The following is a 101,724-nucleotide window of genomic DNA, read 5'->3' as shown; positions in this document are numbered from 1 at the left end:
AAAATCGGTGGAGCTGCATGACAAAGTCATCGGGCATTATCTGAACATAAAACACTATCAATAAGTTGGAGTCATTACCCCGATCTACTCTTTATAGGTATCGCTCTTTATTCTCTCCGTCTTATGCTGATCAGATATAGATGTACCGTGAAGGCATCTGTATAATCCCCCGATTACGAGCAATGTACAGTATAAGAAAATGGCAAAAATTGGTTTTATATCACTAGGTTGTCCGAAAAACCTCGTCGATTCTGAGCGCATCCTGACCGAACTTCGTACCGAAGGCTATGATGTTGTGCCAAGCTACGACGACGCGGATATGGTTATCGTTAATACCTGCGGCTTTATCGACAGTGCGGTTCAGGAGTCCCTGGAAGCAATTGGCGAAGCGCTGAATGAGAACGGTAAGGTGATTGTCACCGGCTGTCTGGGCGCGAAAGTCGATCAGATCCGTGAAGTCCACCCGAAGGTACTGGAAATCACCGGGCCGCATAGCTATGAACAGGTTCTGGAGCACGTTCACCACTATGTGCCAAAACCAAAACACAACCCGTTCCAGAGCCTGGTTCCTGAGCAGGGCGTTAAGCTGACTCCTCGCCATTACGCCTATCTGAAGATTTCCGAGGGCTGTAACCACCGCTGCACGTTCTGCATTATTCCATCCATGCGCGGCGATCTGGTGAGCCGTCCGATTGGCGACGTCCTCAGCGAAGCCAAGCGTCTGGTCGATGCGGGCGTGAAAGAGATTCTGGTAATCTCCCAGGATACCTCTGCTTACGGTGTAGATGTGAAGCATCGTACCGGTTTCCATAACGGCGAGCCGGTCAAAACCAGCATGGTTGATCTGTGCGAACAGTTATCAAAACTGGGGATCTGGACGCGCCTCCATTACGTCTACCCTTACCCGCACGTTGATGATGTGATCCCGCTGATGGCGGAAGGCAAAATCCTGCCGTATCTGGACATCCCGTTACAGCATGCCAGCCCGCGTATTCTTAAACTGATGAAACGCCCGGGCTCCGTGGACAGACAGCTGGCGCGCATCAAGCAGTGGCGTGAAATCTGCCCTGAACTGACGCTGCGCTCCACCTTCATTGTTGGTTTCCCGGGTGAAACGGAAGAAGACTTCCAGATGTTGCTCGACTTCCTGAAGGAAGCGCGTCTGGATCGCGTGGGCTGCTTTAAATACAGCCCGGTAGAAGGCGCTGGCGCTAATGACCTGCCGGATCAAATCCCGGAAGAGGTGAAAGAAGAACGCTGGAACCGCTTTATGCAATTGCAGCAGCAGATCTCTGCTGAACGTTTGCAGGAGAAAGTGGGCCGCGAGATTCTGGTTATCGTTGATGAAGTTGACGAAGAAGGCGCAATTGGTCGTAGCATGGCTGATGCTCCAGAAATCGACGGCGCGGTATACCTGAATGGTGAAACCAAGGTGAAACCTGGCGATATCATCCGCGTGAAGGTCGAAAACGCAGATGAATACGATCTGTGGGGCACCCGCGTTTAATTAGCGTAACCCAACGTAGGCCGGATAAGGCATTTATGCCGCATCCGGCAATGCCTGATGGCGACGCTGAAGCGTCTTATCAGGCCTACGGTTTACCCTTTAATTTTCGGGTCCAGCGCGTCGCGCAGACCATCTCCCAGTAAGTTAAACGCCAGCACCGTCAGGAATATCGCTACCGCCGGGAAAATCGCCACGTGCGGCGCGATCACCATATCAGCGCGCGCTTCATTAAGCATTGCCCCCCACTCCGGCGTCGGCGGCTGTGCGCCTAATCCCAGGAATGACAAGCTCGCGGCAGAGATAATCGACGTACCAATTCGCATGGTAAAGAAGACCACGATCGATGAGACCGTTCCAGGCAGAATATGGTTGAAGATGATGGTCGCATCGCTGGCACCAATACTGCGCGCAGACTCAATAAACGTCTGTTGCTTCAGCACCAGCGTATTCCCGCGCACCAGGCGCGCGAAGGCTGGAATGGAGAAAATGGCCACGGCAATGATCACATTAGCAATTCCGCTGCCCAGCACGGCGACCACGGCTATCGCCAGCAATATCCCCGGAAAGGCGAACAGCACATCGCAGATTCGCATGATCAGTCGATCCCACCAGCCTTCGTAGTATCCCGCCAGCAGCCCCAGTACCGTACCAATCGCCGCGCCAATAAACACGGCAAAGACCCCTGCCGCCAGCGAGATTTGCGCGCCAACCAGCACGCGGCTAAAAATATCCCGTCCCAGTGAGTCAACGCCAAACCAATGCAGCATCGACGGCCCATCATTCAAACGGTCATAATCGAAGTAATTCTCGGCATCAAATGGCGTCAGCCAGCGGGCAAAAATCGCCACCATGATCAGGAGCAATACAAACAGCCCAGCGACCATCGCCATGTGCTGTCGACGGAACCGACGCCAGAACTCATGCCACGGTGTGCGTATCTGCTCTGGCTTAACAAGGGGCATCGCATTTAAAATCGCCTGTCGGCGCCAGTTAAAAAATCGCATCCTTACTTGTACCTGATAGCCGGATTAATGGCAGCGTAGAGCACATCCACCACTAAGTTAATAAGAATAAATTCCAGAGAAAACAACAGTACCTCGGCCTGAATCACCGGGTAGTCGCGCATTTCGACGGAGTCCACCAACAGTCGCCCAAGCCCTGGCCAGTTGAACACCTTCTCAACCACGATTGATCCACCAAGCAAAAAGCCAAACTGTAGTCCCATCATGGTGACCACCGGGATCATCGCATTACGCAGACCATGTTTTAACACCACCCAGGTTTCACTCACCCCTTTAGCGCGCGCGGTACGCATATAATCTTCGCTGAGCACATCAACAAACGAGGCGCGAGTAAATCGGGCTAACACCGCAGCCACCGCCGCGCCCAGCGTAATAGACGGGAGGATATAGTGCATCCAGGTGTCAGCGCCAACGGTGGGTAACCAACCGAGCTCAACGGAGAATATCTGCATCAGCAGCATGCCAAGCGCAAACGCCGGGAACGAGATCCCGGTGACCGCCAGCGTCATGCTTAATCTGTCCGGCCAACGATTTCGCCATACGGCAGCAATGATCCCCGCCGTCATACCAAACAATACCGCCCACGCCATACTGGCAATAGTCAGCCATAGTGATGGCATAAAACGACTGGCTATCTCTTCAGAAACCGGGCGACGAGAAACCATCGAGGTGCCAAAATCGCCTTGCAACACGTTGGTCATGTAATGCCAGAACTGAACATGCAGCGGCTGGTCCAGACCCAGCTGCTTGCGCACCAGTTCAATCACCTCGGCGTCAGCTTCCGGTCCGGCAATCAGCCGGGCCGGATCGCCGGGTAGCAGATGAACAAATAAAAATACCAGCACCGCAACAATCAACAGAGTTGGAATCAACCCCAGCAGGCGCTTGAAAACATAGTTAAGCATCACGCTCCCTTCGCCGGCCCCTGGGCTGCGGGGCCGAATGAATAGCTTATTTTAAATCCGCATCATCAAAGCTAAATCCGGTATCCGGCATGATCCAGAATCCGGTCAACCTGGTGCTGTGCGCCGAAATCAGTTTTTCCACTACCAGCGGGATCCACGGCGACTCTTTCCAGATAATATCCTGCGCGTCTTTGTACAGCTTCGCTTTCTGCGCCGGATCGTTAGTTTGCAACGCTGCCGATAAATCACTGTCCACCTGCTTATTGCTGTAGAACGCCGTGTTAAACAGAGTTGGCGGCCAGTTTTGTGATGCAAACAGCGGTGACAGCGCCCAGTCAGCTTCACCCGTAGACGCCGACCAGCCGGTGTAGAACATCCGTACCCCGCTCTCTTTCTGCGCTTTCCCTTCCACTTCCGCGGCGCGCTGACCAGCATCCATCGCTGTAACCTGAGCCTTAATGCCCACCTGCGCCAGCTGCTGCTGGGTAAATTGCAGCACTTTCTGCGCGGTACTGTGGTTATGCGAAGACCATAGCGTAGTGGTAAAACCGTTCGGATAACCTGCTTCTTTCAGCAGTTCGCGCGCTTTCGCCGGGTCGTAGGGCCACGGCGTATAGCTTTGCGCATAGGCTATCGACGGGGGGAGAACGCCGGTTGCCGGCGTCGCGTAACCAGCAAAAGCCACTTTCACCAGCGCCTGGCGGTTGATGGCATAGTTCAGCGCTTCACGCACTTTTGGGTTGTCGAACGGTTTTTGCGTGACGTTCATGCTGATATAACGCTGCATAATAGACGGACTGGCCACCAGTTCCAGGTTTTTGTTCTTCGCCAGTAACGCCGCCTGCTCGTAAGGGATTGGGAAGGCAAACTGCGCTTCCCCAGTTTGCAGCATGGCCGCACGCGTGTTGTTGTCGGTCACCGGATGCCAGGTAATCGTATCCAGCTTTGGCAGCCCTTGCTGCCAGTAGCCCGCGAACTTCTTAACCTTCACAAAATCCGTCTGATTCCAGGTATCAAGCTGGTACGGCCCGGTCCCCACAGGATGGAAACCGATCTCCTTACCGTATTTCTCCAGCGCGGCGGGAGAAATCATCACCGTTGCCGGGTGCGCCAGAATATTGATAAAGGCAGAGAACGGCTGTTTCAGCGTAATCTTCACCGTCGACGGATCGACGACTTCGGTTTTATCGATATTCTTATACAGGTTGTAACGTTTCAGATGGTTTTCCGGGTTACTGGCCCGATCGAGGTTAGCTTTAACCGCATCGGCGTTGAAGTCGGTGCCATCCTGAAACTTCACCCCCTGACGCAGCTTAAGGGTATAGGTCAGCCCATCATCAGAAACCGTATAATTCTCCGCGAGCACATTTTTCAGTTTCATCTCTTTATCAAGGCCAAACAACCCCTGATAAAACGACTTCGCTACCGCCTGCGACAACGTGTCATTCGCGTCATAGGGGTCGAGCGTCGTGAAATTGGATCCCACCGCCACCACCACATCTTTGGCGGCCCAGCCAGGCGATGCGGCCAGTGCAGAGACCACTCCCACAGCAACCAGCCATTTTCGAGCAACAATTTTTGTCATGTTATTCTCCTTAAACCCTGCCTGCCTGTTATAAACGCGAAAGCGCATTTTCTGGTTGCCCACGCGCAACATAATGCCCCGGACCAACTAACTGGAGCGAAACGGGGGAAATCTCTTCGCCACGTTTGCGAATATTGCTGGGGATATCGTCCGACAACAGCACGCGCTGGGGACGGTGATGGGATGGATCGGCGACCGGAACTGCCGCCATCAGCTTGCGAGTGTACGGATGTTGCGGATTTTCAAACACCGCCCGCCGGGTGCCTATCTCAACGATCTGCCCCAGATACATCACCGCCACACGGTGACTGATCCGTTCCACTACCGCCATATCGTGGGAAATAAACAGATATGCGATACCCAATTCTCGCTGCAGGTCGAGCATCAGGTTGATGATTTGCCCACGAATTGAAACATCCAGCGCCGAGACAGATTCATCGGCAATAATCACTTTGGGATTGAGCGCCAATGCCCGTGCAATACAGATACGCTGACGCTGACCGCCGGAAAACTCATGCGGATAGCGCCAGGCATGCTCAGGTAGCAAGCCTACACGTTCCAACAACCATGCAACCCGTTTTGACCCCGCATCGCCCTGCAATAACCCATGTACTCGTAGCGGCTCCAGAATGGAATATCCCACAGTCTGGCGCGGATCGAGCGAGGCATACGGATCCTGGAAGATAAACTGAATATCCCGACGCAGCGGCTGCAACTTGCTGGCAGCAAGGGTATCAATACGCTGTCCGTTGAAAATGATTTCCCCACGCTGAGACTCAACCAGGCGCAGCAACGCCCGCCCGGTGGTGGATTTCCCGCAGCCTGACTCCCCCACCAGCGAGAGCGTTTCTCCCGGCCACAGGTCAAAACTGACGTTTTCCACTGCATGCACCTCGCGAGTCACGCGATTTAGAATGCCGCTGCGCAGAGGAAAACGCGTCACCAAATTTCGTACCCGCAGAATAGGCTCGCCTTCAACCACGGTGTCCTGCTCGGTCTGCGGTTCTACATTACTGGGATCGTGCAATGAAATAAGCGGGAAACGGCGTGGAAGCTCATGTCCGTTCATCGCCCCAAGCTGCGGCACGGCTGCCAACAGCGCTTTGGTATAGGGATGCTGGGGATTGTGAAAAATCTGTTCAACGCTGCCGGTTTCTACCGCCTCGCCCTGATACATCACCAGCACGCGGTCGGCAATATCCGCCACGACGCCCATATCGTGGGTAATGAAGATCACTCCCATCGACATATCCTGCTGCAACACTTTTATTAGTTGCAGGATCTGCGCCTGAATGGTGACATCCAGCGCGGTCGTCGGCTCATCGGCAATTAAAACCGCAGGGCGACACGACAGTGCCATGGCGATCATCACCCGCTGGCGCATACCGCCGGAAAGCTGGTGTGGATATCGCGATAAAATCGCCTTCGCCTCGGGGATACGCACCTGATCGAGCATTCGCTTCGCTTCTACCATCGCCTCTTCATGGCTGGCGCCTTGGTGCAAGCGTATAGACTCGGCAATCTGTTCGCCCACGGTAAACACCGGATTGAGCGATGTCATAGGCTCCTGGAAGATCATCGCGATATCCGCACCGCGCACGTGACGCATTTGTGATGCGCTCTGTTCACCCAGCTCAATAACCTGTCGGTTACGGCGTCGTAGCAGCATTTCATCGCAGCTCACCTCGCCGCCGGCCTGTTCAATCAGACGCATCAGCGACAAGGCTGTTACCGATTTTCCTGAACCGGATTCGCCCACGATCGCCAGCGTTTCGCCACGCTTCAGGCGAAATGACAGATTGCGCACCGCACTGACGCGCTGCTGCTCCTGTTCAAAGGCAATATTCAGATTGTTGACTGCCAGCACGTCGCTGGCATCAAGCTCATCACTGTGTGGCAACGCTATCTCCTTTTTCCCGATAAATACCGGTGGTTGGCGTATCGCCTGCGTATCCCCAGGCGCGGTACATGCCTTCGCTATTAAACGGCAAGGCGACATTGCCCTCATGATCGATAGCAATTAAACCGCCGCTGCCACCGAGCGCCGGTAATTTTTCCATTACTACGCGTTCACACGCCTCCGATAAACTCAGGCCGCCGTAATCCATCAACGCCGCAATGTCATAGGCCGCCAGCGCACGAATAAAGACTTCCCCGGTTCCGGTGCAGGAGACTGCCACACTTGCGTTATTGGCATAACAGCCTGCGCCGACCAACGGACTGTCACCCACCCGCCCCGGTAATTTGTTGGTCATTCCACCGGTCGATGTTGCGGCCGCCAGATTGCCAAACATATCTAACGCGACCGCCCCCACGGTACCCATTTTGTTGTTTTCATCCAGCGGGCTCGCGCTATGGTCCAGCACCGTTTCACCCGCTGTTCGCGCCGCTAGCAGTTGAGCATAGCGTTCTGGCGTAGAGAAAATATCCGCTGATACGCGTTCCATACCCTGCGCAATGGCAAAGTTCTCAGCCCCTTCACCTATCATCATGACGTGTGGGCTGTGTTCCATTACCAGGCGCGCCGCGAGAATCGGATTGCGTAAATGGCTGACTCCGGCGACGGCTCCCGCATTAAGCGTGTTACCATCCATCACGCAGGCATCAAGTTCATGGGTTTCATCACGGGTATATACCGCGCCAATTCCGGCATTAAACAACGGACACTCTTCCAGTAAGCGCACGGCTTCGGTCACCACATCCAGTGCGCTACGACCGTCCTCTAGCATCCGCTGGCCGGTTTCAACGATATCCGACAGCGCCTGAATATAACGCAACTCTTGCTCCTGACTCAGCTGCGAACGGGTGATAGCCCCTGCGCCGCCGTGAATTGCAATGACTGCTTTACCCATTTTTTTCGTCCATTAGGTGGCAGGTACCGGGGTTATAAATATCAGAATTTCTGTGACTTATTGATTCGATTTTTGAATATAGAAAGATGCAGACGTAATGTAAAGGTAAAGGCCCGTACCTCACGCCCCATCCCATCAGGTTATTTAAATGAGTTAAACAGAAAGTGTATCTTCCAACATCGTTGAATATATTATTCAAGCCGATCGGCAATCTGTTTTTTTGCATAAAACACAAAGCGTTCAACAGACGGCATAGACGCAGTCCAGTTCTTTTTGGTTAACCCCAGGTATTCCGCACGTGCGGCTTGCAGCGTATCCGCATACTCATCGGGTAATTGCGGTATAAGCCAGGAGGCGGCTTCATCTTTAGCGACAATATTGCCCGTAACTACGCTGTACCAAATACGCGCCAGAGTAAGGATGATATTTCGCTCGTCACCCTCTAAATCGCCCGGTTTCTGCCACATATCAAGGATATGCCGAAATGTTTGCACGACATCGCTAAAAGGGATGACGTTGAATAACGTCTCAGCGGGTTCACCGAACAACGCTACGCTGGCGCGCCGGGCCTGGGTCAGCAGGATGGAAAGATCAGGATCCACCTGCGCCGGTTCATACACGCCAGCGCAGATATCATCACGCAACCATTCGCCAAATTGCATTTCTCTTGACGGTGGGAATCGCCACGGCACAAGTTGTGAATAGACCACGATGGTCACTTCCAGCGCCCGATAGTTATCAACGCTGCCAGGCGGTGCTGATATTTCCAGAAAACCCTGCATCAGATCTTTTCTTTGACGAGTATTCAGTGGCTGCCTAATGGTAACCAGTAAATCGATATCGCTTTGGGGCTTTAAGCCACCTTCAACAGCAGAGCCATACAAATGAACAGCAACCAGGTCGCCCTCGATAATCCGCGCAATCAGTGCACTGGCGGCATTCACCTGTTGTCGAATTGAATTCGGGATAGTCGCAGCCATTTAGCCTCCTGGAAAAAAGCAGAAATAATGAGTCTATACTGCATTTTTCCTGTAGCGCTATTCTCTGGCAGAAAACCTGTCTCAGATCGGATCCTAAGCCTGAGGTAGCATACTGTCCGCGTCCATTTTCTGACATAATGAGCAGATTCGATTTTGCCCCGCAGGAGTCTTCTCATGGAATTTACCGCCGGACTGATGCCGCTTGAAACGGCTCTCTCTCAGATGCTTTCGCGTATTACCCCACTCACCGCCGTCGAAACGCTGCCGCTGGTTCAATGCTTTGGCCGCATTCTGGCCACCGACGTCATCTCCCCGATTGATGTGCCGGGATTCGATAACTCGGCAATGGATGGCTATGCGGTGCGATTAGCCGATTTACAATCAGACCAGCCTCTTGCGGTGGCTGGCAAAGCCTTTGCTGGTCAACCATTCCACGGCGAGTGGCCTGCGGGAACCTGCATCCGCATTATGACCGGTGCCCCGGTGCCTGCCGGTTGTGAAGCGGTGGTGATGCAGGAGCAAACGGAACAAACTGACGACTGTGTGCGTTTTACCGCCGAGGTCCGCAGCGGACAAAATATTCGTCTGCGCGGTGAAGATATCGCAAACGGCGCGGTGGTATTCCCCACCGGAACTCGTCTGACAACCGCCGAGCTTCCGGTTCTGGCCTCACTCGGCATTGCCGAAGTACCGGTCGTTCGCAAAGTTCGCGTGGCGTTGTTCTCCACCGGTGATGAGCTGCAACTGCCGGGTCAGCCGCTGGGCGACGGGCAGATTTATGACACAAACCGTCTGACCGTTCACCTGATGCTGCAGCAGTTGGGCTGCGAAGTGATCAACTTAGGAATTATTCGCGACGATCCCAACGCGCTGCGGGCCGCGTTTATCGAAGCCGACAGCCAGGCCGACGTCGTCATCAGCTCTGGTGGCGTTTCGGTAGGCGAAGCGGATTACACCAAAACCATTCTGGAAGAGCTGGGAGAAATTGCCTTCTGGAAGTTGGCCATTAAACCCGGCAAACCGTTCGCGTTTGGTAAACTGAGCAACAGCTGGTTTTGCGGCCTGCCGGGTAACCCGGTGTCTGCGGCCCTCACCTTTTATCAACTGGTGCAACCGCTGCTGGCGAAACTCAGCGGCAACACCGCCTGTGGGTTGCCTCCGCGCCAGCGCGTGCGCACCGCATCACGTCTGAAGAAAACGCCAGGGCGTCTGGATTTTCAGCGCGGTGTATTGCAGCGTACTGCGGAAGGCGAGCTGGAAGTCACCACCACCGGACACCAGGGCTCGCATATTTTTAGCTCCTTTAGCCAGGGCAACTGCTTTATCGTGCTGGAGCGCGATCGCGGTAACGTTGAGGCCGGAGAATGGGTTGAGGTCGAGCCGTTTAACGCACTGTTTGGAGGCCTGTAATGGCAGAACTCAGCGACCAGGAGATGATGCGCTATAACCGGCAAATCATTCTGCGCGGCTTCGATTTCGAAGGTCAGGAAGCGCTCAAAGATGCGCGGGTACTGGTCGTTGGTCTGGGGGGACTGGGATGCGCAGCAACCCAGTACCTTGCGGGCGCTGGCGTCGGGCATTTAACCCTGCTCGACTTTGACACGGTCTCCGTATCGAACCTCCAACGCCAGACGCTGCACAGCGATGCAACCGTAGGGCAACCCAAAGTGCTCTCCGCCCGCGACGCACTGGCGCGGATTAACCCTTACATCGCCATTACGCCAGTGAATGCGCTGCTGGAAGAAAACCAGATTCACGCGCTGATCGCCGAGCACGATTTGGTGCTGGACTGTACGGATAACGTCAGCATCCGCAATCAGCTGAATGCCGGATGCTTCGCCGCCAGGGTTCCGTTGGTTTCTGGGGCGGCAATTCGCATGGAAGGACAAATTACCGTCTTTACGTATCAGGAAGGAGAGCCATGCTACCGTTGCCTGAGTCGTCTGTTCGGTGAAAACGCCCTGACCTGCGTCGAGGCAGGAGTGATGGCCCCGCTGATCGGCGTGATTGGCTCGTTACAGGCGATGGAGGCCATTAAGTTGCTGGCAAACTATGGTAAACCGGCGTCTGGAAAAATCGTCATGTACGACGCCATGACCTGCCAGTTTCGCGAAATGAAGCTAATGCGCAACCCGGGGTGTGAGGTTTGCGGGCAGTAAAAAAGTCGGGTGGCGGCTTCGCCTTACCCGACCTACAACGGCTCCAACGTAGGCCGGGTAAACGTTAGCGCCATCCGGCAACAGCATCAGATCGACGTGCGTCCAAATGCACTCTGCCAGTCGTGCTCAAACTTCGCGACGGCAGCATCAACAGCCGGAGAGCTAATCATCTGCTGAGCAACGTCCAGCGGTAGCGTGATGGACTCGCAGCCCGCCAGCAGACAATCCAGCGCCTGACGCGGTGTTTTAAAACTGGCTGCCAGTACTTTGGCGTGCGGGGCATGCATTTTCAGTAACGTCTGCAGGTCGGTCACCGTCTGGATGCCATCCCCTCCTTGCGCATCCACGCGGTTAACATATGGCGCAACGTATTCCGCACCCGCCAGAGCAGCCAATAACCCTTGAGCTGCACCGTATACCGCAGTACCCAACGTCGGGATCCCTTCTTCTTTCAGCAATTTTATAGCCGCCAGACCTTCTGCTGTCACCGGCACTTTGACCACGATATTAGAAATGATTGCCCGCAGCTTACGCGCATCGCTGACCATCCCTTCGGCGGTGGTCGCCATCACCTGAGCAAACAGACGCCCTTGCCCTCCCGTCGCCTCCTGCAGTTGCGGCAGTAGTACTTCCAGCGTCTGGTTCCCTGCCGCCACAATGCTCGGGTTAGTGGTCACCCCTGCCAGCGGGAAAATGCGCGCCAGAGCTTTTACCGCATCAACATCAGACGTATCTAAATAGAGTTCCATAAGCTTTCCTCAAACGAATAATTAGCATGAATAAAAGGTAGCACGGCGAAACCTCACGGTTAGTTGACGCATGTCAATATAACTTTCATTCGAAAGTAATTTAATCTTTATACGAAAGAAAAGAGGTCGCTTATGATTTTCAATATCCAGCGCTACTCCACGCATGATGGCCCCGGGATCCGTACTGTGGTGTTCCTAAAGGGATGCTCCCTGGGCTGTCGGTGGTGCCAGAATCCGGAAAGCCGCGCCCGCACGCAGGACCTGCTTTATGACGCGCGTTTGTGCCTTGACGGTTGCGATCTCTGTGCTCAGGCTGCACCCGCGGTGATTGAACGGGCGCTGGGCGGATTACTTATTCATCGCGAAAAACTGACCGATGACGTCCTCGCAGCGCTGACCGACTGCTGTCCGACTCAGGCGTTAACCGTCTGTGGAGAGGTAAAAAGCGTGGACGACATCATGGCGACCGTATTGCGTGATAAACCGTTTTACGATCGCAGCGGAGGGGGCCTCACCCTGTCCGGCGGCGAACCGTTTATGCAGCCAGAGCTGGCGGCAGCGTTACTCAAGGCCAGCCACGACGCCGGCATTCATACCGCAGTGGAAACCTGTCTGCATGTCCCGTGGAAGTATATTGAACCATCATTACCTGACGTCGATCTATTTCTGGCCGATCTAAAACACGTGGCGGATGCGCCGTTTAAACAATGGACCGATGGGCGTGCCTCTCGCGTACTGGAAAATCTAAAAAAATTGGCTGCCGCCGGTAAAAAAATGATTATCCGCGTACCGCTGATTCAGGGATTCAACGCAGACGAAGCTGCTATTCAGGCCATTACCGATTTTGCCGCCGATGAGCTTCACGTCGGTGAGATCCATTTCTTGCCCTACCACACCCTGGGCATCAACAAATACCACTTACTCAGTCAACCCTACAACGCACCGGATAAACCGCTTGATGCGCCAGCACTGCTCGAATTTGCCCAGCAGTACGCCAGCCTTAAAGGTTTAACCGCGACCCTACGAGGATAATCGCCATGACCACTCTGAAACTGGACACACTCAGCGACCGTATCAAAGCGCATAAAACGGCCCTGATCCACATCGTGAAACCACCGGTTTGTACCGAGCGCGCCCAGCACTATACCGAGATGTATCAGCAACACCTGGATAAGCCTATCCCGGTACGTCGCGCACTGGCACTAGCCCATCATCTGGCGGAACGCACCATCTGGATCAAACATGACGAACTGATCATTGGTAACCAGGCAAGCGAAGTGCGTGCCGCGCCTATTTTCCCGGAATACACCGTCTCCTGGATTGAAAAAGAGATCGACGACCTCGCCGACAGACCGGGTGCAGGATTTGCGGTAAGCGAAGAGAACAAACGTGTATTGCATGAGGTGTGCCCATGGTGGCGTGGTCAAACCGTGCAGGATCGCTGCTACGGGATGTTCACTGATGAGCAGAAAGGGCTGCTGGAAACCGGCATTATCAAAGCCGAAGGTAACATGACCTCCGGCGACGCGCACCTGGCGGTAAACTTCCCGCTGCTGCTGGAAAAAGGTCTCGACGGCCTGCGTCACAAAGTCGATGAACGTCGCTCCCGCATCAATCTGACATGTCTGGAAGACCTCCATGGCGATCAGTTCCTGAAAGCGATAGATATCGTGCTGGAGGCCGTCAGCCTGCACATTGAGCGCTTTGCCGCGCTGGCACGTAAAATGGCATCCACAGAAACTCGCGCCAGTCGTCGAGATGAACTGCTGACCATGGCGGAAAACTGTGATGTTATCGCCCATGAGCCGCCAAAAACATTCTGGCAGGCGCTGCAGCTGTGCTATTTCATCCAGTTGATCCTGCAAATTGAATCTAACGGTCACTCGGTGTCGTTTGGTCGTATGGATCAATACCTCTACCCATTCTATCGTCGCGACGTCGAACTGAACCAGAGCCTTGATCGTGAGCACGCTATTGAACTGTTGCACAGCTGCTGGTTGAAACTGCTGGAAGTGAACAAAATCCGTTCCGGCTCCCATTCGAAAGCCTCGGCGGGCAGTCCGCTGTATCAGAACGTGACCATTGGTGGTCAAAACCTGGTCAACGGTCAGCCGATGGATGCCGTCAACCCGCTCTCCTACGCCATTCTGGAGTCCTGCGGCCGCCTGCGTTCTACGCAGCCAAACCTGAGCGTGCGTTATCACGCGGGGATGAGTAATGACTTCCTCGATGCCTGCGTGCAGGTGATCCGCTGCGGCTTCGGGATGCCCGCCTTTAACAACGATGAAATCGTCATACCGGAATTCATTAAGCTGGGCATTGAACCGCAGGACGCCTATGACTATGCAGCTATTGGATGTATCGAAACCGCTGTTGGCGGGAAATGGGGCTATCGTTGCACCGGCATGAGCTTTATTAACTTTGCCCGCGTGATGCTGGCGGCACTGGAAGGTGGGCGCGATGCCACCAGTGGCAAAGTCTTTCTGCCACAGGAAAAAGCGCTCTCAGCCGGTAACTTCAACAATTTCGACGAAGTGATGGACGCCTGGGATACACAGATCCGCTACTACACGCGTAAATCCATCGAAATTGAGTATGTCGTCGATACCATGCTGGAAGAGAACGTGCACGATATTCTGTGCTCCGCGCTGGTAGACGACTGCATTGAGCGGGCGAAAAGCATTAAGCAAGGCGGCGCGAAGTATGACTGGGTATCGGGTTTGCAGGTGGGTATTGCCAACCTCGGTAACAGCCTGGCTGCAGTGAAGAAACTGGTCTTTGAACAGGGCGCTATCGGTCAACAACAGCTGGCCGCCGCGCTGGCCGATGATTTTGACGGTCTGACCCATGAGCAGTTACGCCAACGACTAATCAACGGCGCGCCGAAATACGGTAACGATGACGATAGCGTTGATACGCTGCTGGCCCGCGCTTATCAGACCTATATCGATGAACTGAAACAGTATCATAATCCGCGTTACGGACGTGGCCCGGTTGGCGGCAATTACTACGCCGGGACCTCGTCTATTTCTGCAAACGTGCCTTTTGGCGCAGCAACGATGGCAACGCCGGATGGCCGTAAAGCACACACTCCACTGGCAGAAGGCGCCAGTCCGGCTTCCGGTACGGACCATCTCGGCCCAACGGCGGTAATTGGTTCGGTGGGTAAACTGCCGACCGGTTCGATTCTTGGCGGCGTGCTGTTAAATCAGAAGCTCAACCCGGCCACGCTGGAAAATGAATCCGATAAGCAAAAGCTGATGATCCTGCTGCGCACCTTCTTCGAAGAGCACAAAGGCTGGCATATTCAGTACAACATTGTCTCCCGTGAAACGCTGCTGGAAGCCAAAAAACACCCGGATCAATATCGTGACCTGGTGGTCCGTGTAGCAGGTTATTCCGCCTTCTTCACTGCGCTTTCTCCGGATGCGCAAGACGACATCATCGCGCGTACTGAACATATGCTGTAAACAATATTGTCGGCCGGATGAGATTCCGCACCACCATCCGGCACGCTACCCTCCCCATTGCCGGATGCGCTGACGCTTATCCGGCCTACAACGATTCTCCCCGTAGCCGGGTAAGGCGAAGCTACCACCCGGCTTTTTACTTTCATTCGAAATTAAATTTGTGCTACAGGTCACATTGTTATTAGAATGTTTCTGGTTGCAGTAATCGCCAGGAGCCTATCTTTATGACCATCAAAGTTATCGTCACCGATATGGACGGAACTTTTCTCGACGACGCCAAGAAATACGATCGTGCACGTTTTATGGCGCAGTATCAGGAACTGAAAAAACGAAATATTGAATTTGTCGTGGCCAGCGGCAACCAGTATTACCAGCTGATCTCCTTTTTCCCGGAGCTCAAAGAGGAAATTTCCTTTGTCGCCGAGAACGGGGCGTTAGTTTTTGAACATGGCAAACAGCTATTTCACGGCGAGCTAACCCGCCACGAGTCCCGTATTGTCATTGGTGAACTGCTAAAAGATAAGCAGCTCAACTTTGTGGCTTGTGGGCTGCAAAGCGCTTACGTTAGCGAAAATGCGCCGGAGTCCTTTGTCGCATTGATGTCAAAACACTACCATCGCCTGAAACCTGTAAAAGATTATCAGGATATCGACGATGTGCTGTTCAAGTTCTCGCTAAATTTACCGGACCAACAAATCCCATTGGTTATCGATCACCTGCATGCTGCGCTGGACGGCATCATGAAGCCCGTCACCAGCGGCTTCGGGTTTATCGATCTGATCATTCCGGGCTTACATAAAGCCAACGGGATCAGCCGCCTGCTTAAACGCTGGAACCTGTCACCGCAAAACGTAGTCGCCATTGGCGATAGCGGCAACGACGCGGAAATGCTGAAAATAGCGCACTACTCTTTCGCCATGGCCAACGCGGCAGAGAGTATTAAAGCGATTGCTCGCTATCAGACCGACGACAACAACCATCAGGGCGCGCTGAACGTAATTCAGGCAGTGCTGGATAACACCGCCCCTTTTAACGTCTAATCCTGCCAACCGGGGTATCCCTCATCCCGGTTTTCACTCTTTTTCCATTTTGCTCACTCCATCAAGTTTTAAACTTGCGTTAACTAAATTTTAACTTATATTATCATCTGTAAGTTACTTTTGTTTCGAATGAAAGCTAATGCGAGGTGGATATGGCTTTTACTTTTACCAGCGACACGCTGCCCGCCGATCACAAAGCGGCAATCCGGCAGATGAAACGGCAACTGCGGGCACAGCTTGGGGATGTTCAGTTGATCTTCAATCAGTTGAGCGACGCTATCGCCGCCCGCGTGGCAGAAATCAACGCCCTCAAAGCACAGGGAGCCCCGGTGTGGCCAGTGATATCTTATGCAGATATCAAAGCTGGCCACGTAAATGCAGAGCAGCGTGAAGAAATTAAGCGTCGCGGATGCGCGGTTATTAAAGGTCATTTCCCTCGCGAACAGGCTCTCGGCTGGGACAGCTCAATGCTGGACTATCTGGACCGCAACCACTTTGACGACGTCTATAAAGGACCAGGCGATAATTTCTTCGGTACCCTGAGCGCATCACGACCTGAAATCTACCCCATCTACTGGTCCCAGGCGCAGATGCAGGCCCGCCAGAGTGAAGAAATGACCAATGCACAGTCGTTTCTCAATCGTTTGTGGACCTTTACAAGCGAAGGTAAACAATGGTTTAACCCGGATGTCAGCGTTATTTACCCTGACCGCATTCGCCGTCGACCGCCGGGAACCACGTCCAAAGGGCTGGGCGCGCATACGGATTCCGGCGCGCTGGAACGCTGGCTTCTTCCGGCATATCAGCAGGTCTTTGCTCATGTATTCAATGGCAAGCTGGAAGATTACGATCCGTGGCAGGCGGCGCATCGCACCGAGGTAGAAGAGTACACGGTGGATAACACCACCAAATGTTCGGTATTCCGTACCTTCCAGGGCTGGACTGCACTGTCCGATATGCTGCCAGGTCAGGGATTGTTGCATGTGGTCCCGATCCCTGAAGCGATGGCGTATGTACTGTTACGCCCATTGCTTGACGATGTGCCAGAAGATGAACTTTGCGGCGTCGCGCCCGGCCGGGTGCTGCCGATTTCCACGCAATGGCATCCGCTGCTGATTGAAGCGCTAACCAGCATTCCACAACTGGACGCCGGGGACTCCGTCTGGTGGCATTGTGATGTGATTCACTCCGTCGCACCGGTGGAAAATCAGCAGGGTTGGGGTAACGTGATGTACATTCCTGCCGCACCGATGTGCGAAAAGAATCTGGCCTACGCCCACAAAGTGAAGGTCGCGCTGGAAAAGGGTGCGTCGCCGGGTGATTTTCCACGGGAGGATTATGAAACTAACTGGGAAGGACGCTTCACGCTGGAGGATTTGAATATCCACGGTAAACGCGCGCTGGGGATTGTTTAATTTTATATACCCTTATCCCTAAGTATCCCGTGTTACAGGTGCAACCATCACACCTGTAACACGAGAACGACGGGATAATTATTCGACGCCTTTGCTACGCAGGTAATCTTCGTAGTTACCGGTGAAGTCAATTACACGTTCTGGCGTAATTTCAATCACGCGGGTTGCCAGCGAGCTGACGAACTCACGGTCGTGAGAAACGAAGATCAGCGTGCCCTGGTACATTTCCAGCGCCATGTTCAGCGACTCGATAGATTCCATATCCAGGTGGTTGGTCGGTTCATCCATAACCAGGATATTCGGTTTCTGCATCATCAGTTTACCGAACAGCATGCGTCCTTTTTCACCACCGGAGAGCACTTTCGCAGGTTTCTTGATATCGTCCTGGCTGAACAGCAGACGGCCAAGGAAGCTACGTACTACCTGCTCATCATCGCCTTCTTGTTTCCACTGGCTCATCCATTCGAAAACAGTCAGATCGTTTTCGAACTCGTATTCATGATCCTGTGCGTAGTAACCGACCTGGGCGTTCTCAGACCACTTAACGGTACCGTTGTCCGGCTGCAAGTCGCCAACCAACGTTTTCAGCATAGTGGATTTACCCACGCCGTTGGCACCAATGATGGCAACCTTCTCCCCTACTTCCAGCAGCAGGTTGAAGTTTTTAAACAGCGGGCCTTCATCAAAACCTTTCGCCAGCGCTTCCACTTCCAGCGCGTTACGGAACAGTTTCTTATCCTGTTCGAAGCGGATAAACGGGTTCTGACGGCTGGACGCTTTCACTTCGTCGAGCTTAATCTTATCAATCTGACGCGCACGAGAAGTCGCCTGTCGAGATTTAGACGCGTTGGCGCTAAAGCGGCTGACGAAGGATTGCAGATCGGCAATCTGTGCTTTCTTCTTGGCGTTATCGGCCAGCAGACGTTCACGCGCCTGGGTTGCCGCCGTCATGTATTCGTCGTAGTTACCCGGATAAACACGCAGTTCGCCGTAGTCCAGATCCGCCATGTGCGTACAGACCATGTTCAGGAAGTGACGGTCGTGCGAAATGATAATCATGGTGCTGTCACGCTCGTTCAGCGTCTGCTCCAGCCAGCGGATAGTGTCGATATCCAGGTTGTTCGTTGGTTCGTCGAGCAGCAGAATGTCCGGGTTAGAGAACAGCGCCTGCGCCAGAAGCACACGCAGCTTCCAGCCGGGCGCGACTTCGCTCATCGGGCCGTAATGCTGTTCTACCGGAATGCCTACGCCCAGCAGCAGTTCACCCGCACGCGCTTCCGCAGAGTAGCCGTCCATTTCGCCATACTGAACTTCGAGGTCAGCCACTTTATAACCGTCTTCTTCGCTCATCTCGGCCAGGCCGTAGATACGATCGCGCTCCTGCTTCACTTCCCACAGTTCAGCATGACCCATAATAACGGTGTCAAGCACGGTGAACTCTTCAAAGGCGAACTGATCCTGACGCAGCTTACCGATGCGCTCGTTCGGATCGAGTGAAACGTTACCCAGCGTCGGTTCGAGGTCGCCGCCGAGAATTTTCATAAAGGTGGATTTACCGCTACCGTTCGCGCCAATCAGGCCGTAACGATTGCCGCCGCCAAACTTGACGGAAATATTTTCAAACAGCGGCTTACTGCCGAACTGCATAGTGACGTTGCTGGAAACTAACACAGGCGTATCCTGAAAGAGAAAGAAATATGTGACAAACCGCTTATTATGCCATAAGTCTGCAATAAGATCGCGCCGTTCATGCTGCGCAGATAAAGTGAAAGCAAAAGGAAAAAAATGTGATTTAGTACACATCCGAATTCCTTGTTGCTCAGAATGCACATATAATGCGTGCCCAACACTACATAAATCTCAACCCACTAGCCTGCTTGGCTTCAGAATCTCGCAAAAATGAATATGAAATTGACAACGCTTTTCGCGGCGGCGCTCGCGGTAGTTGGTTTTTGTAACACTGCTTCAGCCGTCACGTACCCGCTGCCTACCGATGGTAGTCGTTTAATTGGCCAAAACCAGGTTATCACCATTCCTGAAGGCAACACCCAGCCGCTGGAATACTATGCGGCAGAGTACCAGATGGGTCTGTCTAACATGCTGGAAGCCAACCCGGGCGTGGATACCTTCCTGCCGAAAGGCGGCACCGTGCTGAACATTCCTCAGCAGTTGATCCTGCCGGATACTGTGCATGAAGGTATTGTTATCAACAGCGCTGAAATGCGTCTGTACTACTACCCGAAAGGCACCAACACCGTAATTGTTCTGCCGATCGGTATCGGCCAGCTGGGCAAAGACACGCCAATCAACTGGACCACCAAAGTAGAACGTAAAAAAGCGGGCCCAACCTGGACGCCAACGGCGAAAATGCATGCGGAATACCGCGCTGCAGGCGAGCCGCTGCCAGCCGTTGTTCCGGCGGGTCCGGATAACCCGATGGGTCTGTACGCGCTGTATATCGGTCGCCTGTATGCCATCCATGGCACCAATGCTAACTTCGGCGTCGGCTTACGCGTCAGCCACGGTTGCGTGCGTCTGCGTAACGACGACATCAAATTCCTGTTTGAAAATGTGCCAGTCGGCACCCGCGTACAGTTTATCGATGAGCCGGTAAAAGCCACTACCGAACCAGACGGCAGCCGTTACATCGAAGTACATAACCCACTGTCTACGACTGAAGCACAGTTCGAAGGCGGAGAAATCGTACCGATTACCCTGACCAAGAGCATTACCAGCATCACCGGCCAGTCTGACGTCGATCAGGCCGTCGTTGAGCAGGCGGTACAGAACCGTTCAGGTATGCCGGTTCGTCTGAACTAATCTGCTATATATGCCCGATGGCGCTACGCTTATCGGGCCTACCAACGCAGTAGGCCGGATTAGGCGCCAGCCGCCATCCGGCACACCACATCAATTACATCAACAGCAGCAAACCATACCCCACCAGCGCCGCCCATATCAGCATCGGTACCGAATACCAATGAAAACGCCACCAGATCCGTCGGTCGTTTGCCATCCGTAACGCAATGAGATTCGCCAGCGATCCCGGCAACAGCCCAAAGCCGCCCACATTAACCGCCCAGGCCAGCAGCAGCGTCGGCGGGACATAGTTCAGCAGCAAAATCGTACTGGGCACATTACTGATAAACTGCGACAAGCCAATAGCCGTTAACCAAAGTCCCGGTGCTGAGAGCGTGCCAATCTGGTGGGTAATCCCCTGCAAGGCCGGGAGCTGCGTCAGCAAATGCACATCAATGAACATCGCCATAAACACTAACAGCAACGTCCAGTCCACGCTGAGGATCACGCGACGCGCCAGCACCATGAACCCTGCCGCCACAATCGCCAGACCCCACAGCTCTTGCTTTAACTCCAGCGCCGCAAGGAAGACGATATACAGCGCCAGACAGCTCCATACCAGGCGTGGTTGCCAGTCAGGTGCGCGCGTACCGGTATGATAGTGCAACGCTTTAGGCGGGAAACTGAACCAGCACAGCACCACCAGCGTCAGCATCATGGCCCCTGCAAGCGGCGCCATTTGCCAGGTAAACGCGGTAAACGATAAGCCTGAGCGTCCCCACATCAGAATGTTTTGTGGATTGCCTATTGGCGTGAGCAACGAGCCGGCATTTACCGCCAGCGCCTCAAAGATAATCAGGCGATTCACCGGAATGGCACATAATTTTTTCAGCGTGATGGTTAGCGGAACAACAATAAACAATGCAACGTCGTTGGTCAGAAACGTCGACAACAACGCCGCCGCCAGCACCATAAATATCGCCAGCTGGCGCTCTGTTTTGAAGCGGCGGGTCATCTTGCGCCCTAACACATCGAAATAACCGCTTAGCTCTACGCCTTTGGTCAGTAACATCAAGCCGCTAAGCGTGATAATCGTGTGCCAGTCAATCGCCCCTGGCCAGGACCGGGGCGTAAATGGCGTGAACAGACTCAGTACAACCCCAACGATGATTAACAGCTGGAAAAAACGATCGCGCTGTAAGACACGTAATAAAGGAAAACTCATTCAGAGCCAGTTCCTTGCTGTTGCGTAAACCGGCTAAAAGCCTCCAGCGTTTCCTTACTGACGTGATGCTCCATCCCCTCCGCGTCGCGACGGGCAATTTCCGGGCTGATGCCTAACATCAACAGGAAATTTTCCACAATCTGATGACGTTCCCGGCTCTCCTGGGCTAGTCGTTCACCTTCTGCAGTTAAAAACACCCCACGCCACGGAATCATTTCAATCAATCCGACTGAAGCAAGGCGCTTAAGCATTTTAGCAACCGTCGGCTGAGAAACCCCAAGTCGCGCTGCCATATCCACCTGGCGCGCTTCACCCACCTCAATAATGAGATCGGAAATCAGCTCTACGTAGTCATCAATCAGTTCGCGGCGATGCGCCTCCCGGACCTGACGAAATCCTTCAACGTGTTCTTCGACATTCACCAATTGCGTCACTTTTTTTGTTGTTGGCATACCTGCGCGACGACTCATTCTGCTTCCTCGTTACTGTGACGCGTTAACGGCATCTGATTAGAGAGCGCTCATTGTAAACCAGAGTTGCGTGGGCACAAAAAATTAACGTTTTAGCAATAGCTATATAATATAGCCTGTGCTATATCTGTATATAATAAAGACATCCCTCAAGGACTGATGGGATCGTGAAGTCAGGAGGTTTACATGAATGAATTTAAGAGGTGTATACGCGTGTTTAGCCACTCTCCCTTTAAAGTACGGTTGATGCTGATCTCTATGCTGTGTGACATGATTAACAGCAAACCAGAGCAGGATAAACCTTCAGAAAAATAATGCGGCGTCGCGGTACGCCGCTTCATTTTCCTACCGTCATCCGGGTACGGTGGTGGTTTTCGTCTCAATAACCCTTCTTTTTGTCAGTTTTGCCACGTCCCTCGCAAAACAATTTCTTTGTAGTAGTTGACCTTCTCTTGCGCACACTCTATCTTTTCGCAGCCCTGCGTATATTGCGGCTCGCGGATGCGGACCCTATCCCTCTTCTCGCTCTCTCAGGCAGGCAATGACCCTTAGCGCCAGGGTAAGCACATGGCGTTTTTGTAACAGTGGCATATGAATTTAACCCTCAAAGATTCAATCATTGCTCGTAGCCGGGCAATTAGTCCGTGGACTGGCCTCTATTTCTTACAGTCTCTGCTGATCAACCTTGCACTGGGCTATCCACTTAGCCTGCTCTATAGCGTTGCTTTCACCTGTATATTGATGCTGCTGTGGCGTAGCGCGCCGCGCGCGCAGAAAGCACTGATTGGCATTTGCTCACTCGTTGCGGCAATGTATTTTCCGTTCGGCCAGGCTTACGGCTCACCGAACTTCAATACCTTACTGGCGCTGCACTCAACCAATATGGAAGAGTCAACCGAGATCCTGACCATCTTCCCCTGGTACAGTTATCTGGTTGGAGTGTTTATTTTTGCCCTTGGCGTTATCGCCGTACGCCGTAAAAAAGATGTGCAGCAGCGCAGCTGGAATAAGTTCGACAGCATTTGTTTGCTGTTCAGCGTTGTCGCATTCTTTGTTACCCCGGTACAAAACCTGGCCTGGGGCGGCGTGTTCAAGCTGAAAGATACTGGCTATCCGGTTTTCCGTTTCGCCAAGGACGTTATCGTCAATAACAACGAAGTGCTCGACGAACAAGAGCGTATGGCGAAACTGTCGAGCGTAAAAGACAGCTGGACGGTAACCGCCGTTAAACCGAAGTATCACACCTACGTCGTGGTGATCGGTGAAAGCGCCCGCCGCGATGCGTTAGGCGCGTTTGGCGGTCACTGGGATAACACCCCGTTTGCCAGCTCCGTTAACGGCTATATCTTCGCGGATTACATTGCTGCCAGCGGTTCAACGCAAAAATCGCTCGGCTTAACGCTTAATCGGGTAGTGGATAATAAACCCCAGTTCCAGGATAACTTTGTCACCCTGGCTAACCGTGCGGGCTTCCAGACATGGTGGTTTTCCAATCAGGGACAGATTGGTGAATACGATACGGCCATCGCCAGCATTGCGAAGCGCGCTGATGAGGTTCAGTTCCTCAAAAGCGGCGACTTCGAAGCGGATAAAAACACCCGTGACGAAGCGCTGTTGAAGATGACTGCCCAGGTGCTGGCAACCGAGCGCACTCAGCCACAGCTCATCGTGCTGCATTTAATGGGCTCGCATCCGCAGGCCTGTGACCGAACACAGGGTAAATACGAGACTTTCGTCCAGTCAAAAGAGACATCTTGTTATCTGTACACCATGACGCAGACGGATGACCTGCTGCGCCAGCTTTACGAGCAGTTACGTAACAGCGGTAATAGCTTCTCGATGGTCTATTTCTCCGATCATGGCCTCGCGTTTAAAGAGCGGGGAAAAGAGGTGCAGTACCTGGCGCATGACGATCAGTTCCAGCAGAATTTCCAGGTGCCTTTCATGGTGCTTTCGAGCGATGATAAAGCGCATCGGGTGATTAAAGCCCGTCGCTCCGCCAATGATTTCCTCAGTTTTTTCTCGCAGTGGACAGGGATCAGCGCAAAGGAAATCACCAACAGCTACCGCTTTATCTCAGAGAAAAAAGCCGGGCCGGTGTACATCACCAACTTCAAACTGCAGAAGGTGGACTACAACCATCTGGGTACCGATATTTTCTCAACCAAATAATACGCTTGTAGGCCGGATAAGACGCACTGTGTCTTATCCGGCCTACAACGAACTTCCTTCCAGGATTACAGACAAAAAAAATCCGCCCCAAGAGGCGGATTTTTCATATCACCGAAGTGATTAGAAGCGGTAACCCACGCCAGCAATCCAGGTGCCAACGTCAACGCTACGAATACGGCTCTGCTCGTAGGAGAAGTCCAGAGCAACGTTTTCGATCGGGTTGAACTGCAGGCCCGCACCATAAGAGAAACCGTAGTCGCTGGTGCTGTGGTTGTAAGTCGAAGATTCTACGTTCTGGAATTTACCGTAACCAACACCCACAACGCCGTAGATGCTTGCCCAGTCGTTCAGACGGTAAGCCGGACCAGCAGTGATGCCGTAGTATTGGGTTTTGTTGTAGTCGCCAGAAGCATCGGTACGATCTTTTTCAGTGTAAGTGAAGGAACCGATAACACCCAGCGGGTTGTTGTCCTGCTCGTAGCGATACTTCAGGTTGAAACCGTTCATTTTGTTCGCTGCGCCCTGAGCATCGCTCTGAGCGTAACCACCGGTAACGGTAGAAGTAGCAGCTACAGCAGTACCTGCGGAGAAAGCCAGAACAGCGGCCAGTGCTGAAAGACATGCAATTTTTTTCATAACCACCTCAAATGTGCTTCAAGTAAATCTTAAGTTTTAAATATACCAAAAATTGATGGGAAACTCTTTGCGATTCGCGATGTCTAACGGGGTCTTTCATGTAACAGAACATTTCAAAAACCCGCTATCTCTTTCAATTAACATCACTTTTTCAATTGAAAATACCATTATTGCGCGCACAATATGGCACATTCATCCAGAACATTCCTAATCACACAGATTATTAATCCATCGTTTTCATGCCATTGTACGGAACTGAGCAATTTTTTTTTCAACGAATACTCAACCAGTTGAGCGTAATTCCATTACACTCGCTGTTTTACTTTTCTATACATAAAATCATCTGCGTCGTAACAATGCTGAAGCGTGGCACAGATGGAGATGTGTAATCATCATTTGACAGGAGAAAGGATGCCGGGGTTGTCACGTAAAGCGCCAGTCTGGTTGCCTATTTTGGTTTTGCTTATTGCTATGTCCTCCATTCAAAGCGGAGCATCACTGGCAAAATCGTTGTTCCCACTCGTCGGTGCGCCAGGCGTTACCGCGCTGCGCCTTGCGCTGGGTACGCTCATTCTTATCACTTTCTTTAAGCCCTGGCGTTTACGATTCGCCAAAGAACAACGCCTGCCGCTACTGTTTTATGGCCTGTCTCTGGGCGGGATGAACTACCTTTTCTACCTGTCAATCCAAACCGTCCCACTGGGAATCGCCGTGGCGCTGGAATTTACCGGCCCGCTCGCGGTAGCGCTGTTTTCATCCCGACGCCCGGTGGATTTCATTTGGGTTGCGTTGGCAGTGCTCGGGCTTTGGTTCCTGCTGCCTCTGGGTCAGGACGTTTCTCACGTAGATTTAACGGGTGCTGCACTGGCGCTGGGGGCTGGTGCCTGCTGGGCCATCTATATTCTTACCGGGCAGCGAGCCGGCGCGGAACACGGTCCTGCGACCGTCGCGGTAGGGTCATTCATTGCAGCACTGGTATTTGTACCAATCGGCGCACTCCAGGCCGGAGATGCCCTGTGGCACTGGTCCATTTTGCCGTTAGGTCTGGCCATTGCAGTCCTCTCTACTGCGCTTCCCTATTCGCTGGAGATGATTGCGTTAACGCGCCTACCTACGCGTACTTTCGGTACATTGATGAGCATGGAACCCGCGCTGGCCGCGATTTCCGGAATGATCTTCCTCGGTGAAACGCTGACGCTTATCCAGACGTTCGCTCTGGGCGCCATTATTGTCGCATCAATGGGCTCTACGCTCACTATTCGTAAAGAGCCACAAATAAAACAAGTCGACGTGAATTAACCACGTAATATTCTGCATGGTTTGCATAATCATGCAGAATATCCAATTGTAAATCTGCGTGATAATAATTCTAATAAATATAATTTTCTCATCCGCATATTTCATTTAATCTTAAAATTAACATAAAAATAACACCACACAAGTAACAAAACACTCATTACATTGATTTTATTTGATATTTTATATTTACCCTCGTCTTCGCTATTAAAGTGATAGGCAACACCGGAAACAAAAATCCAAATTTAGCGCTATACTTAATTCCGTTGAAGAGTTGGGACATAAATATCAAGAGGATATGAAAATATGAGTACCGCGAAACTGGTAAAAACAAAAGCATCCGCCCTCCTTTATACCCGCAACGATGTGTCTGATAGCGAAAAGAAAGCGACCGTAGAACTGCTGAATCAGCAAGTAATCCAATTCATTGACCTGTCATTGATCACCAAACAGGCTCACTGGAACATGCGCGGTGCAAACTTCATTGCAGTACATGAAATGCTGGATGGCTTCCGTACAGCTTTGACCGATCACCTCGACACCATGGCTGAACGCGCCGTACAGTTGGGCGGTGTGGCACTGGGCACAACTCAGGTTATTAATAGCAAAACGCCTCTGAAAAGTTACCCGCTGGATATCCATAGCGTACAGGACCACTTAAAAGAGCTGGCCGAACGTTATGCCGTAGTTGCAAACAGCGTACGTAAAGCTATCAGCGAAGCAAAAGACGAAGATACCGCGGATATCTTTACCGCAGCTTCTCGCGACCTCGATAAATTCCTGTGGTTTATCGAAGCCAACATTGAGTAACAGCAGACATAAGAATTACCTATATAACCCTCGCTCCGGCGGGGGTTTTGCACATCTATGGTGCATAACATTGATCATTCGTCACTCCAAAGTAAATTATTTGTAATAATCACCTCACACAATCGTTAACGAAAGATTGTTTTATCAACAATTTTTACGCTAAATAGTCATACCGTTTGCACCGTGACTGGTTCGCACCAAATGAGTGCCCCAAAACAGTGCAGATTACTCACTTTGCCCTACTTATTGTGCAACAAAACGAGACACCCTCTTGTTAAAACAATGAGTTGCAAAATTGGCACGATTTTTTCATTAAGCCATATGTTCTCGCAGGGGATCGCCCCGTGGATATAAAAGGAAATCCTATGAAGTCTGTATTAAAAGTTTCACTGGCTGCACTTACCCTGGCTTTTGCGGTGTCCTCCCATGCCGCAGACAAGAAACTGGTTGTCGCAACCGACACCGCGTTTGTACCGTTTGAATTCAAACAGGGTGACAAATACGTTGGTTTTGATGTGGATCTGTGGGCTGCCGTGGCCAAAGAACTGAAACTGGATTATGAACTGAAACCAATGGATTTCAGCGGCATCATCCCGGCTCTGCAAACCAAAAATATCGACCTGGCACTGGCAGGTATCACCATCACCGATGAGCGTAAAAAAGCGATCGACTTCTCCGACGGCTACTACAAAAGCGGTCTGTTAGTGATGGTGAAAGCGAATAACAACGACGTCAAAAGCGTAAAAGATCTGGATGGTAAAGTCGTTGCGGTTAAGAGTGGCACCGGTTCCGTTGATTACGCGAAAGCGAATATCAAAACCAAAGACCTGCGTCAGTTCCCGAATATAGATAACGCATATATGGAACTGGGCACCAACCGCGCAGACGCTGTACTGCACGACACACCAAACATTCTTTACTTTATCAAAACAGCTGGCAATGGTCAGTTCAAAGCTGTAGGCGAATCGCTGGAAGCCCAGCAGTACGGTATCGCCTTCCCGAAAGGCAGCGACGACCTGCGTGAGAAAGTGAACGGCGCACTGAAAACGCTGAAAGAGAACGGTACTTACAACGAAATCTACAAAAAATGGTTCGGTACTGAACCTAAATAATAACCGGCAGCGTTGCCCGGTAGCGTGATGCTTACCGGGCCTACGCCTGGATTTTTGAGACCTGTAGGCCGGATAAGCACAGCACATCCGGCAAAACGGGCATTTGAATATTTACACCACGGTAACAGGAACGACATATGCAGTTTGACTGGAGTGCCATCTGGCCCGCCATCCCGCTTTTGATTGAAGGCGCCAAAATGACCCTGTGGATCTCGGTCCTCGGTCTGGCTGGCGGTCTGATAATCGGACTTGCAGCAGGGTTTGCGCGCACTTTCGGCGGTTGGATCGCCAACCACGTAGCGCTGGTGTTTATCGAAGTCATTCGCGGTACGCCAATCGTTGTGCAGGTAATGTTTATTTACTTCGCTCTGCCAATGGCATTTAACGATTTACGCATTGACCCCTTTAGCGCCGCCGTTGTCACCATCATGATCAACTCCGGGGCCTATATTGCGGAAATCACCCGCGGTGCGGTACTCTCAATCCATAAAGGGTTCAGCGAAGCCGGTTTGGCGCTTGGACTTTCACGCACAGAGACTATCCGCCACGTTATTTTACCTCTCGCACTGCGTCGTATGCTGCCGCCGCTGGGCAACCAGTGGATCATCAGCATTAAAGATACCTCGCTGTTTATTGTCATTGGCGTCGCTGAACTGACCCGTCAGGGCCAGGAAATCATTGCCGGTAACTTCCGCGCACTGGAAATCTGGAGCGCCGTTGCGGTGTTCTATCTGATCATTACGCTGGTGCTGAGCTTCATTCTGCGTCGTCTGGAAAGAAGGATGAGAATCCTGTGATTGAATTTAAAAACGTTTCTAAGCACTTTGGTCCAACCCAGGTGCTGCACAATATTGACCTGAACATTCAGCAGGGTGAAGTCGTGGTGATTATCGGGCCGTCAGGATCCGGTAAATCTACCCTGCTGCGCTGCATTAACAAGCTGGAAGAGATAACCTCCGGCGATCTGATCGTCGACGGTCTGAAAGTAAACGATCCGAAGGTAGACGAGCGCTTAATCCGTCAGGAAGCCGGAATGGTATTTCAGCAGTTTTACCTGTTCCCACATCTGACGGCGCTGGAAAACGTCATGTTTGGACCGCAGCGCGTACGCGGGGCGAATAAAGAACAGGCCGAGAAACTGGCGAAAGAGCTGCTGGCAAAAGTGGGTCTGGCCGAACGTGCACATCACTACCCTTCTGAACTGTCCGGCGGTCAACAACAGCGTGTGGCTATCGCCCGTGCGCTGGCGGTAAAACCGAAAATGATGCTGTTTGATGAGCCAACCTCAGCACTCGACCCGGAACTGCGCCATGAAGTTCTGAAAGTTATGCAGGACCTGGCGGAAGAAGGGATGACCATGGTGATTGTGACCCACGAAATTGGCTTTGCCGAAAAAGTGGCTTCACGCCTGATTTTCATTGATAAGGGACGAATTGCCGAAGACGGTAATCCGCAGGCCCTGATTGAAAATCCACCCAGCCAACGCTTACAGGAATTCTTGCAGCACGTTTCCTGATAGCTCAACCTCCCTTCGCCCGAAGGGAGGTTTTTCACCAGAATCCTCTCATTTCAATTCCCTCCCGCCCTGACATCTATACTTATCCTTTTGAATTTATTTTCTCATGGGAGGAGTCATGCGCTGGATCCTGTTCATCTTTGTTTGTCTGTTGAGTCTTCCGGCACAAGCAGTGACGATACCTGGCGTCACCACGCCAACGTCAACCAACGCACAAACCGCCCCGGCAAAGGAGCCAGATGTTGAACAGAAGAAAGCGGCTTACGGCGCACTGGCTGATGTGCTGGAAAATGACACCTCTCGGAAGGAACTGATCGATCAATTACGCAAAGTGGCAACTGCGCCCCCTGCTGAGCCGGTGCCAACCATTGTCCCACCCACGTTAACGGAAGAAAAAACGGTACTGGAAAACGTCACGGATGTCACCCGGCACTACGGTGAGGCGCTCTCCAGCCGCTTTGCCCAGCTTTATCGCAATATTACCGATGCACCGCACAAGACCTTTAACTCGCAAACGTTCACCAATGCCCTGACTCATTTTTTAATGCTGGCGGCGTCAGTGTTCGGGTTTTACTGGCTGATCCGCCTGTGCGCGCTGCCTCTGTATCGCAAAATGGGGCAATGGGCACGGCGGAAAAACCGCGAACGCAGCAACTGGCTGCAGCTTCCGGCGATGATCGTTGGCGCATTCATTATTGATTTGCTTCTGCTGGCGCTGACATTGTTTGTCGGGCAGATACTGAGCGACAGAATGAATGCCGGCAGTCGCACCATCGCCTTTCAGCAAAGCCTGTTTCTCAATGCCTTTGCCCTGATTGAGTTCTTCAAAGCCATTTTGCGTCTGATATTTTGCCCAACGGTGGCTGAACTACGCCCGTTTAACATTCAGGATGCAGGTGCGCGCTACTGGAATCGGCGTTTGAGTTCATTAAGCAGTTTGATTGGTTACGGGCTTATAGTTGCCGTTCCCATTATCTCCAATCAGGTCAATGTGCAGGTCGGCGCGATGGCCAACGTCATCATCATGCTGTGTATCACGCTATGGGCGCTGTACCTGATTTTCAGAAACAACAAAGAGATAACGCTGCATTTACAGAATCTGGCAGAAAGATCGTTAGCTTTTTTCAGCCTGTTTATCCGTGCCTTTGCGTTGGTATGGCACTGGCTGGCCAGCGCCTACTTCATTGTGCTGTTTTTCTTTTCGCTGTTTGATCCGGGCAACAGCCTGAAATTCATGATGGGCGCTACGCTGCGCAGCCTGGTAATCATTGGAATTGCCGCCTTTGTTTCCGGCATGTTTTCCCGCTGGATAGCCAAAACTATTACCCTTTCGCCACACACCCAGCGCAGCTATCCGGAATTACAAAAACGACTGAATGGCTGGCTGTCGACGGCGTTAAGCGTGGCCAGGATCCTGACGGTGTGCGTTGCGGTGATGCTGCTATTGAATGCCTGGGGATTGTTCGACTTCTGGAACTGGCTGCATTACGGCGCAGGAGAAAAAACGGTGGATATTCTGATCCGTATCGCGCTGATTTTATTCTTCTCCGCCATCGGCTGGACGATCCTTGCCAGCCTGATTGAAAATCGTCTGGCTTCCGATATTCACGGACGCCCGCTACCCAGCGCTCGTACCCGAACCCTGTTGACGCTGTTTCGCAACGCGCTGGCGGTGATCATCAGCACGATCACCATCATGATTGTGCTGTCGGAAATTGGCGTTAATATCGCCCCATTGCTGGCCGGGGCCGGGGCGCTGGGGTTGGCTATCTCTTTCGGCTCGCAAACGCTGGTAAAAGATATTATTACCGGGATTTTTATTCAGTTTGAAAATGGCATGAACACCGGCGACCTGGTGACCATCGGTCCACTCACCGGTACGGTTGAACGAATGTCCATTCGTTCTGTGGGCGTGCGTCAGGACACCGGGGCGTACCATATCATTCCCTGGTCATCGATTACGACCTTCGCCAACTTTGTGCGTGGAATTGGATCGGTCGTCGCCAATTACGACGTAGACCGCCATGAGGATGCGGATAAAGCGAATCAGGCGTTGAAAGACGCAGTTGCTGCGGTGATGGAAAAAGATGATATTCGCGGGCTGATTATCGGCGAGCCGTCGTTTGCCGGGATTGTAGGATTAACCAATACGGCATTCACGCTACGGGTCTCGTTTACCACCTTACCGCTGAAGCAGTGGACGGTACGTTTTGCGCTCGACAGCCAGGTGAAGAAATACTTCGATCTGGCCAACATACGCGCCCCGGTACAGACGTATCAAGTGTTACCTGCACCAGGGAATGGTCCTGCGTCGGCTGCAAGCGAACCGCTACCGCCAACCGAGCCAACGCTTTAGCGTTTACGCGCCATAAAACGACGACGCTGATCGTTATCCATAAAGGTCCAGGCAATAAAGCGGCTCTGCTTTTGCCCCTGGGCCATCTCTTTCTTAACCACTTTCACCGCGCCCGCATCCGTTAGCGCGTGATACAGTGGAGGCAAGTTCTCACCGCGCGAAACCAGCGTGGTAAACCACATCACCTGGCGACCAAAGGCCTGGCTTTCGGCGATCATTTTTTTGATGAACGCCACTTCACCGCCTTCACACCACAACTCCTGCTGCTGTCCGCCAAAGTTCAGCGCATCGTCTTTGTCCTGTCCCAGATTACGGCGTTTGCGCTCGCTTCCGGCGCGGGCTGAGGCCGCAGAATCATGGAATGGCGGGTTACATAATGTGGCTTCATACTGCTCATTTTTGTGAATGATGCCGTTGAAGATTGCCGTTGCATCTTTCTGGCGACGCAGACGAATAGCACGGGTTAATCCCGGATTGGCGTTGACGATCGCCTGAGCGCTGTTAAATGCTTCGCTACTGGTTTCACTACCCGTGAATCGCCAGCCATATTCATGCACGCCGATCAGTGGATAAATACAGTTTGCCCCAACTCCCACGTCCAGCACGCTCGCATTTGCCGGAATGGTTCCGCTGGTTTCACTCAACAGATCGGCCAAATGGTGTATGTAGTCAGCACGACCAGGCACCGGCGGACACAAAAAACCATCTGGAATATCCCAGTTTTTCACCGCATAAAAATGCGCCAGTAGTGCTTTATTGAGCGCCTTTACTGCCTGCGGATTCGCGAAATCAACACTCTGCTCGCCGCCGGGCGTGAGGGTGAGAAATTGCGTCAGCTCGGGCGTAACCTGGCATAAAGTCGCAAGATCATAACGGCCATTGTGGCGGTTGCGTGGGTGTAATCCCGGTTTCAGGGCGGACATAGCATTCTCCTTTTAACAGCGGCGTAAGATACCCGCATAACGCCACGCGGTAAACACACACAACAAGGAAATTTGATTTTTTACACCTGTTTGATGCTTTGCGAATTGTTCAAAAAACAGACAGCTCATCACCAATTTTTTGCGGTAAATGTCATCCGCTGACGACCTAAACTTATCAGGCACACCTGTTGTTTTTCAGAGGATATCACCATGAAGAAATGCCTCACATTACTTGCTGCTACCGTACTTTCCGGCATGACATTTGCCTCCTTTGCTGCACAGCCATACACCAGCCCAGCTACCGGTCAGCTACAAGCTTCCGGCACAGTATCCGCTACCGGCGCCTCTAACCTGAGCGACCTCGAAGACAAGCTGGCAGAGAAAGCGAAAGAGCAAGGGGCAAAAGGCTTTGTCGTTGATTCTGCGGGCGGCAAAAATCAGATGTACGGTACCGCAACCATCTATAAGTAACCCCATCTCAGCCCAACTGCATTCACCCCGAATGCAGTTTTCTGCGTGCAGTTCACTTCATTGCAGCTCAATTTGTAATCAATATGTTGGCATTTTGAATCCAATGTAAATAAATGTATTTATTTTTGAATTAATGAATGCTAAAACGTCGCACTGATTAGTAATGCTTATCAAAATCATTATCAATTACATATTCATTTCCGCGAGGCCTGCAGGGTATAACATCCATAGAGATGTCCCTTCGCGCGAGTGAAACCGTCCACTCAAACAATAATAAGTCACTCATTAACATGGATAAAAATCGCAACTTGCCGTCCAGTAGCTTTCACTCACTGACTTTTTTTGCCGGTCTGTGCATTGGCCTGTCCCCTATAGCTCAGGCTGTCGCTGCGGACGACCAGGATAAAAAACAAGAAGACACTCTGGTCGTTGAAGCGGCCAAACCTTCGCTGTACGCCCCAACACAGTCTGCCGACCCTAAATTCTCCCGTCCGGTGGCGGATACAACCCGCACCATGACGGTGATTTCTGAGCAGGTGATTAAGGATCAAGGCGCAACAAATCTGACCGACGCGCTGAAAAACGTCCCGGGCGTTGGCGCATTTTTCGCGGGTGAGAATGGTAACTCCAGCACCGGAGACGCGGTTTACATGCGTGGTGCGGATACCTCGAACAGTATTTATATCGACAGTATCCGTGATATTGGCAGCATCACGCGCGACACCTTCAATACCGAACAGGTGGAAGTAATCAAAGGTCCTTCCGGTACCGACTATGGACGTAGCGCACCGACTGGGTCTATCAATATGATCAGCAAACAGCCACGCACCGACTCAGGAATCGATGCATCGGCCAGCGTCGGTAGCGCCTGGTTCCGCCGTGGTACGCTGGACATTAACCAGGTCATCGGCGAGACCACCGCCGCACGTTTAAACCTGATGGGCGAAAAAACGCATGATGCTGGTCGCGATAATGTTAAGAATGAACGTTACGGTGTGGCCCCCTCTCTCGCTTTTGGCTTAGGGACTGAGAACCGACTGTACCTGAACTATCTACATGTCACCCAGCACAACACGCCGGATGGCGGCATCCCTACCATTGGCCTGCCGGGATATTCCGCACCTTCTGCGGGGACTTCTGCACTGAATCATTCAGGCAAAGTGGATACGCATAATTTCTACGGTACCAACTCGGATTATGACGATTCGACAACCGATACCGCGACGATGCGTTTTGAACATGACCTGAACGACAGCACCACTATTCGCAACACCACCCGCTGGTCGCGCATTAAACAGGATTATCTGATGACAGCGGTGATGGGCGGCGCGTCTAACATCACCCAACCCACCAGCAGCGTCGACAGCTGGACCTGGTCACGCCTGGCAAATACCAAGGATGTCAGCAATAAGATCTTGACCAACCAGACCAACCTGACCTCAACGTTCTACACGGGATCCATCGGTCACGACATCAGCACCGGTGTGGAGCTGACGCGCGAAACACAAACCAACTATGGCGTGGCGCCGATCACCCCACCACCGGTGAATATCTATCACCCCGACAGCAATGTGAATATCGGCGGATTGTCTCGTAACGGCGCCAACGCTAACGGGCAAACAGACACCTTCGGTGTATACGCTTTTGATACGCTACAAATTACCCGTGAATTCGAGCTGAACGGTGGTATTCGCCTCGACAATTACCGCACAGAATATGACAGCGCCACCGCTTGCGGCGCTTCCGGTCGCGGCGCAGTCGCGTGCCCGACAGGCGTGGCTAAAGGTTCCCCGGTCACCACTGTGGATACTGCCAAATCAGGCAATCTGGTGAACTGGAAAGCTGGCGCGCTGTATCACCTGACCGATAACGGTAACGTGTACATCAACTATGCCGTTTCTCAGCAACCGCCGGGCGGCAGCAACTTTGCTCTTGCTCAGGGCGGCAGCGGTAACAGTGCGAATCGTACCGATTTCAAACCGCAGAAAGCGAAAACCAGCGAGATCGGCACCAAATGGGAGGTGCTGGATAAGCGCCTGCTGTTAACCGCTGCGATTTTCCGCACGGATATTGAGAATGAAGTTGAGCAGAACGACGACGGTACCTATTCCCAGTACGGAGAGAAACGCGTTGAAGGCTACGAGCTCTCGGTAGCAGGCAACATCACCCCCGCATGGCAGATTATTGGGGGTTACACCCAGCAACGCGCGACCATCCACAGCGGTAAAAACGTTGCTCAGGATGGCTCCTCTTCCCTGCCATATACACCTGAACATGCGTTCACGCTGTGGAACCAGTATCAGGCTACCAATGATATCTCCGTTGGCGCAGGCGCTCGCTACGTGGGTAGTATGCATCGCGGTTCCGACGGTGCAGTGGGTACGCCATCCTACACTGAAGGTTACTGGGTCGCTGACGCCAAACTGGGCTATCGCGTGAATCACAATCTCGATTTCCAGCTAAACGTCTATAACCTGTTCGACACCGATTATGTATCCTCCATAAACAAGAGTGGATACCGTTATCATCCGGGCGAGCCAAGAACTTTCCTGCTCACCGCCAATATGCATTTCTAATCCATCGCGTGGGGCGTAAGCCCCACTTTCAGGAGAAATACTGATGATGTACCACATTCCCGGCGTTCTGTCGGCGCAGGATGTAGCCTGGTTTCGTGAACAACTGGACGCTGCCGACTGGGTTGATGGCCGCACAACCACCGGCGCTCAGGGGGCGCAGGTAAAAAACAACCAGCAGGTGAATACGCAAAGTGAACGCTACGGCGTTTTACAACAGGCGGTACAGACTGCGGTAAGTAACAGCGCGCTTTTCTTCGCCGCAGCACTACCGAAAACGCTCTCCACACCGCTGTTTAATCGCTACCAGGACAACGAGACCTACGGTTTTCACGTCGACGGTGCGGTGCGTAGCCATCCGCAAAACGGCTGGATGCGCACGGACCTTTCCGCAACTTTATTCCTGAGTAACCCGAATGATTATGAAGGGGGAGAACTGCTGGTCAATGATACTTACGGCCAGCATGCGGTGAAGCTTCCGGCAGGCGATCTGGTGCTTTACCCTTCCAGCAGCCTACATTGCGTCACGCCAGTGACCCATGGCGTTCGTGTAGCGTCTTTTATGTGGATACAGTCGATGGTCCGTGACGACAAAAATCGCGCCATGCTTTTTGAACTGGATAAAAACATTCAATCCCTGAAAGCTCGCCATGGGGAGAGCAGCGAGATCCTGTCATTACTCAATCTCTACCATAACCTGCTGCGTGAATGGTCTGAAATCTGATACTGCTGGCGCGTGGTCGTTTTTCAATCATCACCTTCGCTATACTTAGTCTGTAGACATCAGCAGGAGGTACACATGGCATCCGGATGGGCAAATGACGACGCGGTTAACGAACAGATCAACAATACTATTGAAGATGCTGTTGCCCGCGCTCGCGGTGAGTTACCGACGGGGGAAAGTCTGTATGAATGCGAAGAATGCGGCAATCCTATCCCTCAGGCCAGACGTGAGGCCGTGCCAGGGGTACGCTTGTGCATCGCCTGCCAACAGGATAAAGATTCACATAGCTCAGCATTTTCAGGATATAATCGCAGAGGTTCGAAAGACAGCCAGCTACGCTGACTTATCTTTACCAAAAGTTTCAGCGCATACGATTTCCTTTACGAGCACGATTTTTTGCACCCTGTGTAGCAAAATGTGCCGTTGTCGCCTTCTCTGTAAAGCGCAATGACAAGAACTGTAAATCCCTTACTCGAATTTATTAATATTCAATAAGTTATTTGTCATTCAATTTATTTGATTGATGTGGTCAATTCTATTCGATTTTCTCTCACCAAAAAAAACGTGATACTTATCACATCGACGGAACAACGTCTTCTTAAAGAACACTGACTAACAGAACAACCCTGCGAGAGATTAATCATGAAAAATATCAAATTTGCTGTTGCTGCCATCGCCCTGTCTACCCTGTCATTTGGCGTTTTCGCTGCCGAGCCGGTTTCCTCTACTCAGGCGCAAAACATGAACAAAATTGGTGTGGTATCTGCTGACGGCGCTACTACGCTGGACGGCCTGGAAGCCAAACTGGCTGAGAAAGCGAATGCAGCTGGCGCAACTGGCTACAGCATCACTTCTGCTATCGGCAAAGACAAAATGAGCGGCACCGCGGTTATCTATAAATAACCGAAAGATTACCTGTACGACCCAATGCTCCAACCCTCATTGACCCTGTTTGTTACCCTTTGTTTGCCCGTCCGCCACTGGACGGGCTTTTTTTTGCCTATTTTTCCAGCCGTTGACAGAATTCCTGCAACACGGTGTCTGGCATCCCAATTTGCAGTGCCGCCTCACAAATCGCTTGCCAGCTTCCGGCATCCAGCGGAATACCGTGTTCCAGCCGTTCCTCGCGAGTATTCACCTCCCACTCCCCAGGCAACAGGATCGGGGCATCTTCAGCATGCGGGGACGCTTTCACCCACTCAGCAAATGCCGCGACCTGGTTGTCGCAGTCCGACGCGCCGAACAGTTGTGGATTCATAATGATGGTGGTCATACAGTTAATGATGGCGTCCGCGCTGGTCTGCAGGCTCTCTTCATGTGTGGTTTTACCGCCAGAAAGCGCACCGCCCATAATTTCGCACATCGCCGCCAGCGCATACCCCTTGTGCTCGGCAAAGGTCAGCAACGACCCCAGCGGAGAAACCTGCATTACCGCAGGATCGGTAGTGGGCACACCCGCCACATCAATCAGGCATCCTGGAGCCACCGGCTCGCCCTTATGCCATGCCACACGGGTTTTGCCAAACGCGATGGCGCTGGTTGCATAGTCCAGCAACAGTGGGAAGGTATTTTTACGCGGGAATACGACGCAGAAGGGATTGGTGCCAAAACGGCTATCGCGGCCATGAAACGGTGCGACCATCGGGATCCCCACCACATTCACAAAATGCACCGAGACAAAACCTGCTGCCGCACATTGCTCCGCCCAGTAGCCAATACGGCCGATATGGTGCGAATTATGTAATGCCACAGCGGCGATTCCGTACTGACGCGCCTTTTCGATTCCAAGCGTGATTGCCTCGTGCGCCGCCACCTGACCAAACGCGCAGTCGCCGTCAAGCGTAATCACCGCCCCCGCATCTTTTACCACTTTGGCATGACGGTTGATCTGCAGATGCCCCTGCGAGAATGAGCGAATATAGCTTGGGATCATACCGATGCCATGGGAGTCGTGACCGGCGAGGTTAGAGGCTATCAGATGGTCGGCCACCAGCCGCGCCTCCTGATCATTGCTTCCCATCTGATGAAAAACGGCCTGGATAAAGGCGTGCAGCGTTGGCACATGGAAGCGATGTCCACTGTTCATTGTTATCTCCTTTGTGTCGCGTGTTTGTTGTGTTTCTTATTTTTCAACAAACTATGCTGCGCCACGGTGCGCTGGAGGTCAATAAACGTGCAGAAATTTCACATTGCCGAAAAGAGAGAACCGACAGGCCAGGCAACAGGCCCGTCGGGATAACAAATGGTTTAGAAACTTTGCTCGACGCGGGCAAGTCCTTCAGCCAGTGAGGCGGACTCACCGGTTGCCACCAGGCAGCAGGCCATCTGGATTTTCAACGATGCCGGAACAGGCTCGCTGCCAGCCAGACAACGCTCAATCCAGCGCGCGGTGGTTTCCGGGTCTTTTGCTACCGGTAGCGGTACCGGCTCGTCAGGCATCTCGCTCTGTCGGTCTTGTAGCACTCGCACACCGGATGAATCGATCAGGCTTATCTGCGGGCAGCGCTGCGGGTTGGCATACACTTCGCCCTCGGTACCATGCATCAACAGGCCGCGCCCACCGATATCGCCGAAGAACTTCGCCACGCGCGAAACGTATTCCGGGTGGGACACGCTGGAAAGACGCAGCGCGGCATCTTCAGCAAACGGCGTGGCTAATTTAGCCAGCGTGTGCGCACTGTTACGCACACCCATGCGCCAGCGCATCGCCAGCTGTTTCTCCAGCGGAGGGCACAGCGCGCTCACCGGAATAAACACCGGCTCATGACCATCCAGCTTTGCCTGCGCCTGCCCGGCATGCAGCGTTGGCGTAATTCCCATCAGTTCGAAAATGGTTTCAGTCAGCACACGGGTCGGATCCTCGCTGACGCCGTGCACCACCACCGGGAAGCCAAGTTTATGCAATAAAATCGCCAGCAGCGGAGTCAAATTCGCCTGCTTGCGCGCACCATTGTAGCTGGGAATGACAATCGGCATGGGTTTGGCTACCGGCGGAGTCAGGCGAATGGTGTGGTTTTGCATCGCTTCGTAAAAGCCCAGCATCTCCGCTTCACCTTCGCCCTTGATACGTAGCGCAATCAGTACCCCGCCCATCTCGAGGTCAGGTACGTCGCCGTTCATCATATGGGTATACAGTCCGCGAGCGGTATCCTTGTCCAGGTCACGCGCGTGATTTTTTCCTCGCCCAATCTCTTTAATGATTTTGCGGTAATCCATCGATAACTCCTTGCCTGTTGCTCGCATCGTTAACGCCGACGGCGGCGCGTGGGTTTCGCTTTTTCTTTTGGTTTTACTATAACGTCTGGCACAGCAGGTTGCTCTATCGGAAATATGGGTAACGCGTTCAGTAAACGCTTGCCATAGCTTTTGGTCAATAAACGCTTGTCATAAATAACCACTTCTCCCCAGCAGCCATGGCTACGGATGAGTCGCCCAACCTGCTGGATCAAATTGAACGACGCCGCAGGCAGGCTCTGCACCTCGAAGGGGTAGCGGTTCAGGCTTTTCAACCACTCGCCCTCGGTGATCACCACCGGACTGTCGATAGGCGGAAAAGCAATTTTGTGAATATGCACCTGAGTCAGCAGATCGCCTTTCAAGTCCAGACCTTCAGCAAAAGATTGCAGCCCAACCAGCACGCTGCGCTCGCCGTTGGTCACCCGTTTGCGGTGCAACTCCACCAGACGGTAGCGCGGCTGATCGCCCTGCACCAACAACAGCAGGCGCAAATCGGTAACGTGCTCAAGAAAACGCTGCATCGCCCGACCGCTGGCAAAGAGTACCAGCATGCCCTGATGCTTTTTACTCTCCAGCTGTTCACGAAAATAGGCGGCCATTTCCGCGATATGCTGCTCTTCGTTATCAATTAACGGTTCATAGCGCATTTGCGGAATGACGATTTTGCCCTGTTCAACGTGATTAAACGGTGAATCCAGCGCGACAAACCGGTCTCCTGCTTTTTCCTTCAGACCGCTCATCTCCTGCAAACGCGAGAAGCTGTTGAGCGAGCGCAGCGTTGCGGAAGTGACAATAATATGCGGGACGCTACGCCACAGCAGTCGTTCTAGCTGATCGCTCACACGAATCCCCACGCAGTGGAACCAGACGTGGATCTGCCCGTCACGCACCTCGCGCGTCGCCCATTTACTTACCGGTGCACCTGACGACTGCGCGAGCGATGCCAGCCGCCACAGTTTGCTTTGCGCCTCAAACATGCCAAGCGCCCGGTTCATCTGCAAAATAACCCGATGCAGACGCACGATATCGTGAGTGCCGGTTTTTTCGCTGAGATCGTTGAGGAACAGTTCCGCCAGACCGCGCAGCATTTCTGTTAGCTTTGCCAGACGCTGACAAATCTCCATCACTTCCGTAGGCAATTCGCCCATCGCGAAGCGGTGTTCTGCCTCCTGGGTAGCGGGCATATACAGATTAAGAATGTTATTGAGCGATGAAATCAGCTCATACAGCTCCTCACAGTGACCGTTCAGACGCTCGGCATTTGCCAGTGGCGGCGTGGTCTTCGGGCGAAACTGCTCCAGGCAGGTAGCCACTAATTTGCAAAATAGATCCAACTGCAGTCGATACCAGGGAGCGCTGATTTCTGCGCTCATCTCCAGCGCATCGCGCGCGACATCCGGCAAATGGTGGCCTTCATCAAGTACCAGCAGTAGATTTTTCGGCTCCGGCAAAACGGCTTCGCTTTCCATGGCCGCCATTACCAGCGCATGATTAGCCACGACCACTTCAGCTTCCTGAATCTCCCGGCGGGCGACAAAAAAAGGGCATTCACGATAGTAGTGACAGTTACGATTCAGACAGCTGGCTTTATCGGTGCTCAGACGCTGCCAGAGTCCGTCGTCGATAGCGATATCGGTGTGATCGCGCAGCCCGTCCCACTTGTAGCTGTCGAGATCGCCTTTTAGCCTGGCACAGCGCTTTTGTTCTTCCTGGTTGTTGGGCGTCAGGTCATCGTCGAGAAAAGCCAGCAGATCCTGCTGATTGGGTTCAGTGCTGGCCAGCGCCGCTAAGTTACGCGGGCAGACATAGCGTCCGCGACCAAACGCAGCGGTAAAACGCAGGTCGGGGATAATTTTGCGCAGCAGCGGTAAATCTTTGCTGTAGATCTGGTCCTGCAAAGCGACGTTGGCGGTACTGACCACCAGCGTTTTTTGTTCTTCACGCGCGATGGCAATACCGGGAATCAGATACGACAGGGTTTTCCCCACCCCGGTCGGTGCTTCAATCGCCAGATGTCGCCCTTCTTCCCCGGAGAGCGTTTTCGCGACGTCAGCAATCATCTGCCGCTGCGGCGCACGGGGGATAAAGTCGGGGATCTGTTCCTGAAGCGCCTTGTACCAGGCGGCGATTTGCGCTTTTAGCGCAGCCGTAAGTGCCATGAGAAAACCTGAAATACTGTATAAACAGCCACTATTGTGGCACATTTCAGGCGTTGGATGTACCTTTTTCCCCCATTCTGGAAAGCGCTTCGCAGCTCTGGCTTAAATTACCGGATGGCGGCTTACACCTTATCCGGCCTACAGTCAGGTACATTGCAGGCCGAATAAACGTGTCGGTTAATAGTATCCCAGCAGCTTCCACCACAGCATGCCCACTGCAAAAATGATAATCACATTTGCCGTTACCACACAGAGGTTAATTTTGTAAAAACGCGGTCGTTCAAAATAGCCCTGGGCAAAATAAATAGGACCAGGTCCGCCACCATACTCGGTATTCCCCCACATCAGATTACTAAAGATATCGAAGCAAATAGCAACCATCATCGGCGGTGCACCCGCAGCTATCGCCGTGGCCGCGAAAGGAGCATACAGCGCAGCTACGTGCCCGGTAGCCGTAGCAAAGAGATAGTGGACGTAAATGTAAAGGATCCCCAGCACAATAAAGGACTCAATCGCACCAAACCCTTGAATACCGCTGCCTAACTTTATTGTCATCCATTTAATAAAACCCAGATCGGCAAGTCCGGTCGCAAGGCTAATAATGACGCTAAACCAGATAACCGTATCCCAGGCTGCATGGTCATTAAGCAAACTTTTCCAGCTAACAGCACCCGAAGCAAACAGATAAGCAGCCAGCCCCAGCCCGACAGATGTGGCAGACAATCCAGTAATCAAACTGGTGCCCCAGCCAACCAGCGCCAGCACAAAACCAAACGCGACCTTTTTCTCGTTGCTGCTCATCGAACCGAGCTCACCGAGCGCCTGCTTACCCATCGCTTTTGCCTCTGGCGTACGCTTAAGCTCAGGATCCAATAATTTATAGACCAGTAGCGGCATCAGACAGAAACAAACCATCGCAGGGACTACTGCGGAAATAAACCATCCGCCCCAGGTTATCTCCATACCCAATGACGATTTCGCCAGGCTCGCTACCAGCGGATTCGCCGCCATCCCGGTGAGAAATATCGCCCCGGTAATCGGCGTAAACTGGAAGCACACCATGGTTAAGAAATCGCCAATACGTTTGCCCGTTACCCCTGGAGCGGAGCCCAACACATCATTGATGGAACGCGTGATGGGAAAAATTATGCCCCCGGACCGCGCAGTTACTGACGGCATTGCCGGGGCCATAATCAGATCGGAAACCCCCAGTGAGTAAGCAATACCCAGGCTGCTGCCGCCAAAGAGCGATAACATTTTATACGCAATACGTTTCCCCAGTCCTGACGTCACAAACCCCAGAGACAAGACGTAGGCGCAGAAAATGAGCCATACCGTACCGGACGCAAACCCTGACAGCGCCTTTGCCTCTGGTAACGTTTTGGTGAAAATAACCACGCAAAGTGCAATCAACATCACCGCCCCCGAAGGGAGCGGCTGAGTGAGAATGGCGGCAATGGTCGCGGCAAATATCGCGAACATATGCCAGGCCTGAGGCGTTAGACCATCAGGAACAGGATAAAACCAAATGATCGCGCCTATCGCCAGCGGTATCAGGAACGACAGAATGGATTTTCCCGTGACAGAATTCGTTGACATAAAAATATCCTTATTCCGTTAGCCCGAGAGCATTCATTTCCGCGACATGTATCTTGCTAATACCTGATCCACCATCGCCGGTGCCATTCCAAGGTAATTTGCCGGGTCGGTCAGTTTTTCAATCAACTGTGGGTCCAGTCGTTCAGAGACAGATGGCATCGCATTCAGCACATCAGCCAATCGTCCACCTTGTTCGTTGACGATACGACAGGCGTCATACACCACGTCATGTGCATCCTGACGACCAATATACGGAGCCAACCCCATCATGACCGCTTCAGCCACAATCAATCCGTTAGTCATGCCGAGGTTACGTTTCATCGCCTCTTCATCGACCACCAGCCCCGCCAGCATAAAGTTGGCCTGATGCAATGCCCCCGCGCTGAGAACGAAACTTTCCGGGATAGCAATCCATTCGGCATGCCACGGCCCGGTTGCGCGCTCCAGATCTTGCACCATCGCATCAAGCATCAACCCTGCCTGTTGGCGAACACCTTTGGCGCAGGCCAGCATCAGCTCGCTGGAAATAGGGTTGCGTTTCTGCGGCATGGTACTGCTGGCGCCACGCCCTTTAACAAACGGCTCATACAGTTCGCCAAACTCGTTTGCAGCCAGCAGCATTACGTCGTAGGCAATCTTGCCCAGCGACCCGGTAATCACCGCTAACAGGTTCACCGCTTCGGCAAAACCATCACGCGCGACGTGCCAGGTGGATGTTGGGACATTTAGCCCAAGCTCTTCCATCATCGCTTTTTGTACCGCGAGGCCTTTATCCCCCAGTGATGCCAGCGTACCGGCTGCCCCCGCAAATTCGCCGACCAATACACGAGGACGCGCCTGGGTAAGACGTTCCGCGTGGCGTTCAAACATATCCAGCCAGATGGCAGTTTTGTAGCCAAAGGTCACGGGCAAAGCCTGTTGTAAATGGGTTCGCCCGGCCATCGGCGTATCACGGTAGCGGCGTGAAAGATCGGCCAGCGTGGCGCGGAGTTTGTCCATATCGGACTCAATGAGCGCAAAAGCATCACGAATTTGCAGAACCACTGCGGTGTCCATAATGTCCTGAGTGGTGGCCCCCCAATGCACATAACCTCCGGACTCGCCTGCCTGTTTAGAAATCTGGTGCACCAGCGGTAGGATCGGATAACCCACAATTTCGGTTTCATGGCGCAATAAATCAAAATCGAGCGTGTCAGCATTACATTTTTCTGCGATTTCCTGCGCCGCAGCCTCGGGTATCACACCGCAGCGTGCCTGGGCTTTGGCTAATGCCACTTCCACTTCCACGTATTTGCGTACCAGCTCGCGATCGTCAAACACCGCGCGCATCGCCGGTGTGCCGAAAGAATCCCTGAACAGAACAGAATCAAGTACATTCGAAGCCATAAATCCCCCTGGAAAATCTGATAATGATAAGATGCGTGTTTACGGCAGTTTGTTGGATATTCAAATGCCGCCACAATGTCCAGACATAAATAAATGTCCGTACATTTAAATGTACGGACATTTATAGTATTCATAAGAAATGTAGGGAATAGTCCGTACAAATTTTCGTGATAAAGATCACTAATATTTTGATGAAACTGCGATGAAAGAATCTCTGTACAAGCGAATAGCACGTGAACTGGCGCAGCAAATTGCGGTGGGAACCTTTGCCCCCGGTTCGCTGTTTCCTACGGAAATGGAACTGTGTGAAACATGGCAGGTCAGCCGCCACACCATGCGTGAGGCGTTAAGGGAATTAACAGAGCAAGGTCTGATATCACGGCGTAAAGGCGCGGGAACTCGCGTTTGCGAACCTAAGGCTAACGGCGTCAATCACCCGCTATCGCATCTTGAGGATCTGTTGCTGCTGGCCAAAAACAATCTGCGTGTCATCAAGAAAATCGATGAGATTGTGGCGGACATAGAGTTGTCCCAGATGATTGGCTGCCCGCCCGGTTCCCGTTGGCTGCACATTGCCAGCACTCGCGAAGATGCGCAAAACCCCGACGCGCCAATCTGCTGGACGGACAGTTATGCCAGCACGGATTACGCCAAACTGCGTACGTACATCCGTGACGACCCACACTCGTTAATCAGCGATTTGATCGAAACCCATTACGGTATTAAAAGCCATGAGGTGCATCAGACCATTACGGCTGTCGGCGTGCCCAAAAAGGTGGCAAAGATTCTCAATGTAGCACCTGATTCGCCAGCGATGAGAATCGTGCGTCGTTATCTGGACAGGGACGGGAAAGTATTTGAGACGACGATTTCGATTCACCCGGCAGGACGATATACCTGCTCAATCGTGCTGAAATCGCAAAGTTCGGGGGAGTGATTGACCTATCCGGTCTACACAGTGTGTAGGCCGGATAGCGTGTTTATACTGCCATACAGCAAGGTGAATTACTGTGCTGCAGACGGTTTGCGCGGACGGCGCGGTGGACGAGGCTTATCGCCTGCCGGTTTGCCTTCTCCGCTACGCGGTTTCGCTTTTGGCGCACCGCCATCCTGACGACGCGGCTGCTGGCCACGCCCTGCTCCGCCCTGCCCACGACCACCGCCGCCGCCACGCTGCTGGCGACCGTTCTGGATCGGCTCAGCTTTAATGGACGGATCTGGCTCGTAGCCTGGCGTTGCAATACGCGGGATCTCTTTTTTCAGCAACTTCTCGATATCACGCAACAGCTTGTGTTCATCGACGCACACCAGAGACAACGCTTCGCCGGTAGCGGCCGCACGACCGGTACGACCAATGCGGTGCACATAGTCTTCCGGGACGTTTGGCAGCTCGTAGTTCACCACGTGCGGTAACTCTTCAATGTCCAGACCACGTGCGGCAATATCGGTCGCTACCAGCACGCGAATATCACCGGATTTAAAATCAGCCAGCGCACGCGTACGCGCACCCTGAGATTTATTACCGTGGATAGCCGCACTGCGGATGCCGTCTTTATTCAGCTGCTCTGCCAGATGGTTCGCGCCATGTTTGGTACGGGTAAACACCAGCACCTGCTGCCAGTTGCCCTGACCAATCATCTGCGACAGCAGTTCACGTTTACGTTTTTTATCAACGAAATGAACGTGCTGAGTAACCTGCTCTGACGCGGTATTACGACGCGCCACTTCAATTTCCAGCGGGTTGTGCAACAGTTTTTCGGCCAGCGATTTAATGTCATCAGAGAACGTTGCCGAGAACAGCAGGTTCTGACGTTTTGCCGGCAGTTTTGCCAGAACGCGACGAATATCGTGAATAAAGCCCATATCCAGCATGCGGTCAGCTTCATCCAGTACCAGGATCTCAACCTGATCCAGTTTCACCGCATTCTGGTGTTCCAGATCGAGCAAACGACCCGGAGTGGCGATCAGCACATCTACGCCGCCACGCAGCTTCATCATCTGCGGGTTAATACTGACGCCACCGAAGACCACCAGCGAGCGAATATTCAGATACTTACTGTAATCACGGACGTTTTCGCCAATCTGGGCCGCCAGTTCGCGGGTTGGCGTGAGGATCAGCGCACGAACCGGACGACGGCTTTTACCATGCGGCTGATTGGTGATCAGGTGCTGCAACAGCGGCAAGGTAAATCCTGCCGTTTTCCCCGTACCGGTCTGGGCGCTGGCCATCAGATCGCGGCCTTCCAGCACGGCAGGAATAGCCTGCTGCTGAATAGGGGTAGGTTCACGGTAACCCTGCTCGGCAACGGCACGTAAAATTTCAGGGTTTAAACCAAGGGAATCAAAAGACATAACAACTCCGAACCGCCCTGACCGTTACCGGTGTCGTTTTCAGGGAGATACATACAATAGAGATGACAAAAACCACAATGTCATGAAGGGGCGGAGTGTAGCAGTTTTTGTGATGTGCCGCATAAATTATCCCTTCACTGGAAAATAACGCTCCGGACTGGACAAGGCTACACATCAGTCATAATCTTAATCAATCGATTGATTAAGATCAGAGTCGTGCCATGAATACACCCACCATGACAACCAAAGGTGAACAGGCGAAGAACCAGCTCATTGCCGCCGCATTGGCGCAATTCGGCGAGTATGGTCTGCACGCCACGACGCGCGATATAGCTGCACAGGCCGGGCAAAACATTGCGGCTATCACCTACTATTTTGGCTCAAAAGAGGATTTATATCTCGCCTGCGCCCAGTGGATTGCGGATTTTATCGGTGCACAGTTTCGCCCGCACGCTGAAGAGGCCGAGCGTTTATTCGCCCAACCAGAGCCGGACCGTGGCGCGATGCGCGAACTGATCCTGCGCGCCTGCAAAAATATGATCATGCTGTTAACTCAGGACGACACCGTTAACCTGAGCAAATTTATCTCGCGTGAACAGCTTTCCCCCACCGCGGCTTATCAACTGGTGCACGACCAGGTTATCAATCCGCTGCATACACATCTGACGCGCCTGATTGCCGCCTATACGGGCGGCGATGCCAATGATACCCAAATGATTCTGCACACCCACGCCATTCTCGGCGAGGTGCTGGCTTTTCGTCTGGGGAAAGAAACCATTCTGTTGCGTACGGGCTGGTCACAATTTGATGAGGATAAAACCGCGCTGATTGACCAAACGATCACCTGTCACATCGATCTTATTCTGCAAGGTTTAACGCAAAGGAGTCTGGAGTCATGAAAAAACCTGTCGTTCTCGGGCTGGTTATCGCGGCCCTCGTTGCCGTGATTGCCGGTGGAACGTGGTGGTATCAAAGTCGGCAAGATAATGGTTTAACACTGTACGGCAATGTCGATATCCGTAGCGTCAACCTGAGTTTTCGCGTCGGCGGCAGGCTGGCCTCGCTGGCGGTTGACGAAGGCGATGCCATTACCGCCGGTCAGGTGCTGGGTGAACTGGACCGTGCACCGTATGAAAACGCATTGATGCAGGCAAAAGCCAACGTTGCCGCCGCACAGGCACAATACGATCTGATGCTGGCAGGGTATCGCGAAGAAGAGATCGCGCAAACCGCGGCAGCAGTCAAACAGGCGCAGGCCGCCTATGATTACGCGCAGAACTTTTACAATCGGCAGGTCGGATTGTGGAAAAGCCGCACCATTTCTGCCAACGATCTGGAAAACGCCCGTTCATCTCGCGATCAGGCGTTAGCTTCGCTTAAATCCGCACAGGATAAACTCACGCAATATCGCAGCGGTAATCGTGTGCAGGACATCGAGCAGGCGAAAGCCACGCTCGAACAAGCTCAGGCCGAGCTGGCACAGGCAGAGCTTAATTTGCATGACACCACGCTGACCTCGCCGTCTGACGGCACGCTTCTCACCCGTGCGGTTGAACCCGGCAGCATGCTGAACGAAGGGGGCACAGTACTGACGCTGTCGCTCACGCGTCCGGTTTGGGTTCGTGCTTACGTTGACGAACGAAATCTGAGCCAGGCGCAGCCAGGACGTGAGATCCTGCTCTATACCGATGGCCGACCGGACAAACCGTATCACGGCAAAATCGGCTTCGTTTCTCCTACCGCCGAATTTACCCCGAAAACGGTCGAGACTCCTGACCTGCGTACCGACCTGGTTTATCGCCTGCGAATTGTCGTCACCGACGCGGACGATTCGCTGCGCCAGGGAATGCCGGTAACGATTAAGTTTGGCGATGAGGCACGGCATGAATGACGCCATCATTACGCTAAAAGGGCTGACGAAAAACTTTGCCGGAATGGAAAAGCCGGCCGTCGCCCCGCTCGACTGTACCGTTCATGCGGGCTACGTGACCGGACTTGTCGGGCCTGACGGCGCGGGCAAAACCACGCTGATGCGAATGCTGGCGGGATTATTAAAACCTGATGCCGGAAGTGCTGCGGTGATTGGTTTTGACCCCATCAAAGACGACAGCGCGCTGCATGCGGTGCTCGGCTATATGCCGCAGAAATTTGGTCTGTACGAAGATTTAACCGTCATGGAGAACCTCAATCTCTATGCCGACTTACGCAGCGTCACCGGTGAAGCGCGAGAAAAAACCTTTGCCCGGCTCCTGGAATTCACCTCGCTGGGACCATTTACCGGACGACTGGCTGGCAAGCTTTCTGGCGGCATGAAGCAGAAGCTCGGGCTTGCCTGTACGCTGGTTGGCGAACCCAAAGTGTTGCTGCTGGATGAGCCAGGCGTGGGTGTCGACCCTATTTCCCGTCGCGAACTGTGGCAAATGGTCCACGAGCTGGCCGGGGACGGCATGCTGATCCTCTGGAGTACGTCGTATCTGGATGAAGCAGAGCAATGCCGTGATGTGCTGCTGATGAACGAAGGTGAGCTGTTATACCAGGGCGATCCTACTCAGCTTACGCAAACCATGGCGGGTCGCAGCTTCCTGATGAGCAGTCCACAGGAAAACAACCGCCGACTGCTGCAACGCGCGTTAAAACTGCCGCTGGTCAGCGACGGAATGATTCAGGGTAAATCCGTCCGTTTAATCCTGAAAAAAGAGGCTACTGCTCAGCAGATCCAAAACGCTGACGGCATGCCGGAGATAACCATCAACGAAACAGCCCCCCGCTTCGAAGATGCTTTTATCGATTTACTCGGCGGAGCCGGAACATCGGAGTCCCCGCTGGGCGCTATCCTGCATACCGTGGAAGGCACGCCTGGTGAAACGGTGATCGAAGCCAAAGCGTTGACCAAGAAATTTGGCGATTTTGCCGCTACCGACCACGTAGACTTTGCCGTGCAGCGCGGCGAGATTTTTGGTCTGTTAGGCCCTAATGGCGCTGGCAAATCCACCACCTTTAAAATGATGTGCGGCCTGCTGGTCCCCACTTCCGGCAAAGCGCTGGTGCTGGATATGGACCTGAAAGTCAGCTCCGGCAAAGCGCGTCAGCATCTGGGCTATATGGCGCAGAAATTCTCCCTGTACGGTAACCTGACGGTTGAACAGAATCTGCGCTTTTTCTCCGGCGTCTACGGCCTGCGCGGTCGGGCGCAGAAAGAGAAAATCGATCGTATGAGCGAGGCATTTGGCCTGAAGAGTATCGCTTCCCACGCCACCGACGAACTGCCGCTGGGATTTAAGCAGCGTCTGGCGCTGGCCTGCTCGCTGATGCATGAACCCGACATTCTGTTCCTTGATGAACCCACTTCCGGGGTCGATCCCCTTACCCGCCGCGAGTTCTGGTTGCATATCAACAGCATGGTGGAAAAAGGCGTCACGGTGATGGTGACCACCCACTTTATGGATGAGGCGGAATACTGCGATCGCATCGGGTTGGTATATCGCGGCAAGCTGATTGCCAGCGGTACGCCAGACGACCTGAAGGCTCAGGCTGCCGACAGCGACACGCCGGACCCGACCATGGAACAGGCGTTCATCACGCTAATCAATGACTGGGATAAGGAGCATACGCATGAGTAACTCCGCTCTCTCCTGGCGTCGCGTACGTGCGCTTTGCGTGAAAGAGACGCGCCAGATCGTCCGCGATCCCAGCAGTTGGCTGATTGCGGTGGTGATCCCGCTGCTGCTGCTGTTTATCTTCGGCTACGGGATCAACCTCGACTCCAGCAAGCTGCGGGTAGGGATTTTGCTCGAACAGCAGAGTGAAGAGGCGCTGGATTTTACCCATACCATGACCGGTTCGCCGTATATTGACGCCACCATCAGCGATAACCGTCAGGAACTGATTGAGAAAATGCAGGCCGGGCGCATTCGCGGGCTGGTGGTGATCCCGGTGGATTTTGCCCAGCAGATGGCACGACCCAATGACGTGGCACCGATCCAGGTGATCACCGACGGCAGCGAACCCAATACCGCCAACTTTGTGCAGGGTTATGTCGAAGGCATCTGGCAAATCTGGCAGCAACAGCGGGCAGAAGATCGTGGGGAATCGTTCAAACCATTGATCGACGTGCAGACCCGTTACTGGTTTAACCCGGCGGCCATCAGCCAGCACTTTATTATTCCCGGGGCGGTCACCATCATCATGACGGTCATTGGCGCCATCCTCACCTCATTAGTGGTGGCGCGCGAATGGGAGCGCGGCACCATGGAAGCGCTGCTGTCTACCGAAGTCACCCGCGTCGAGCTACTGCTGTGCAAACTGATCCCGTATTACTTTCTGGGCATGCTGGCGATGCTGCTGTGTATGCTGGTGTCGGTGTTTATTCTTGGCGTGCCCTACCGCGGCTCGTTGCTGATCCTGTTTTTCATTACCAGCCTGTTTCTGCTCAGTACGCTGGGTATGGGGTTGCTTATTTCCACCATCACCCGCAACCAGTTTAACGCCGCGCAGGTCGCGCTGAACGCCGCTTTCCTGCCCTCTATTATGCTGTCGGGTTTTATCTTCCAGATAGACAGCATGCCCGCGATTATCCGGGCGGTAACCTACATTATTCCGGCGCGTTATTTCGTCAGCACCCTGCAAAGCCTGTTCCTGGCGGGAAATATTCCGGTGGTGCTGATTATCAACGTGCTGTTTTTAATCGCTTCGGCGGTGATGTTTATTGGCCTGACGTGGCTTAAAACCAAACGTCGGCTGGATTAAATATGTGTATGGATAATTGTAGCCGTAGGCCGGATAAGGCGTTCACGTCGCCATCCGGCATTATGCCTGATGCGCTTTGCTTATCAGGCCTACAAACTGGACTGAGAGGACGGGCATGTTTCATCGCTTATGGACATTAATTCGCAAAGAGCTGCAATCGCTATTACGCGAACCGCAGACGCGAGCCATTCTGATTTTACCGGTGCTGATTCAGGTTATCCTGTTCCCGTTCGCGGCAACGCTGGAAGTCACCAACGCCACTATCGCTATCTATAACGAAGACAACGGTAAACATTCGGTTGAGCTTACCCAGCGCTTCGCCCGCGCCAGCGCTTTTACGCATGTTCTGCTGCTGAAAAGCCCGCAGGAGATCCAGCCCACCATCGACACGCAAAAAGCCCTGCTGTTGGTGCGTTTCCCGGCCAATTTTTCGCGTAATCTGGATACCTTCCAGCAGGCACCCATGCAGATTATCCTAGACGGGCGAAACTCCAACAGCGCGCAAATTGCCGCGAATTACCTGCAGCAAATCGTTAAGGAGTATCAGCAGGAGCTGATGGACGGCAAGCCGAAACCGAACAACAGTGAGCTGGTAGTGCGTAACTGGTACAACCCGAATCTGGATTACAAATGGTTTGTGGTTCCGTCGCTGATCGCCATGATCACCACCATCGGCGTAATGATCGTCACCTCGCTCTCGGTTGCCCGCGAGCGCGAGCAAGGCACGCTGGATCAACTGCTGGTTTCCCCGCTGACCACCTGGCAGATTTTTATCGGTAAAGCGGTGCCCGCGCTAATTGTGGCTACTTTTCAGGCCACCATTGTGCTGGCGATCGGTATCTGGGCTTATCACATTCCGTTTGCCGGTTCATTGGGGCTGTTCTATTTCACAATGGTGATTTACGGGCTGTCGCTGGTTGGCTTTGGTCTGCTGATTTCGTCACTGTGCGCCACCCAGCAGCAGGCGTTTATCGGCGTGTTTGTGTTTATGATGCCGGCGATTTTACTCTCGGGCTACGTCTCACCGGTCGAAAACATGCCGGTCTGGTTGCAGAATCTGACGTGGATAAACCCGATCCGCCATTTTACGGACATCACGAAACAAATTTACCTGAAAGATGCGAGTTTGAAGATTGTCTGGGGAAGCTTGTGGCCGCTGTTGGTGATAGCGGCCACGACCGGATCAGCGGCGTATGCGATGTTTAGACGCAAGGTGATGTAGCTTTTTGTCTTTCGCCAGCAGCGAGACCACGGCGGGTCCGGCAAGGATTACCAGCCCCGCCAGTGCCAGCAAGACGTTGTTTTGCAGCACACGCGACAGCAGCCACAGCACGATCATTGCGGCACCGAAATACCACGTCGTGGTCAACTCTTCCAGCACATCAGCCACGTCGCGCCAGCGCTGTTCGTGGTGACGTTGCAATGCCAGCATCAATAAAACCGTAACGCCGTACACGACGCACAATCCCAGGCCGACATGCACCAGTCTGCCGCTCATCCAGCCCATTACCAGCAACGCCACTACCAGTAAATGCAACACTATCTGCCAGCAACTTAGACCCGTTGCGACACGAACACGTTGTTGCCACCTCATGGCTATTCTCCTGAAGGATTTTCGACTAATTGTTCAGAGTACCGGACTTTACGGAAAATTCCGCAACACCGCATCTTTTTGTGACGACGACTACACTATTTTATTTAGGAAGTGACGCCATCGGGAGGCTCATGAGCGGATCGGGAGTTCAATTTTCATTCAATGTGCTCACCATTAATACTCACAAAGGGTTCACCGCCTTCAACCGGCGTTTTATTTTGCCTGAGCTACGGGAGGCCGTCAGAACGGTTGGTGCAGACATTGTATGTCTGCAGGAAGTCATGGGCGCACACGAAGCGCATTCGCTGCACATTGATAACTGGCCGGATACCAGCCATTACGAATTTCTGGCGGACACCATGTGGAGCGACTTCGCCTACGGGCGTAACGCCGTGTACCCGCAGGGACATCATGGTAATGCGGTGCTGTCGCGGTATCCCATTGAGCATTATGAAAATCGTGATGTGTCAGTCGGCGCGAGTGAAAAGCGCGGAGTCCTTTACTGCCGAATCGTACCGCCAATGCTCTCCCACCCCATCCATGTGATGTGTGTACATCTCGGCCTGCGTGAAGCTCACCGCCAGACCCAGCTCTCTATGCTGGCAGACTGGGTTAACGCCCTACCCAACGCGGAGCCCGTAGTGATTGCCGGAGATTTTAATGACTGGCGGCAAACGGCCAATCGTCCGTTGAAAGCCAAAGCTGGCCTTGACGAGATTTTTACCCGCGCCCACGGCCGCCCGGCGCGAACCTTTCCGGTGCAGTTTCCCCTGCTGCGCCTGGACAGGATCTATGTGAAAAACGCGAATGCCAGTACCCCAACGACGCTGGCGCTGCGTCACTGGCGACATTTGTCAGATCATGCCCCCCTGAGTGCGGAGATTCATTTATGAAATATGGCTGGCGTGAAGGCAATCAAATTCAACTGCTGGAAAATGGCGATCAATTCTACCCCGCCGTCTTTGACGCCATTGAGCAGGCAGAGCAAAAAATTATCCTTGAGACCTTTATCTGGTTTGAAGATGCGGTCGGAAAACGGCTGCATGCCGCGTTGCTCGAAGCCGCCCGGCGAGGCATCAAAGCAGAGGTGCTGCTGGATGGCTACGGTTCGCCGGATCTGAGCGACAGTTTTGTTGAAGAGCTGACCGTAGCCGGCATTGTTTTCCGCTACTACGATCCGCGCCCGCGCCTGTTCGGTATGCGCACCAATCTCTTTCGCCGTATGCATCGAAAAATAGTGGTCATTGATGACCGTGTTGCCTTTGTCGGCGGCATCAATTACTCCGCTGAACATATGTCTGATTACGGCCCGGAGGCCAAACAGGATTACGCCGTGCGCGTTGAAGGTCCAGTCGTAGCCGACATCCTAAGATTCGTGCTGGAAAACTTGCCCGGACAGAGCGCCGTACGACGCTGGTGGCGACGTCATCACCGGGCAATCGACAATCATCGCCCTGGCGAAGCGCAGGCGCTGTTTGTCTGGCGCGATAACGAAGAGCATCGCGATGATATTGAACGCCACTATCTGAAAATGCTGACCCAGGCCCGGCGGGAAGTGATCATTGCCAATGCCTATTTCTTTCCCGGTTATCGTCTGCTGCATGCCCTGCGTAAAGCAGCGCGACGCGGCGTTCGGGTAAAACTCATCGTGCAAGGTGAACCGGATATGCCGATTGTGAAAGTGGGTGCCCGCCTGCTGTACAACTATCTGGTTAAGGGTGGCGTCCATGTCTATGAATACCGCCGTAAACCTCTGCATGGCAAAGTGGCGCTGATGGACGATCACTGGGCGACGGTGGGATCCAGCAATCTTGATCCGCTGAGCCTGTCGCTGAATCTGGAAGCGAATCTGATTATTCATGACCGCACGTTTAACCAGACCCTGCGCGACAACCTGAACCCTATTATTGCGCAGGACTGCAAGCGGGTTGATGAATCCATGCTGCCAAAACGCACCTGGTGGAACCTGACTAAAAGCGTGTTGGCCTTCCACTTTTTACGCCACTTCCCGGCGCTGGTCGGCTGGCTTCCGGCGCATACCCCGCATCTGGCCGAGATAGAGCCGCCCGCGCAGCCCGCTCTGGAAACTCAGGACCGTATACAAACCGAGGATGCAGGAGGGAAAACCTGATGGCAAAAAATCACCGACGCTGGCGGTTAGCGAAAAAGATCCTCACATGGTTATTTTTTATTGCGGTGATCGTGCTGCTGGTTGTTTATGCCAGCAAAGTCAACTGGCAGGAAGTGTGGACGGTAATTCGCGATTACAACCGGATCGCCCTGCTCAGCGCTGTAGGGTTGGTGATCGTCAGTTATTTACTTTACGGCTGTTATGATCTGCTCGGCCGCTACTACTGCGGTCACAAACTGGCAAAACGCCAGGTCATGCTGGTGTCGTTTATCTGTTACGCGTTCAACCTGACGTTAAGCACCTGGGTGGGCGGTATTGGGATGCGTTATCGCCTTTACTCGCGCCTCGGATTGCCGGGGGGCACAATAACGCGGATTTTTTCGCTGAGCATAACCACAAACTGGCTGGGCTATATTCTGCTGGGCGGTTTTATATTTACCTTCGGCGTCGTTGAACTGCCCGCACACTGGTATATCGATGAAGGCACATTGCGCATTTTAGGCATAGCGCTGCTGATGATTATTGTTGTTTATCTGTGGTTTTGCGCTTTCGCTAAACATCGTCACATCACCATCAAGGGCCAAAAGCTGGTGCTACCCTCGTGGAAATTTGCCCTCGCGCAAATGGCGATATCCGGGGCTAACTGGATGGTAATGGGGGCGATTATCTGGTTGTTGCTGGGCCAGAACATCAACTATTTCTTCGTGCTGGGCGTGCTGCTGGTAAGCAGTATTGCCGGGGTGATTGTGCATATTCCGGCGGGGATCGGCGTGCTGGAGGCGGTGTTTATGGCGCTGCTGGCAGGAGAGAATACGTCTCAAGGCACGATCATTGCTGCCCTGCTCGCGTATCGCGTGCTGTACTATTTTATTCCGCTACTGCTGGCGCTGATGTGTTATTTGCTGTTGGAGAGTCGGGCGAAAAAGCTACGGGCAAAGAACGAGAAGGCGATGGCGAAATGATGGTGCATATAGTGCCGGATGCGGCCTACCGCCTGGTATCAAAAGTAGGCCGGATAAGGCGTTAAGCCGCATCCGGCAACAGACAATTAACGACGATTGCCGAAAATACGCAGCAGCATCAGGAACAGGTTGATGAAGTCCAGATACAGCGTTAAGGCTCCAAGAATTGCGTATTTACGCAGATTGGAGCTGTCGCGCAGGTCGATCTGTTCACCGATATTTTTCAGCTTCTGTGTGTCATAGGCGGTTAGACCGACAAACACAATCACCCCGATATAGGTCACCGCCCACATCAGCGCTTCGCTCTTCAGCCAGAAGTTAACCAGTGAGGCCAGCACAATACCGATCAGCGCCATAAACAGCATATTGCCGAAGCCGCTCAGATCGCGCTTGGTGGTGTAGCCATACAAGCTCATGATCCCGAACATCCCACCAGTAACCACGAAGGTGCTGGCGATAGACGAGTAGGTATAGACGATAAAAATGCTTGATAGCGTCAACCCGGTTAATGCCGAATAGAGCATAAACAGCGTGGTCGCCATACCCGCGCTCAGCCTTTGCACCATGCCGGACAGGACAAACACCAGCGCAAGTTGAGCGATGATCAGGCCAAAGAAGGTGATTTTGCTGGAGAAGACAAACATCATCACCGCGGGCGTATTTGCCGCATACCAGGCGATAAACGCCGTCAGCAACAGTCCGCAGGTCATCCAGCCGTACACCTGCGCCATATACGTTTGCAGACCGGAACGGGCCTGTACAATAGAATCGGATCGTGGGAATCGGTCCATGACAATCTCCTGAATCAGTATGAGCCTACAACAATTGTACTCTACCAGCGTTTTGCTGCTAGCTTATCGCTGTCGCGGGCATCAACCCAGCGCTCACCTTCCGGCGTAGCCTCGCGTTTCCAGAACGGCGCGCGGGTTTTCAGGTAATCCATAATGAACTGCCCGGCATCAAATGCGCTGCTGCGATGCGCACTGGTCACGCCAACAAACACGATTTCGTCACCCGGCCACAGTTCGCCAATGCGATGAATCACCGTCACCCGACCCAGTGGCCAGCGCGAACGCGCTTCGTCGACAATCTCCGCCAGCGCTTTTTCGGTCATTCCCGGATAGTGTTCCAGCGTTAACGCCTGCACGCTGTCACCGAGATTGTGATTGCGCACTTTACCGGTGAAAGTGACGACCGCGCCGTCTTCATCGCGCTCTGCCAGCCAGGGATACTCATCCCCGACGCTGAACGGCGCATGGCCAACAACAATTCGCGTTTGAGCCATTTTAGCCTCCGGTTACCGGCGGGAAGAAAGCGACTTCATCACCCGCGTTAAGAGGATGGTCAAAACTGACCAGCGTCTGATTCACCGCCGCCAGCAGCTTGCCGTCTTCCAGCGCCAGCGCCCAGCGATCGCTTTGCGCCGCCAGATGCTTGCGCAGCGCTTCTACCGTTGCAAACTCGACGGCAACTTCTAACGCATCGGTGTTCACCAGTTCCCGTACCTGAGCAAAGAAAAGAACCTTAATCATGCGCATCCACCTTAAAATCACCCGATTTGCCGCCGCTTTTTGCCAGCAGACGCACCGGACCAATCACCATATCCTTTTGTACCGCTTTGCACATATCGTAGATGGTCAATGCCGCCACGGAGGCTGCCGTTAACGCTTCCATTTCAACGCCGGTTTTACCGGTCAGGCGACACAGCGTTTCAATACGTACGCGATTGTGCTCCGGCTCGGCGTGCAAATTGACTTCGACCTTGCTCAACATCAGCGGGTGACACAGTGGGATAAGATCCCAGGTGCGTTTGGCAGCCTGAATACCGGCAATACGCGCCGTGGCGAAAACGTCACCTTTATGGTGGCTGCCGTCGATGATCATCGCCAGCGTTTCGCTATGCATGGTTACGAATGCTTCTGCACGCGCCTCGCGTACGGTTTCCGCTTTGGCGGATACATCCACCATATGCGCTTCGCCAGCGGCGTTAATATGAGTCAGTTGCGACATACTTATTTCTTCAAATGTGGGTGGAAATTACACGGACGCGTACGGGCATCAAGCTGCGGCGCAATGATATTTTCCCATGCGGTACGACACGCTTTCGTCGAACCCGGCATGGCAAAAATCAGCGTTTTATTGGCCACCCCGGCAATCGCCCGGGATTGCAGCGTCGCGGTGCCAATCTCTTCAAACGACAGCATACGGAAGACTTCGCCAAACCCTTCAACTTCTCTGTCGAACAGCGGTTGCAGCGCTTCCGGCGCCTGGTCCCCTTCGGTTAAGCCAGTGCCACCGGTAATGAGCACCACCTGTACATCGTCACTGGCAATCCAGGCAGAAACCTGGGCGCGGATGGCGTAGCGGTTCTCTTTGACAATCGCCTTATCGACAATCTGATGACCCGCTTCTTGCGCCGAGTCACGCAGATAATGGCCGGAGGTGTCATCTTCTTCGCCGCGACGGTTGGAAACAGTAAGAATAGCAATGCGTGTCGGGATAAATTCAGCGCTTACCTGACTCATGAAAAACTCCTTTTAGCGATCAGCCGCCAATGTAAGATAAGTTTTGCGTAATACCGGTATTGTTCTGATGCAGGAAATGGGTCTGCTTTTTCTCCAGCAGCGCGGCTGAAATACGTTCTTCCAGCGCCGGTTGCTGAGCATCGTCTTCCAGCAAATCACGCAGGCTTACGCCACCTTCACCAAATAAACACAGATGAAGCTTGCCGACAGAGGAAACGCGCAGACGATTACAGGTGGCGCAGAAGTCTTTCTCATAAGGCATGATCAGACCAATTTCGCCAACATAATCAGGATGACAGAATACCTGAGCCGGGCCGTCGCTACGCTGTCGGATCTGGTGGATCCAGCCGCGACGCAGCAGCTCATCGCGCAGTACCTGTCCGGAAATATGGTGTTTACGGAAGAGAGAGCTGCCCTCGCCCGTTTCCATCAGTTCAATAAAACGCAGTTGGATTGGTCGAGGTTGGATCCACGCCAGGAAGGTGTCCAGTTGATGATGGTTTACGTCGCGCATCAGCACGGTGTTGACTTTCACTTTTTCAAAACCGGCATCAAAGGCGGCATCAATGCCTGCCATCACCTGCTGAAACTTGTCCTGTCCGGTAATGGCGTGAAACTGACGGGCATCGAGGCTGTCGACGCTGACGTTGAGCGCGGTCAGTCCGGCATCGCGCCAGGCGGCGGCATCGCGCGCCAGACGATAACCATTGGTGGTTACCGCAATCTGGCGGATGGCGTCGTTTTCGCGCACGGCGGCGATGATGTCAGTGAAGTCGCGACGCAGTGAAGGTTCGCCCCCCGTCAGACGCACTTTTTCCGTTCCCAGACTGGCGAACGCACGCGTGACGCGGCGAATTTCATCAACGGTCAAAAAGCCGTTATTGGTGACCCCGCCGGGCTTATAGCCATCCGGCAGGCAGTAGGTGCAACGAAAGTTACACACATCGGTAATCGACAAACGTAAGTAGTAAAACTTACGTGCGAAAGCATCGGTAAGTTGAGAGCCCATGTACACCTTTCCAAATACGGGAGACGTAGTCATTTCTTCCTGCGCCCTGGTGACAAACTTTTTCAAGTCTTGTCACGGCCAAAGCACCGTATCATTTGACCCAGGTGCAGAGGCTAGAGTGTTTATACTCATCATACTTCGAGTTGCAGATGCGTTGGCTTTCGGCAACTCAAATTATTAAAAGTACTTTGTGGTTATGCCGATACTAGCGTGTAAATGACGCTTTTGCCATGTACACTTTCGCTGTATAAATACATACATAACGACATGATCGTGCAATTTCGCTACAGAATAAGCAAAAACTACAGTTTTGCATTGATATACATCATCTTGCTATCAGGTGGGTGTCGTCAGAAAGGAGTAGATCGCAGAAAAAAATTACGGCAGATGCCGACTGGATAATTGCCGAAAACACGCTATTTACGTTACTGTAGCGCCGATCAATTGATATCAGGAAAATATATGCGCACTCGCACGCTGGCAGATCTGGACCGCGTTGTCGCTCTCGGCGGAGGGCATGGATTAGGACGCGTTCTCTCCTCTCTTTCCCCATTAGGTTCCCGCCTGACGGGTATCGTCACCACCACGGATAACGGCGGGTCGACAGGTCGTATTCGTCGCTCTGAAGGAGGGATAGCCTGGGGAGACATGCGTAACTGTCTGAACCAGTTAATTACCCAACCCAGCGTTGCATCCGCCATGTTTGAGTATCGTTTTGGCGGTAATGGTGAACTTTCCGGACATAACCTCGGAAATCTGATGTTAAAGGCGCTCGATCACCTCAGCGTGCGGCCTCTGGAAGCTATCAATTTAATTCGTAGCCTGCTGAAAGTTGACGCACATTTAATTCCGATGTCGGAGCTGCCGGTGGATCTGATGGCCATTGATGACCAGGGACATGAAGTTTATGGCGAAGTGAATATCGATCAGCTCACCGTCCCGCCTCAGGAACTGATGCTGTCGCCAAAAGTCCCGACTACGCGTGAGGCCGTTGAGGCTATCGCTGAAGCGGATTTGATTTTGATAGGCCCTGGCAGTTTTTACACCAGCCTGATGCCGATTCTGTTACTCGATGAAATGTCACAGGCATTACGTCGCACACCGGCTCCGATGGTCTACATAGGCAATCTTGGGCGCGAATTAAGCCTGCCAGCAGCCAGCCTGACGCTTAGCGATAAGCTGGCCATTATTGAACAGTACGTCGGGAAGAAAGTGATTGATGCGGTGGTTGTGGGGCCGAAAGTGGATGCTTCCGCTGTTACCGACCGCGTTGTGATCCAGGAAGTGCTGGAAGCCAGCGATATTCCCTACCGCCATGACCGCCAGCTATTGCATAGTGCGCTGGAGAAAGCAGTGCAGGCGCTGGGCTGAACGGATTTGCCTGATGCGCTTTGCTTATCAGGCCTACAAAACGATTTGCTCCGGCATCAAACAATGCCTGATGCGCTGCGCTGATCAGGCCTACAAAACGCTCTGCTCCGCCATCCGGCCTACGTACGCTATCTACCCCGTAGGTCGGATAAGGGTTTACCCCGCATCCGACACCGCCTTACGATGCCGCAATAAACAACTCGCGCAGCTGATGCAACTGGTCGCGGATTGTCGCGGCCTCTTCAAACTCGAGATTCTGTGCGTGCTGCATCATCTGCCCTTCCAGCTCGTGAATCTTCTGCTGCAGCGCTTTTGGCGTCATATCCAGTTCGACAACCTCAGACTTCGCGCCTGCGCGTGACTTCCCTTTGCCTTTCGCTTTGGTCTTCGCAATATTCTGACCCAACGCCAGAATATCGACCACTTTCTTGTTCAGACCCTGCGGCGTAATACCGTGCTCTTCGTTGTAGAGCTGCTGTTTCTCACGACGACGTTCGGTTTCACCAATCGCTTTGGCCATTGAGGCGGTAATTTTATCACCGTAAAGAATCGCCTTACCGTTGATATTACGCGCCGCACGACCGATGGTCTGGATAAGCGAACGTTCAGAACGCAGGAACCCTTCTTTGTCTGCGTCCAGAATCGCCACCAGGGAGACCTCAGGCATGTCCAGGCCTTCACGTAACAGGTTGATACCCACCAGCACGTCAAACTCGCCCAGACGCAGGTCACGAATGATTTCCATACGTTCCACGGTATCGATGTCAGAGTGCAGATAACGCACCCGCTCGCCGTGTTCTTCGAGGTATTCTGTGAGGTCTTCCGCCATCCGTTTGGTGAGCGTGGTGACCAGCACACGTTCGTTAATCGCCGCACGGGTGCGAATTTCAGACAGCAGGTCGTCAACCTGCGTCGCCACCGGACGCACCTCAATAACCGGATCCAGCAGCCCGGTCGGTCGTACCACCTGATCGACCACATCATCACCGGATTTCTCCAGCTCATAGTTGCCCGGCGTCGCCGAAACGTAGATGGTTTGCGGGGCCAGCGCTTCAAACTCTTCAAATTTAAGCGGACGGTTATCCAGCGCCGACGGCAGACGGAATCCGTATTCGACCAGGGTTTCTTTACGCGCCCGGTCACCGCGATACATGCCGCCAATTTGCGGGATAGTCACGTGGGATTCATCCACAACCAGCAGGCCATCGGCAGGCAGGTAATCAAACAACGTCGGCGGCGGCTCGCCCGGACCACGCCCGGACAGATAGCGGGAATAGTTTTCAATCCCCGAGCAGTAACCCAGCTCGTTCATCATTTCCAGATCGAACTGGGTACGCTGACTTAAGCGCTGTTCTTCCAGCAGTTTGTTATTTGCCAACAGGACCTTACGCCGCTCTGCCAGCTCAACTTTAATTTCTTCCATCGCCTGTACAATACGTTCGCGCGGCGTCACGTAGTGCGTTTTAGGGTAGATGGTAAAGCGCGAAATAGTGGATTCGACCTGCCCGGTAAGCGGGTCAAACAGCGACAAACGTTCGACCTCTTCATCAAACAGTTCCACGCGCAACGCAATGTCGTCAGATTCTGCCGGGAATATGTCGATCACTTCACCGCGCACGCGGAAGGTCCCGCGCTGGAATGCCTGATCGTTGCGGGTATATTGCAGCTCCGCCAGACGACGCAGGATCGCGCGCTGGTCGATAATCATCCCCACCGTCAGGTGCAGCATCATTTTCAGGTACAGATCCGGGTCACCCAGACCATAAATCGCGGAAACCGACGCCACGACAACGACATCCCGTCGCTCAAGCAACGCTTTGGTCGCTGACAGTCGCATCTGCTCAATGTGTTCGTTAACCGAGGCATCCTTCTCGATGAAGGTGTCAGAACTTGGCACGTAGGCTTCCGGCTGATAATAGTCGTAGTAGGAGACGAAATATTCCACCGCGTTATCCGGGAAAAACTCTTTCATCTCACCGTACAACTGTGCGGCAAGCGTCTTATTGGGGGCCAGCACCATGGTAGGTCGCTGTAAGTCCGCAATCACGTTCGCGATGGTGAATGTTTTCCCCGACCCCGTCACCCCCAGCAGCGTCTGATGCGCCAGTCCATCCTCCAGACCTTCTTCCAGGCGACGAATCGCCTCAGGCTGATCGCCAGAGGGTTTAAAAGCGGAATTTAGTTTGAACGGTTTACTCATGAGCAGCTACCTGAAGCAATGGGCGGGCAGGTGTGTAATTTTACTCGCAGCCGTATATTTTGCCAGTAAAATATACTGGATGGAAAAACAGTAACGCGCCAGAATATTTCTGTTACCCCAGCAAAATGGCCGTGACTACAGGCTAAAATTTGTCCGCAGGCAAGATAAAACACCAGCAAAAATGTGTTATCCCCAAACCAATGACTTTTTTAACATTTGTCAAGCTACCCGATGAAAGTTTTGTGGCAACACATGACACTTCTGCGACAGCCATTGCATTTATCTAACACACTGTAATTTAATGACTATTATCTCAAGCCGTCTTTCGCATCAATTTAGTCGCAGGCCGCGTCTTCTCTCGCTTACCTTGTGTTTTCTAACTCTAATACACAAGGTTATCCACAGGAATAGTGGATAACTGCCTCCAGCCCGTATGGACTGTAGCCTGGCAAAAACGTCCTGATGGTCTTTTCTGGTGGGATAAAAAAAAATTATCGCTATTTTTTGATATTTATCAGCTAACGAAGCGACCTGGAATGGCCGAGATCTTGCTCGCATTTTCATCATTTTCCTGCCTGCACCATCACAACGCCACCAGGCACTGACAATGTGCACACTGCGGCGCTCATCCACAACAAGCCAGATACCGCAACCCGCTACCCTGCTGTATTTTCCCCTCATTCCGCTTCTGGCAAGAGATTTGCAGTTTTCTCCCGACCATCAGCCCGCGAGGCGGATATCATCATGAGGGAGAAATCTATGTTGAGTCTTCGTGCAGTGAATCACTATTACGGTAATCAACACTCGCTTTGGGATGTCGATCTCGACCTGTTGCCCGGTAAATGTACCGCCGTGCTGGGTCTTCCAGGGATGGGAAAAACCACGCTGGCCAATTGCATCACAGGCAATTTACCGATTGAGAGCGGAACCATGTTCTGGCATCAGGCTGGCGCACCACCTTGCGATCTGCTTCAGATTCCGGCGGCAAAGCGCATTGCGCTGGGTATTAACTGTGTATCACAGGAACGGCGAATTTTTTCGCAGCTGACGGTAGAGGAAAATCTGCACATTGCGCGCCAAGCGGTTGAGAAAAGCGAAACGATGAACAGCAGCGATATTTACCGCCTGTTTCCACAGCTGTTTGTACTGCGTCAGGCCAAAGGGGTGGCATTGTCGGAGGAAAATCAGCACCAGCTTGCACTCGCCAGTGCGTTAGTCACTCGCCCGCGCCTGCTGATTCTCGATGAGCCGACGCGAGGAAGTGGCCAGGCGTATATCCACAAACTGGGGAATCTGATAGTGAGGCTAAGCCAGGAGCTTGGCATCGCCATTATGCTCGCGGAGCAGAGCCTGCCGTTTATTCGTCGGGTCGCTGACTGCTATTGCTTGTTACATCGTGGACGCAACGTGGCTCAAGGGCAAATAACACAATTCAGCGACCCGCTAATCAACGACTGGTGGATGCCAGAGACAAAACGCTAAGATCGATATAACGACCTGTCGCTGCTCGTTCCGGCTCTTCTGCCAGCCAGGGAATTTCCCCCAGTAGCGGAGCCGCAAGCGCACGCTTTAGTGTCGCCATATATTCAGCATGACGCTTACCGGGTGGCTGCACATCATTGGCAACCCATCCGGCGAGCGTCAGCCCGGCCTGCTGCACCGCTTGGGCGGTCAAAATGGCATGATTGATACAGCCGAGCTTAACGCCAACCACCAGAATCACCGGCAGTTGTTCCGCTTTTACCCAGTCAGAAAAACTCAGCGTTGGCGAAAGTGGCGTAAACCATCCGCCTGCGCCTTCCACCAATACCCAGTCAGCCTGTTCTTCAAGCAAGCGTAAACCCGCAGACATCACTGAGGCCTGAATGGGACGCCCTTCGTCAGCACTGATGATATGCGGTGAGGTAGGTTCGGCGAAGGTATACGGATTGATGGCCGCATAATCCACTGCCACAACGCTGTTGCGCTGTAGAGCCAGCGCATCGCTGTTTCGCAGACCTTCAGCCGTCATTTCACTGCCTGACGCCACCGGCTTATAGCCGACCGTTCGCAACCCCAGCTGTCCCGCCGCCTGAAGCAACGCACAGCTGGCGATAGTTTTACCTACTTCGGTGTCCGTCCCGGTGACAAAATACGTGTTAGTCACGTTGAATCACTCCCAAAAAAAGATGATAGGTCAGCGGATATTTCCCCTGCTGACAGGGCCAGGCGAGTTGTAGCTGACGCAGTTGCGAACGGGTCAGCACACGCTGTTCGCGTCCGTCGTGCAAATGCGTCGCGCCAATACCCTTCAGCGAGCGCATGGCGCTCAGCGCATCGTCAAACCACAGCGTGACGGCATGAGACTGGTATTCAACGTCCCAGCCGCACAGCGCGTTTTCCAGTTGCTCCACCGGCAAAAAACGGTTGGCGTGCTCCCGATCATCAACTGCTCGCCACGCCTGACGAAGTTCAGGCATCGACCCTTGCGCCAGGGTACTAAACGCCACCGTCCCGCCAGGACGCACCACCCGATATAGCTCGCGTAACGCGCCGCGCAGGTCGTTGCACCACTGCACGGCCAGATTGCTCCAGGCCAGGTCGAAAGTGGCAGCGGCCTGCGGAATGGCTTCGATATCCGCCAGCAGATAGTGATGGGCAACATCGTGACGCTGCGCTTCGGTCAGCATTTGTGCCGACAGATCCAGCGCACAGACCTCGCTCCCCTGCTCCCGCCAGTAACGACTCATACGCCCAGGCCCACAGCCCGCGTCCAAAACCCGTGAGAACGCCCGGCCATCGAGTTGTGCCAGTAACGCATCGGCGCTCTGACGCTGAAGCTCCGCATGTTGCTCATAGTGCGTGGCCGCGCGACCAAACGCAGCGGCAATCGCCTGCTTATTGACCTGCACCATGCAGCACCTCCAGTAGGCTGTCGATATCCTGGACTTCATGCGCCTGGGTCAGCGTAATCCGCAGCCTGGCCGTCCCAACCGGCACCGTCGGTGGACGAATCGCCGTCACCCAGCATCCCTGTTGCCGTAACGTCTGTGCCAGTTGCAAGGCTTTATGATTGTCGCCAACGATCAGCGGTTGAATAGCGCTGTCTGAATGCGCCAGCGTCAAATCCGTGGTATTCAGCCCTGCGCGAAAACGCTGGATCAGCATCGCCAGCTTTTCTCTGCGCTCATCGCCTTCGCTGCTGCGGATCACCGCCAGCGCGGCGCGCAAGGCCTGAGCCTGGGCTGGGGGCATGCTGGTGCTGTAGATCAGATGACGGGCAAACTGCAGCAGATAATCGGCCACGCTATCAGAACACAGGATCGCCGCACCGCTGACGCCGAACCCTTTGCCAAATGTCACCACCAACAGCTCAGGTTTCACCTGCTGTCGAGAGCACGAACCACGTCCTTCCTCACCGCTTACGCCAATCCCATGCGCATCATCCACCAGCAGCCACGCGCCCTGCCGTTTCGCCACCACGTGGATTTCTGCCAGCGGCGCGCTGTCGCCATCCATGCTGAACACGCCTTCGGTGACCACCAGCTGCTGCCCCGGACAGGGGGCTGTCAGCAGACGATCCAGATGTTGCGAGTCGTTATGGGTAAAGCGACGTAACACGGCAGGGCTAAGACTGGCAGCCTCCAGCAGCGAGGCATGGCTGAGCCTGTCGGCAACAATCTTGTCATCTTTTCCCATCAGTGCGGCAATGACCGCCTGATTGGCGGCAAAACCAGAGATGAACAACAGCGCCCGGGAATAGCCGAGCCACTGCGCCAGCTCTTCTTCCAGCGCCTGATGAGCAACGGAATAACCGCTGACATGGCCCGAGCCGCCGCTGCCGACGCCAAAACGCTCAGCGCCCTGCTGCCACGCGCAGATAATCTGCGGATGGTGGCTTAAGCCGAGGTAGTCGTTGCTGGAGAAATTCAGATACTGGCGACCATCGGCCTGCAGCCAGCGCCCGGCACCCTGCGTCACTGCATAGCGCTGACGCAGGGCATCAGCACGACGACGCGCTGTTAGCGCATCGTCAATTTTTTGCTGCCAGGTCATACGGTTGCCGCGTTGTAGTAATCGTCGGTATCCGGGGTACGCAGCGCCTGCTCCAGACGTTGTTGCTGTTCGTTATCGCCCGCCAGTACCGCAGTTTGCTGCGGGTTAAGACCCAGCTTGCGAAATAACAGCAAATCTTTATCTTCGTTCGGGTTCGGGGTGGTCAGCAGTTTGCAGCCGTAGAAAATCGAGTTGGCCCCGGCCATAAAGCACATCGCCTGGGTTTGTTCGTTCATCTGCTCGCGCCCGGCAGAAAGACGCACGTATGAGGTCGGCATCATGATACGCGCCACGGCGATAGTACGAATAAAATCAAAAGCATCTACGTCGTCGTTATCGGCAAGCGGCGTGCCCTTCACTTTCACCAGCATGTTGATCGGCACGCTTTCCGGCGGCGTCGGCAGATTCGCTAATTGCAGCAGCAGACCCGCGCGGTCGGTCACCGTTTCGCCCAGCCCAACAATCCCGCCGGAGCAAACTTTAATGCCCGCCTCGCGCACTTTATCCAGCGTGTCCAGGCGCTCCTGGTACGAGCGGGTGGTGATGATATTGCCGTAAAATTCCGGCGAGGTGTCGAGGTTGTGGTTGTAGTAGTCCAGACCCGCATTGGCCAGGCGCTGGGCCTGAGATTCGTCCAGCGTGCCCAGCGTCATACAGGCTTCCAGCCCCAGTTCTTTCACGCCCTGCACCATCTGCTCGAGGTAAGGCATATCGCGCTCATGCGGGTTTTTCCACGCCGCGCCCATGCAAAACCGCGTTGAGCCGGCCTGCTTCGCCTTACGTGCCGAGTCCAGTACCTGTTCAACCTCCATCAACCGTTCTGTTTCCAGACCGGTTTTATAGCGGGAGCTCTGCGGGCAGTATTTGCAATCTTCCGGGCAAGCACCGGTCTTAATCGACAGCAGCGTACTAACCTGTACCTGCTGCGGATCGAAATGCTGACGATGAACCTGCTGCGCTTCAAACAGCAGATCCAACAGCGGTTTTTCAAATAATTCGGTGACTTGCGACATTGTCCAGCGAGAAGAATGAGCCATATTGGTATACGTTTCGTTGTTAGTTTGGTGTAGACTCGTAAACCTAAATCTTTTTAATTTGGTTTACAAGTCGATTATGACAACGGACGATCTTGCGTTTGACCAACGCCATATCTGGCACCCATACACCTCCATGACCTCCCCGTTGCCGGTTTATCCGGTGGCGCGTGCCGAAGGTTGCGAACTGATCTTAGCCAGCGGTGAGAAGCTGATTGACGGCATGTCATCCTGGTGGGCGGCAATCCACGGTTACAATCACCCGCAACTGAACGCCGCGATGAAAACGCAGATTGATACCATGTCGCATGTGATGTTTGGCGGCATTACCCATGCCCCGGCCATTGCGTTGTGCCGCCAGTTGGTGGCGATGACCCCAGAGGCGCTGGAGTGCGTTTTTCTCGCGGATTCAGGGTCGGTCGCCGTAGAAGTCGCAATGAAAATGGCGCTGCAATACTGGCAGGCTAAAGGCGAATCCCGCCAGCGTTTCCTGACATTTCGTAACGGTTATCACGGTGATACCTTCGGCGCGATGTCGGTCTGCGATCCTGACAACTCAATGCACAGTCTGTGGAAGGGGTACCTGCCGGAGAACCTGTTTGCCCCAGCCCCACAAAGCCGCATGGACGGCGAGTGGGACGAACTGGATATGGTGCCTTTTGCCCGTCTGATGGCCGCGCATCGCCACGAAATTGCGGCAGTGATCCTAGAGCCAATCGTACAGGGCGCTGGCGGTATGCGCATGTATCATCCCGAATGGTTAAAACGCATCCGTAAGATGTGCGACCGTGAAGGGATCCTGCTGATTGCCGATGAAATCGCCACCGGATTTGGTCGTACAGGCAAGCTGTTTGCCTGCGAACACGCCGACATAACCCCGGACATTTTGTGCCTGGGCAAAGCGTTAACCGGCGGTACGATGACCCTTTCTGCAACCCTGACCACACGTCAGGTCGCAGAAACCATCAGCAATGGTGAAGCCGGATGCTTCATGCACGGCCCAACCTTTATGGGCAATCCGTTGGCCTGCGCCGTCGCCTCCGCCAGCCTGTCGTTAATCGAAACCGGCGAGTGGCGCGCGCAGGTAGCGGCCATTGAAGCGCAACTGCGGGCAGAACTCGCCCCGGCGGCGGACTCCAGTTGGGTCGCGGACGTACGCGTGCTCGGCGCCATTGGCGTAATCGAAACCACGCATCCGGTGAATATGGCAGCGTTACAGAAGTTCTTTGTCGAACAGGGCGTGTGGATAAGACCGTTTGGCAAGCTCATCTACCTGATGCCGCCGTACATTATCCAGCCCGATCAGTTACGTCGCCTGACGCAGGCCGTGAACGAGGCTGTGCGCAATGCAACATTTTTTAGCGATTAATCAGCGGTAAGCTCTACGGTTTCTGGCTACACTTTTTGGCTAACGAGAGGAGTCAGCATGAAACTAATCAGTAACGATCTGCGCGATGGCGATAAGCTTGGGCATCGCCACGTCTTTAACGGCATGGGGTATGACGGGGATAATATTTCCCCGCATCTGGCGTGGGATGACGTACCCGCAGGAACCAAAAGCTTTGTCGTGACCTGCTTTGATCCTGATGCGCCAACCGGCTCCGGCTGGTGGCATTGGGTGGTGGTAAATCTGCCGGCTGATACCCGCGTACTCCCACAAGGATTCGGCTCCGGGCTGGTTGCACAACCGGATGGGGTGATTCAGACCCGTACAGATTTTGGTAAAGCGGGTTATGGCGGCGCTGCGCCGCCGAAGGGGGAAACCCACCGCTATATCTTCACTGTTCACGCACTGAATGTGGAGCGTATTGATGTCGATGAAGGTGCCAGCGGCGCGATGGTTGGATTTAACGTCCATTTCCACTCGCTCGCCAGCGCCTCGATTACCGCGATGTTTAGTTAAGCTGTGTTGTGCCGGATGCCGGCTTAGCCTCATCCGGCCTACAAAGCAGACAGTAGGCCTGATAAGACGCGTCAGCGTCGCCATCAGGCAATTTTCTACAGAAATTCAGGCAACAATTTCAGCAACGTTCCTTGCGCTAACAATTCGGTCGCGCACTCAATATCCGGGGCAAAAAAGCGATCCTGCGTGTAGTGGGCAACCTGCTCGCGCAGCGCCTGTCGCGCCTGCTCCAGCAACGGGCTGGAGGTTAACCCTTCACGCAGGTCAATCCCCTGACACGCCGCCAGCCACTCCACGGCAATCACGCCGCGCGTATTTGCCGCCATCTCCCACAGTCTGCGCCCTGCCGCCGGAGCCATAGACACGTGATCTTCCTGGTTAGCAGATGTCGGCAAGCTGTCCACACTGTGCGGATGCGCCAGCGCTTTGTTCTCGCTCGCCAGCGCGGCGGCAGTTACCTGAGCAATCATAAAGCCGGAGTTAACCCCGCCATTTTTCACCAGGAACGGCGGCAACTGCGACATATGTTTGTCCATCATCAGCGCAATGCGCCGCTCTGATAACGAGCCGATTTCCGCAATCGCCAGCGCCAGATTATCTGCCGCCATCGCCACCGGTTCAGCATGGAAATTCCCACCGGAGATCACATCGCCCTCTTCGGCAAACACCAGCGGGTTGTCGGAAACCGCGTTGGCTTCAACCAGCAGAACATCCATCACCTGGCGCATTTGTGTCAGACATGCCCCCATCACCTGTGGCTGACAGCGCAGAGAATACGGGTCCTGCACCTTTTCACAGTTATGATGCGACTGCGAAAGCGCGCTGGAATCGGTCAACACATGACGGTACAGCATTGCGGCATCAATCTGCCCACGCTGCCCTCGCGCGGCATGAATACGGGCGTCAAACGGACGACGGGAGCCCAGCACGGCTTCTGTGGTCAGCGCCCCGCACACCGTCGCAGACGCAAACAGTTCCTGAGCTTCAATTAACCCGCGCAGTGCAAAGGCGGTGGAAGCCTGAGTGCCGTTGAGCAGCGCCAGTCCCTCTTTCGCCTCCAGCGTGATCGGCTCCAGTCCGGCCTTTTTCAGCGCGTCGGTCGCCGGGAGCCATTCTCCCTGCCAGCGCGCTTTCCCTTCGCCCAGCAGCGTCAGAGACATATGTGCCAGCGGCGCCAGGTCGCCCGATGCGCCCACCGACCCTTTCGCCGGGATCAGTGGATACACCTCGGCATTCACCAGCGCAATCAGCGCTTCAATCATGCTCAAACGAATGCCGGAAAAACCGCGCGCCAGGCTGTTGATTTTCAGCACCATAATCAGGCGAACCATTGCGTCATCCAGCGCTTCGCCAACGCCTGCCGCATGGGAAAGCACCAGCGAACGCTGTAAATTCTGCAAATCTTCCGTGGCGATACGGGTCTGGGCCAGCAGACCAAACCCGGTATTAATGCCATACGCCGTACGGCCTTCAGCGACAATATTATTGACGCAGGCGACGCTGGCATTGATAGCATCAATCGCCCCGGCATCCAGACTCAGTTTGACCGGCTGCTGCCAGATTTCACGTAGCTGGGTAAAACTCAGATGGCCCGGCGTGAGTGTCATGGTGTTCATATCAGCGTTTCTCCTGCGTCGCGGCAACCATCGGCAAATTCAGCCCTTCTTCAACTGCGCACTCCACCGCAATGTCATACCCGGCATCAGCGTGACGCATCACCCCGGTCGCCGGATCGTTATGTAATACCCGGGCGATGCGCGCCGCGGCTTCATCGGTGCCATCGCAAACAATCACCATCCCGGCATGCTGGGAGAAGCCCATGCCAACCCCGCCGCCGTGATGAAGCGACACCCAGGTCGCGCCGCTGGCGGTGTTAAGCAGCGCGTTCAGCAGCGGCCAGTCGGATACGGCGTCTGAACCGTCGCGCATAGCTTCGGTTTCGCGGTTTGGGCTGGCAACAGAACCGGAGTCCAGATGGTCACGGCCAATAACAATCGGCGCGGATACTTCACCACGACGCACCATTTCATTAAACGCCAGCCCCAGCTTTTGTCGCCACTCCAGGCCGACCCAGCAGATACGCGCTGGTAAGCCCTGGAAGTTAATCCGCTCACGCGCCATATCCAGCCAGTGATGAAGGTGCTTATCATCAGCCACGATCTCTTTCACTTTGGCATCAGTCTTATAAATATCCTGCGGATCGCCCGACAGCGCCACCCAACGGAACGGGCCTATACCGCGACAGAACAGGGGGCGAATATAAGCAGGTACGAAGCCGGGGAAATCAAAGGCGTTTTCCACGCCCATCTCTTTGGCCATCTGGCGAATGTTGTTGCCGTAATCAAACGTCGGCACCCCCATTTTGCTAAACGCCAGCATCGCCTCAACGTGCGTTGCCATTGAACGTTTCGCCGCCTGCACCGTGCCCTGGGGATCGGACACCGCTTTTGCCTGATACTCTTCCCAACTCCAGCCGCACGGCAGATAACCATGCAGCGGATCGTGGGCGCTGGTCTGGTCGGTGACCATATCCGGGCGCACACCGCGCTTCACCAGTTCCGGCACAACGTCGGCGGCATTAGCACACAGCGCAATGGAGATCGCTTTACCCTCACGGGTGTATTTGTCGATACGCGCCAGCGCATCGTCAAGCGATGTCGCCTGCTCGTCGACGTAACGGGTACGCAGACGGAAATCAATTCGACTTTGCTGGCATTCAATGTTCAGCGAACACGCACCCGCAAGCGTAGCGGCTAGCGGTTGCGCTCCGCCCATGCCGCCCAGCCCGGCGGTCAGCACCCAGCGTCCGCTGAGGTTACCCTGATAATGCTGACGCCCGGCCTCAACGAAGGTTTCATAAGTCCCCTGCACGATGCCCTGGCTGCCGATGTAGATCCAGCTCCCGGCGGTCATCTGGCCGTACATCGCCAGACCTTTGGCATCCAGTTCGTTGAAGTGTTCCCAGGTAGCCCAATGTGGCACCAGGTTGGAGTTGGCAATCAGCACGCGCGGCGCGTTGTCGTGAGTTTTGAATACGCCTACCGGTTTTCCGGACTGGACCAGCAGAGTTTCATCGGTTTCCAGTTTGGTCAGCGCGTTGACGATGGCGTCATAACATTCCCAGTCCCGCGCGGCGCGGCCAATCCCACCGTATACCACCAGCTCATGCGGATTTTCAGCCACATCGGGATCCAGATTATTCATTAACATGCGCAGCGGCGCTTCGGTCAGCCAGCTTTTGGCCTTTAAGGTGGTGCCGCGCGGGGCACGAATATCCTGCTGACGATATTTGCTATGGGACATGACAGAAAACTCCTCGCGAACGTCGGATAGATAAGAAACATATACTTGTCTATACAAGTCATCGCAAGGGTGATTTTAACAATTAGGATACATTTTTATTATATTGCGTCAGCAATCACGGTTTTCATGTCCTGTATCAGGACATAAACCGCCCTTGCAGCCGATAGCGAGAACCTGGAAACAGCAAGCGGGCATGAGAGACTATGGACGACGCAGACCAGGTCTTACGACGAATCAGCAGGCAGGGATCGTGTTCTTTAATATTCAGCAGCGCGCACTCTTCAGCGCTGGCACGTACCGCTTCAACAATATGCTCACCTTCCGTTAAAGGGGCTATCAGCGACAGGTATGCGTGCGGCGTGGTCTGGCTGTAATCCTGCGCCAGATACTCCGGCACAATTTCGGCATTCACGCAGCGATCTTCAATCTGTACCGGCAGATCGTTCTCGTAGTGCACCATGACAGAGTGAAAAATGGAGGTGCCTTCTTTGACGTTTAACACCAAAGCCTGCTGCGCGTTGGCCTGGGTTTTTTCCAGCGTCAGCACTTCACACCGATGCTGATGCTGACGGGCGTTGATTTCATCCGCGATGCTGCGGATTTCAAACAGCGCGGACTGGCCTTTTGGCTCGGCGACAAACGTCCCCACGCCCTGTAAACGCACCAGTAAACCTTCATCCGTTAACTCACGCAGCGCCCGGTTGATAGTCATGCGGCTGAAACCATATTGCGCCACCAGCTCTGCCTCAGAAGGAATGCGATCGTGAGGCTGCCAGATACCGCTGGCAATTTTTTCGCTGATCTCCTGTTTGACCTTTTCGTAAAAAGGAGCCGGAGCAGAACGGGATGGGAGCATGCGTGAGCCTTCCTTAAGCTGAAAATGTGAGTGGGTAGAGTTTACAGGCATTACCCGAACCTGATAAGCGCAACGCCATCAGGTATGTCAGTGCCACCAGTGGGCGATTTGCCAGCCTAATCGCGCCGCCACGCGTGCTGCTCTGCCATCATCGTCATAACGTGGATTAAATTCAACCATATCCACCGCCAGGAGTTTACCGCTACGACACAGAGGCTCAATCAGTCTCAGCAGCGTCGCCAACGGTACGCCAAGCGCGGCGGGGGCCGACACGCCGGGCATTTCCCACACAGGCAGCACGTCGAGGTCGATTGTCATATAGATGACATCCAGATTGGCAATGAACTGCGCTAACTGCGCCTGCGCCGTATCACAATGCAGATCCTCCACCACCGTAACACCGAGCCGCTGGGCCTCATCCCAAAGCGCCTGGGTGTTTGCCGCCCGACTGACGCCGATACAGGCATAGTGAAATTCACGCTGCTGTTCATCGCAAAGCTGCGCCAGCTGGCGAAACGGCGTACCGGACGTGGCCTGCCCGGCATGGCGTAAATCGAGATGCGCATCGAAGTTGACTATCCCCACTTTCGCCTGCGGGAACGCATCCAGTACGCCCGCGCCGTGCGCAAAGGCGGTTTCGTGTCCCCCGCCTAAAACAAAGGTACGCATGTTCTGGTGCTGACAGCGCTGTACTGCATTGCGTAACGCCTGCTGCGCGCCCTCAAGATCGGGAGCCTGCGCCACAATATTTCCCAGATCCACCAGTCGATTGTGCCCATCATGACTGGCTAAATTCGCCAACGCCTTGCGTAGCACATCGGGTGCTCCGGCAGCGCCCGTGCGCCCCTGATTACGTTTAACGCCTTCGTCACAGGCAAACCCGAGCAACGCTATCTGCTCGCGGTACATTTCTGGGCTAAACGTCGGGCTCAGGGTGATAGTCTGAAACAGGCGCAGCGCATTCGGCGATTCGGCGCGGTCATCACGTCCCTGCCACAGCGCAGGTGAGGCTGGTTGCCAGTTGGTCATGCTATTTGTCCTTTGAATACGCGTTGGTAGAGCGGATTGCGCCCGGGTTCATACAGGATCTCGACCGGGAGGGTTGCATCCCACACCACAAAATCGGCCACAAACCCGGCCTTCAATTGACCGTGGGTGGCATGACGCCCCAGTGCCCGGGCCGCATGACGGGTTACGCCCGCCCATGCTTCTTCCGGCGTTAGGCCAAACTGAACGCAGGCCATATTCATCGCCCAGTGCAGGCTGATAAACGGACTGGTACCGGGGTTAAAATCTGTCGCTACCGCCATCGGTACCTGATATTGACGCAGCAACGCTACCGGTGGGCGCTGCTCCTCTTTGAGGAAATAGAATGCGCCGGGCAGCAGCACGCCGACCGTACCGCTTTGGCTCATCGCCGCCACGCCCGCTTCATCGAGGTATTCAATATGATCGGCGGATAGCCCGTGGTAGCGGCTTACCAACTGTGCGCCGCCAAGCAATGACAGTTGTTCGACATGGCCTTTAATCGGGATGCCCAGCGCCTGCGCAGCCTGAAACACCCGCTCACTCTGTGCCAACGAAAAACCAACGCTTTCACAGAACAGATCGACGGTCTCAAACAGCCCTTGTTCCCACAATTGCGGCAAAATGGTCTCACACACCAGCGTAATATAGCCGTCAGGATCATCCCGGTATTCCGCTGGAGTTGCATGCGCAGCCAACAGCGTCGGGCTGATTTCAACGATATTCTCTGCCGCCAGCGCTGCCACCACGCGCAATATTTTCTCTTCTGTCGGCAAATCCAGGCCGTAGCCGGATTTTATTTCCAGCAGCGTAACACCTTCTTTGATCAGCTGTTCCATCCGTTGATGGGCTACGTGTAAGAGTTGTTCATCCGTGGCGCTGCGGGTCGCCGATACGGTGGCATTGATCCCCCCACCCTGAGCGCTTATCTGCTGGTAGGAGACTCCATTTAGCCGCTGCTCCCACTCACCTGCGCGGTTTCCGCCAAAGACCAGATGCGTATGGCAATCAATCAGGCCAGGCGTAATCAGCCTGCCCTGCATATCAAAAGTATTGTCATGCGTGAGATATAACGATGATTCCGGGACGATATCGCGAATCTTGCCCTGGCGGACGATCAGCGCGTGACCGTCCAACAGCCCATATGGGGTACCACGTTCAGGGTCCATAGTCGCCAGACGAACATTGCGCCAGATAACATCATCAGGGAAGAATTGCTGCATTCGACTCACCACTTGTCATAGGTTGTATAGACATTTATTTTTGATTATAGGGATGTTGTCAACCTGAAGAACCATAATTGTTATCTATTTGTGATATAAAGACTCTCCGCGCCAGACATTGCTGCGATAAAAAACAACTTTTTACCTTTTCGCCTTCCCGTTTCGCTCAACTTAGTATAAAAAAGCAGGCTTTAATGGATAACTTTTAAAGCCCGGAGCAACCTGTGAACATATCATCAGTTTCCCGTCTGGCGCTGGCAATGGCTTTTGGCGTGACGCTGACCGCCTGTAGCTCTACGCCGCCCGATCAAATTCCTTCCGATCAAACCGCGCCAGGAACCTCTTCGCGCCCGATTTTGTCGGCTAATGAAGCGAAAAACTTCGTTACTGCGCACTATTTTTCTGCGCTGACGCCAAACACTGCGCCGTGGAGCCCTTCTTCTATTTCTCTGCCTGCACAACCTGACTTCGTCGTTGGCCCGGCAGGGACTCAGGGCGTCACCCATACCAGCATTCAGGCCGCTGTTGATGCAGCAATCATCAAACGTACTAACAAACGTCAGTACATCGCGATTATGCCAGGCGAGTACCAGGGCACGGTATATATCCCGGCAGCAACAGGTAGCCTGACGCTGTACGGCATGGGCGAAAAACCGCTTGATGTGAAAATTGGCCAGGCCATTGACGGTGAAATGAGCACCGCTGACTGGCGTCGTACGGTGAACCCAGCCGGTAAATATATGCCGGGTAAACCTGCGTGGTATATGTTTGATAATTGTCAGAACAAACGCGGCACGAATATTGGCGTGATGTGTTCTGCTGTCGTCTGGTCGCAAAACAACGGGTTGCAATTGCAGAACCTGACCATCGAAAACAACCTGGGTGACAGCGTTGATGCGGGTAACCACCCGGCCGTTGCACTGCGTACTGATGGCGATAAAGTGCAGATCAACAAGGTCAATATCCTGGGCCGCCAGAATACCTTCTTCGTGACCAATAGCGGTGTACAAAACCGTCTGGAAAACGATCGTCAACCGCGTACGCTGGTTACCAACAGCTACATTGAAGGCGATGTGGATATCGTTTCCGGCCGCGGTGCCGTAGTGTTCGATAACACCGATTTCCGCGTAGTGAACTCCCGTACCCAGCAGGAAGCCTATGTGTTCGCACCGGCTACCCTGTCAAACATCTACTACGGTTTCCTGGCGATTAATAGCCGCTTCACGGCAAGTGGCGATGGCGTGGCGCAGTTAGGCCGCTCGCTGGATGTCGATTCCAACACTAACGGTCAGATCGTGATTCGTGACAGCGTGATTAACGAAGGCTTTAACATGGCAAAACCATGGGCTGACAGCGTTATCGCAAAACGCCCGTTTGCCGGTAATACCGGTGCGGAAGATGACAAAGGTGAAATCCAGCGTAACCTGAACGACACCAACTTCAACCGTATGTGGGAATACAACAACCGCGGTATCGGTAGCAAAGTGGTTGCTGAACCTAAGCAGTAAACGTCATTCTCTGATGTAAGCCCGGCAGATTCATGCTCTGCCGGGCAATGTGCCGGATGGCGACGAAAATTGCCCTCTCCGGCATACAATTAGTGTTACACCAAACGCGACTTATTAAAGTTAATCAAACTCCCTGCCTTAATAATTTCACGCTCTTCTGCGGTCAGGCTTTCCATATACACTCTGATTTCACTCACCTCACCATCATCGTGAAGCACATACGCTTCGATTTCTTTACTGCACTCATCTAAGGCGCGGCGAATACCGGGAATATAGATATAGTCCCCCACTTCAAATGAAGGTTGCTCTGCCATCTGGAGCGGTAGCATACCCCAGTTGATAACGTTGGAACGGTAACGCTTGGTGGCATATTCCTGGGCAATATTTGCCAGGCCACCAATCACTCGCTGACAGCTCGCCGCCTGCTCGCGCGCCGAGCCATCGCCAGGTTTGACGGCGTAAATCATGCTACCAATCTCAGTATCCAACGGTTGCACATTTTCCTGACCGGCAATCTGTTGGATGCGTTCGAAAACTGACGCCAGTTCGCTGACGTCGCCCCCCTCCACGCGCCTTTTTTCCAGCTCCGACGTCGCTTTACTTCTTTCCACATACCCGGGATCTCGTCGAGACAGCGTAAATTCCGCCAGTCCTAGTGGATTAGAGCGATACGACGAGGTTTCACCGGACGGGATAAGCTCATCCGTTGTTGTCACATCATCAAGGATCTTCGAGGCCACTTTTAGCAGAATATTTTCCGTTAATGCGCCCAGTTCCGGCCAGTCTTTAATGTTCGGGCCGTAAATGAGCGGCTGCTGCGTAGCCCCTTTCACGAACCCCTGGTATACGCGACTCTTATAAGGTGCAGGATTAAACGCATAGTCTGGCACCGTATCCCAACAGTCCAGATCCGTCGCAGCAGTGAGGAATCCTCCGTTGGCTGCCGTAGCCGCAATTGATCGCGCATCCATCAGCGCAACGGCTGACATTTGACCATTGCCCGGTTTCGAGCCTTCACGGTTAGGGAAGTTGCGCGTGGTATGGCGGATGCTAAGACCATTGTTGATTGGCGTATCGCCCGCGCCAAAGCATGGACCGCAGAATGCGGTTCTGATGACAGCCCCCGCGCCCAGTAAATCTGTAACGACACCTTTCTGCGCTAAATCCATAAACACCGGTTGTGACGAGGGGTAGACAGCAAGCGAGAAAGCATCATTACCGCAGGATTGACCGCGTAATGCCTGCGCCGCAGCAATCACGTTTTCATAGTTGCCGCCCGAGCATCCAGCAATGATCCCCTGCTGTACTTTTAAGCGACCATTTTCTACTTTATCCAACAACGAGAGGCTGGCTTTACCCTGAGCGATACGTGCAGATTCAACTTCAATCTCCCGGAGAATGTCCGTCAGATTCTCATTGAGAGTATCAATCTCATAGACATTACTTGGATGGAATGGCAGCGCAATCATCGGCTTAATCGCACTCAAATCAACATAAATACAACCGTCGTACCAGGCCATCGGCTGCGGACTGAGCTGGCGATAGTCTTGTTCACGTCCATGTAATGCCAGCCAACTACGAGTTTCATCATCCGTTTGCCAGACGGAGCTCAAACAGGTGGTTTCGGTGGTCATCACATCAACGCTGTTGCGAAAATCCGTTGAGAGATGACGAATACCAGGGCCGACAAACTCCATGACCTTATTTTTGACGTAGCCATTTTTAAATACCGCGCCAATGATCGCTAACGCCACATCCTGTGGACCAACACCTGCTGCGGGTTTCCCGGTAAGATAAACGGCAACGACCTCAGGATAATCAATGTCCCAGGTGTCGTTTAGCAGCTGCTTGACCAGCTCACCGCCCCCTTCTCCTACCGCCATCGTACCCAATGCGCCGTAACGTGTATGGCTGTCTGAGCCAAGGATCATTTTGCCGCCGCCCGCCATCATTTCACGCATGTATTGATGGATAACAGCAATATGTGGCGGCACAAAGATTCCGCCGTAACGCTGTGCCGCAGACAGACCAAACATATGATCGTCACCGTTAATAGTTCCCCCTACCGCACATAATGAGTTATGGCAGTTAGTCAGAACATACGGCAGCGGAAAACGTTCCATGCCAGAGGCTTTTGCAGTCTGAATAATACCGACAAAGGTAATATCGTGTGAGGCTAATGAATCAAACTTAATTTTAAGCTTATTCATATCACCGGACGTATTATGCGCGGAGAGAATCGACCACGCTATAGTTCCTTTTTTCGCATCCTCTTTGCAGATATGCCGAGGCAAAGAATCCTCAGCTACAATTTCATTATTATCGGAGAGATAAATTCCTTTTTCATACAGCTTAATCATTTGATACTCCGTAGTCCTGTGCTTACATAAGCGCACAGCCAATAAAAAGTTTTAAACCTGGTTTATGATTTACAGCATGTTCCAGTCAATCAACATGCTCCACCACCACACGCCGAGAGTGATATGGACAATAAAGGTCAGTAAGGTCAACATGCCCCCCACCAGCCACCACGATTTAATATCGTTATAGCCAACGCCAAAAATAACCGGACCCGCGGCACCGCCATAATGGGTGACCATTCCGCCATAGGAGTTAGAGAAGAGTAATGCCAGCGCGGTTAACATCAGTGGTGCGCCGGAGACATTCGCCAGCATGGCAAATACCGGCATCATTGCCACAATATATGCGCTGCCTGAGGCAAAGAAATATCGAACAATAATGCTCAGGAACAAAATAACGAAGAACGCCACGTTGCCGTGATTACCAAAGTCGAGATTGTTTTTGAACAGTTCGGCTAACCAGTCGAAGAATTTCACTTTCGATAATAACGAACTTAAACCGATAATACCGCCGTACCAGATTAATGTATTCCAGCCGCCCTTATTTTTAACCACATCATCCCAGGTGACTACGCCAAATAAAAGCATCGTACCCATGACGACAATCGCCACCGTTGATTCATCAACACCGAGGCTTTTACTGAAGATCCATCCCAATAATGCGAGAACGAAAATGCCCAGCAGCATTTTTTCGCGCCCTTTCATTGGTCCTAAATCCTGAAGGCCAGCTTTAGCGATGGTTTTGTTATCAACCTTTTTAATTTCAGGTGGATACATAAAATAGATAACGAGCGGCGTCGCCAACAGCATGACCAGTCCTGGCAGACCTGCAGCAAGCGCCCATCCGCCCCAACTCAACTGCAAGTGACAGATATCGTTGATCATCTTCAACGCCAGAATGTTTCCCGCCATCGCGGTAAAAAACATATAGCTGGTTGTTTTAGTGACCATATAGACCGACATCATCAGGTAGTGACCGACACGGCGCGGGCTCTTATCCGGTTCAGAACCCAGCGCCACCGCCACACTATTGATGATGGGTAATACGATTCCTCCCGCTCGCGCGGTATTTGACGGTGTTGCCGGAGCTAATACCAGATCAAGGAATACGGTCACATAGCCAAGGCCAAGCGTGGTGTTACCAATTTTGCCGATCAGAATATAAGCAATGCGCTTACCCAGCCCCGTCGTCACAAAAGCAGCACTTAACGTAAACGCGGAGAAAACCAGCCATGTCGTACCGGAAGCATAACCGCTCAGTACGCTGCTGGTCTTCAGTACGCCATGGCCTAAATTTCCGACAACCACCATAGAGGCGGCAACGGCAATCAATAACACCACCGGTTCAGGAAACGGTTTAATCACCAGTCCGACAATGGCCGCAAGATAAATACCAAACAGCACCCACGCTAGTTCACTTAATCCCGCAGGGGCAGGAATCAAACCAATAATACAGGGGATCGCTAATATTAAAATTAGCTTCCATAATGATTTAACGTTCATTTATTAATCCTGAATAATCTGTACAGGCAATACAGTATTTTTCGTTTTTCTGCGATCGCAGAGAAATGAGGCCAATGCTGTCAGGGAAGGAAAACATCACCAGCGAATATTTTTCTGGCGGTACGAATAACCGAAGCTCTGATAGTTTCAGGTTCATCCCCTTTATTGGTTAAATGAATATCAAGAGTGCCTCCAGGATGTTCGATAGTGATATTCCCGTAATGCGCACCCGCCGTTACCTGACGCGAAACAGTACCGTTAATGACACAGCTGCTGGCGATAGCTATCGCCCCAGTAATCGCCAGCGCTTTATGGCAAGAGTGCGGCATAAAATAACGAACATTAATTTCGCCGTCGTGTTGAGGTGCAGAGATGAGAATCGGTTTTGGGAGAACCTTATTGCTGACATCACCCAGCCCCATAGCTTCACCGGCCTGTAAACGAATAGACTCAATGCGCGACAATAATTCGTTGTCTGCATCCAGTTCTTCCGCTGATTCATAGCCCGTTTTCCCAAGGTATTCGGCAGGAATAATTACGACAGGTGTCGCCATATCCATACAGGTCACCGGAACTGAGTTGATATAATCGATGTGTTGGCCCGTCGGAAAAATATGCCCGGTTTTAGAACCTGCGGCATTAAGAAACGTCAACGCAATAGGGGCCGATGTTCCCGGGACGCCGTCAATTCTTGCCGTTCCTTCATACTCAACAACACCATGCGGCGTCTGTATATCAGCTTCGATAAACGTGTTGGTGTTCACATTGCGAATGCGTACGCGGGTGGTCGGCGTAGAAGCAGCAATCAACCCCTTTTCAATAGCAAACGCACCAACGGCGGAAAGCATATTGCCACAGTTGGGTGTGGTATCGACCCGTTGCTCATGTACCAGTACCTGAGCAAATAAATAATCGATATCAGCGTTGGGGTCGTTTGAAAGACTAATAATCGCGACTTTACTGGTTAACGGATTGCCACCGCCAATGCCATCTATTTCCAACGCATTGCCAGAACCCATAATCCCAATCAATATTTCATCACGCAATTTTTCTTCTTCTGGCAGGTCTTGAGCTAATAAAAACGCGCCTCTGGACGTTCCTCCGCGCATCATAACGCAAGGTATTTTTTTCATGACAATGCTCTCTTCAATATTATTTCCACTATGTACATGGTTGCATGTCATGATTAGGGTGACTAATGACTTCATTTTCGTGATTAGTGATTTATTTTTATTAATTAAAAGTGATGAATTGCAGATACACTGAACACTTTCATCTTAGACAGGGTCTTCCCCGATTGAGTCCGGAGTCAAAATGAAACACGAGTTATCGAGCATGAAGGCGTTTGTCACACTGGCAGAGTCCGATTCTTTTAACAATGCCGCCAAGTTACTTAATATTACGCAACCTGCATTAACTCGCAGGATTAAAAAGATGGAAGAGTATTTACACACTCAACTCTTTGAAAGAACAACTCGCAAAGTGACATTAACAAAAGCGGGGAAAATGCTTTTACCTGAAGCCAGAGAATTAATTAGGGCATTAGATGAAACTATTTTTAATATTAGCGATGTGAATGTTCATCATCATGGCATAGTGACACTGTCCTGTATTCCTACCGCGGTTTTCTATTTCTTGCCGTTGGCAATAGGAAAATTTAATGAGCGGTATCCCAATATCAAAGTGCGAATTATTGAACAAGGGACGAATAATTGTATGGAATCCGTACTTTGCAATGAGGCTGATTTTGGAATAAACATGAACAACATCACAAATTCCTCTATCGAGTTCACTCCACTGGTTAATGAACCGTTTGTTCTGGCTTGTCGACGCGATCATCCGCTCGCTAATAAGCAGTTGGTTGAGTGGCAAGAATTGCTGAATTACAAACTGATAGGCGTTCGTTCCTCAAGCGGTAACCGATTATTGATTGAACAACATTTGGCCGATAAACCATGGAAATTGAACTGGTTTTACGAGGTTCGTCATCTGTCCACTTCGCTGGGTCTGGTTGAAGCTGGACTGGGTGTTTCCGCATTACCAGGGTTAGCAATGCCGCAAACGCCGCATCCAACGCTGATAGGGATCCCACTGGTTGAGCCTGTGATTAGACGCACGCTGGGAGTTATTCGGCGTAAAGACGCTATCCTCTCACCTCCCGCTGAACGCTTTTTCTCTCTTCTGCTTAATTTATGGGCAGATGACAAAGACAGTCTTTGGACATCCGTTGCTGAATGTCATGAAAATCTACCGCTCGTTAAATGAACAAAACAATCCGCAATCTTCACAAGATTGCGGATTGTTTGTAACGCTAGCGTTTTAGTACGCGTTAACCACCACCCACATCGGGCCTTGTCCTACCGCGTAACGACCTTTCTCCGTCAGCAACCCTTGTTCGCCAGCAATCTCGTACACCGCGATATGGTGCGATTTTTGTCCGGCTGCAATCAGGTATTTACCTCTGTTATCGATATTAAAACCGCGCGGCTGAGTTTCGGTAGGCTGGAAACCTTCTTTGGTCAGCACGCTGCCATCTTCAGACACGCTAAAGACCGTAATCAGGCTGGCGGTGCGATCACAGGCATACAGATGACGCCCGTCCGGTGTAATGTGAATATCTGCTGCCCAACGGGTATCCGCGAAATCAGCAGGCATCATATCCAGCGTCTGCACGCACTCAATCTTGCCGTACGGATCTTTCAGCTCCCAGACATCAACAGAGCTGTTCAGCTCGTTCACGCAGTAGGCATATTGCTTATTCGGATGGAACGCCATATGACGCGGGCCCGCGCCTTCAACGGTAGTCACTTCAGCCGGTTCCTGCGCAACCAGATGGCCATCATCGCTAACGTCAAACAGGCAGATACGATCCTGTTTCAACGCCGGAACCCACAGGGTACGGTTATCCGGAGAGATGTTGGCTGAGTGGCAACCATCCAGACCTTCTACCACGTCAACCAGTTCCACCGGCAGGCCATCTTCCAGACGCGTGACGCTCACGCTACCCGCGTTATAAGAGCCAACGAACACGAAACGTCCCTGATGATCGGTAGAAATATGCGTCGGGCTCCCCGGCAGCGCAGACTCTGCTGCAAAGGTCAGCGCACCGTCATCAGGCGCAATACGATAAGCCAACACGCGAAACTCCGGGCGCACGCCAACATAGAGGTAACGCTTATCCGGGCTGACGACCATCGGCTGTACCTGACCCGGTACATCAACCACCTGCGTCAGCGTCAGAGAACCATCGTGATTCAGGCTCCAGACGTGGATTTGCTGACTTTCAGGGCTGGCGGTATAAACGGTTTGCTTCATGAATACTCCTTTGCTTTTTGGCAGGTGGCTGCAATTGCCTGACACACGCCTAAGGTAGACGCTTTTAACGGTGAATGCTTAATTAAGGCTCAGCATTTTGTCCGGCTCCCGTCTCGGTGTACCATTCCAGCAGACAAAATTCTCAACCTTAATCTGGAAAAAACTATGACCGCACGCGTGATTGCCCTGGATTTAGACGGTACCCTGCTGACCCCGAAAAAAACCTTGCTGCCATCCTCTCTCGAAGCGCTCTCGCGCGCCAGAGAAGCAGGCTACCAACTTATCATTGTCACAGGTCGTCATCACGTTGCTATTCATCCTTTTTATCAGGCACTGGCGCTGGATACACCTGCAATTTGCTGTAACGGTACCTACTTGTATGATTATCAGGCAAAAAAGGTACTGGAATCCGATCCCCTTCCAGTAGATCAGGCATTACAGCTGATCGAAATGCTGGATGAACATCAGATCCACGGGCTGATGTATGTGGATGAGGCCATGCTGTATGAGCGCCCAACCGGGCATGTGGTGCGTACCGCTAACTGGGCACAAACTCTGCCGCCGGAACAGCGCCCGACCTTCACTCAGGTACCTTCGCTGGCGCAGGCCGCACATGACGTCAACGCCGTCTGGAAATTTGCCCTGACCGACGAAGATATTCCGAAACTGCAGCAGTTTGGCCAGTACGTTGAGCAACAGCTGGGGCTGGAGTGTGAATGGTCCTGGCACGATCAGGTCGACATTGCCCGTAAAGGCAACAGCAAAGGACGACGCCTTACCCAGTGGATTGAAGCAGAGGGAGGGTCAATGGAAAACGTGATTGCCTTTGGCGATAACTTTAACGATATCAGCATGCTGGAAGCCGCAGGTACCGGCGTGGCGATGGGCAACGCGGATGACGCGGTCAAAGCCCGCGCCAACATCGTGATTGGTGACAACACCACAGACAGCATCGCTAAATTTATCTACTCCCACCTGCTGTAATCAGGCGGTAATCGATACGCTCTTAATTTGCGCGTACAGCCACAGGCCAGGTTTGATACCCAGTTCATCCCTGGCCCATGGGCTGATCCTTGCCCACAGCGTCTTACCGCCCACCTCAAGCTGAACTTCCACCTGACCGTTATCGTCATAGCATTGCGCGACTTTTGCCCGCAGCACATTACGAATACTGGTCTGCTGGGGTGGTTGGAGCACCAGTGAAACATCAGATGCCTGAATACGAATACGCAGCGCGGTTTGCAGCGGTTGCTCCAGCTTATTGACCCACAGATGCTGATCGCCGAGCGCCAACGCGGTCATCGCATAGTGTGGATGATGCTCCAGCACGCTGACTTTCAGAATACTGCTTTGCTGTTCCTTAGGCAGCCAGGGGTGCATCACGCTGCTACCCCAGACATCTTCCAGCGAACCAAACGCTTTGACCTGCCCGTTCTCCAGCACCATCACTTTGTCTGCCAGGTGCAAAATCTCATCAAGCGAGTGGCTGACATACAGCATCGGAATATTGATTTCACGTGCAAGGCGTTGCAGGTAAGGCAGCAGTTCGCGTTTACGCGGTATATCCAGCGAGGCTAACGGCTCATCAAGCAACAATAACTCAGGCGCGGTCAGCAGCGCCCGACCGATGGCGACACGCTGCTTTTCACCGCCAGAAAGACCGCCTGGCAAACGGTCAAGCAGCGGTTCAATACCCAACAGCGCCACCAGCTTATCAAACTGTCCGGCCATGCTTTTCGCCATTCCGTAACGCAGGTTGCCGCGCACTTTATAGTGCGGGAACAGGCGCGCATCCTGGAAAACATAGCCCACCCGGCGTTTTTCCGGCGTTAAACAGATACCGTTCTCGACGTCGTTTAAGACCCGACCGTTGAGCACGATGCGTCCGGACTGCGGCTGCGTCAGGCCGCTGATGGCGTTAATCAGTGAGGTTTTGCCCGCGCCGGAAACGCCAAAAATAGCGGTGATGCCGCTGGCTGGCAGCGTTTCGTTGAGCGTCAGACAATGCGTCCCCAGCGTCTGGGAGAAATTGAGTTCCAGCATAATTATCGCCCCGTCCGCTCACGGCTAATACGCGCCAGCCATTCAGAAATCAGCAGCGAAATCAGCGCCAACACAATAGAAATGATACACAATCTTGCCGCCGCGCTTTCACCGCCGGGAGTCTGGATCAGGGTATACATCGCCGAAGGAATGGTGCGGGTTTCGCCTGGAATGTTGGAAACAAAAGTAATGGTTGCGCCGAATTCCCCGAGGGAACGCGCGAACGCCAGCACCGTACCGACAATAATGCCGGGCAGCATCAGCGGTAGCGTAATGGTCATGAATACGCGCCAGCGTCCAGCTCCCAGCGTGCGGGCCGCCTGCTCCAGCTTGACGTCAACACCTTCCAGCGCCAGACGAATTGCCCGTACCATCAGAGGAAAAGACATCACCGCCGCAGCCAGTACCGCACCGCGCCAGCTAAAAGCAAAGGTAATGCCAAACCAGTCGTACAGCCATTCACCGATGAATCCACGCCGCCCCATGGCGACTAACAGCAGATAGCCTACCACGACCGGCGGCAGAACCAGTGGCAAATGCAGAACGCTGTCGAGCAGCGCTTTGCCCGGGAACTTGCATCGCACAAGCAGCCAGGCAAAGAAGATCCCAAACGGCAAACTAAACAACACAGCCAGGGAAGAAACTTTCAGGCTCAGGATGACGGCCTGCCATTCAGGATCGGTCAGTATCATTACTTGGTCGTAAATCCATAACGTTTAAAGATTTCAGCAGCCTGCGGTCCTTTCAGGTAATCATAGAACGCGCTAACCGTTGCGTTTTTGTGTCCATCAACAATCGCGATAGGGTATTCCACTTTTTTGTGCGAATCTTCCGGGAAAGTCGCAACAACTTTTACGCCCTTACTGGCGACAGCATCGGAACCATAGACGATCCCCAGCGGCGCTTCGTTACGCTCTACCAGTGCCAGCGCACCGCGCACGTCTTCAGCAGGAGCCAGTTTCGGGGCCAGGGTATCCCATGCACCCAGTTTTTGCAGCGCTTCTTTGGCATAAATGCCCGCCGGAACATGTTCTGGATCGCCAACAGCCAGGCGTCCACCGTTCAACAGACTGGTCCAGTTGGTTTTGCTGTCAATGGTGAAGTCTTTCTGCGCGCTGGCTTTCGGCGCAACCACCACCAGACTGTTACCCAGCAGCGTTTCACGCGATGCGGTATCAATCGACTTCTTGTCTACCGCGTAGTCCATCCATTTCTGATCGGCAGAAATAAACAGATCGGCCGGAGCGCCTGCTTCAATCTGACGCGCCAGCGTGGAAGAAGAAGCAAAAGAGGAGACAACATCAACGTTCTTCTCTTTTTTATATTGCGTTGCAATGTCCTGCATCGCGTTGGTCAGCGAAGCAGCTGCAAAAACGGTAATCTTTCCTTCATCCGCCAGCGCATGTCCGGCAACGGTAAGAGAAAGTGTTGCCCCTGCAAACAAGCGTAACCATGTACGTGCCATCTGTAACTCCTTTGCGTTTCGTTATGTAGGCGCAAATATAGCGAGTAAATCAGGATTTTCCCAGTGGTTATTGATACCAATTAGAGGTTACACAAAGAAAATATCGGCAGGGAAAGCAAGATCTTGAGAAAACGAGTTGGCAGGCAAAAAATATAAACGCCCGACTGAGCGGGCGTTTGGGGAATCAATGATTCTGTCTGGACTGGTCTTTCTGACCGATACCGGAGAAAATGTTGAACACTTCACCCAGTCCGTAAATCAGACCCAGAATGATGGCCATTACCACAGGTACCATGATTACGGCGAATACCAGACTTTTCAATAACTCTAACATGGTCAACTCCAGATATAGTCCTTAGTTGTATTCTAACCACATAACGCAGAAAAGCACTCCCCTTTTGTGCGGTTGGCTTTGCGCGCGCGCGGTTTTCCGTCACAATACCCCTTTTGCCAGGAGCTTGTGATGCAGGCCGAAATCCTTCTTACGCTGAAACTTCAGCAAAAACTGTTTGCCGATCCCCGTCGCATTTCTCTGCTTAAACACATTGCGCTTTCCGGCTCCATCAGTCAGGGCGCAAAGGATGCAGGTATCAGTTATAAAAGCGCCTGGGATGCGATTAACGAAATGAACCAGCTCAGTGAGCAAACGCTGGTTGAGCGCGCCACTGGCGGCAAAGGCGGCGGCGGCGCGGTGTTAACGCGCTATGGCCAACGCTTAATCCAGCTGTATGATTTATTAGCGCAAATCCAACAGAAAGCCTTCGATGTTTTGAGCGATGACGATGCCCTGCCACTCAATAGCCTGCTGGCGGCGATCTCTCGCTTTTCGCTGCAAACCAGCGCCCGTAACCAGTGGTTTGGCACCATTACCGCCCGCGACCACGATCAGGTTCAACAGCATGTCGACGTCCTGCTGGCGGATGGCGAAACGCGCCTGAAAGTGGCAATCACTGCGCAAAGCGGCGAGCGTCTCGGGCTTGAAGAAGGCAAAGAAGTCCTGATTCTGTTGAAAGCGCCGTGGGTGGGAATCACTCAGGACGACGCCATTGCCCAGGCCGCCGATAACCAGTTGCAGGGTACAATTAGCCATATCGAACGCGGAGCTGAGCAGTGTGAAGTGTTGATGACCTTGCCAGACGGCCAGACGCTGTGCGCGACGTTGCCGATAGAGCAGACCCACACATTAACGGAAGGCGCTAACGTCACAGCATATTTTAATGCGGACAGAGTGATTATCGCCACACTGTGCTGAGTTAATTGACATCAGCCTGAAGAACACGTATCCCTGTTATTCATCGCTGCAAATAATGGGATACAAAATGTCATCATTGCAAATTTCGCAAGGCACGTTTCGTCTTAGCGACACAAAAACGCTCCAGTTAGATGCGTTGACGTTAAACGCGGGTGATAGCTGGGCGTTTGTTGGCTCTAACGGCAGTGGGAAATCTGCGCTGGCCCGCGCGCTGGCGGGCGAGTTGCCGCTCCTGAAAGGCGAACGCCGCTGCCAGTTCACACGTATTACCCGACTCTCCTTTGAGCAGCTCCAAAAGCTGGTCAGCGACGAGTGGCAGCGAAACAACACCGATCTTCTTAGTCCCGGTGAAGACGACACCGGGCGCACCACCGCAGAAATCATTCAGGATGAGGTTCACGACCCCGCCCGCTGCGCTACGCTGGCGCAGCAGTTTGGCATTTCTGCCCTGCTCAACAGGCGTTTCAAATACCTTTCCACCGGTGAAACCCGCAAAACTCTGCTCTGCCAGGCATTAATGTCCACGCCAGATTTGCTGATCCTTGATGAACCCTTTGACGGGCTGGACGTCGCGTCCCGCCGCCAGTTAGCAGATTTGCTCGCTGAGTTGCACCAGGCCGGTTTAACGCTGGTGCTGGTGCTAAACCGCTTTGATGAAATTCCCGAGTTCGTGCAGTTTGCCGGCGTGCTTGCCGATTGCACGCTGACGGAAACCGGCGCAAAAACAGACCTTCTGCAACAGGCATTAATCGCTCAGCTTGCCCATAGCGAACGGCTGGAAGGCATCCAGTTACCCGAACCGGATGAGCCTTCGGTGCGCCACACGTTGTCAGATAACGAGCCGCGCATTGTGCTTAACGACGGCACCGTCTCGTATAACGATCGCCCTATCCTGCATCATCTGAGTTGGCGGGTAAATCCGGGGGAACACTGGCAAATCATCGGTCCCAACGGTGCGGGGAAATCAACCCTGCTCAGTTTAATCACCGGCGATCATCCCCAGGGATATAGCAACGACCTGACCCTGTTTGGCCGCCGCCGGGGCAGCGGTGAAACTATCTGGGATATCAAAAAACACATTGGCTATGTCAGCAGCAGCCTGCATCTGGATTACCGGGTAAGTACAACAGTTCGCAACGTTATTCTCTCCGGTTATTTCGATTCAATCGGCATTTATCAGGCCGTCTCCGACAGGCAGCACAAGCTGGTACAACAGTGGCTGGATATTCTGGGCATCGATAAACGTACCGCGGATGCGCCATTTCATAGTCTTTCCTGGGGGCAGCAGCGGCTGGCATTGATTGTTCGTGCACTGGTGAAACATCCTACGTTGCTGATCCTTGATGAACCGTTGCAAGGATTAGATCCGCTCAACCGTCAACTGATCCGTCGGTTTGTGGATGTCCTGATCGGTGAAGGTGAAACTCAGCTTTTGTTTGTCTCTCATCACGCCGAAGATGCCCCGGGCTGCATTACCCATCGGCTAGAGTTTGTACCCGAGGGTGATATCTACGCCTATCGACAAACCTCTCTGCGTTAATTTTCATGTCAGGGCGTTTATCACGCCCTTTTTTCTGCTTTTTTTTCAGACAAGTGCTGAAATAACAACCTAACATAATGATTTATAATAAAGTAACTGGCAGCATCGAGTGAAAACACCGGAGTGTAAACGATTCCACTAATTTATTCCGTGTCACACTTTTCGCATCTTTGTTATGCTATGGTTATTGCATACCATAGGCTTAACGGAGCGAATTATGAGAGTATTGGTTACAGGTGGTAGCGGTTACATTGGAAGCCACACTTGCGTGCAGTTGCTGAAAAACGGTCACGAAGTGGTGATCCTGGACAATCTCTGCAACAGCAAGCGCAGCGTACTGCCCGTCATTGAGCGTTTAGGCGGCAAGCATCCGACCTTCGTGGAAGGAGACATCCGTAACGAAGCGCTGATAACCGAAATTCTGCACGATCATGCCATTGATACGGTCATCCATTTTGCCGGTTTAAAAGCCGTTGGAGAATCCGTTGCCAAGCCGCTGGAGTACTATGACAACAACGTCAACGGCACTCTGCGTCTGGTGAATGCAATGCGCGCTGCTAACGTGAAAAACTTCATTTTCAGCTCCTCCGCGACCGTCTATGGCGATCAGCCGCAAATTCCTTACGTTGAAAGCTTCCCCACCGGCACGCCGCAGAGTCCGTACGGCAAAAGCAAGCTGATGGTGGAACAGATCCTGACCGATCTGCAAAAAGCGCAGCCCGACTGGAGTATTGCCCTGCTGCGCTACTTTAACCCGGTTGGTGCTCATCCATCGGGAGATATGGGGGAAGATCCGCAAGGTATTCCAAACAACCTGATGCCTTACATCGCGCAGGTAGCCGTTGGCCGCCGCGAGTCTCTTGCCATATTTGGCAATGACTACCCTACTGAAGATGGCACCGGTGTACGCGACTATATCCACGTGATGGATCTCGCCGACGGCCACGTTGCCGCCATGGAAAAACTGGCGGGCAAACAGGGCGTACATATTTACAACCTCGGTGCAGGCATCGGCAGCAGCGTGCTGGACGTGGTCAACGCCTTCAGCAAAGCCTGTGGTAAACCGGTTAATTACCATTTCGCGCCGCGCCGTGATGGCGATCTTCCTGCCTACTGGGCTGATGCCAGCAAAGCCGATCGCGAGCTCAACTGGCGCGTGACCCGCACACTGGATGAAATGGCACAAGATACCTGGCACTGGCAGTCACGACACCCGCAGGGATATTCGGATTAAGGACCAATCATGACGCAATTCAATCCTGTCGATCATCCACATCGCCGTTTTAACCCGCTCACCGGGCAGTGGATCCTCGTCTCACCGCATCGCGCCAAACGCCCGTGGCAAGGGGCGCAGGAAACTCCGTCTAAGCAGGTACTGCCTGCACATGACCCGGACTGCTTCCTGTGCGCTGGCAATACGCGAGTTACCGGCGACAAAAACCCGGATTACACCGGGACCTATGTCTTTACCAATGACTTTGCGGCGCTGATGTCCGATACCCCGGACGCACCGGACAGTCACGATCCGTTGATGCGCTGCCAGAGCGCACGCGGTACCAGCCGTGTGATTTGCTTCTCACCCGATCACAGCAAAACGTTGCCGGAACTCAGCGTCCCTGCACTGACAGAAATCGTAAAAACGTGGCAGGAACAGACCGAAGACTTAGGGAAAACCTACCCTTGGGTGCAGGTATTTGAGAATAAAGGCGCAGCGATGGGGTGCTCGAACCCGCACCCACACGGACAAATTTGGGCCAACAGCTTTTTGCCTAACGAAGCCGAACGTGAAGATCGCCTGCAGAAAGCGTACTTCGCCGAACAAGGCGCGCCGATGCTCGTTGATTACGTCCAGCGAGAACTGGCGGATGGCAGCCGTACGGTCGTTGAAACCGAGCACTGGCTGGCGGTTGTACCTTACTGGGCCGCGTGGCCGTTCGAAACGCTGCTGCTGCCGAAAGCGCATGTGCTGCGTATTACCGATTTGACCGACGAACAGCGTGCTGACCTGGCGCTGGCGTTGAAAAAACTGACCAGTCGTTATGACAACCTGTTCCAGTGCTCATTCCCCTATTCCATGGGCTGGCACGGCGCACCGTTCAACGGTGAAGTAAACCATCACTGGCAGTTGCATGCACACTTTTATCCACCGCTGCTGCGTTCCGCGACCGTGCGTAAATTTATGGTCGGATACGAAATGCTGGCAGAAACCCAGCGCGACCTGACGGCCGAACAAGCAGCTGAACGACTGCGTGCGGTCAGCGACATCCATTTTCGCGAATCCGGAGTTTAAATAATGAGTCTGAAAGAAAAAACACAATCTCTGTTTGCTGAAACATTTGGCTACCCTGCCACCCATACTATTCAGGCACCGGGTCGTGTGAACCTGATCGGTGAACATACCGATTATAACGACGGCTTCGTTCTACCCTGCGCTATCAACTATCAAACCGTTATCAGCTGTGCGGCACGCGACGATCGAAAAGTCCGTGTGATCGCCGCTGATTACGACAATCAGGTTGATGAGTTCTCGCTTGATGCGCCGATTATCGCTCATGACAGCCAGCAGTGGTCAAACTACGTGCGTGGCGTAGTGAAACATCTGCAAAAGCGCAATAACGCCTTTGGCGGTGCTGATCTGGTGATCAGCGGTAATGTCCCGCAGGGTGCGGGCTTAAGTTCTTCTGCCTCGCTGGAAGTCGCTGTTGGTACGGTATTCCAGCAGCTCTATCATCTGCCGCTCGACGGCGCGCAAATTGCCCTGAATGGTCAGGAAGCTGAAAACCAGTTTGTCGGCTGTAACTGCGGCATTATGGATCAGTTGATCTCGGCACTTGGTAAGAAAGATCATGCGCTACTGATCGACTGCCGAACGCTGGGCACCAAAGCCGTTTCCATGCCTGAGGGCGTCGCGGTGGTGATCATCAACAGTAACTTTAAACGCACATTGGTCGGTAGCGAATACAACACCCGTCGCGAACAGTGTGAAACCGGCGCGCGCTTCTTCCAACAGCCAGCGCTGCGTGATGTCAGCCTTGAAGCGTTTAACGCCGTCGCCCACGAGCTGGATCCGATTGTCGCCAAACGCGTTCGCCACGTGATCACGGAAAATGCGCGTACCGTTGAAGCCGCGCAGGCGCTGGAAAAAGGCGACCTGCTGCGTATGGGCCAATTGATGGAGGAATCTCACGCCTCCATGCGCGATGACTTTGAAATTACCGTGCCGCAAATTGATACGCTGGTAGAGATTGTCAAAGCGACAATTGGCGATAAAGGCGGTGTCCGTATGACCGGTGGCGGCTTCGGCGGCTGCATCGTGGCGCTGATCCCGCAAGATTTGGTTCCTGCCGTACAGCAGGCCGTCGCGGAACAATACGAAGCGAAAACCGGTATCAAAGAAACATTCTACGTCTGCAAACCTTCACAAGGAGCAGGACAATGTTAAACGAAATCCCGGTGCAGGCTCCGGACGGTCAGCCGTTTCGCCTGCTCACCCTGCGCAATGACGCAGGGATGGTCGTCACGCTCATGGACTGGGGCGCGACACTGCTCTCTGCACGTATTCCGCTTAGCGATGGCAGCGTGCGCGAAGCATTGCTCGGGTGCGCCAGTCCGGAACAATACCCGGAGCAGGCTGCATTTCTGGGGGCTTCGATTGGTCGCTACGCTAACCGTATCGCCAACAGCCGCTATACCTTTGCCGGCGAAACCGTTGAATTAATACCAAGTCAGGGTGAAAACCAGTTGCACGGCGGGCCGGACGGTTTCGACAAACGTCGCTGGCAGATAGTCAATCAGAATGACCGTCAGGTGCTGTTCGCCTTAACATCTGACGATGGCGACCAGGGTTTCCCTGGCCATCTATGCGCCACCGCGCAGTATCGCCTGACTGACGATAATCGTATTTCGATAACCTACCGCGCCACGGTCGATAAGCCCTGTCCGGTGAATCTGACGAATCACGTTTATTTTAACCTCGATGGTGACAAAACAGATGTGCGCCAGCATAAGCTGCAAATTATGGCAGACGAGTACTTGCCGGTTGATGAAATGGGCATCCCGCATGACGGGCTGAAATCCGTCGCTGGTAGCAGTTTCGATTTCCGCACGCCTAAAATCATCAGCAGTGAATTTCTTGTCGATGACGATCAGCGCAAGGTAAAAGGTTACGATCACGCCTTCCTGCTTCAGGCACAGGGCAATGCGCGTACGCCGGTCGCTCGACTGTGGTCCCAGGATGAAAAACTGCAGATGGTGGTATACACCTCCGCCCCGGCATTGCAGTTTTACTCCGGCAACTTCCTCGGCGGTACACCATCTCGCGGACCAGACGCCTACGAAGACTGGCAAGGTCTGGCGCTGGAAAGTGAGTTTCTCCCGGACAGCCCAAATCATCCTGAGTGGCAGCAGCCGGACTGCTTCCTGCGTCCGGGCGAAGAATATGCCAGCGTGACGGAATATCAGTTTATTCCAGTCTGATCCTTTCCCCTCACAGGCCCGATGACGTATCGTAGCGGGCCTGTTATTTGTTTATCACAGTAGAACCGCTCAAATCCCCACCACTCAAAGACAAAATCGCAACCTTGAATTCACAAGAACCTTACACTGTGGCGCTATTTTCGCTATGGTTATGCGTAAGCATTGCCGCTGACGCTTTACGGCAATATAATGAGAATTATTATCATTCAATATGATTTATAGGAGTGAGTGTATGGCTGTAACTAAGCTGGTTCTGGTACGTCACGGTGAAAGTCAGTGGAACAACGAAAACCGTTTTACCGGTTGGTATGACGTTGATCTGTCAGAGAAAGGCGTGGGCGAAGCAAAAGCGGCAGGTAAACTGCTGAAAGAAGAAGGCTACAGCTTCGATTTTGCTTATACCTCTGTGCTGAAACGTGCCATCCACACCCTGTGGAACGTACTGGACGAACTGGATCAGGCCTGGCTGCCGGTTGAAAAATCCTGGAAACTGAACGAACGTCATTACGGCGCGCTGCAGGGTCTGAACAAAGCTGAAACCGCTGAAAAATACGGTGACGAGCAGGTTAAGCAATGGCGTCGCGGCTTTGCGGTAACGCCACCGGAACTGACCAAAGATGACGAGCGTTATCCGGGTCACGATCCGCGTTATGCGAAGTTGACCGACAAAGAGTTACCGGTTACCGAAAGCCTGGCGCTGACCATCGATCGCGTTATCCCCTACTGGAACGAAACCATTCTGCCGCGCATGAAAAGCGGTGAGCGCGTAATTATCGCCGCTCACGGTAACTCTCTGCGTGCGCTGGTTAAATATCTGGATAACATGGGCGAAGATGAGATCCTTGAACTGAACATCCCGACCGGCGTACCGCTGGTATATGAGTTCGACGAAAACTTCAAACCAATCAAACACTACTATCTGGGTAATGCTGACGAGATCGCAGCAAAAGCGGCAGCCGTTGCGAACCAGGGTAAAGCGAAGTAATTTTCATCCCGGATCAAACGAAAAAAGCGTGGAATGCTCCACGCTTTTTTATTGCCGGATGACGGCGTTGCCTTATCCGGCCTACCGAGCGTAGCCCGGATGAATTTTTTAACCGCGGCGCGCTTTTACAGCATCCGCCAGCTGGCGCAACACCGCATCGGTATCTTCCCAACCAATGCAGGCGTCAGTGATACTTTTACCGTAGGTCAGCGGCTCACCGCTATCCGGGTTCTGATTACCTTCTACCAGATGGCTTTCGATCATCACGCCAATAATTGCTTTTTCGCCCCCAGCAACTTGTCCGCAAACATCTTTCGCAACATCCATCTGCTTTTTGAACTGCTTGCTGGAGTTGGCATGGCTAAAGTCGATCATCACCTGCGCTGAAAGCCCTGCTTTGATCAGACCTTCTTTCACGTCGGCAACGTGCTGAGCGCTGTAGTTCGGCTCTTTGCCGCCGCGCAGAATAATATGGCAATCGCCATTACCACTGGTATTCACGATCGCCGAATGGCCCCATTTGGTCACAGACAGGAAGCAGTGCGGCGCTCCCGCGGCGTTAATCGCATCAATCGCTACTTTTATCGTGCCATCAGTACCGTTTTTAAAGCCAACCGGGCAGGACAGACCAGACGCCAATTCGCGGTGCACTTGAGATTCTGTGGTACGTGCCCCAATCGCGCCCCAGCTCATCAGGTCGGCGAGGTATTGCGGCGTAATCATATCGAGGAATTCACCCGCAGCAGGCAATCCGCTGTCATTGATATCCAGCAGCAGTTTACGCGCAATGCGCAGCCCATCGTTGATCTGGAAGCTGTTGTCCATGTGCGGATCGTTGATAAGCCCTTTCCAGCCGACAGTAGTTCGCGGTTTTTCAAAATAGACGCGCATAACGATTTCAAGCTCGCCTTTTAACTCTTCACGCAGTGCCAGCAGGCGAGCGGCATACTCTTTGGCGGCTGCCGGATCATGAATAGAGCAAGGCCCAATCACTACCAGCAGGCGATCGTCACTCCCTTTCAGGATTTTATGAATTGCCTTACGGGCATGAGCTACCGTGTTTGCGGCATTTTCAGTAGCGGGGAATTTTTCCAACAATGCGACTGGCGGTAATAACTCGTTGATCTCTTTAATGCGTAAATCGTCGTTCTGATAATTCATGATTATTCCAGCGTTGCCATACTTATATAAATGAATGCAATCCCTCCAATCTATATCTTCAGTCATAAAGTGTAAACGGGGTTTTACACTTTGGACGGATTAATCCTGGAATTAGCCAAAAAAACGCAATAAAGTAGCGAAAAACGAGATCCAACCTACAATTTATAACTGTAACAGCTTTAATTTTCATAAATTTCAAGATTCTATGCTGGGTTTAATTTCTCTGGCAAAACTATTAACCACATATTGATGATGTATCTGGCACATGCACTGTTGGAAGACGTTATCCGACATATCGACCATAACAGGAGCATATTATGCATATGACAAAGCTGGCTTCACTCTTTCTTACCGCTACACTCAGCCTCGCCAGCGGCGCGGCGCTGGCTGCTGAAACCAATACGCAGTCCAATAACGGCCAGGCAAATTCCTCGGCGGATGCCGGTCAGGTCGCCCCAGACGCACGCGAAAACGTGGCACCAAATAATGTCGACAACAGTAATATGAATTCGGGTGGCACAATGCTGCACCCGAACGGTTCATCAATGAACCATGAAGGGATGACCAAAGACGAGATGCACAAAAACACCATGTGTAAGGACGGTCGCTGCCCTGATGTGAATAAGAAGGTTGAGACCGGAAACAGCATTAACAATGATGCTGAGACAAAAACTGATGGCACTACGCAGTAACGCTGAAAATAAAGCTAATAATGGGAGAGCAATAGCTCTCCTTTTTAATTTTATCATCCCAAAAACGGTATGATGGCATACAGTAAAGATGAGAATAACAAAGGGATGGCATAATGGCGCACTCGCATACTCATACTTCTTCTGAGCAACCCAAGGACAATAATGCCCGCCGCTTGATGTTTGCATTCTGCATTACAGCCGGATTTATGTTGGTTGAAGTGGTGGGTGGATTACTTTCAGGTTCACTGGCCTTGTTGGCCGATGCCGGGCATATGCTCACTGATGCCGCAGCGCTCCTTTTTGCGCTGCTGGCCGTCCGGTTTTCCCAGCGCCCGCCCACAATACGACACACCTTCGGCTGGCTGAGGCTCACGACACTGGCCGCGTTTGTTAATGCCATCGCATTGGTCGTGATCACCATTTTAATCGTCTGGGAAGCCATTGAGCGTTTCCATACGCCCCGCCCCGTGGCTGGCGGCATGATGATGGTTATAGCTGTCGCGGGTTTACTGGCCAACGTGCTGGCTTTTTGGGTTCTACACCGCGGCAGTGAGGAGAAAAACCTGAACGTCCGCGCCGCGGCACTGCATGTGATGGGCGATTTACTCGGCTCGGTCGGGGCGATCATCGCTGCGCTGATTATTATCTGGACGGGCTGGACGCCTGCGGACCCGATTCTCTCGATTCTGGTTTCCGTGCTGGTACTGCGTAGCGCCTGGCGACTGTTAAAGGATAGCGTTAATGAATTACTGGAAGGCGCCCCGCTGACGCTGGATATCGCCGCACTGCAGCGCCATCTCAGCCGGGATATCCCTGAAGTCCGCAATGTACACCATGTCCATGTCTGGATGGTGGGTGAAAAACCGGTAATGACGCTGCATGTGCAGGTGGTTCCGCCGCACGATCACGACGCGCTGCTGGAGCGTATTCAGCACTTTCTTATCCATCACTACCAGATTGAACACGCCACGATCCAGATGGAGTATCAGCCGTGTAATGGGCCGGACTGCCACCTGTATCAGGGGGTATCCGGCCATTCACACCATCACCATTAATGGGACAGCGCGTGGGACCCCCGCTCACGCGCGCTGTTAATCCACATCCTGCTACCGTTCAGGGCGATAACAGTCAGGATCACATACTCCAGCGACATCGCATATACGCCTTGCAGGGCGAAAATCACTACGCTGATTACGTTAATGATCACCCACAGCAGCCAGTTTTCAACGTACTTACGCGTCATCAGGATCATCGCCGCAATCGACAACACCATCATGCAGGAGTCCCAGAATGGGAATGCATCGGGTTGCAACTCAGGCACAACAACCTGTAATCCCAATGCCTGCATAATGTTCACCGCAATGCGGGTCAGGAACGCAAAGACCGGATCGATATAGACCGACATCAGGCCGATCGCCACCACGCAAGCCGCCAGCCAGCCGATCGCTTTTGGTAACGGCAGCCAGCGAATTTTCAGTTCCGCTTCATGCTGGTTGGTTTGCCTGGACCAGGCATACCAGCCGTAGATGTTGGCGGCAAAAAAGAAAACTTGCAGCAACAGGCTTGCATAGAGCTGGATCTGAAAGAAGATAATCGCAAACAGCGTGACGTTTATCAGGCCGAAGAAGTAATTGCTGATTTTCTCAAGGCTCGCCAGGCCAATACACAGCAACCCGGCGATCGTCCCCACAGCTTCGATCCAAGACAGATCGTAACCGCCAGCGCCAATCGGAATATGTACCAGAATGTTCTGCGTGCTAAAAAAGTCCATCTTTTCCCCCAGAGCAAAAATATTAATTAAGCTCGAAGTGTAGCCGCAAATTCCAACATGCGGTTTAACGGCAACAACGCCCCTTCTCGCAGCCCAGCATCAACATGTATCTCATGAGCCGCTCCGCCTTGTTCCAGGCCCTCAGCAATCGCCTTGAGGCCGTTCATCGCCATCCACGGACAATGCGCACAGCTGCGACAGGTTGCCCCCTCACCAGCCGTCGGCGCTTCGAGTA

93 protein-coding genes and 1 riboswitch (1 of these 94 running past the window's edge) are annotated in these 101,724 nt (G+C 53.1%); of the genes, 47 read left to right on the top strand and 46 right to left on the bottom strand.

The window, feature by feature from the left end; genetic code table 11:
- On the top strand, positions 1-64 hold a 64-nt coding region (locus OGX92_RS14735), incomplete at its 5' end, for an IS1 family transposase (RefSeq protein WP_071603212.1).
- Positions 65-199: 135 nt separating this feature from the next.
- Entirely contained in the window at positions 200-1,507 is a 1,308-nt protein-coding gene (rimO, locus tag OGX92_RS14730) for a 30S ribosomal protein S12 methylthiotransferase RimO (RefSeq protein ID WP_003831616.1), read from the top strand.
- Positions 1,508-1,599: 92 nt separating this feature from the next.
- Here the strand turns inward: rimO and gsiD are convergent, their stop codons facing one another.
- The 6 genes from gsiD to OGX92_RS14700 form a co-directional block, all read right to left on the bottom strand.
- Positions 1,600-2,511, bottom strand: a complete 912-nt coding sequence (gene gsiD / locus OGX92_RS14725) for a glutathione ABC transporter permease GsiD (protein ID WP_003831612.1) — start codon at positions 2,509-2,511, stop codon at positions 1,600-1,602.
- A gap of 2 nt (positions 2,512-2,513) precedes the next feature.
- Positions 2,514-3,434 (bottom strand): glutathione ABC transporter permease GsiC, encoded by a 921-nt coding sequence (gene gsiC / locus OGX92_RS14720; protein ID WP_048235754.1) that lies wholly within the window; start codon positions 3,432-3,434, stop codon positions 2,514-2,516.
- A 46-nt stretch (positions 3,435-3,480) separates the two neighbouring features.
- Positions 3,481-5,019, bottom strand: a complete 1,539-nt coding sequence (gsiB, locus tag OGX92_RS14715) for a glutathione ABC transporter substrate-binding protein GsiB (RefSeq protein WP_286586722.1) — start codon at positions 5,017-5,019, stop codon at positions 3,481-3,483.
- A 28-nt stretch (positions 5,020-5,047) separates the two neighbouring features.
- Positions 5,048-6,919 (bottom strand): glutathione ABC transporter ATP-binding protein GsiA, encoded by a 1,872-nt coding sequence (gene gsiA / locus OGX92_RS14710; protein ID WP_286586721.1) that lies wholly within the window; start codon positions 6,917-6,919, stop codon positions 5,048-5,050.
- A complete protein-coding gene (gene iaaA / locus OGX92_RS14705; protein WP_003836974.1) occupies positions 6,906-7,871 on the bottom strand; it encodes a beta-aspartyl-peptidase in 966 nt (321 codons plus the stop codon). The genes gsiA and iaaA overlap by 14 nt, the downstream gene beginning before the upstream one ends.
- Positions 7,872-8,062: 191 nt before the next feature.
- Positions 8,063-8,851: an aminoglycoside adenylyltransferase family protein gene (locus OGX92_RS14700; RefSeq protein ID WP_286586720.1), complete on the bottom strand. Its 789-nt coding sequence runs from the start codon at positions 8,849-8,851 to the stop codon at positions 8,063-8,065.
- Positions 8,852-9,025: 174 nt separating this feature from the next.
- Between OGX92_RS14700 and moeA the strand changes: the two genes are divergently transcribed.
- A complete protein-coding gene (moeA, locus tag OGX92_RS14695; protein ID WP_286586719.1) occupies positions 9,026-10,261 on the top strand; it encodes a molybdopterin molybdotransferase MoeA in 1,236 nt (411 codons plus the stop codon).
- Positions 10,261-11,010 (top strand): molybdopterin-synthase adenylyltransferase MoeB, encoded by a 750-nt coding sequence (gene moeB / locus OGX92_RS14690; protein WP_003831603.1) that lies wholly within the window; start codon positions 10,261-10,263, stop codon positions 11,008-11,010. The genes moeA and moeB overlap by 1 nt, the downstream gene beginning before the upstream one ends.
- A gap of 86 nt (positions 11,011-11,096) precedes the next feature.
- Here the strand turns inward: moeB and fsa are convergent, their stop codons facing one another.
- Positions 11,097-11,759 carry a fructose-6-phosphate aldolase gene (gene fsa / locus OGX92_RS14685; protein ID WP_063940650.1) on the bottom strand — a complete coding sequence of 221 codons (663 nt, stop codon included), beginning with the start codon at positions 11,757-11,759 and terminating at the stop codon, positions 11,097-11,099.
- Between the two features lie 132 nt (positions 11,760-11,891).
- Here fsa and OGX92_RS14680 point away from each other — a divergent pair, with 132 nt between their 5' ends.
- From OGX92_RS14680 to OGX92_RS14665, 4 genes are all read left to right on the top strand, one after another.
- On the top strand, positions 11,892-12,791 hold the full coding sequence (locus OGX92_RS14680) for a glycyl-radical enzyme activating protein (RefSeq protein ID WP_200920626.1): 900 nt from the start codon (positions 11,892-11,894) through the stop codon (positions 12,789-12,791).
- Between the two features lie 5 nt (positions 12,792-12,796).
- The gene (locus tag OGX92_RS14675; protein WP_003831600.1) at positions 12,797-15,229 is read left to right on the top strand and encodes a glycyl radical protein; all 2,433 of its coding nucleotides are present in this window, start codon (positions 12,797-12,799) and stop codon (positions 15,227-15,229) included.
- A gap of 224 nt (positions 15,230-15,453) precedes the next feature.
- Positions 15,454-16,269, top strand: coding sequence for a Cof-type HAD-IIB family hydrolase (locus tag OGX92_RS14670; protein ID WP_286586717.1), 816 nt, complete (start codon positions 15,454-15,456; stop codon positions 16,267-16,269).
- Between the two features lie 152 nt (positions 16,270-16,421).
- Positions 16,422-17,684, top strand: coding sequence for a DUF1479 domain-containing protein (locus OGX92_RS14665; RefSeq protein WP_286586715.1), 1,263 nt, complete (start codon positions 16,422-16,424; stop codon positions 17,682-17,684).
- Positions 17,685-17,762: 78 nt separating this feature from the next.
- Here OGX92_RS14665 and OGX92_RS14660 read toward each other — a convergent pair whose 3' ends face one another.
- Positions 17,763-19,355 (bottom strand): ABC-F family ATPase, encoded by a 1,593-nt coding sequence (locus tag OGX92_RS14660; protein ID WP_032934551.1) that lies wholly within the window; start codon positions 19,353-19,355, stop codon positions 17,763-17,765.
- Positions 19,356-19,583: 228 nt separating this feature from the next.
- On the opposite strand from OGX92_RS14660, the gene ldtB reads away from it, so the two are divergent.
- The gene (gene ldtB, locus OGX92_RS14655) at positions 19,584-20,504 is read left to right on the top strand and encodes a L,D-transpeptidase (RefSeq protein WP_063940654.1); all 921 of its coding nucleotides are present in this window, start codon (positions 19,584-19,586) and stop codon (positions 20,502-20,504) included.
- A gap of 94 nt (positions 20,505-20,598) precedes the next feature.
- On the opposite strand, the gene OGX92_RS14650 is transcribed toward ldtB, so the two are convergent.
- Positions 20,599-21,708 carry an anion transporter gene (locus OGX92_RS14650; RefSeq protein WP_286586714.1) on the bottom strand — a complete coding sequence of 370 codons (1,110 nt, stop codon included), beginning with the start codon at positions 21,706-21,708 and terminating at the stop codon, positions 20,599-20,601.
- Positions 21,705-22,178, bottom strand: coding sequence for a manganese-binding transcriptional regulator MntR (gene mntR, locus OGX92_RS14645; protein WP_003831586.1), 474 nt, complete (start codon positions 22,176-22,178; stop codon positions 21,705-21,707). The genes OGX92_RS14650 and mntR overlap by 4 nt, the downstream gene beginning before the upstream one ends.
- 186 nt (positions 22,179-22,364) lie before the next feature.
- On the opposite strand from mntR, the gene mntS reads away from it, so the two are divergent.
- Together mntS and OGX92_RS14635 are read left to right on the top strand one after the other, a co-directional pair.
- On the top strand, positions 22,365-22,493 hold the full coding sequence (mntS, locus tag OGX92_RS14640; protein WP_003831584.1) for a manganase accumulation protein MntS: 129 nt from the start codon (positions 22,365-22,367) through the stop codon (positions 22,491-22,493).
- A gap of 276 nt (positions 22,494-22,769) precedes the next feature.
- Positions 22,770-24,350: a phosphoethanolamine transferase gene (locus OGX92_RS14635; RefSeq protein ID WP_126318725.1), complete on the top strand. Its 1,581-nt coding sequence runs from the start codon at positions 22,770-22,772 to the stop codon at positions 24,348-24,350.
- 120 nt (positions 24,351-24,470) lie between these two features.
- On the opposite strand, the gene ompX is transcribed toward OGX92_RS14635, so the two are convergent.
- Positions 24,471-24,986 (bottom strand): outer membrane protein OmpX, encoded by a 516-nt coding sequence (gene ompX, locus OGX92_RS14630; RefSeq protein WP_003831579.1) that lies wholly within the window; start codon positions 24,984-24,986, stop codon positions 24,471-24,473.
- A gap of 411 nt (positions 24,987-25,397) precedes the next feature.
- On the opposite strand from ompX, the gene rhtA reads away from it, so the two are divergent.
- The 6 genes from rhtA (at position 25,398) to ybiO (ending at position 32,076) form a co-directional block, all read left to right on the top strand.
- The gene (rhtA, locus tag OGX92_RS14625; protein ID WP_003831578.1) at positions 25,398-26,285 is read left to right on the top strand and encodes a threonine/homoserine exporter RhtA; all 888 of its coding nucleotides are present in this window, start codon (positions 25,398-25,400) and stop codon (positions 26,283-26,285) included.
- Between the two features lie 303 nt (positions 26,286-26,588).
- Positions 26,589-27,092 carry a DNA starvation/stationary phase protection protein Dps gene (dps, locus tag OGX92_RS14620; RefSeq protein WP_003035253.1) on the top strand — a complete coding sequence of 168 codons (504 nt, stop codon included), beginning with the start codon at positions 26,589-26,591 and terminating at the stop codon, positions 27,090-27,092.
- Between the two features lie 365 nt (positions 27,093-27,457).
- Positions 27,458-28,204 carry a glutamine ABC transporter substrate-binding protein GlnH gene (gene glnH, locus OGX92_RS14615; RefSeq protein WP_003035251.1) on the top strand — a complete coding sequence of 249 codons (747 nt, stop codon included), beginning with the start codon at positions 27,458-27,460 and terminating at the stop codon, positions 28,202-28,204.
- A 137-nt stretch (positions 28,205-28,341) separates the two neighbouring features.
- Positions 28,342-29,001 (top strand): glutamine ABC transporter permease GlnP, encoded by a 660-nt coding sequence (gene glnP / locus OGX92_RS14610; RefSeq protein WP_286586712.1) that lies wholly within the window; start codon positions 28,342-28,344, stop codon positions 28,999-29,001.
- On the top strand, positions 28,998-29,720 hold the full coding sequence (gene glnQ, locus OGX92_RS14605) for a glutamine ABC transporter ATP-binding protein GlnQ (RefSeq protein WP_003035246.1): 723 nt from the start codon (positions 28,998-29,000) through the stop codon (positions 29,718-29,720). Before glnP ends, glnQ begins: the two co-directional genes overlap by 4 nt.
- Before the next feature lie 118 nt (positions 29,721-29,838).
- Entirely contained in the window at positions 29,839-32,076 is a 2,238-nt protein-coding gene (gene ybiO / locus OGX92_RS14600; RefSeq protein ID WP_286586710.1) for a mechanosensitive channel protein, read from the top strand.
- Here ybiO and rlmF read toward each other — a convergent pair.
- Positions 32,073-32,999: a 23S rRNA (adenine(1618)-N(6))-methyltransferase RlmF gene (gene rlmF, locus OGX92_RS14595; RefSeq protein ID WP_063940657.1), complete on the bottom strand. Its 927-nt coding sequence runs from the start codon at positions 32,997-32,999 to the stop codon at positions 32,073-32,075. The genes ybiO and rlmF overlap by 4 nt on opposite strands.
- A gap of 210 nt (positions 33,000-33,209) precedes the next feature.
- On the opposite strand from rlmF, the gene mcbA reads away from it, so the two are divergent.
- The 5 genes from mcbA to ybiJ all read left to right on the top strand — a co-directional run bounded on the left by mcbA (position 33,210) and on the right by ybiJ (position 37,670).
- Positions 33,210-33,470 carry a DUF1471 family periplasmic protein McbA gene (gene mcbA, locus OGX92_RS14590; protein WP_003831565.1) on the top strand — a complete coding sequence of 87 codons (261 nt, stop codon included), beginning with the start codon at positions 33,210-33,212 and terminating at the stop codon, positions 33,468-33,470.
- A 290-nt stretch (positions 33,471-33,760) separates the two neighbouring features.
- Positions 33,761-36,046 (top strand): catecholate siderophore receptor Fiu, encoded by a 2,286-nt coding sequence (locus OGX92_RS14585; protein WP_286586708.1) that lies wholly within the window; start codon positions 33,761-33,763, stop codon positions 36,044-36,046.
- A gap of 43 nt (positions 36,047-36,089) precedes the next feature.
- On the top strand, positions 36,090-36,767 hold the full coding sequence (gene ybiX, locus OGX92_RS14580; RefSeq protein WP_286586706.1) for a PKHD-type hydroxylase YbiX: 678 nt from the start codon (positions 36,090-36,092) through the stop codon (positions 36,765-36,767).
- A 75-nt stretch (positions 36,768-36,842) separates the two neighbouring features.
- Positions 36,843-37,109, top strand: a complete 267-nt coding sequence (locus tag OGX92_RS14575) for a DksA/TraR family C4-type zinc finger protein (RefSeq protein WP_150344823.1) — start codon at positions 36,843-36,845, stop codon at positions 37,107-37,109.
- Positions 37,110-37,409: 300 nt separating this feature from the next.
- Complete coding sequence (ybiJ, locus tag OGX92_RS14570; protein ID WP_003831561.1) at positions 37,410-37,670, top strand: DUF1471 family protein YbiJ; 261 nt, start codon at positions 37,410-37,412, stop codon at positions 37,668-37,670.
- A 97-nt stretch (positions 37,671-37,767) separates the two neighbouring features.
- Here the strand turns inward: ybiJ and OGX92_RS14565 are convergent, their stop codons facing one another.
- From OGX92_RS14565 to OGX92_RS14545, 5 genes are all read right to left on the bottom strand, one after another.
- Positions 37,768-38,853, bottom strand: coding sequence for a malate/lactate/ureidoglycolate dehydrogenase (locus OGX92_RS14565; RefSeq protein ID WP_284961779.1), 1,086 nt, complete (start codon positions 38,851-38,853; stop codon positions 37,768-37,770).
- Positions 38,854-39,014: 161 nt separating this feature from the next.
- Complete coding sequence (ybiB, locus tag OGX92_RS14560; protein ID WP_048226020.1) at positions 39,015-39,983, bottom strand: DNA-binding protein YbiB; 969 nt, start codon at positions 39,981-39,983, stop codon at positions 39,015-39,017.
- A 29-nt stretch (positions 39,984-40,012) separates the two neighbouring features.
- Positions 40,013-42,163, bottom strand: a complete 2,151-nt coding sequence (dinG, locus tag OGX92_RS14555) for an ATP-dependent DNA helicase DinG (RefSeq protein WP_071445151.1) — start codon at positions 42,161-42,163, stop codon at positions 40,013-40,015.
- Between the two features lie 177 nt (positions 42,164-42,340).
- Positions 42,341-43,762 carry a DASS family sodium-coupled anion symporter gene (locus OGX92_RS14550; RefSeq protein WP_286586704.1) on the bottom strand — a complete coding sequence of 474 codons (1,422 nt, stop codon included), beginning with the start codon at positions 43,760-43,762 and terminating at the stop codon, positions 42,341-42,343.
- A 33-nt stretch (positions 43,763-43,795) separates the two neighbouring features.
- Complete coding sequence (locus OGX92_RS14545) at positions 43,796-45,148, bottom strand: class-II fumarase/aspartase family protein (protein WP_003831555.1); 1,353 nt, start codon at positions 45,146-45,148, stop codon at positions 43,796-43,798.
- Between the two features lie 202 nt (positions 45,149-45,350).
- Here OGX92_RS14545 and OGX92_RS14540 point away from each other — a divergent pair, with 202 nt between their 5' ends.
- A complete protein-coding gene (locus OGX92_RS14540) occupies positions 45,351-46,085 on the top strand; it encodes a GntR family transcriptional regulator (RefSeq protein ID WP_003831553.1) in 735 nt (244 codons plus the stop codon).
- 68 nt (positions 46,086-46,153) lie between these two features.
- Here the strand turns inward: OGX92_RS14540 and rhlE are convergent, their stop codons facing one another.
- Positions 46,154-47,500 (bottom strand): ATP-dependent RNA helicase RhlE, encoded by a 1,347-nt coding sequence (gene rhlE / locus OGX92_RS14535; RefSeq protein WP_003831551.1) that lies wholly within the window; start codon positions 47,498-47,500, stop codon positions 46,154-46,156.
- 221 nt (positions 47,501-47,721) lie between these two features.
- Between rhlE and cecR the strand changes: the two genes are divergently transcribed.
- The 5 genes from cecR (at position 47,722) to OGX92_RS14510 (ending at position 53,468) form a co-directional block, all read left to right on the top strand.
- Positions 47,722-48,399 carry a transcriptional regulator CecR gene (cecR, locus tag OGX92_RS14530; RefSeq protein WP_003831550.1) on the top strand — a complete coding sequence of 226 codons (678 nt, stop codon included), beginning with the start codon at positions 47,722-47,724 and terminating at the stop codon, positions 48,397-48,399.
- Positions 48,396-49,391, top strand: a complete 996-nt coding sequence (gene hlyD, locus OGX92_RS14525) for a secretion protein HlyD (protein WP_003831548.1) — start codon at positions 48,396-48,398, stop codon at positions 49,389-49,391. Before cecR ends, hlyD begins: the two co-directional genes overlap by 4 nt.
- Positions 49,384-51,120, top strand: coding sequence for an ATP-binding cassette domain-containing protein (locus tag OGX92_RS14520; protein WP_286586701.1), 1,737 nt, complete (start codon positions 49,384-49,386; stop codon positions 51,118-51,120). The genes hlyD and OGX92_RS14520 overlap by 8 nt, the downstream gene beginning before the upstream one ends.
- Positions 51,113-52,246: an ABC transporter permease gene (locus OGX92_RS14515; protein WP_003831545.1), complete on the top strand. Its 1,134-nt coding sequence runs from the start codon at positions 51,113-51,115 to the stop codon at positions 52,244-52,246. Before OGX92_RS14520 ends, OGX92_RS14515 begins: the two co-directional genes overlap by 8 nt.
- A 115-nt stretch (positions 52,247-52,361) precedes the next feature.
- Complete coding sequence (locus OGX92_RS14510; RefSeq protein WP_003831543.1) at positions 52,362-53,468, top strand: ABC transporter permease; 1,107 nt, start codon at positions 52,362-52,364, stop codon at positions 53,466-53,468.
- Here OGX92_RS14510 and OGX92_RS14505 read toward each other — a convergent pair.
- Positions 53,430-53,840, bottom strand: a complete 411-nt coding sequence (locus tag OGX92_RS14505; RefSeq protein ID WP_003831542.1) for a YbhQ family protein — start codon at positions 53,838-53,840, stop codon at positions 53,430-53,432. The two genes, OGX92_RS14510 and OGX92_RS14505, sit on opposite strands and share 39 nt — an antisense overlap.
- Before the next feature lie 131 nt (positions 53,841-53,971).
- Here OGX92_RS14505 and OGX92_RS14500 point away from each other — a divergent pair, with 131 nt between their 5' ends.
- The 3 genes from OGX92_RS14500 to OGX92_RS14490 are packed head-to-tail and all read left to right on the top strand — an operon-like array spanning position 53,972 to position 56,933.
- Positions 53,972-54,733, top strand: a complete 762-nt coding sequence (locus tag OGX92_RS14500) for an endonuclease/exonuclease/phosphatase family protein (protein ID WP_126318751.1) — start codon at positions 53,972-53,974, stop codon at positions 54,731-54,733.
- The gene (gene clsB / locus OGX92_RS14495; protein WP_003831540.1) at positions 54,730-55,971 is read left to right on the top strand and encodes a cardiolipin synthase ClsB; all 1,242 of its coding nucleotides are present in this window, start codon (positions 54,730-54,732) and stop codon (positions 55,969-55,971) included. The genes OGX92_RS14500 and clsB overlap by 4 nt, the downstream gene beginning before the upstream one ends.
- Positions 55,971-56,933 (top strand): lysylphosphatidylglycerol synthase domain-containing protein, encoded by a 963-nt coding sequence (locus OGX92_RS14490; RefSeq protein WP_126318755.1) that lies wholly within the window; start codon positions 55,971-55,973, stop codon positions 56,931-56,933. The genes clsB and OGX92_RS14490 overlap by 1 nt, the downstream gene beginning before the upstream one ends.
- A gap of 86 nt (positions 56,934-57,019) precedes the next feature.
- On the opposite strand, the gene OGX92_RS14485 is transcribed toward OGX92_RS14490, so the two are convergent.
- The 6 genes from OGX92_RS14485 to moaA all read right to left on the bottom strand — a co-directional run bounded on the left by OGX92_RS14485 (position 57,020) and on the right by moaA (position 60,467).
- Positions 57,020-57,724, bottom strand: a complete 705-nt coding sequence (locus OGX92_RS14485; RefSeq protein ID WP_003831536.1) for a Bax inhibitor-1/YccA family protein — start codon at positions 57,722-57,724, stop codon at positions 57,020-57,022.
- Positions 57,725-57,765: 41 nt separating this feature from the next.
- A complete protein-coding gene (gene moaE / locus OGX92_RS14480) occupies positions 57,766-58,218 on the bottom strand; it encodes a molybdopterin synthase catalytic subunit MoaE (protein WP_003831533.1) in 453 nt (150 codons plus the stop codon).
- Position 58,219: 1 nt separating this feature from the next.
- Complete coding sequence (gene moaD, locus OGX92_RS14475; RefSeq protein ID WP_267385244.1) at positions 58,220-58,465, bottom strand: molybdopterin synthase sulfur carrier subunit; 246 nt, start codon at positions 58,463-58,465, stop codon at positions 58,220-58,222.
- Positions 58,458-58,943, bottom strand: coding sequence for a cyclic pyranopterin monophosphate synthase MoaC (gene moaC / locus OGX92_RS14470; protein WP_003831529.1), 486 nt, complete (start codon positions 58,941-58,943; stop codon positions 58,458-58,460). Before moaC ends, moaD begins: the two co-directional genes overlap by 8 nt.
- 2 nt (positions 58,944-58,945) lie before the next feature.
- Positions 58,946-59,458: a molybdenum cofactor biosynthesis protein B gene (gene moaB, locus OGX92_RS14465; RefSeq protein WP_003035187.1), complete on the bottom strand. Its 513-nt coding sequence runs from the start codon at positions 59,456-59,458 to the stop codon at positions 58,946-58,948.
- A 19-nt stretch (positions 59,459-59,477) separates the two neighbouring features.
- Positions 59,478-60,467 (bottom strand): GTP 3',8-cyclase MoaA, encoded by a 990-nt coding sequence (gene moaA / locus OGX92_RS14460; RefSeq protein WP_032934386.1) that lies wholly within the window; start codon positions 60,465-60,467, stop codon positions 59,478-59,480.
- A riboswitch (molybdenum cofactor riboswitch) is annotated at positions 60,455-60,600 on the bottom strand. It overlaps the preceding gene by 13 nt.
- 329 nt (positions 60,601-60,929) lie before the next feature.
- Between moaA and yvcK the strand changes: the two genes are divergently transcribed.
- Positions 60,930-61,838: a uridine diphosphate-N-acetylglucosamine-binding protein YvcK gene (gene yvcK, locus OGX92_RS14455; RefSeq protein ID WP_003831525.1), complete on the top strand. Its 909-nt coding sequence runs from the start codon at positions 60,930-60,932 to the stop codon at positions 61,836-61,838.
- Positions 61,839-62,016: 178 nt separating this feature from the next.
- On the opposite strand, the gene uvrB is transcribed toward yvcK, so the two are convergent.
- On the bottom strand, positions 62,017-64,038 hold the full coding sequence (gene uvrB, locus OGX92_RS14450) for an excinuclease ABC subunit UvrB (protein ID WP_008784186.1): 2,022 nt from the start codon (positions 64,036-64,038) through the stop codon (positions 62,017-62,019).
- Between the two features lie 759 nt (positions 64,039-64,797).
- Here uvrB and OGX92_RS14445 point away from each other — a divergent pair.
- Entirely contained in the window at positions 64,798-65,520 is a 723-nt protein-coding gene (locus OGX92_RS14445) for an ABC transporter ATP-binding protein (RefSeq protein WP_003831522.1), read from the top strand.
- Here OGX92_RS14445 and bioD read toward each other — a convergent pair.
- From bioD to bioB, 4 genes are read right to left on the bottom strand one after another with little or no spacing between them, the layout of a single operon-like run.
- A complete protein-coding gene (bioD, locus tag OGX92_RS14440; RefSeq protein WP_063940666.1) occupies positions 65,486-66,184 on the bottom strand; it encodes a dethiobiotin synthase in 699 nt (232 codons plus the stop codon). The genes OGX92_RS14445 and bioD overlap by 35 nt on opposite strands.
- The gene (gene bioC, locus OGX92_RS14435; protein WP_149281378.1) at positions 66,177-66,932 is read right to left on the bottom strand and encodes a malonyl-ACP O-methyltransferase BioC; all 756 of its coding nucleotides are present in this window, start codon (positions 66,930-66,932) and stop codon (positions 66,177-66,179) included. The genes bioD and bioC overlap by 8 nt, the downstream gene beginning before the upstream one ends.
- Positions 66,916-68,073, bottom strand: coding sequence for an 8-amino-7-oxononanoate synthase (gene bioF / locus OGX92_RS14430; protein WP_063940667.1), 1,158 nt, complete (start codon positions 68,071-68,073; stop codon positions 66,916-66,918). The genes bioC and bioF overlap by 17 nt, the downstream gene beginning before the upstream one ends.
- Positions 68,070-69,110, bottom strand: a complete 1,041-nt coding sequence (gene bioB, locus OGX92_RS14425) for a biotin synthase BioB (protein WP_008784180.1) — start codon at positions 69,108-69,110, stop codon at positions 68,070-68,072. Before bioB ends, bioF begins: the two co-directional genes overlap by 4 nt.
- A gap of 76 nt (positions 69,111-69,186) precedes the next feature.
- Here bioB and bioA point away from each other — a divergent pair, with 76 nt between their 5' ends.
- Together bioA and OGX92_RS14415 are read left to right on the top strand one after the other, a co-directional pair.
- On the top strand, positions 69,187-70,476 hold the full coding sequence (gene bioA / locus OGX92_RS14420) for an adenosylmethionine--8-amino-7-oxononanoate transaminase (RefSeq protein ID WP_003831511.1): 1,290 nt from the start codon (positions 69,187-69,189) through the stop codon (positions 70,474-70,476).
- Positions 70,477-70,533: 57 nt separating this feature from the next.
- A complete protein-coding gene (locus OGX92_RS14415) occupies positions 70,534-71,010 on the top strand; it encodes a kinase inhibitor (protein ID WP_003831509.1) in 477 nt (158 codons plus the stop codon).
- Between the two features lie 95 nt (positions 71,011-71,105).
- On the opposite strand, the gene hutH is transcribed toward OGX92_RS14415, so the two are convergent.
- From hutH to hutI, 5 genes are all read right to left on the bottom strand, one after another.
- Complete coding sequence (hutH, locus tag OGX92_RS14410) at positions 71,106-72,626, bottom strand: histidine ammonia-lyase (RefSeq protein ID WP_286586698.1); 1,521 nt, start codon at positions 72,624-72,626, stop codon at positions 71,106-71,108.
- A 1-nt stretch (position 72,627) separates the two neighbouring features.
- Positions 72,628-74,313, bottom strand: coding sequence for a urocanate hydratase (gene hutU / locus OGX92_RS14405; RefSeq protein WP_286586695.1), 1,686 nt, complete (start codon positions 74,311-74,313; stop codon positions 72,628-72,630).
- A 136-nt stretch (positions 74,314-74,449) separates the two neighbouring features.
- Positions 74,450-75,169 (bottom strand): histidine utilization repressor, encoded by a 720-nt coding sequence (locus OGX92_RS14400; protein ID WP_003831502.1) that lies wholly within the window; start codon positions 75,167-75,169, stop codon positions 74,450-74,452.
- An 87-nt stretch (positions 75,170-75,256) separates the two neighbouring features.
- Positions 75,257-76,198 (bottom strand): formimidoylglutamase, encoded by a 942-nt coding sequence (gene hutG, locus OGX92_RS14395; protein WP_197385116.1) that lies wholly within the window; start codon positions 76,196-76,198, stop codon positions 75,257-75,259.
- The gene (gene hutI, locus OGX92_RS14390; RefSeq protein WP_197385117.1) at positions 76,195-77,418 is read right to left on the bottom strand and encodes an imidazolonepropionase; all 1,224 of its coding nucleotides are present in this window, start codon (positions 77,416-77,418) and stop codon (positions 76,195-76,197) included. Before hutI ends, hutG begins: the two co-directional genes overlap by 4 nt.
- Before the next feature lie 224 nt (positions 77,419-77,642).
- Between hutI and OGX92_RS14385 the strand changes: the two genes are divergently transcribed.
- Entirely contained in the window at positions 77,643-78,926 is a 1,284-nt protein-coding gene (locus OGX92_RS14385) for a putative acyl-CoA thioester hydrolase (protein ID WP_032934550.1), read from the top strand.
- Positions 78,927-79,021: 95 nt separating this feature from the next.
- Here OGX92_RS14385 and OGX92_RS14380 read toward each other — a convergent pair whose 3' ends face one another.
- From OGX92_RS14380 to OGX92_RS14370, 3 genes are all read right to left on the bottom strand, one after another.
- Complete coding sequence (locus OGX92_RS14380; RefSeq protein WP_286586693.1) at positions 79,022-81,286, bottom strand: hydratase; 2,265 nt, start codon at positions 81,284-81,286, stop codon at positions 79,022-79,024.
- 69 nt (positions 81,287-81,355) lie between these two features.
- A complete protein-coding gene (locus OGX92_RS14375) occupies positions 81,356-82,789 on the bottom strand; it encodes an anion permease (RefSeq protein WP_063940673.1) in 1,434 nt (477 codons plus the stop codon).
- A gap of 80 nt (positions 82,790-82,869) precedes the next feature.
- A complete protein-coding gene (locus OGX92_RS14370) occupies positions 82,870-83,922 on the bottom strand; it encodes a 4-oxalomesaconate tautomerase (protein ID WP_063940674.1) in 1,053 nt (350 codons plus the stop codon).
- Positions 83,923-84,103: 181 nt separating this feature from the next.
- On the opposite strand from OGX92_RS14370, the gene OGX92_RS14365 reads away from it, so the two are divergent.
- The gene (locus OGX92_RS14365; RefSeq protein ID WP_003831484.1) at positions 84,104-85,054 is read left to right on the top strand and encodes a LysR family transcriptional regulator; all 951 of its coding nucleotides are present in this window, start codon (positions 84,104-84,106) and stop codon (positions 85,052-85,054) included.
- Between the two features lie 54 nt (positions 85,055-85,108).
- Here OGX92_RS14365 and pgl read toward each other — a convergent pair whose 3' ends face one another.
- Positions 85,109-86,104 (bottom strand): 6-phosphogluconolactonase, encoded by a 996-nt coding sequence (pgl, locus tag OGX92_RS14360; protein ID WP_020996535.1) that lies wholly within the window; start codon positions 86,102-86,104, stop codon positions 85,109-85,111.
- Between the two features lie 165 nt (positions 86,105-86,269).
- On the opposite strand from pgl, the gene OGX92_RS14355 reads away from it, so the two are divergent.
- The gene (locus OGX92_RS14355) at positions 86,270-87,088 is read left to right on the top strand and encodes a pyridoxal phosphatase (protein ID WP_286586689.1); all 819 of its coding nucleotides are present in this window, start codon (positions 86,270-86,272) and stop codon (positions 87,086-87,088) included.
- Here OGX92_RS14355 and modC read toward each other — a convergent pair whose 3' ends face one another.
- From modC to OGX92_RS14335, 4 genes are all read right to left on the bottom strand, one after another.
- Positions 87,089-88,147 carry a molybdenum ABC transporter ATP-binding protein ModC gene (modC, locus tag OGX92_RS14350; RefSeq protein WP_003831474.1) on the bottom strand — a complete coding sequence of 353 codons (1,059 nt, stop codon included), beginning with the start codon at positions 88,145-88,147 and terminating at the stop codon, positions 87,089-87,091. It lies immediately after the preceding gene.
- 2 nt (positions 88,148-88,149) lie between these two features.
- Positions 88,150-88,839 carry a molybdate ABC transporter permease subunit gene (gene modB / locus OGX92_RS14345; protein WP_008784169.1) on the bottom strand — a complete coding sequence of 230 codons (690 nt, stop codon included), beginning with the start codon at positions 88,837-88,839 and terminating at the stop codon, positions 88,150-88,152.
- Positions 88,839-89,612 carry a molybdate ABC transporter substrate-binding protein gene (gene modA / locus OGX92_RS14340; RefSeq protein ID WP_003831470.1) on the bottom strand — a complete coding sequence of 258 codons (774 nt, stop codon included), beginning with the start codon at positions 89,610-89,612 and terminating at the stop codon, positions 88,839-88,841. Before modA ends, modB begins: the two co-directional genes overlap by 1 nt.
- A 184-nt stretch (positions 89,613-89,796) precedes the next feature.
- The gene (locus tag OGX92_RS14335) at positions 89,797-89,946 is read right to left on the bottom strand and encodes an AcrZ family multidrug efflux pump-associated protein (protein WP_003023026.1); all 150 of its coding nucleotides are present in this window, start codon (positions 89,944-89,946) and stop codon (positions 89,797-89,799) included.
- 129 nt (positions 89,947-90,075) lie between these two features.
- Between OGX92_RS14335 and modE the strand changes: the two genes are divergently transcribed.
- The 7 genes from modE to gpmA all read left to right on the top strand — a co-directional run bounded on the left by modE (position 90,076) and on the right by gpmA (position 97,865).
- A complete protein-coding gene (gene modE, locus OGX92_RS14330; protein WP_003831465.1) occupies positions 90,076-90,864 on the top strand; it encodes a molybdenum-dependent transcriptional regulator in 789 nt (262 codons plus the stop codon).
- A gap of 67 nt (positions 90,865-90,931) precedes the next feature.
- Complete coding sequence (gene modF / locus OGX92_RS14325) at positions 90,932-92,404, top strand: molybdate ABC transporter ATP-binding protein ModF (protein ID WP_003831463.1); 1,473 nt, start codon at positions 90,932-90,934, stop codon at positions 92,402-92,404.
- 217 nt (positions 92,405-92,621) lie between these two features.
- Positions 92,622-93,638 (top strand): UDP-glucose 4-epimerase GalE, encoded by a 1,017-nt coding sequence (galE, locus tag OGX92_RS14320; protein ID WP_003831462.1) that lies wholly within the window; start codon positions 92,622-92,624, stop codon positions 93,636-93,638.
- Between the two features lie 9 nt (positions 93,639-93,647).
- Positions 93,648-94,694, top strand: coding sequence for a galactose-1-phosphate uridylyltransferase (gene galT / locus OGX92_RS14315; RefSeq protein WP_003831455.1), 1,047 nt, complete (start codon positions 93,648-93,650; stop codon positions 94,692-94,694).
- Between the two features lie 3 nt (positions 94,695-94,697).
- Positions 94,698-95,846, top strand: coding sequence for a galactokinase (gene galK / locus OGX92_RS14310; protein ID WP_003831453.1), 1,149 nt, complete (start codon positions 94,698-94,700; stop codon positions 95,844-95,846).
- Entirely contained in the window at positions 95,840-96,880 is a 1,041-nt protein-coding gene (gene galM, locus OGX92_RS14305; RefSeq protein WP_063940677.1) for a galactose-1-epimerase, read from the top strand. Before galK ends, galM begins: the two co-directional genes overlap by 7 nt.
- A gap of 232 nt (positions 96,881-97,112) precedes the next feature.
- Positions 97,113-97,865: a 2,3-diphosphoglycerate-dependent phosphoglycerate mutase gene (gpmA, locus tag OGX92_RS14300; RefSeq protein ID WP_003022999.1), complete on the top strand. Its 753-nt coding sequence runs from the start codon at positions 97,113-97,115 to the stop codon at positions 97,863-97,865.
- Between the two features lie 108 nt (positions 97,866-97,973).
- Here the strand turns inward: gpmA and aroG are convergent, their stop codons facing one another.
- Positions 97,974-99,026 (bottom strand): 3-deoxy-7-phosphoheptulonate synthase AroG, encoded by a 1,053-nt coding sequence (gene aroG / locus OGX92_RS14295; RefSeq protein ID WP_003831449.1) that lies wholly within the window; start codon positions 99,024-99,026, stop codon positions 97,974-97,976.
- Between the two features lie 317 nt (positions 99,027-99,343).
- On the opposite strand from aroG, the gene OGX92_RS14290 reads away from it, so the two are divergent.
- Complete coding sequence (locus tag OGX92_RS14290) at positions 99,344-99,718, top strand: YbgS-like family protein (protein ID WP_003831448.1); 375 nt, start codon at positions 99,344-99,346, stop codon at positions 99,716-99,718.
- A gap of 113 nt (positions 99,719-99,831) precedes the next feature.
- Entirely contained in the window at positions 99,832-100,773 is a 942-nt protein-coding gene (gene zitB / locus OGX92_RS14285; RefSeq protein ID WP_063940679.1) for a CDF family zinc transporter ZitB, read from the top strand.
- On the opposite strand, the gene pnuC is transcribed toward zitB, so the two are convergent.
- Both pnuC and nadA read right to left on the bottom strand, forming a co-directional pair.
- Positions 100,770-101,489 (bottom strand): nicotinamide riboside transporter PnuC, encoded by a 720-nt coding sequence (gene pnuC, locus OGX92_RS14280; protein ID WP_003831446.1) that lies wholly within the window; start codon positions 101,487-101,489, stop codon positions 100,770-100,772. The two genes, zitB and pnuC, sit on opposite strands and share 4 nt — an antisense overlap.
- Positions 101,490-101,515: 26 nt before the next feature.
- Positions 101,516-101,724 carry the 3' end of a quinolinate synthase NadA gene (nadA, locus tag OGX92_RS14275; protein ID WP_149281364.1) on the bottom strand. It continues 835 nt past the right edge of the window, so only the last 209 of its 1,044 coding nucleotides appear in the window; the start codon falls outside the window, past its right edge — the gene reads right to left on this strand; its stop codon occupies positions 101,516-101,518.

The organism is Citrobacter sp. Cpo089, from assembly GCF_030332695.1.
Lineage (GTDB): Bacteria > Pseudomonadota > Gammaproteobacteria > Enterobacterales > Enterobacteriaceae > Citrobacter > Citrobacter portucalensis.
Note: the sequence above shows the minus strand (reverse complement) of the source record. Positions and strands in the feature narration are given on the sequence as shown.

What these genes read in the sequence shown, in the direction of transcription:
- rimO (WP_003831616.1), top strand. Translation starts at nt 200, where the DNA reads ATGGCAAAAATTGGTTTTATATCACTAGGTTGTCCGAAAAACCTCGTC.
- gsiD (WP_003831612.1), bottom strand. Translation starts at nt 2,511, where the DNA reads ATGCGATTTTTTAACTGGCGCCGACAGGCGATTTTAAATGCGATGCCC.
- gsiC (WP_048235754.1), bottom strand. Translation starts at nt 3,434, where the DNA reads ATGCTTAACTATGTTTTCAAGCGCCTGCTGGGGTTGATTCCAACTCTG.
- gsiB (WP_286586722.1), bottom strand. Translation starts at nt 5,019, where the DNA reads ATGACAAAAATTGTTGCTCGAAAATGGCTGGTTGCTGTGGGAGTGGTC.
- iaaA (WP_003836974.1), bottom strand. Translation starts at nt 7,871, where the DNA reads ATGGGTAAAGCAGTCATTGCAATTCACGGCGGCGCAGGGGCTATCACC.
- OGX92_RS14700 (WP_286586720.1), bottom strand. Translation starts at nt 8,851, where the DNA reads ATGGCTGCGACTATCCCGAATTCAATTCGACAACAGGTGAATGCCGCC.
- moeA (WP_286586719.1), top strand. Translation starts at nt 9,026, where the DNA reads ATGGAATTTACCGCCGGACTGATGCCGCTTGAAACGGCTCTCTCTCAG.
- moeB (WP_003831603.1), top strand. Translation starts at nt 10,261, where the DNA reads ATGGCAGAACTCAGCGACCAGGAGATGATGCGCTATAACCGGCAAATC.
- fsa (WP_063940650.1), bottom strand. Translation starts at nt 11,759, where the DNA reads ATGGAACTCTATTTAGATACGTCTGATGTTGATGCGGTAAAAGCTCTG.
- OGX92_RS14680 (WP_200920626.1), top strand. Translation starts at nt 11,892, where the DNA reads ATGATTTTCAATATCCAGCGCTACTCCACGCATGATGGCCCCGGGATC.
- OGX92_RS14675 (WP_003831600.1), top strand. Translation starts at nt 12,797, where the DNA reads ATGACCACTCTGAAACTGGACACACTCAGCGACCGTATCAAAGCGCAT.
- OGX92_RS14670 (WP_286586717.1), top strand. Translation starts at nt 15,454, where the DNA reads ATGACCATCAAAGTTATCGTCACCGATATGGACGGAACTTTTCTCGAC.
- OGX92_RS14665 (WP_286586715.1), top strand. Translation starts at nt 16,422, where the DNA reads ATGGCTTTTACTTTTACCAGCGACACGCTGCCCGCCGATCACAAAGCG.
- ldtB (WP_063940654.1), top strand. Translation starts at nt 19,584, where the DNA reads ATGAATATGAAATTGACAACGCTTTTCGCGGCGGCGCTCGCGGTAGTT.
- OGX92_RS14650 (WP_286586714.1), bottom strand. Translation starts at nt 21,708, where the DNA reads ATGAGTTTTCCTTTATTACGTGTCTTACAGCGCGATCGTTTTTTCCAG.
- mntR (WP_003831586.1), bottom strand. Translation starts at nt 22,178, where the DNA reads ATGAGTCGTCGCGCAGGTATGCCAACAACAAAAAAAGTGACGCAATTG.
- mntS (WP_003831584.1), top strand. Translation starts at nt 22,365, where the DNA reads ATGAATGAATTTAAGAGGTGTATACGCGTGTTTAGCCACTCTCCCTTT.
- OGX92_RS14635 (WP_126318725.1), top strand. Translation starts at nt 22,770, where the DNA reads ATGAATTTAACCCTCAAAGATTCAATCATTGCTCGTAGCCGGGCAATT.
- ompX (WP_003831579.1), bottom strand. Translation starts at nt 24,986, where the DNA reads ATGAAAAAAATTGCATGTCTTTCAGCACTGGCCGCTGTTCTGGCTTTC.
- rhtA (WP_003831578.1), top strand. Translation starts at nt 25,398, where the DNA reads ATGCCGGGGTTGTCACGTAAAGCGCCAGTCTGGTTGCCTATTTTGGTT.
- dps (WP_003035253.1), top strand. Translation starts at nt 26,589, where the DNA reads ATGAGTACCGCGAAACTGGTAAAAACAAAAGCATCCGCCCTCCTTTAT.
- glnH (WP_003035251.1), top strand. Translation starts at nt 27,458, where the DNA reads ATGAAGTCTGTATTAAAAGTTTCACTGGCTGCACTTACCCTGGCTTTT.
- glnP (WP_286586712.1), top strand. Translation starts at nt 28,342, where the DNA reads ATGCAGTTTGACTGGAGTGCCATCTGGCCCGCCATCCCGCTTTTGATT.
- ybiO (WP_286586710.1), top strand. Translation starts at nt 29,839, where the DNA reads ATGCGCTGGATCCTGTTCATCTTTGTTTGTCTGTTGAGTCTTCCGGCA.
- rlmF (WP_063940657.1), bottom strand. Translation starts at nt 32,999, where the DNA reads ATGTCCGCCCTGAAACCGGGATTACACCCACGCAACCGCCACAATGGC.
- mcbA (WP_003831565.1), top strand. Translation starts at nt 33,210, where the DNA reads ATGAAGAAATGCCTCACATTACTTGCTGCTACCGTACTTTCCGGCATG.
- OGX92_RS14585 (WP_286586708.1), top strand. Translation starts at nt 33,761, where the DNA reads ATGGATAAAAATCGCAACTTGCCGTCCAGTAGCTTTCACTCACTGACT.
- ybiX (WP_286586706.1), top strand. Translation starts at nt 36,090, where the DNA reads ATGATGTACCACATTCCCGGCGTTCTGTCGGCGCAGGATGTAGCCTGG.
- OGX92_RS14575 (WP_150344823.1), top strand. Translation starts at nt 36,843, where the DNA reads ATGGCATCCGGATGGGCAAATGACGACGCGGTTAACGAACAGATCAAC.
- ybiJ (WP_003831561.1), top strand. Translation starts at nt 37,410, where the DNA reads ATGAAAAATATCAAATTTGCTGTTGCTGCCATCGCCCTGTCTACCCTG.
- OGX92_RS14565 (WP_284961779.1), bottom strand. Translation starts at nt 38,853, where the DNA reads ATGAACAGTGGACATCGCTTCCATGTGCCAACGCTGCACGCCTTTATC.
- ybiB (WP_048226020.1), bottom strand. Translation starts at nt 39,983, where the DNA reads ATGGATTACCGCAAAATCATTAAAGAGATTGGGCGAGGAAAAAATCAC.
- dinG (WP_071445151.1), bottom strand. Translation starts at nt 42,163, where the DNA reads ATGGCACTTACGGCTGCGCTAAAAGCGCAAATCGCCGCCTGGTACAAG.
- OGX92_RS14550 (WP_286586704.1), bottom strand. Translation starts at nt 43,762, where the DNA reads ATGTCAACGAATTCTGTCACGGGAAAATCCATTCTGTCGTTCCTGATA.
- OGX92_RS14545 (WP_003831555.1), bottom strand. Translation starts at nt 45,148, where the DNA reads ATGGCTTCGAATGTACTTGATTCTGTTCTGTTCAGGGATTCTTTCGGC.
- OGX92_RS14540 (WP_003831553.1), top strand. Translation starts at nt 45,351, where the DNA reads ATGAAAGAATCTCTGTACAAGCGAATAGCACGTGAACTGGCGCAGCAA.
- rhlE (WP_003831551.1), bottom strand. Translation starts at nt 47,500, where the DNA reads ATGTCTTTTGATTCCCTTGGTTTAAACCCTGAAATTTTACGTGCCGTT.
- cecR (WP_003831550.1), top strand. Translation starts at nt 47,722, where the DNA reads ATGAATACACCCACCATGACAACCAAAGGTGAACAGGCGAAGAACCAG.
- hlyD (WP_003831548.1), top strand. Translation starts at nt 48,396, where the DNA reads ATGAAAAAACCTGTCGTTCTCGGGCTGGTTATCGCGGCCCTCGTTGCC.
- OGX92_RS14520 (WP_286586701.1), top strand. Translation starts at nt 49,384, where the DNA reads ATGAATGACGCCATCATTACGCTAAAAGGGCTGACGAAAAACTTTGCC.
- OGX92_RS14515 (WP_003831545.1), top strand. Translation starts at nt 51,113, where the DNA reads ATGAGTAACTCCGCTCTCTCCTGGCGTCGCGTACGTGCGCTTTGCGTG.
- OGX92_RS14510 (WP_003831543.1), top strand. Translation starts at nt 52,362, where the DNA reads ATGTTTCATCGCTTATGGACATTAATTCGCAAAGAGCTGCAATCGCTA.
- OGX92_RS14505 (WP_003831542.1), bottom strand. Translation starts at nt 53,840, where the DNA reads ATGAGGTGGCAACAACGTGTTCGTGTCGCAACGGGTCTAAGTTGCTGG.
- OGX92_RS14500 (WP_126318751.1), top strand. Translation starts at nt 53,972, where the DNA reads ATGAGCGGATCGGGAGTTCAATTTTCATTCAATGTGCTCACCATTAAT.
- clsB (WP_003831540.1), top strand. Translation starts at nt 54,730, where the DNA reads ATGAAATATGGCTGGCGTGAAGGCAATCAAATTCAACTGCTGGAAAAT.
- OGX92_RS14490 (WP_126318755.1), top strand. Translation starts at nt 55,971, where the DNA reads ATGGCAAAAAATCACCGACGCTGGCGGTTAGCGAAAAAGATCCTCACA.
- OGX92_RS14485 (WP_003831536.1), bottom strand. Translation starts at nt 57,724, where the DNA reads ATGGACCGATTCCCACGATCCGATTCTATTGTACAGGCCCGTTCCGGT.
- moaE (WP_003831533.1), bottom strand. Translation starts at nt 58,218, where the DNA reads ATGGCTCAAACGCGAATTGTTGTTGGCCATGCGCCGTTCAGCGTCGGG.
- moaD (WP_267385244.1), bottom strand. Translation starts at nt 58,465, where the DNA reads ATGATTAAGGTTCTTTTCTTTGCTCAGGTACGGGAACTGGTGAACACC.
- moaC (WP_003831529.1), bottom strand. Translation starts at nt 58,943, where the DNA reads ATGTCGCAACTGACTCATATTAACGCCGCTGGCGAAGCGCATATGGTG.
- moaB (WP_003035187.1), bottom strand. Translation starts at nt 59,458, where the DNA reads ATGAGTCAGGTAAGCGCTGAATTTATCCCGACACGCATTGCTATTCTT.
- moaA (WP_032934386.1), bottom strand. Translation starts at nt 60,467, where the DNA reads ATGGGCTCTCAACTTACCGATGCTTTCGCACGTAAGTTTTACTACTTA.
- yvcK (WP_003831525.1), top strand. Translation starts at nt 60,930, where the DNA reads ATGCGCACTCGCACGCTGGCAGATCTGGACCGCGTTGTCGCTCTCGGC.
- uvrB (WP_008784186.1), bottom strand. Translation starts at nt 64,038, where the DNA reads ATGAGTAAACCGTTCAAACTAAATTCCGCTTTTAAACCCTCTGGCGAT.
- OGX92_RS14445 (WP_003831522.1), top strand. Translation starts at nt 64,798, where the DNA reads ATGTTGAGTCTTCGTGCAGTGAATCACTATTACGGTAATCAACACTCG.
- bioC (WP_149281378.1), bottom strand. Translation starts at nt 66,932, where the DNA reads ATGGTGCAGGTCAATAAGCAGGCGATTGCCGCTGCGTTTGGTCGCGCG.
- bioF (WP_063940667.1), bottom strand. Translation starts at nt 68,073, where the DNA reads ATGACCTGGCAGCAAAAAATTGACGATGCGCTAACAGCGCGTCGTCGT.
- bioB (WP_008784180.1), bottom strand. Translation starts at nt 69,110, where the DNA reads ATGGCTCATTCTTCTCGCTGGACAATGTCGCAAGTCACCGAATTATTT.
- bioA (WP_003831511.1), top strand. Translation starts at nt 69,187, where the DNA reads ATGACAACGGACGATCTTGCGTTTGACCAACGCCATATCTGGCACCCA.
- OGX92_RS14415 (WP_003831509.1), top strand. Translation starts at nt 70,534, where the DNA reads ATGAAACTAATCAGTAACGATCTGCGCGATGGCGATAAGCTTGGGCAT.
- hutH (WP_286586698.1), bottom strand. Translation starts at nt 72,626, where the DNA reads ATGAACACCATGACACTCACGCCGGGCCATCTGAGTTTTACCCAGCTA.
- hutU (WP_286586695.1), bottom strand. Translation starts at nt 74,313, where the DNA reads ATGTCCCATAGCAAATATCGTCAGCAGGATATTCGTGCCCCGCGCGGC.
- OGX92_RS14400 (WP_003831502.1), bottom strand. Translation starts at nt 75,169, where the DNA reads ATGCTCCCATCCCGTTCTGCTCCGGCTCCTTTTTACGAAAAGGTCAAA.
- hutG (WP_197385116.1), bottom strand. Translation starts at nt 76,198, where the DNA reads ATGACCAACTGGCAACCAGCCTCACCTGCGCTGTGGCAGGGACGTGAT.
- hutI (WP_197385117.1), bottom strand. Translation starts at nt 77,418, where the DNA reads ATGCAGCAATTCTTCCCTGATGATGTTATCTGGCGCAATGTTCGTCTG.
- OGX92_RS14380 (WP_286586693.1), bottom strand. Translation starts at nt 81,286, where the DNA reads ATGATTAAGCTGTATGAAAAAGGAATTTATCTCTCCGATAATAATGAA.
- OGX92_RS14375 (WP_063940673.1), bottom strand. Translation starts at nt 82,789, where the DNA reads ATGAACGTTAAATCATTATGGAAGCTAATTTTAATATTAGCGATCCCC.
- OGX92_RS14370 (WP_063940674.1), bottom strand. Translation starts at nt 83,922, where the DNA reads ATGAAAAAAATACCTTGCGTTATGATGCGCGGAGGAACGTCCAGAGGC.
- OGX92_RS14365 (WP_003831484.1), top strand. Translation starts at nt 84,104, where the DNA reads ATGAAACACGAGTTATCGAGCATGAAGGCGTTTGTCACACTGGCAGAG.
- pgl (WP_020996535.1), bottom strand. Translation starts at nt 86,104, where the DNA reads ATGAAGCAAACCGTTTATACCGCCAGCCCTGAAAGTCAGCAAATCCAC.
- OGX92_RS14355 (WP_286586689.1), top strand. Translation starts at nt 86,270, where the DNA reads ATGACCGCACGCGTGATTGCCCTGGATTTAGACGGTACCCTGCTGACC.
- modC (WP_003831474.1), bottom strand. Translation starts at nt 88,147, where the DNA reads ATGCTGGAACTCAATTTCTCCCAGACGCTGGGGACGCATTGTCTGACG.
- modB (WP_008784169.1), bottom strand. Translation starts at nt 88,839, where the DNA reads ATGATACTGACCGATCCTGAATGGCAGGCCGTCATCCTGAGCCTGAAA.
- modA (WP_003831470.1), bottom strand. Translation starts at nt 89,612, where the DNA reads ATGGCACGTACATGGTTACGCTTGTTTGCAGGGGCAACACTTTCTCTT.
- OGX92_RS14335 (WP_003023026.1), bottom strand. Translation starts at nt 89,946, where the DNA reads ATGTTAGAGTTATTGAAAAGTCTGGTATTCGCCGTAATCATGGTACCT.
- modE (WP_003831465.1), top strand. Translation starts at nt 90,076, where the DNA reads ATGCAGGCCGAAATCCTTCTTACGCTGAAACTTCAGCAAAAACTGTTT.
- modF (WP_003831463.1), top strand. Translation starts at nt 90,932, where the DNA reads ATGTCATCATTGCAAATTTCGCAAGGCACGTTTCGTCTTAGCGACACA.
- galE (WP_003831462.1), top strand. Translation starts at nt 92,622, where the DNA reads ATGAGAGTATTGGTTACAGGTGGTAGCGGTTACATTGGAAGCCACACT.
- galT (WP_003831455.1), top strand. Translation starts at nt 93,648, where the DNA reads ATGACGCAATTCAATCCTGTCGATCATCCACATCGCCGTTTTAACCCG.
- galK (WP_003831453.1), top strand. Translation starts at nt 94,698, where the DNA reads ATGAGTCTGAAAGAAAAAACACAATCTCTGTTTGCTGAAACATTTGGC.
- galM (WP_063940677.1), top strand. Translation starts at nt 95,840, where the DNA reads ATGTTAAACGAAATCCCGGTGCAGGCTCCGGACGGTCAGCCGTTTCGC.
- gpmA (WP_003022999.1), top strand. Translation starts at nt 97,113, where the DNA reads ATGGCTGTAACTAAGCTGGTTCTGGTACGTCACGGTGAAAGTCAGTGG.
- aroG (WP_003831449.1), bottom strand. Translation starts at nt 99,026, where the DNA reads ATGAATTATCAGAACGACGATTTACGCATTAAAGAGATCAACGAGTTA.
- OGX92_RS14290 (WP_003831448.1), top strand. Translation starts at nt 99,344, where the DNA reads ATGCATATGACAAAGCTGGCTTCACTCTTTCTTACCGCTACACTCAGC.
- zitB (WP_063940679.1), top strand. Translation starts at nt 99,832, where the DNA reads ATGGCGCACTCGCATACTCATACTTCTTCTGAGCAACCCAAGGACAAT.
- pnuC (WP_003831446.1), bottom strand. Translation starts at nt 101,489, where the DNA reads ATGGACTTTTTTAGCACGCAGAACATTCTGGTACATATTCCGATTGGC.